This window comes from Achromobacter mucicolens, assembly GCF_029866465.1.
Lineage (GTDB): Bacteria > Pseudomonadota > Gammaproteobacteria > Burkholderiales > Burkholderiaceae_B > Achromobacter > Achromobacter mucicolens.
This window is the reverse complement of the sequence record NZ_CP123364.1, coordinates 1,816,148-1,931,490: the sequence shown is the minus strand read 5'-3', so window position 1 is coordinate 1,931,490 and position 115,343 is coordinate 1,816,148. Positions and strand designations below refer to the sequence as shown.

Annotated in this window: 89 protein-coding genes, 2 tRNA genes and 1 pseudogene (2 of these 92 running past the window's edge); 31 read left to right on the top strand and 61 right to left on the bottom strand. The window is 65.1% G+C overall.

The window, feature by feature from the left end; genetic code table 11:
- Window positions 1–1,044: the 5' portion of an oxygen-independent coproporphyrinogen III oxidase gene (hemN, locus tag QEP15_RS08725; RefSeq protein ID WP_081101106.1), read on the bottom strand. Its footprint begins 387 nt before the window's first position; only the first 1,044 of its 1,431 coding nucleotides appear in the window; it begins with the start codon at window positions 1,042–1,044; its stop codon lies off the left edge, out of view.
- Window positions 1,045–1,198: 154 nt separating this feature from the next.
- Here hemN and QEP15_RS08720 point away from each other — a divergent pair, with 154 nt between their 5' ends.
- The 10 genes from QEP15_RS08720 (at window position 1,199) to QEP15_RS08675 (ending at window position 11,327) form a co-directional block, all read left to right on the top strand.
- Window positions 1,199–1,462 (top strand): hypothetical protein, encoded by a 264-nt coding sequence (locus tag QEP15_RS08720; RefSeq protein ID WP_056315870.1) that lies wholly within the window; start codon window positions 1,199–1,201, stop codon window positions 1,460–1,462.
- Window positions 1,463–1,649: 187 nt separating this feature from the next.
- Window positions 1,650–2,390, top strand: a complete 741-nt coding sequence (locus tag QEP15_RS08715) for a FadR/GntR family transcriptional regulator (RefSeq protein WP_056315868.1) — start codon at window positions 1,650–1,652, stop codon at window positions 2,388–2,390.
- The gene (locus QEP15_RS08710) at window positions 2,387–3,661 is read left to right on the top strand and encodes a Zn-dependent hydrolase (protein ID WP_280148667.1); all 1,275 of its coding nucleotides are present in this window, start codon (window positions 2,387–2,389) and stop codon (window positions 3,659–3,661) included. The genes QEP15_RS08715 and QEP15_RS08710 overlap by 4 nt, the downstream gene beginning before the upstream one ends.
- Window positions 3,662–3,835: 174 nt before the next feature.
- On the top strand, window positions 3,836–5,413 hold the full coding sequence (locus QEP15_RS08705; protein ID WP_175156683.1) for an ABC transporter substrate-binding protein: 1,578 nt from the start codon (window positions 3,836–3,838) through the stop codon (window positions 5,411–5,413).
- 101 nt (window positions 5,414–5,514) lie between these two features.
- Entirely contained in the window at window positions 5,515–6,522 is a 1,008-nt protein-coding gene (locus QEP15_RS08700; RefSeq protein ID WP_280148666.1) for an ABC transporter permease, read from the top strand.
- Window positions 6,519–7,358: an ABC transporter permease gene (locus tag QEP15_RS08695; protein ID WP_062841887.1), complete on the top strand. Its 840-nt coding sequence runs from the start codon at window positions 6,519–6,521 to the stop codon at window positions 7,356–7,358. Before QEP15_RS08700 ends, QEP15_RS08695 begins: the two co-directional genes overlap by 4 nt.
- Window positions 7,359–7,367: 9 nt before the next feature.
- Entirely contained in the window at window positions 7,368–9,008 is a 1,641-nt protein-coding gene (locus QEP15_RS08690) for an ABC transporter ATP-binding protein (protein ID WP_280148665.1), read from the top strand.
- Window positions 9,009–9,047: 39 nt separating this feature from the next.
- Window positions 9,048–9,338: a cupin domain-containing protein gene (locus QEP15_RS08685; RefSeq protein ID WP_142049609.1), complete on the top strand. Its 291-nt coding sequence runs from the start codon at window positions 9,048–9,050 to the stop codon at window positions 9,336–9,338.
- Between the two features lie 47 nt (window positions 9,339–9,385).
- Entirely contained in the window at window positions 9,386–10,450 is a 1,065-nt protein-coding gene (locus QEP15_RS08680; protein WP_280148664.1) for a histone deacetylase family protein, read from the top strand.
- Window positions 10,413–11,327, top strand: a complete 915-nt coding sequence (locus QEP15_RS08675; RefSeq protein WP_152383955.1) for a DMT family transporter — start codon at window positions 10,413–10,415, stop codon at window positions 11,325–11,327. Before QEP15_RS08680 ends, QEP15_RS08675 begins: the two co-directional genes overlap by 38 nt.
- Window positions 11,328–11,357: 30 nt before the next feature.
- Here QEP15_RS08675 and gntR read toward each other — a convergent pair whose 3' ends face one another.
- The gene (gntR, locus tag QEP15_RS08670) at window positions 11,358–12,383 is read right to left on the bottom strand and encodes an HTH-type transcriptional regulator GntR (protein ID WP_175156680.1); all 1,026 of its coding nucleotides are present in this window, start codon (window positions 12,381–12,383) and stop codon (window positions 11,358–11,360) included.
- Window positions 12,384–12,513: 130 nt separating this feature from the next.
- Between gntR and QEP15_RS08665 the strand changes: the two genes are divergently transcribed.
- The 4 genes from QEP15_RS08665 (at window position 12,514) to QEP15_RS08650 (ending at window position 17,313) form a co-directional block, all read left to right on the top strand.
- Window positions 12,514–13,071, top strand: a complete 558-nt coding sequence (locus QEP15_RS08665; RefSeq protein ID WP_056315847.1) for a TRAP transporter small permease — start codon at window positions 12,514–12,516, stop codon at window positions 13,069–13,071.
- Between the two features lie 67 nt (window positions 13,072–13,138).
- Window positions 13,139–14,419: a TRAP transporter large permease gene (locus tag QEP15_RS08660; protein WP_152383953.1), complete on the top strand. Its 1,281-nt coding sequence runs from the start codon at window positions 13,139–13,141 to the stop codon at window positions 14,417–14,419.
- Window positions 14,420–14,450: 31 nt separating this feature from the next.
- Complete coding sequence (locus QEP15_RS08655) at window positions 14,451–15,467, top strand: TRAP transporter substrate-binding protein (RefSeq protein WP_175156678.1); 1,017 nt, start codon at window positions 14,451–14,453, stop codon at window positions 15,465–15,467.
- Between the two features lie 64 nt (window positions 15,468–15,531).
- Window positions 15,532–17,313: an IlvD/Edd family dehydratase gene (locus QEP15_RS08650; protein ID WP_280148663.1), complete on the top strand. Its 1,782-nt coding sequence runs from the start codon at window positions 15,532–15,534 to the stop codon at window positions 17,311–17,313.
- A gap of 30 nt (window positions 17,314–17,343) precedes the next feature.
- On the opposite strand, the gene QEP15_RS08645 is transcribed toward QEP15_RS08650, so the two are convergent.
- The 11 genes from QEP15_RS08645 to leuC form a co-directional block, all read right to left on the bottom strand.
- Window positions 17,344–17,739 (bottom strand): YbaN family protein, encoded by a 396-nt coding sequence (locus QEP15_RS08645; protein ID WP_196589544.1) that lies wholly within the window; start codon window positions 17,737–17,739, stop codon window positions 17,344–17,346.
- A gap of 64 nt (window positions 17,740–17,803) precedes the next feature.
- The gene (locus tag QEP15_RS08640) at window positions 17,804–18,505 is read right to left on the bottom strand and encodes a tetratricopeptide repeat protein (RefSeq protein WP_280148662.1); all 702 of its coding nucleotides are present in this window, start codon (window positions 18,503–18,505) and stop codon (window positions 17,804–17,806) included.
- A gap of 214 nt (window positions 18,506–18,719) precedes the next feature.
- Window positions 18,720–18,796, bottom strand: a tRNA-Val gene (locus tag QEP15_RS08635).
- Window positions 18,797–18,994: 198 nt separating this feature from the next.
- The gene (locus QEP15_RS08630) at window positions 18,995–19,660 is read right to left on the bottom strand and encodes a phosphoribosylanthranilate isomerase (protein WP_280148661.1); all 666 of its coding nucleotides are present in this window, start codon (window positions 19,658–19,660) and stop codon (window positions 18,995–18,997) included.
- A gap of 68 nt (window positions 19,661–19,728) precedes the next feature.
- Window positions 19,729–20,826, bottom strand: a complete 1,098-nt coding sequence (locus tag QEP15_RS08625; RefSeq protein ID WP_280148660.1) for a TRAP transporter substrate-binding protein — start codon at window positions 20,824–20,826, stop codon at window positions 19,729–19,731.
- 52 nt (window positions 20,827–20,878) lie between these two features.
- A complete protein-coding gene (gene truA / locus QEP15_RS08620; protein ID WP_152383950.1) occupies window positions 20,879–21,688 on the bottom strand; it encodes a tRNA pseudouridine(38-40) synthase TruA in 810 nt (269 codons plus the stop codon).
- A gap of 3 nt (window positions 21,689–21,691) precedes the next feature.
- Complete coding sequence (locus tag QEP15_RS08615; protein WP_280148659.1) at window positions 21,692–23,719, bottom strand: type IV pilus assembly protein FimV; 2,028 nt, start codon at window positions 23,717–23,719, stop codon at window positions 21,692–21,694.
- Window positions 23,720–24,046: 327 nt separating this feature from the next.
- Complete coding sequence (gene asd / locus QEP15_RS08610; protein ID WP_056315817.1) at window positions 24,047–25,177, bottom strand: aspartate-semialdehyde dehydrogenase; 1,131 nt, start codon at window positions 25,175–25,177, stop codon at window positions 24,047–24,049.
- Window positions 25,178–25,425: 248 nt separating this feature from the next.
- Window positions 25,426–26,502, bottom strand: coding sequence for a 3-isopropylmalate dehydrogenase (leuB, locus tag QEP15_RS08605; protein ID WP_056315814.1), 1,077 nt, complete (start codon window positions 26,500–26,502; stop codon window positions 25,426–25,428).
- A 30-nt stretch (window positions 26,503–26,532) separates the two neighbouring features.
- The gene (gene leuD / locus QEP15_RS08600; protein ID WP_056315812.1) at window positions 26,533–27,183 is read right to left on the bottom strand and encodes a 3-isopropylmalate dehydratase small subunit; all 651 of its coding nucleotides are present in this window, start codon (window positions 27,181–27,183) and stop codon (window positions 26,533–26,535) included.
- A 23-nt stretch (window positions 27,184–27,206) separates the two neighbouring features.
- On the bottom strand, window positions 27,207–28,610 hold the full coding sequence (gene leuC / locus QEP15_RS08595; RefSeq protein ID WP_056315809.1) for a 3-isopropylmalate dehydratase large subunit: 1,404 nt from the start codon (window positions 28,608–28,610) through the stop codon (window positions 27,207–27,209).
- Between the two features lie 530 nt (window positions 28,611–29,140).
- Between leuC and QEP15_RS08590 the strand changes: the two genes are divergently transcribed.
- The 9 genes from QEP15_RS08590 (at window position 29,141) to QEP15_RS08550 (ending at window position 52,635) form a co-directional block, all read left to right on the top strand.
- Window positions 29,141–30,646 carry a TolC family outer membrane protein gene (locus QEP15_RS08590; protein WP_152383946.1) on the top strand — a complete coding sequence of 502 codons (1,506 nt, stop codon included), beginning with the start codon at window positions 29,141–29,143 and terminating at the stop codon, window positions 30,644–30,646.
- 25 nt (window positions 30,647–30,671) lie between these two features.
- A complete protein-coding gene (locus QEP15_RS08585; RefSeq protein WP_056315801.1) occupies window positions 30,672–30,884 on the top strand; it encodes a hypothetical protein in 213 nt (70 codons plus the stop codon).
- Window positions 30,868–33,033, top strand: a complete 2,166-nt coding sequence (locus QEP15_RS08580; RefSeq protein WP_056315798.1) for a type I secretion system permease/ATPase — start codon at window positions 30,868–30,870, stop codon at window positions 33,031–33,033. Before QEP15_RS08585 ends, QEP15_RS08580 begins: the two co-directional genes overlap by 17 nt.
- 7 nt (window positions 33,034–33,040) lie before the next feature.
- A complete protein-coding gene (locus tag QEP15_RS08575; protein ID WP_056318595.1) occupies window positions 33,041–34,462 on the top strand; it encodes an HlyD family type I secretion periplasmic adaptor subunit in 1,422 nt (473 codons plus the stop codon).
- Between the two features lie 19 nt (window positions 34,463–34,481).
- Window positions 34,482–35,138: a response regulator transcription factor gene (locus tag QEP15_RS08570; RefSeq protein WP_280148658.1), complete on the top strand. Its 657-nt coding sequence runs from the start codon at window positions 34,482–34,484 to the stop codon at window positions 35,136–35,138.
- A gap of 84 nt (window positions 35,139–35,222) precedes the next feature.
- The gene (locus QEP15_RS08565) at window positions 35,223–49,343 is read left to right on the top strand and encodes a retention module-containing protein (RefSeq protein WP_280148657.1); all 14,121 of its coding nucleotides are present in this window, start codon (window positions 35,223–35,225) and stop codon (window positions 49,341–49,343) included.
- Window positions 49,344–49,402: 59 nt separating this feature from the next.
- Window positions 49,403–49,912, top strand: coding sequence for a hypothetical protein (locus QEP15_RS08560; protein ID WP_063957084.1), 510 nt, complete (start codon window positions 49,403–49,405; stop codon window positions 49,910–49,912).
- Window positions 49,913–49,975: 63 nt separating this feature from the next.
- Window positions 49,976–50,656 carry a transglutaminase-like cysteine peptidase gene (locus QEP15_RS08555; RefSeq protein WP_280148656.1) on the top strand — a complete coding sequence of 227 codons (681 nt, stop codon included), beginning with the start codon at window positions 49,976–49,978 and terminating at the stop codon, window positions 50,654–50,656.
- 17 nt (window positions 50,657–50,673) lie between these two features.
- The gene (locus tag QEP15_RS08550) at window positions 50,674–52,635 is read left to right on the top strand and encodes a bifunctional diguanylate cyclase/phosphodiesterase (protein ID WP_175157114.1); all 1,962 of its coding nucleotides are present in this window, start codon (window positions 50,674–50,676) and stop codon (window positions 52,633–52,635) included.
- A 70-nt stretch (window positions 52,636–52,705) separates the two neighbouring features.
- On the opposite strand, the gene QEP15_RS08545 is transcribed toward QEP15_RS08550, so the two are convergent.
- From QEP15_RS08545 to QEP15_RS08535, 3 genes are read right to left on the bottom strand one after another with little or no spacing between them, the layout of a single operon-like run.
- Window positions 52,706–53,545 carry a M48 family metallopeptidase gene (locus QEP15_RS08545; RefSeq protein WP_062842088.1) on the bottom strand — a complete coding sequence of 280 codons (840 nt, stop codon included), beginning with the start codon at window positions 53,543–53,545 and terminating at the stop codon, window positions 52,706–52,708.
- Window positions 53,546–53,583: 38 nt separating this feature from the next.
- Window positions 53,584–54,654 (bottom strand): chorismate synthase, encoded by a 1,071-nt coding sequence (gene aroC, locus QEP15_RS08540; protein WP_152383941.1) that lies wholly within the window; start codon window positions 54,652–54,654, stop codon window positions 53,584–53,586.
- A gap of 36 nt (window positions 54,655–54,690) precedes the next feature.
- The gene (locus QEP15_RS08535; protein ID WP_279991918.1) at window positions 54,691–56,073 is read right to left on the bottom strand and encodes a putative bifunctional diguanylate cyclase/phosphodiesterase; all 1,383 of its coding nucleotides are present in this window, start codon (window positions 56,071–56,073) and stop codon (window positions 54,691–54,693) included.
- Between the two features lie 534 nt (window positions 56,074–56,607).
- On the opposite strand from QEP15_RS08535, the gene QEP15_RS08530 reads away from it, so the two are divergent.
- Both QEP15_RS08530 and QEP15_RS08525 read left to right on the top strand, forming a co-directional pair.
- Window positions 56,608–58,581, top strand: coding sequence for a bifunctional diguanylate cyclase/phosphodiesterase (locus QEP15_RS08530; protein WP_152383939.1), 1,974 nt, complete (start codon window positions 56,608–56,610; stop codon window positions 58,579–58,581).
- A gap of 8 nt (window positions 58,582–58,589) precedes the next feature.
- Window positions 58,590–60,107, top strand: coding sequence for a sensor histidine kinase (locus tag QEP15_RS08525; protein ID WP_338077658.1), 1,518 nt, complete (start codon window positions 58,590–58,592; stop codon window positions 60,105–60,107).
- Between the two features lie 24 nt (window positions 60,108–60,131).
- Here the strand turns inward: QEP15_RS08525 and QEP15_RS08520 are convergent, their stop codons facing one another.
- The 3 genes from QEP15_RS08520 to QEP15_RS08510 form a co-directional block, all read right to left on the bottom strand.
- A complete protein-coding gene (locus tag QEP15_RS08520; protein ID WP_152383938.1) occupies window positions 60,132–60,851 on the bottom strand; it encodes a response regulator transcription factor in 720 nt (239 codons plus the stop codon).
- A 213-nt stretch (window positions 60,852–61,064) separates the two neighbouring features.
- Window positions 61,065–62,552, bottom strand: a complete 1,488-nt coding sequence (locus tag QEP15_RS08515) for a protein adenylyltransferase SelO (protein ID WP_280148655.1) — start codon at window positions 62,550–62,552, stop codon at window positions 61,065–61,067.
- Window positions 62,549–62,920: a DUF2069 domain-containing protein gene (locus QEP15_RS08510; RefSeq protein ID WP_056315766.1), complete on the bottom strand. Its 372-nt coding sequence runs from the start codon at window positions 62,918–62,920 to the stop codon at window positions 62,549–62,551. Before QEP15_RS08510 ends, QEP15_RS08515 begins: the two co-directional genes overlap by 4 nt.
- Before the next feature lie 17 nt (window positions 62,921–62,937).
- On the opposite strand from QEP15_RS08510, the gene QEP15_RS08505 reads away from it, so the two are divergent.
- Together QEP15_RS08505 and QEP15_RS08500 are read left to right on the top strand one after the other, a co-directional pair.
- The gene (locus QEP15_RS08505; protein WP_175157111.1) at window positions 62,938–64,251 is read left to right on the top strand and encodes a YihY family inner membrane protein; all 1,314 of its coding nucleotides are present in this window, start codon (window positions 62,938–62,940) and stop codon (window positions 64,249–64,251) included.
- A gap of 37 nt (window positions 64,252–64,288) precedes the next feature.
- A complete protein-coding gene (locus QEP15_RS08500) occupies window positions 64,289–64,747 on the top strand; it encodes a CBS domain-containing protein (protein WP_056315762.1) in 459 nt (152 codons plus the stop codon).
- A gap of 34 nt (window positions 64,748–64,781) precedes the next feature.
- On the opposite strand, the gene dusA is transcribed toward QEP15_RS08500, so the two are convergent.
- Entirely contained in the window at window positions 64,782–65,762 is a 981-nt protein-coding gene (gene dusA / locus QEP15_RS08495) for a tRNA dihydrouridine(20/20a) synthase DusA (RefSeq protein WP_280148895.1), read from the bottom strand.
- Window positions 65,763–65,980: 218 nt separating this feature from the next.
- Here dusA and QEP15_RS08490 point away from each other — a divergent pair, with 218 nt between their 5' ends.
- Both QEP15_RS08490 and QEP15_RS08485 read left to right on the top strand, forming a co-directional pair.
- A complete protein-coding gene (locus QEP15_RS08490; RefSeq protein WP_217617813.1) occupies window positions 65,981–66,949 on the top strand; it encodes a homoserine kinase in 969 nt (322 codons plus the stop codon).
- A gap of 64 nt (window positions 66,950–67,013) precedes the next feature.
- The gene (locus QEP15_RS08485) at window positions 67,014–67,817 is read left to right on the top strand and encodes a BPSS1780 family membrane protein (protein WP_280148654.1); all 804 of its coding nucleotides are present in this window, start codon (window positions 67,014–67,016) and stop codon (window positions 67,815–67,817) included.
- Between the two features lie 6 nt (window positions 67,818–67,823).
- Here the strand turns inward: QEP15_RS08485 and QEP15_RS25985 are convergent.
- The 31 genes and pseudogenes from QEP15_RS25985 to ndk form a co-directional block, all read right to left on the bottom strand.
- A pseudogene (locus QEP15_RS25985) lies at window positions 67,824–67,940 on the bottom strand (DUF192 domain-containing protein); the annotation flags it as partial.
- Window positions 67,941–68,053: 113 nt separating this feature from the next.
- Window positions 68,054–68,926, bottom strand: coding sequence for a type II secretion system F family protein (locus QEP15_RS08480; protein WP_280148653.1), 873 nt, complete (start codon window positions 68,924–68,926; stop codon window positions 68,054–68,056).
- A gap of 12 nt (window positions 68,927–68,938) precedes the next feature.
- Complete coding sequence (locus tag QEP15_RS08475; RefSeq protein ID WP_280148652.1) at window positions 68,939–69,784, bottom strand: type II secretion system F family protein; 846 nt, start codon at window positions 69,782–69,784, stop codon at window positions 68,939–68,941.
- Window positions 69,781–71,484 (bottom strand): TadA family conjugal transfer-associated ATPase, encoded by a 1,704-nt coding sequence (locus QEP15_RS08470; protein WP_152383930.1) that lies wholly within the window; start codon window positions 71,482–71,484, stop codon window positions 69,781–69,783. Before QEP15_RS08470 ends, QEP15_RS08475 begins: the two co-directional genes overlap by 4 nt.
- Window positions 71,471–72,850, bottom strand: a complete 1,380-nt coding sequence (locus QEP15_RS08465; RefSeq protein ID WP_175157107.1) for a type II and III secretion system protein family protein — start codon at window positions 72,848–72,850, stop codon at window positions 71,471–71,473. Before QEP15_RS08465 ends, QEP15_RS08470 begins: the two co-directional genes overlap by 14 nt.
- The gene (cpaB, locus tag QEP15_RS08460; protein ID WP_152383928.1) at window positions 72,847–73,650 is read right to left on the bottom strand and encodes a Flp pilus assembly protein CpaB; all 804 of its coding nucleotides are present in this window, start codon (window positions 73,648–73,650) and stop codon (window positions 72,847–72,849) included. The genes QEP15_RS08465 and cpaB overlap by 4 nt, the downstream gene beginning before the upstream one ends.
- The gene (locus tag QEP15_RS08455; RefSeq protein WP_227741201.1) at window positions 73,647–74,417 is read right to left on the bottom strand and encodes a hypothetical protein; all 771 of its coding nucleotides are present in this window, start codon (window positions 74,415–74,417) and stop codon (window positions 73,647–73,649) included. Before QEP15_RS08455 ends, cpaB begins: the two co-directional genes overlap by 4 nt.
- Complete coding sequence (locus tag QEP15_RS08450) at window positions 74,414–75,028, bottom strand: TadE/TadG family type IV pilus assembly protein (RefSeq protein WP_152385452.1); 615 nt, start codon at window positions 75,026–75,028, stop codon at window positions 74,414–74,416. Before QEP15_RS08450 ends, QEP15_RS08455 begins: the two co-directional genes overlap by 4 nt.
- Window positions 75,028–76,428, bottom strand: a complete 1,401-nt coding sequence (locus QEP15_RS08445) for a pilus assembly protein TadG-related protein (RefSeq protein ID WP_152383927.1) — start codon at window positions 76,426–76,428, stop codon at window positions 75,028–75,030. The genes QEP15_RS08450 and QEP15_RS08445 overlap by 1 nt, the downstream gene beginning before the upstream one ends.
- Window positions 76,429–76,442: 14 nt before the next feature.
- Window positions 76,443–76,709 carry a hypothetical protein gene (locus QEP15_RS08440; protein ID WP_056315734.1) on the bottom strand — a complete coding sequence of 89 codons (267 nt, stop codon included), beginning with the start codon at window positions 76,707–76,709 and terminating at the stop codon, window positions 76,443–76,445.
- A gap of 385 nt (window positions 76,710–77,094) precedes the next feature.
- Window positions 77,095–79,680, bottom strand: a complete 2,586-nt coding sequence (locus QEP15_RS08435) for an autotransporter family protein (protein ID WP_280148651.1) — start codon at window positions 79,678–79,680, stop codon at window positions 77,095–77,097.
- Window positions 79,681–79,944: 264 nt separating this feature from the next.
- A tRNA-Ile gene (locus QEP15_RS08430) sits at window positions 79,945–80,023 on the bottom strand.
- Window positions 80,024–80,030: 7 nt separating this feature from the next.
- Entirely contained in the window at window positions 80,031–82,298 is a 2,268-nt protein-coding gene (gene rpoD, locus QEP15_RS08425) for an RNA polymerase sigma factor RpoD (protein WP_056315728.1), read from the bottom strand.
- Window positions 82,299–83,041: 743 nt separating this feature from the next.
- Window positions 83,042–85,117 carry a DNA primase gene (gene dnaG / locus QEP15_RS08420; RefSeq protein WP_152383925.1) on the bottom strand — a complete coding sequence of 692 codons (2,076 nt, stop codon included), beginning with the start codon at window positions 85,115–85,117 and terminating at the stop codon, window positions 83,042–83,044.
- 19 nt (window positions 85,118–85,136) lie between these two features.
- The gene (gene rpsU, locus QEP15_RS08415; RefSeq protein ID WP_006218592.1) at window positions 85,137–85,349 is read right to left on the bottom strand and encodes a 30S ribosomal protein S21; all 213 of its coding nucleotides are present in this window, start codon (window positions 85,347–85,349) and stop codon (window positions 85,137–85,139) included.
- Between the two features lie 339 nt (window positions 85,350–85,688).
- The gene (locus QEP15_RS08410; protein WP_056315724.1) at window positions 85,689–86,231 is read right to left on the bottom strand and encodes a phosphoribosyltransferase; all 543 of its coding nucleotides are present in this window, start codon (window positions 86,229–86,231) and stop codon (window positions 85,689–85,691) included.
- Window positions 86,232–86,312: 81 nt separating this feature from the next.
- On the bottom strand, window positions 86,313–87,608 hold the full coding sequence (locus QEP15_RS08405) for an adenylosuccinate synthase (protein WP_056315722.1): 1,296 nt from the start codon (window positions 87,606–87,608) through the stop codon (window positions 86,313–86,315).
- Between the two features lie 76 nt (window positions 87,609–87,684).
- Window positions 87,685–88,842, bottom strand: a complete 1,158-nt coding sequence (locus QEP15_RS08400; RefSeq protein WP_062842025.1) for an ATP phosphoribosyltransferase regulatory subunit — start codon at window positions 88,840–88,842, stop codon at window positions 87,685–87,687.
- A 265-nt stretch (window positions 88,843–89,107) separates the two neighbouring features.
- The gene (gene hflC / locus QEP15_RS08395; protein WP_056315716.1) at window positions 89,108–90,010 is read right to left on the bottom strand and encodes a protease modulator HflC; all 903 of its coding nucleotides are present in this window, start codon (window positions 90,008–90,010) and stop codon (window positions 89,108–89,110) included.
- A gap of 18 nt (window positions 90,011–90,028) precedes the next feature.
- On the bottom strand, window positions 90,029–91,327 hold the full coding sequence (gene hflK, locus QEP15_RS08390; RefSeq protein ID WP_152383923.1) for an FtsH protease activity modulator HflK: 1,299 nt from the start codon (window positions 91,325–91,327) through the stop codon (window positions 90,029–90,031).
- A complete protein-coding gene (gene hflX, locus QEP15_RS08385) occupies window positions 91,293–92,399 on the bottom strand; it encodes a GTPase HflX (RefSeq protein ID WP_062842027.1) in 1,107 nt (368 codons plus the stop codon). The genes hflK and hflX overlap by 35 nt, the downstream gene beginning before the upstream one ends.
- 84 nt (window positions 92,400–92,483) lie before the next feature.
- Entirely contained in the window at window positions 92,484–92,720 is a 237-nt protein-coding gene (hfq, locus tag QEP15_RS08380) for an RNA chaperone Hfq (protein ID WP_006218585.1), read from the bottom strand.
- A 157-nt stretch (window positions 92,721–92,877) separates the two neighbouring features.
- Window positions 92,878–93,951, bottom strand: coding sequence for a histidinol-phosphate transaminase (gene hisC, locus QEP15_RS08375; RefSeq protein WP_152383922.1), 1,074 nt, complete (start codon window positions 93,949–93,951; stop codon window positions 92,878–92,880).
- A 3-nt stretch (window positions 93,952–93,954) separates the two neighbouring features.
- On the bottom strand, window positions 93,955–95,307 hold the full coding sequence (der, locus tag QEP15_RS08370; RefSeq protein WP_280148650.1) for a ribosome biogenesis GTPase Der: 1,353 nt from the start codon (window positions 95,305–95,307) through the stop codon (window positions 93,955–93,957).
- A gap of 25 nt (window positions 95,308–95,332) precedes the next feature.
- Entirely contained in the window at window positions 95,333–96,490 is a 1,158-nt protein-coding gene (gene bamB, locus QEP15_RS08365; protein WP_056315705.1) for an outer membrane protein assembly factor BamB, read from the bottom strand.
- Between the two features lie 5 nt (window positions 96,491–96,495).
- Entirely contained in the window at window positions 96,496–97,134 is a 639-nt protein-coding gene (locus QEP15_RS08360) for a YfgM family protein (RefSeq protein WP_056315703.1), read from the bottom strand.
- A 3-nt stretch (window positions 97,135–97,137) separates the two neighbouring features.
- Complete coding sequence (hisS, locus tag QEP15_RS08355) at window positions 97,138–98,424, bottom strand: histidine--tRNA ligase (RefSeq protein WP_142049684.1); 1,287 nt, start codon at window positions 98,422–98,424, stop codon at window positions 97,138–97,140.
- Window positions 98,425–98,478: 54 nt separating this feature from the next.
- Entirely contained in the window at window positions 98,479–99,765 is a 1,287-nt protein-coding gene (gene ispG / locus QEP15_RS08350; RefSeq protein ID WP_062842031.1) for a flavodoxin-dependent (E)-4-hydroxy-3-methylbut-2-enyl-diphosphate synthase, read from the bottom strand.
- Between the two features lie 14 nt (window positions 99,766–99,779).
- Window positions 99,780–100,274 carry a helix-turn-helix domain-containing protein gene (locus QEP15_RS08345; RefSeq protein WP_280148649.1) on the bottom strand — a complete coding sequence of 165 codons (495 nt, stop codon included), beginning with the start codon at window positions 100,272–100,274 and terminating at the stop codon, window positions 99,780–99,782.
- Entirely contained in the window at window positions 100,271–101,425 is a 1,155-nt protein-coding gene (rlmN, locus tag QEP15_RS08340; RefSeq protein ID WP_056315692.1) for a dual-specificity RNA methyltransferase RlmN, read from the bottom strand. The genes QEP15_RS08345 and rlmN overlap by 4 nt, the downstream gene beginning before the upstream one ends.
- Window positions 101,426–101,468: 43 nt before the next feature.
- A complete protein-coding gene (gene ndk / locus QEP15_RS08335) occupies window positions 101,469–101,894 on the bottom strand; it encodes a nucleoside-diphosphate kinase (protein ID WP_056315689.1) in 426 nt (141 codons plus the stop codon).
- A 421-nt stretch (window positions 101,895–102,315) separates the two neighbouring features.
- On the opposite strand from ndk, the gene QEP15_RS08330 reads away from it, so the two are divergent.
- The gene (locus tag QEP15_RS08330; RefSeq protein ID WP_056315688.1) at window positions 102,316–105,210 is read left to right on the top strand and encodes a valine--tRNA ligase; all 2,895 of its coding nucleotides are present in this window, start codon (window positions 102,316–102,318) and stop codon (window positions 105,208–105,210) included.
- A gap of 64 nt (window positions 105,211–105,274) precedes the next feature.
- On the opposite strand, the gene QEP15_RS08325 is transcribed toward QEP15_RS08330, so the two are convergent.
- From QEP15_RS08325 to rpsP, 8 genes are all read right to left on the bottom strand, one after another.
- On the bottom strand, window positions 105,275–106,564 hold the full coding sequence (locus QEP15_RS08325) for an NAD(P)/FAD-dependent oxidoreductase (RefSeq protein ID WP_217617808.1): 1,290 nt from the start codon (window positions 106,562–106,564) through the stop codon (window positions 105,275–105,277).
- Between the two features lie 9 nt (window positions 106,565–106,573).
- The gene (locus tag QEP15_RS08320; protein ID WP_280148648.1) at window positions 106,574–107,305 is read right to left on the bottom strand and encodes an amino acid ABC transporter ATP-binding protein; all 732 of its coding nucleotides are present in this window, start codon (window positions 107,303–107,305) and stop codon (window positions 106,574–106,576) included.
- The gene (locus QEP15_RS08315) at window positions 107,302–107,955 is read right to left on the bottom strand and encodes an amino acid ABC transporter permease (protein WP_062842033.1); all 654 of its coding nucleotides are present in this window, start codon (window positions 107,953–107,955) and stop codon (window positions 107,302–107,304) included. Before QEP15_RS08315 ends, QEP15_RS08320 begins: the two co-directional genes overlap by 4 nt.
- A gap of 121 nt (window positions 107,956–108,076) precedes the next feature.
- Complete coding sequence (locus tag QEP15_RS08310) at window positions 108,077–108,832, bottom strand: ABC transporter substrate-binding protein (RefSeq protein WP_056315679.1); 756 nt, start codon at window positions 108,830–108,832, stop codon at window positions 108,077–108,079.
- A gap of 96 nt (window positions 108,833–108,928) precedes the next feature.
- Entirely contained in the window at window positions 108,929–109,600 is a 672-nt protein-coding gene (locus QEP15_RS08305) for a helix-turn-helix domain-containing protein (protein WP_280148647.1), read from the bottom strand.
- A 109-nt stretch (window positions 109,601–109,709) separates the two neighbouring features.
- The gene (gene trmD / locus QEP15_RS08300; protein ID WP_152383917.1) at window positions 109,710–110,546 is read right to left on the bottom strand and encodes a tRNA (guanosine(37)-N1)-methyltransferase TrmD; all 837 of its coding nucleotides are present in this window, start codon (window positions 110,544–110,546) and stop codon (window positions 109,710–109,712) included.
- Window positions 110,546–111,163, bottom strand: a complete 618-nt coding sequence (rimM, locus tag QEP15_RS08295; RefSeq protein WP_217617805.1) for a ribosome maturation factor RimM — start codon at window positions 111,161–111,163, stop codon at window positions 110,546–110,548. Before rimM ends, trmD begins: the two co-directional genes overlap by 1 nt.
- A gap of 140 nt (window positions 111,164–111,303) precedes the next feature.
- Window positions 111,304–111,564, bottom strand: a complete 261-nt coding sequence (gene rpsP / locus QEP15_RS08290) for a 30S ribosomal protein S16 (protein ID WP_008165084.1) — start codon at window positions 111,562–111,564, stop codon at window positions 111,304–111,306.
- Between the two features lie 492 nt (window positions 111,565–112,056).
- Between rpsP and QEP15_RS08285 the strand changes: the two genes are divergently transcribed.
- Complete coding sequence (locus tag QEP15_RS08285; RefSeq protein WP_062842037.1) at window positions 112,057–112,638, top strand: hypothetical protein; 582 nt, start codon at window positions 112,057–112,059, stop codon at window positions 112,636–112,638.
- Between the two features lie 70 nt (window positions 112,639–112,708).
- On the opposite strand, the gene QEP15_RS08280 is transcribed toward QEP15_RS08285, so the two are convergent.
- Together QEP15_RS08280 and alaS are read right to left on the bottom strand one after the other, a co-directional pair.
- Complete coding sequence (locus tag QEP15_RS08280; protein WP_056315665.1) at window positions 112,709–112,978, bottom strand: sulfurtransferase TusA family protein; 270 nt, start codon at window positions 112,976–112,978, stop codon at window positions 112,709–112,711.
- Window positions 112,978–115,343, bottom strand: partial view of an alanine--tRNA ligase gene (gene alaS / locus QEP15_RS08275; protein ID WP_056315663.1) — the 3' portion only. It continues 259 nt past the right edge of the window; the window shows 2,366 of its 2,625 coding nt (coding positions 260–2,625); its start codon lies beyond the right edge, outside the window — the gene reads right to left on this strand; its stop codon occupies window positions 112,978–112,980. The genes QEP15_RS08280 and alaS overlap by 1 nt, the downstream gene beginning before the upstream one ends.

Sequence of the window (115,343 nt, the reverse complement as noted above, 5' to 3'; positions counted from 1 at the left end):
GATGGCCGACACGCCCAGCGCGATGAGGTCGCGATCCGGCTGCGTGCTGTATCCCTGGAAATTGCGGTGCAGTTCACCGCGTTGCTTGGCAATGGCCAGCGCATCGGTGTTCAGCGCGAAATGGTCCATGCCGATGTAGGTGTAGCCCTGGTTCAGGAAGCCCTGAATGGCCGAACTGAGCAGGCCAACGCGCGTCTCGCGATCGGGCAGGTCTGCTTCGTTGATGCGGCGCTGCGGCTTGAAGCGTTCGGGCAGGTGCGCGTAGGCGTAGAGCGCAATGCGGTCGGGCCGCAGCGCGATGACCTGTTCGATCGTGCGGGCAAACGACGCCGCGGTTTGCAGCGGCAAGCCATAGATGAGATCGACGTTGACCGACGCATAGCCCAATGCCCTGGCGCTGTGCATCAGCGCGGCGACGTCGTCGAAAGACTGAACCCGATGCACCGCCACCTGCACCCGTTCGTCGAAATCCTGCACGCCGAAGCTCAGGCGGTTAAAGCCCAGCTGCTGCAGGAACGCCAGGCGCTCCGGCGTTGCGGTGCGCGGATCGACTTCGACGGAGATTTCGGCGTCGGGCTGGAAATGGAAGGCGCCGCGAAGATCGCCCATCAGGCGCGCCAGTTCCTCGTTGGACAGGAATGTGGGCGTGCCGCCCCCGAAATGCAGCTGCGACACCGGCACGCCGGGGCCGAGTTCTTGCACGTGCAAGGCGATTTCGCGGGACAGGGCATCCAGGTAGCGGGCGGCTCGGTCATGGTGGCGGGTCACCACCTTGTTACAGGCGCAGTAATAACAGACCGATTCGCAGAACGGGATGTGTACGTAGAGCGACAGCGGCTCGGCCGGACTGGTTGCGCGCCGCTGTTGCAAGGCAAGCCGGTAGTCTTGCTCGGCGAAGCCCCCGTGGTAGCGGTCCGCCGTGGGATACGAGGTGTATCGCGGCCCGTTCTTGTCCAACCGGGCCAGCAGTTGGGGAGGAAAAAACGGCTCGGCGGTGGCGGGCGCCGGCGATTCCGAAGATTGAGGGCGTAGAGCGGCTTGCATAACCCGGATTATTCGCCTGCCCCGCGCCCTTCACATTGATCTTGCGCAAACCGAGCGCAACGCATCTGCCGTTGGGCAAGCTTTGCCGGGCCGTTACCGGCCCGCGCCCTGCCCCGTAAAATGCCGCGATTCCCGCAGCAAACAAGGACCCCCAATGGAAACGGAACTGGAAGGCCGCCTGCTGGCCATGCGCCAGGCGCTGGCGATTGCGATCGCCCTATCCACCCGCAGCAGCCCCCAGGCCACCGACATGGCGCTGGAACTGCTGGGCGACCTGAAAGCCAATCTGGACAACACGCCGGCGGACAGCCCGTTCGACAAACCGGAATGGGTGATGGGCGCGCACGACGAACTGGACGGCATCGCCCGGCTGGTTCGCGCCTTCACGCAGACGCCCGAACCGGACGACGAGGCGTAGCGAACCCGGCATCCCGCCGCCCTGCCCCGGCGGCGGACCTCAAGCGGCCGGTCCACTGGCCTGACCAGCAGACGAACAGCGGTGGAATCCCTCACATCGTTTTCCCTGAAAGCGCCAATTATCCCTTTTGTTTCAATGGCGAGGTGCCTATATTGGTGGCCTGACCACCAGGCCAAGCCCCCGCCCGATGAGCACCTTCCAAGCCGTCGCCGTCACCCGTCTGTATCGCATGATCGCCGACCAGATTGCCGGACGGATCCGGGCCGGCGACTTCCCGCGCGGGCGGCGTTTGCCGTCGGAGCGGGACCTGGCCGAACAACTGCAGGTCAGCCGCGCGTCGATCCGCGAAGCGCTGATCGCGCTTGAAATCGAGGGCTACGTCGAGGTCCGCGTGGGCACCGGCGTGTTCGTGGCGGACAAGGAAGGCGCCGGCTTGGCGGCCGCCGCGGGAACACCGCCCAGCGCCGCGCAGGGCGTCGACGACATCGGGCCGTTCGACCTGCTGGAAGCGCGCCTCATCATCGAACCCGAATGCGCGGGCATGGCGGCGCAGCATGCCACGGCCGCCCAGCTGGCGGCCATCCTCGACGCCCACGACGGCATGTCCCTGACGGATTCGCCAGGCCGGCATGACCGGGAGTTTCACGGCGCGATCGCCGCCGCCTGCGGCAACGCCGCGCTGGCCGCTGCCGTCGCCCATCTGTGGAACCTGACCCAATCCAGCTCGGTGTACCGGCGGATGCAGGACTATTTCGTCGATGCCAAGGTGTGGGCCGTGGCCCACGCCGAACACCAGCGCATCCTGACCGCGATCGTGGCGCGCGACCCCATTCGTGCGCGGCACGCCATGCACGCACACCTGCTTGGCATCCTGGCGCGCCTGCGCGAGGACTTTGGCGACGTTTCCCACCCCCGAGGCGACCTATGACGACACCCCCTCTGTCCATCAACGGCAACCGGCTGTGGCAGTCCCTGATGGATCTTGCGCAGATCGGCGCGACGCCCAAGGGCGGCAACTGCCGCCTGGCGCTCACCGCGCTCGATGGGCAGGGCCGCGATCTGGTGACCGGCTGGATGCGCGAGGCCGGCATGACGGTGCGGGTGGATCAGGTGGGCAACATCTTCGCCCGGCGTGCGGGCCGCAATGACAGCCTGCCGCCCGTGATGACGGGCAGCCATATCGACACCCAACCCACCGGCGGCAAGTTCGACGGCTGCTACGGGGTGCTGGCCGGTCTTGAAGTGATCCGCACGCTCAATGACGCGGGCGTGACGACCGAGGCCCCGCTGGAAGTGGCCATCTGGACCAACGAGGAAGGCTCGCGCTTCGTGCCCGTGATGATGGGATCGGGCGTCTTTGCCGGCAAATTTCCGCTGGAAACCGCGTTATCGGCGCGCGACGCGCAGGGCATCAGCGTGCGCGACGAACTCCAGGCCATTGGTTACGCCGGCGCCGACCCCGTCGGCGGGCGCCCGGTGGACGCCTACTTCGAGGCGCATATCGAACAGGGTCCGATCCTGGAGCACGAGGAAAAGACGGTCGGCGTCGTGACGGGGTCGCTGGGCCTGCGCTGGTACGACGTGACCGTGACCGGCATGGAAATGCATGCCGGCCCCACACCCATGCCGATCCGCCGCGACGCGCTCTTCGCCACCAGCTTCCTGCTGCAGGCCGTGGTGAACATTGCCAACACCCATCAGCCTCATGGGCGCGGAACCGTGGGCGAGATCCACGCGTATCCGGGATCGCGCAACGTCATTCCGGGGCAGGTCCGTTTCACCACCGACCTGCGCCACGAAGACGAAGCGACGCTGGACCGCATGGACCGGGACTGGCGGCGCATCTGCGACGACATTGCGGTCGCGCACGGCGTTCGCGTCGACGTGAAGGACGTGCAGTATTTTCCGCCCACGCCGTTCGATCCCGATCTGGTCGACAAGGTGCGCAAGGGCGCCGCGGACCGCGGCCTGCCCGCCATGAACATCGTCACGGGCGCCGGACACGATGCCGTCTACATGGCTGCCGTGGCGCCCACCGCGATGATCTTCGTGCCGTGCAAGGACGGCATCAGCCACAACGAAATCGAAGACGCCCGGCCCGAGCATCTGGAAGCCGGCTGCAACGTGTTGCTCGACGCCATGGTGGCGCGAGCCAATGCGCCCCAAGCCGCCACCGCAGACATGGCCAGGCACCACTGAATTCTCCGCATTGGTGCGCGGCGCCTTAACCAGCACCTGAACGAAGCATTGTTGCAGCAGCTCCACCCGCAGTACCCGAGAAACGCAGGTGGCATGAGGTTTGCTTGATCCGGCACGGCGATCGCCGCGTCCGAGCGGCCGCCTGTCCGACCCTTTCCAGCCCGGAGGCTCGCAGTGAAATCGAAAAACTGGTTTTCCCTAAGCATCGGCGCATTGGTCCTTGCGGCCGCGCTGCCCGCCACGCAGGCCTTGGCTCAGACCAAGGGCGGCACGCTGAACATGATCGTCCAGCCCGAACCGCCGGTGATCGTCACGGCCATCAATCAGCAGGGGCCGACGCAATTCGTCGCGGGCAAGATCTACGAGAGCCTGCTGACCTACTCCACCGACCTCAAGCCGCAGCCCGGACTGGCCAAGTCGTGGGAGGCCGCCGCCGATGGACTGACTTACACCTTCCACCTGCAGGACAACGTGAAGTGGCATGACGGCAAGCCGTTCACGTCCGAGGACGTGGTGTTCTCGCTGGCGGACATGCTGCCCAAGACCCACGCGCGTGCCCGCGTCATCCTGAACAAGTTCGTCGAGTCCGTGCAGGCGCCCGACGCCAAGACGGTGGTCATCAAGCTGAAGACGCCGTTTCCGGCCTTCATGCTGATGTTCGAACCCGGCTTTGCGCCGATGATGCCCAAGCATCTGTACGCCGGCACGGACTACATGACCAACCCGGCCAACCAGAAGCCCGTGGGCACCGGCCCGTTCATCTTCAAGGAATGGAAGCGCGGCGAATACATCAAGCTGGCGCGCAATCCCGATTACTGGAAGCCCGGCAAGCCGTATCTGGACGAGCTGGTGTTCAACGTGATTCCGGACGCGGCGTCGCGCGCCGTGGCCTTCGAGCGGGGCAGCGTGGACGTGCTGCGCGGCGGCGACGTGGACAACGTCGACATCAAGCGCCTGCGCGGCCTGCCCAACGTGGAATACACGACCGCGGGCTGGGAAATGTTCTCGCCGCAGGCCTACCTGATCTTCAACATGCGTAAGCCGCCCTTCGACAACCTGAAGGTGCGCCAGGCGGTCATGGCGGCCATGAACCGCAACATGGTGGTCAACAACATCTTCTTCGGTCTGGGCAAGGTGTCGACCAGCCCCTTCGTGACCACCGAGATGTTCTACGACAAGAACATGCCGCCGATGCCGTTCGACATGAAGAAGGCGCGCGCGCTGATCAAGGAATCGGGCATCAAGCCCGGCGACTACACGATCCGCCAACTGAGCTTCCCGTACGGCTCGACCTGGGACCGGCTGGGTGAATACACCAAGCAGGCGCTGGAACAGCTGGGCTTCAAGGTGAACGTGGAATCCACCGACGCGGGCGGCTGGGCAAGCCGCACCGGCAACTGGGACTTCGACCTGACCACCACCTTCACGTACCAGTACGGCGACCCCGCGCTGGGCGTGCAGCGCTTGTATATCTCGTCGAACATCGTCAAGGGGTCGCCCTTTGCCAATGTGCAGGGCTACAGCAACCCCGAGACCGACAAGCTGTGGGAGGCTGCCGCCTCCGAAGTCGATCCGGCCAAGCGCCAGGCGCTCTACACCCAGATCCAGACGACGCTCGTCAACGAGGTCGCCAATGGCTTCCTGGTCGACATGGAGTTTCCGACCCTGTATCGCGCCAACGTGAAGAACCTGGTCAAGACCGCCATCGGCCTGAACGAGTCGTTCGACGACGTCTACATCGAGAAGAAGTAAGCGCCCCCGGGGGCCGCCGCGGATCCCGTGTCCGCGGCGGCCCCCGGCTGCGCGGCGGGCAGGGTTGCCGCGAGGCACGTCCGTCCTGAAAGGACCCGAGCATGAGATTCCTGTCTTTCCTGCTGTCCCGCATCGGCAAGGCCCTGGTGGTGGTGCTGGGCGTGGTGATCATCAATTTCTTCCTGATACGGCTTGCGCCCGGCGATCCCGCCGCCGTGCTGGCCGGCCAGGCCGGCGCGAGCGATGCCGCCTACGTGGACCAGCTGCGTGTCGCCTTTGGCCTGGACAAGCCCGTCCTGACGCAGCTTTTTCTCTACCTGAAGGGCGTAGTGCAGCTGGATCTGGGCTTTTCGTACCGCAATCATGTGCCGGTGCTGGACCTGATCGTCGAGCGCCTGCCCGCCACGTTCCTCCTGATGTCGTGCGCCTTCGTGTTTTCCATCGTGCTGGGCGTGCTGCTGGGCGTGGTGGCGGCCAAGGCGCGCTACCGCAACAAGCGCCGCTGGATCGACAGCTCGGTGATGACCGGCGCCCTGTTGCTCTACGCCACGCCGCTCTTCTGGCTGTCGCTGATGGGCATCCTGCTGTTTTCGGTGGTACTGGGCTGGCTGCCGGCCTTCGGCATGGAGACCGTGGGCGCCAACCTGACCGGCTGGGCGCGCGCGGGCGACATCGCCCTGCATCTCATCCTGCCGACCGTGACGCTGGGCTGCTTCTTCATGGCCGTCTACGTGCGGCTGACTCGCGCGTCGATGCTGGAAGTGATCGGCATGGATTTCGTGAAGACGGCGCGCGCCAAGGGCGTAAGCCCCAGCCGCGTGATCCGCGCGCACGTGCTGCGCAACGCGCTGCTGCCGGTCATCACGTTTGCCGGCATCCAGCTGGGGCAGATGGCGGGCGGCGCGGTGCTGACCGAGACCGTCTTCGCGTGGCCCGGCATCGGACGCCTGATGTTCGACGCCCTGCTGCAACGCGACTACCAGCTTCTGCTGGGCATCTTCCTGGTCACCTCCATCATGGTCGTGGTCTTCAACCTGCTGACCGATGTGCTGTACCGCCTGATCGATCCGCGCATCGGCGCGGGTGCGCAGCAAGGAGCCTCCGCATGAAGTCATTCGCCCGACGTTACCTGCGCAACTACGGGGCGGTGGCCGGCCTGGTCATCATGCTGATCGTGGTGGCCGTGGCCCTGGCGGCGCCGCTCCTGTACGAAGAGTCGCCCTGGATGATGGTGGCCGACCCGCTGATCCCGCCGTTCACCAATGCGGACTATCCGTTCGGCACGGACATGCTGGGCCGCGACATTACGGCGGGCCTGGTGTGGGGCGCGCGCGTGTCGCTGATGGTGGGCCTGCTGTCCACCGCCGTGGCGCTGCTCTTTGGCATCGTAGTCGGTTCGATCGCCGGCTACTGCGGCGGCCGCGTGGACGACGCGCTGATGCGGTTCACCGAGTTTTTCCAGACCATTCCGCAACTGGCGATGGCCGTGGTGCTGGTCGCCATCCTGAGCCCGTCGGTCTATTCGATCATGGGCGCCATCGCGGTGGTGTCCTGGCCGCCGGCGGCGCGGCTGGTCCGCTCGGAATTCATGACGCTCAAGCAACGCGAATTCGTGCAGGCCGCGATCGTCATCGGCCAGACGCCGGCCCGCATCGTGGGCACGCAGATCCTGCCCAATGCCATGTCGCCCATCATCGTGTCGGCCTCGTTCATGGTGGCGACCGCGATCCTGACGGAGTCGTCGCTGTCGTTTCTGGGCCTGGGCGACCGCAACCTGATGAGCTGGGGTTTCATGATCGGCGCGGCGCGCACCATGATCCGCGAGGCCTGGTGGATGAGCGTGTGGCCCGGGGTCGCCATCTTGCTGACCGTGCTGGCCATCAACCTGATCGGCGAAGGCCTGAACGACGCCCTCAACCCGCAACTGCGCAAGCGCGGCGAATAGGAGGCCGGCATGAATGAAAACCTGACAACCCCGCCGCTCCTGTCGATCCAGAATCTGACCATCGCCTTGCCCAAGGGCGGCGACCGTCCTTACGCTGTGCAAGACGTCTCGTACGACATTCGCGCCGGCGAGATCCTGTGCATCGTGGGCGAATCGGGCTCAGGCAAGTCCATGAGCGCCAACGCCATCATGGGGCTGCTGCCCGATTACCTGACCCCGCAGGCCGGCCGCATCCTGTTCCGCGGCCAGGACCTGCTGCAACTGGACGAACCCGCCCTGCAGGCCATGCGCGGCAAGGACATGGCGATGATCTTCCAGGAGCCGCTGTCGGCCCTGAACCCGCTGATGACGGTGGGCGAACAGATCAGCGAGGTGATGCGCGTGCATAACGCCTACCCTGGCGCAGAACGCTTGAAGCGCACGCTCGAACTGCTGGAGTTCGTCGGCCTGCCGGATCCGGCCACGCTGTATCACGTGTATCCGTTCCGCTTGTCCGGCGGGCAGCGGCAGCGCGTGATGATTGCGATGGCGCTGGCGCTGGAGCCCGCGCTGCTGATCGCCGACGAGCCCACGACCGCCCTGGACGTCACCACCCAGGCGCAGATCCTGGCGCTGATCGCGCGCATCCAGAAGGAAAAAGGCATGGGCGTGATGTTCGTCACGCACGACTTCGGCGTGGTGGCCGAGATTGCCCATCGCGTCGCCGTCATGGAGAAAGGCGTGATGGTGGAGCAAGGTCCGGCCAGCGAGGTGCTCAACCGCCCGCGACATCCCTACACCCAGCGCCTGATCGCGGCCGTGCCGCACCGGCGCGGCGAGGAGCGCGCCGGGCTTGCCGACGACAGGCCCGTGCTGGAGGTCAAGGATCTGAAAAAGACCTACGTGATCGGCCACGGCTGGCTGGGCAACAAACGCCAGGTGCACGCGGTGGACGGCGTGAGCTTTGCCGTGCGGCGCGGCGAGACGCTGGGCATCGTGGGGGAATCCGGTTCGGGCAAGTCCACGATCGGCAAATGCCTGCTCAAGCTTGTCGGCATCAATGGCGGCCAGCTGCTCTTTAACGGCCAGGACATCGCCACGCTGCCCGAATCGCGCTTTCGGCCGATGCGGCACGAGATCCAGATGATCTTCCAGGACCCGTTCGCCTCGCTCAATCCCCGGCACACGGTGGGCCGCATCATCAGCGACGGCCCGGTCGCCAATGGCGTCCCGCGCGCGCAAGCCGAAGCCCGGGCGCGCGAACTGCTGTCGCTGGTGGGCATGGACCCGTCCGCCTTTGACCGCTATCCCAACCAGTTTTCGGGCGGCCAGCGCCAGCGCATCGGCATCGCGCGCGCGTTGGCGCTGGAGCCCAAGGTGCTGGTGGCCGACGAATCGGTGTCGGCGCTGGACGTGTCGGTTCAGGCGCAGGTGCTGCAACTGCTGCACGACCTGCAGCAACGGCTGAAGATTGCACTGGTGTTCATCACCCATGACCTGCGCGTGGCGGCGCAGATCTGCAATTCGGTGCTGGTCATGCATCGCGGCAAGGTGGTGGAGTACGGATCGCCATCCCAGATCTTCGACAACCCGCAGCATGCCTACACCCGCCAGCTGATCGCCGCCGTGCCGGGCCAGCATTGGGACCCGACCAAGGCGCAGGCCGCCTGACCGGACATCGCCTCACCATTGAATTCCAGGAGAACCGCTATGCAACGCCCCGCCGCCATCCCCACCGTGCAGATCGACAACGAACTGGTCACCGTCACCGAATGGCGCTTTCCGCCGGGCGGCGAGACGGGCTGGCACCGCCATGGCATGAACTACGTGGTGGTCCCGCAGACCACCGGCCCGCTGCTGCTGGACACGCCCAACGGCCAGGTCACCAGCCAGCTCACCACGGGGGTGGCGTATTACCGGCCGGTGGGCGTGGAACACAACGTCATCAACCCCAGCGACACGGAATTCGTGTTCGTCGAGATCGAACTCAAGCAGGCATGAGCCCCACGCATCTGGCAGCGACCGTGACGGTCTGAGCGAGGATATCCATGAAGGCGTTTTTTTCCGAAGAACAGTTGCTGCATTCGCCCCGGCAATTCATGCGGCTGGGCCGCATCAGCGCCCCCACCGACCTGCCGTCGCGCGCGGAGAGCCTGCAGCAGGCGCTGGCCGCCCGCGGCGTGAACGTCGAAGCGCCATCCGACTATGGCCGCAAGCCGCTTGAACACGTGCACAGCACGGATTATCTGGACTACCTGGAAACCGCCTTTGCGCGCTGGCAGGCCCTGAAGGCGCCGGGCGTCGATCCCGGTCCGGAAGTGCTGCCCAATCTTTCGCCCTACTACAACGGCCGCATCGATGCCGCCGGACGGGGCCCCTGCCCGTCCCCGTCCATCGTGGCGCAAACCGGGTATTACCTGAGCGACCTCGCCTGCCCCATCGGGCCGCAGACCTGGCGCTCGGCGCTGCGGTCCACGCATAGCGCGCTGGCGGCGGCGGACCATGTGGCGAGCGCCAGTGGCGTGGCCTACGCGCTCTCGCGGCCTTCCGGCCACCATGCCCATCGCGACCGCGCCGGCGGCTTCTGCTACCTGAACAACAGCGCCGCCGCGGCAAGCCGCCTGTTGCAGACGTGGTCAAAAGTGGCGGTGCTGGATGTGGATGCGCATCATGGCGACGGCACGCAGAACATCTTCTATCACCGGGCGGACGTGATGACCGTCTCGCTGCACGCCGATCCGGCCGGGTATTACCCCTTCTATACCGGCTACGCGCACGAGCGCGGGCACGGCGCGGGCGAAGGCTACAACCTGAACCTGCCGCTGGCGCACGGCTGCGGCAACGCGGAATTCCTGCAGGCGCTGGACACCGCGCTGGATGCCCTGGCGGGCTATGCGCCGCAGGCGCTGGTCCTGCCGCTGGGATTCGATACCTATAAGGACGATCCGATCAGCGTGCTCAGGCTGGACATCGACGCGTACCGCCACATCGGCGCGCGCGTCGCCGGTTTGCGCGTGCCCACCGTCGTGGTGCAGGAAGGCGGCTACATGGTCGAGGCGATCGGGCCCGCGCTGGATGCGTTTCTTGAAGGCTTTGGCCGTGGCGGCAAATGAAGGCGCGCGCCAGACTGGCGTCCTGCTGTTCTTCGCGGCGCTGGTAGCGTTCGCCACCTTCGATGCGGGCGCCAAGCAGCTTCTGGAACGCTATCCGGCGCCCTTTCTGAACGTGATGCGCTACCTGGCGGTGGTGACGCTGGCGATGGGCATGCTGTGGCGCCACGGCCGCGGCCTGCGGCTGCGCGACGCGCCGGAAAAGCCCCTGCTGGTGCTACGCGGTGTCATGCTGGCCACGGTGGCCACGTGCTTCATGACCGCGCTCATCTGGATGCCGCTGTCCGAGGCCACCGCCATCTACTTCACCGCCCCGCTCATCATGGTGGCGCTGTCGCCGTGGCTGCTGGGCGAACGCGTCCGGGCGGCGCAATGGGGCGCCGTTGCCGCGGGCTTTGCCGGCATGCTGCTGATCGTGCGGCCCGGCGGCGACCTGCCCCTGCTGGGCACGATGCTGATGGCGGTGTCGGCCGTCAGCTACGCGATCTTCCAGGTGCTGACCCGCAAGCTGTCGAACAAGGTGCCGGGGCCGGTGCAGTATGCGTACACGGCATTCATCTGCCTGATCGTGACCGCGCTGCCCGCGCCGTTCTTCCTGCCCGACCCCTGGCCCGGAACGGCCGATACCGTCATCATCCTTGCCCTGGGCGCCTGCAGCGGCCTGGCGCAGATCCTGCTGATCGCGGCCTTCCAGCGGGTTCCCGCGGCAACGCTGGCGCCCCTGAACTACTTCCAGCTGCTGCTGGCGCTGGGCTTCAGCACGTTCTGGTTCCAGCGCCCGCCAGACGCGCTGGCGCTGGCGGGCATGGGGCTGATCATCGCGGCCGGGGTCTTTCTGGCGCTGCGACCTGTCAGAACGCCATCGACGCCGGCCGCTTGAACAGGCGCGGCGCCTCTTGCGGCGGCGTCCTCAACTGGTTTCGCGCTGCACCAGTTCGAAACCCAAATCCACATGCCGCTCGGGCACGGGTTCGCCCGCCAGGTGCTGCATGAGCAGTTGCGCGGCTGACAAACCGATCTGGTAGCGGGGCGTGGCAATGGTGGACAACGGCGGCGTGGTCCAGGCCGTGCCCGGAAAGTCATGAAAGCCGACGATGGCCATCTGCTCGGGCACACGCACGCCATCCCGGCCGCACTGGAACACCGCGCCTTGCGCCAGGTCGTCGTTGCAGAAGAACACGGCGTCGCAGTCGGGATGACGCGCGTGAAGATCCTGGATCAACGACGCCCCCAGGCTGATCGACGATTTTTCCGGTGTCATGATTTCCAGGGCGGCGTCGTACAGCCCCGCGTCGCGCAAGGCCTGCCGGCATCCTTCGCAGCGGCGCAGCGACCGGGGATCCAGCTGCGCGCCGATGATGCCGATGCGGCGGTAGCCGCGTTCGACCAGATGGCGGCCTGCTGCGTAGCCCGAGTCGAACTGCGAGAACCCGACGCTCATGTCCTCGCTGCCTTCCAGCGTTTCGATCGTGTGCACCGTGGGAATCGCCTGCGCGCGAAGCAGTTCCCAGACGCCCGGATTGTGGTCGATGCCGGTCAGGACCACGCCGTCGGGCGAATGCTGCAGATACTTGCGCAGCAGCGCTTCTTCTTCGTCCGGCGAATAGCCCGTCACGCCGATCAGCATGTGGTAGCCGTGCTGATCCAGCACTTCCTTGATGCCCGTGATGATGTCCACGAACACCACGTTGCTGAGCGACGGAATGAGCACCACGATGGTCTGCGACCGCGCCGACGCCAGCGCGCTGGCGGCGTGGTTGGGCACGTAGCCCAGTTCCTGGCACACCCGCGCGATTTGCTGGCGCAGATCCTGGCCCACCTTATCGGGCGTGCGCAACGCCCGCGATACCGTGATCGCGCTGACGCCCACGCGCCGCGCGACGTCCTGCATGGTGACGCGGCCGGCGCGCGAGCTTCGAGGTTTGCGGATGGACATGGACCCTCGCGGTGAATGCAAGCGCGTAGTCTGACCGAAAAAAAGGGGCTTGCCAAAGCAAAAATGTTAGCGCTAACATGATCCGCATCAAACGACTAAAAAAATTCCGGCAAACGGAGAGGAGACAAACATGCAAGCTTCCCCATTGGGGCGGCCGGGGCCATCGCGTCCGGGCCGCTCGCCGCTGGCCCGCGCCGCGGATTGGTGTTTTGCGCTACAGACCTGGCTGATGGTCGCCTGTCTGGTCATCATGGTCGTGCTGCTGTTCGGCAACGTGGCGCTGCGGTATCTCTTTAACTCCGGCATCAACGTCTCGGACGAGGTCTCGCGCCTGGCGTTCGTCTGGATGATTTTCCTGGGGTCGGTGATTGCGCTGCGCGAGCACCAGCACATCGGCGTGACCATGCTGGTGGAACGCTTTGGCCCGGGCGCGCGCCGGGTGTCGCATATTGCCTGCCAGTTGATGATCCTGTGGGTGCTGTGGCTGATGGCCGAAGGCAGCTGGGTCCAGACGGTCATCGGCCTCGACACCGTATTGCCTGTCACCGGCATGCCCCAGGCCGTGTTCAACGCCGCAGGGCTGTATGCCGCGGTGGCAATGGGCATCCTGACCGTCGTCGACCTGGTCCGCGTGATTGCGGGCGGTCCGCTGCCGGCGGAATCCAGTCCGGAAGACCCGCTGGTCTGACCCGGCCCTCACCCGCACCAACACGCGCCCCGCACCCGCCCCACATTAATCCGCCCGGATACCCGCAATGATCCTGACCGTCTTCCTAGTCGTGCTGCTGGGGCTGATTGCCCTGGGCATGCCGATCGCCTTCGCGCTTATCATCAGCGCGATCGTCATGATGTTCCAGCTGGATTTCTACGACACCCAGCTTCTTGCCCAGAACATGCTGTCCGGTGCCAACAGCTTTACGCTGATGGCCGTGCCGCTCTTCATGCTGGCCGGCGAATTGATGAATGCCGGCGGCATCTCGCGCCGCATCGTTCACCTGGCCAACACGTTTGTGGGTCACATCCAGGGCGGCCTGGGTTACGTGGCCATCTTCGCCAGCGTGCTACTGGCATCGCTGTCGGGCTCGGCCGTGGCCGACGCCGCGGCGCTGGGATCGCTGCTGATCCCCATGCTTCGCGAAAAGGGCTATGACGCGGGGCAGGCCTCGGGCCTGATCGCCTCGGGCGGCATCATCGCGCCCATCATTCCGCCATCGATCTCGTTCATCATCTTCGGCGTCGCCACCAATGTGTCGATCACCAAGCTGTTCTTCGCCGGCATCGCGCCGGGCCTCATGATGGGGTTGACGCTGGTGGCGGTGTGGACGTGGGTGGCGCGCAAGCACGGCAGCATCACGCCCTCGCCGCGCGAGCCGTGGTCCAACCGTCTGAAAGCGCTGCGCGGATCGCTGTGGGCGCTGTTCCTTCCCGTCATCATCATCGGCGGGCTGCGCGGCGGCATCTTTACGCCCACCGAAGCCGCGGTCGTCGCCGCCGTGTATGCGCTGCTGGTCAGCATCTTCGTGTACCGCGAGATCGGCTGGCGCGACCTGGGTCCGCTTTTCATCAACGCCGCCCGCACCACGGCTGTGGTCATGTTCCTGGTGGCAGCCGCCATGGTGTCGTCCTACATGATCACGCTGGCGGACCTGCCGCAGGATCTCATCGCTCTCCTGGAACCGGTCATGGACCAGCCCAAGCTGCTGATGTTCGCGCTGCTGATCCTGCTGACGCTCGTGGGCACGGTGATGGACCTGACGCCGACCATCCTGATTCTCGGCCCCGTGCTGATGCCCGTCGTCACCAAGGCCGGCATCGACCCCGTCTACTTCGGCGTCATGTTCGTCATGGTCGGCAGCGTGGGCTTGTTGACGCCACCGGTCGGCACGGTGCTCAACGTCGTGTGCGGCGTCGCCCGCATCAACATGGAAACCATCTGCAGAGGGGTGTGGCGCTATGTCGTGGCCTACACGCTGCTGCTGGTTCTTTTGGTGATCTTCCCCGAACTGATCACCGTACCCGCACGCTGGATGCACTAGCGGCAATTACAAACCCCCGAGGAGAAACACCATGATCAAGCAATTGAAGACCCGCGTTCTTGTCCTGGCGGCGGTACTGTCCTGCACCGTGGCCGGGGTGGCCGCGGCGGCGGACGTCAAGCCGCGCCTCATCCGCTTTGGCTACGGGCTGAACGAGGAAAGCGTGCAGGGCCGCGCGGCCCGCCATCTGGCGCAGGAACTGGAAAAGGTCAGTGGCGGCAAGCTCAAGATGAGGACGTTTGGCTCGGCCAACCTGGGTTCGGACGAGCAGATGCAGAGTGCGCTGGTGGGCGGCGCGCAGGAAATGATGGTGGGGTCGACCGCGCCGCTGGCCGGCATGGTCAAGGAGTTCGGCGTGTTCGACCTGCCCTTCCTCTTCAACAGCGAAAAGGAAGCCGACGCGGTGCTGGACGGCCAGCTCGGACAGGATCTGCTCAAGAAACTGGAAGCCAAGGGACTGGTCGGCCTGGTCTACTGGGAAAACGGCTTTCGCAACATGACGAACTCCAAGCGTCCGATCACGCGCGCCGAGGACCTGCAGGGCATCAAGCTGCGCGTCATGCAGAACCAGATTGCGCTGGGCGTCTTCAATACGCTGGGCGCCAATGCCGTGCCGATGCCGTTCTCGGAATTGTTCACCGCGCTGGAAACCCGCACCGTGGACGGCCAGGAGAACCCCATCACCACGATCCAGAGCAGCAAGTTCTACGAGGTGCAGCCCTTCCTGACCATCACGCGCCACGTCTACACGCCGTGGGTGGTGATGGCCTCCAAGAAGTGGTGGGACACGCTCTCGCCCGACGAACAGAAGCTGATCCGCCAGGCAGCCGCGTCATCGCGCGACTTCGAGCGGCAGGATAGCCGCGCCGATTCCACCAAGGCGATGGGCACGCTTGAGAAGAACGGCATGAAGATCAACACCGTCTCGCCGGAGGAAGTGGCCCGCATGCGCCAGAAGGTGCAGCCCGTGGTCGACAAGTACACCCAGGAACTCGGGCCGGAACTGATCAAGCAGTTGAACGACGAAATCCAGAAGGCGCGGAACTAACCGTGCCGGCCCGGATCCCGTGGGGGTCCGGGCCTGAATGCAACCGAAGCAAAGCGAGACAGCCATGTCCCAGACTCCCCGCCGACTGCGCAGCCAGAAATGGTTCGACGATCCCTCGCACGCCGACATGACGGCGATCTACGTCGAGCGCTATCTCAACTATGGCCTGACGCGCCAGGAACTGCAGTCCGGGCGGCCGATCATCGGTATCGCGCAGACAGGCAGCGACCTGGCGCCCTGCAATCGCCACCATCTGGCGCTGGCCGAACGCATCAAGGCGGGCATCCGCGACGCCGGCGGCATTCCCATGGAATTCCCGGTGCACCCGCTGGCTGAACAGGGACGGCGGCCCACGGCGGCGCTGGACCGAAACCTGGCATATCTGGGCCTGGTGGAGATCCTGCACGGCTATCCGCTGGATGGCGTGGTGCTGACCACGGGTTGCGACAAGACCACGCCCGCGTGCCTGATGGCGGCGGCGACCGTGGACATTCCCGCCATCGTGCTGTCCGGCGGTCCCATGCTGGACGGCTGGCATGAAGGCCAGCGCGTGGGCTCGGGCACCGTCATCTGGCACGCACGCAACCTGATGGCGGCCGGCAAGCTGGATTACGAAGGTTTCATGACGCTTGCCACGGCATCGTCGCCGTCCATCGGCCACTGCAACACCATGGGCACCGCGCTGTCGATGAACTCGCTGGCCGAAGCGCTGGGCATGTCGCTGCCAACCTGCGCCAGCATTCCGGCACCCTATCGCGAGCGCGGGCAGATGGCCTATGCCACCGGCATGCGCATCTGCGACATGGTGCGCGAAGACCTGCGGCCATCTCAAATCCTGACCCGCAAGGCGTTCGAGAACGCCATCGTCGTGGCCTCGGCGCTGGGCGCGTCCAGCAATTGCCCGCCGCATCTGATCGCGATCGCGCGCCACATGGGCGTCGACCTCAGCCTGGACGACTGGCAACGGCTGGGCGAAGACGTGCCGCTGCTGGTCAACTGCGTGCCGGCGGGCGAGCATCTGGGCGAAGGCTTTCACCGCGCGGGAGGCGTACCCGCCGTCCTGCACGAGCTGCTGGCCGCCGGCCGCCTGCATCCGGAATGCCGAACCGTATCCGGCAAGACCATCGGCGATATTGCGACGGCGTCCAAGACCCACAATACCGACGTCATCCGGACCTGCGACGCGCCGCTCAAGCACCGCGCCGGCTTCATCGTGCTGTCGGGCAACTTCTTTGACAGCGCCATCATCAAGATGTCGGTCGTGGGCGAAGCCTTTCGCCGGGCGTACCTGTCCGAACCGGGGTCGGAAAACGCCTTCGAGGCGCGCGCGATCGTGTTCGAGGGCCCTGAGGACTATCACGCCCGCATCGAAGACCCGGCGCTCAACATCGACGAACACTGCATTCTGGTGATCCGGGGCGCCGGCACCGTGGGCTACCCCGGCAGTGCGGAAGTGGTGAACATGGCCCCGCCGTCGCACCTTATCAAGCGCGGCATCGAGTCCCTGCCCTGTCTGGGCGACGGCCGCCAGAGCGGCACCTCGGCCAGCCCGTCCATCCTGAACATGTCGCCCGAAGCCGCGGTGGGCGGCGGACTGGCGCTGCTGCGCACAGGCGACCGGATCCGCGTGGACCTGAACCAGCGGTCGGTCATGTTGCAGGTGGACGAGGCGGAACTGGAACGGCGCCGCCAGGAACCGCCGTATGAAGCGCCGCCATCGCAGACGCCGTGGCAGGAACTGTATCGGCAGACCGTGGGGCAGCTTTCCACGGGCGGATGCCTGGAGGCGGCGACGCTGTATTTGAAAGTGGTGGAGACGCGGGGGGATCCGCGGCATTCGCACTGAGGCCGGGAGGAGTGCGGCTTGGCGCGCGGCTTATTCGCGCGGCGGCTTGCTGGCCGGGCCACCCGCGCGGGGGCTGGGCCGGCTGAGGACATACGCCGCGCTGGCCAGAAAGAAGATGCCTACGCCGATGGCCAGGGGCAGCGAGGGATGGGCGCTCCAGTAAAAGATCCCGTAACCAGCCGCCATGCCCAGGCTGGCATACGTCTTGCCTTTGCGCGACACCGCGCCCTCGTCGCGCCACGCGCGCAGCGACGGACCATAGGTCGGGCTATCCAGCAGCCATTTTTCAAGCCGGGGCGACGAGCGGGAGAAGCAGGCCACCGCCAGGATCAGGAAGATCGTCGTCGGCATCACCGGCAAGAAGGCGCCGATGACGCCCAGCGCCAGCATCAAGCAGCCCAGGCATAACCAAAGTGCTCTCATCATGATGGTGAGCAGGATATCGCAAATGGGCAGCCGGCAGTCCGCCAGGCATCGTGCGCCGCTTGATTCACGACGTTGGGGGCTCCGGCATCCTTGCGCGCAGCATCCTGACGAATTTCGCATCCGGACTGCCGCCCGCGGCGCGTGACTTGTGGACCATGGCCCAGGCTTCCGCGTACTGGCCACGCCAGTAATAGGCCGTGGCCCACGAGGCATACAGATAGCCCTTGTCGGGCTCCACGGCCTCGCCCTTGCGGTACCACTCGTCGGACCTGGTCGTCGCCGCGATACGCGCTTCGGGGGGCAGCGTCTTGTCCTCGGCGGCGCAACGCGCCGCGATCCGGCCGGCATCCGCATGAATGCCGCGAAACGCCGGGGGATTCATGCTGATCGCGCGGTCCATCATGCTCATCGCCTGGCAGATCTTGCGCTGACTTTCCAGCACCACCGCGAAACCCGCGTATACCTCGGGGTTGTCGGGATTGAGCAGCCACGCCTGATTGAATTGCCGCATGGCCTGGCCCGGCCGGTCTTCGCGAAAAAGCCGGTAGCCCAGTTCGACCCGCGCCTGCGCTGCCGCGGCAGGCGATCCAAACACCTTCAAGGCTTCGGCGGCCTGTTGTTCATCGCCCGCGCGCAAGGCAGCGGCCGCGCGGCGATCAACCCCGGCATACATTGGCGCCTCGACGTTGCGCGCATCGGCTTGCGCGGGCGCATTGGTCACGCAGCCGGGCAACCACAACAATTGCGCCAGAATGAATGCCTTCATGGTGAAGTGCATGGGCGGGCTTTTGAATGGAAGAAGATGGAATATAGCGGCGCGGGTATCAAACGCCGGAATCGCGCCACACGGTGATTAATGCAGCAAATACAAGCGCAGCAATGACGCGAGGAAAAGCAAAAAGCCGCGAAGTCGTAAGACTGTCGCGGCTTTTTCAGGTCTGCGTTCGACTAGCTCTATCGAACACACCTTTGCAGGAATTTGGTAGGCGGTATTGGAATCGAACCAACGACCTCCACGATGTCAACGTGGCGCTCTAACCAGCTGAGCTAACCGCCTGCAAAGAAGAAGAATTATATAATGCTTTTTTAAACTGTGCAAATCGTCTTAGAAGATTTTTTGCAGTTTTTATTGCGTTTAGGAGGTCTCAGCATTTGCCTGTCGGCTTTGCCAAACTCACCTTCGCGCAATGCGTTTAATTTGATCTTGCATTAATGCGTTGGCATTAACCAAGGTCTTTTCACACGCCCTACAGCACTACTTCTTGTCCTTCAATTTCGTGTCTGCGTCATGTGCCGCAGCAACGAAGAACGAGATTCTATCAGAACTTTTTATTCCTTGCTCGACTTCGACGCCACTACTCACATCGATCGCCCAAGGCCGCACCAATTCGATGGCGGCACCCACGTTTTCGGCGTTCAGACCGCCGGACAGGATCAAGGGGCGGGACACCGGGTCGGCCCTCACCTCATCGAGCAACGCGTAGTCAAATCCATGCCCGCTGCCGCCGTATCCGGCGCTATAGCTGTCGAACAACCAGCCCGCCGCCTCTCCATAGGCGCGGCACGTGGCCGCAAGGCTCTCCGCCGTCTCCAGGCCCGGCGCACCGGCCCGGAAGGCCCGCAGATGGCGATGCCCGTAGCGCGCACACTCCAGCGGCGTTTCGTCGCCATGAAACTGCAGCAGCTCGGGCCCCACTTCACCCAGCACGGTGCGGATCTCTTCTTCCTGCGCGTTCACGAAGAGCGCGACGACGTCGACAAACGCCGGCACCATCCGGCGCAGCTGCGCGGCGCGCGTGGGCGTGAGGCAACGCTTGCTCTCGGGATAAAAGACAAATCCGATCGCGTCGGCGCCGACGGCAACGGCGGCTTCGACGTCTTGTTCGCGGGTCAGCCCGCAGATCTTTATGCGTGTACGCATGACATTTTCTGGAAGTGTCGCCCCGCGGCGACTGGCTGGATCAGTATATCCGGACCGAAAAACCGGTCTCACGCGCCAGTCGAACCCAGCGTGGCCATCATGTTGTCGAAGCTGCCCTCGGCCATGCGGAACCAGGGGATCTGGTTGCCGCGCAATGCCAGCATGCTGTCGTAGAGCTTCTTGAACATCGCGTCCTTGGCGCTCAATTCATTGCAGGCCGCCACCGTGGCTTCGTGAGCGGCTTGCAGCAGCGGCCTGGAATACGCCTTCAGTTGCGCGCCTTGCGACATCAGCCGGCGCAGCGCTTGCGGATTGTTGGCATCAAAGGTTGCGATCATGTTTTCGCTTGCCGCCGCGCAAGCCAGCGACAACGCGGTCTGGTATGACTTGGGCAGTTCAGCAAAGGCGTCCTGGTTCACGTACAGCGACAACTGTTGCGTACCGGCCCACCAGCCCGGAAAGTAATAGTTCCGCGCAACGTCAAACAGCGCCAGGCGTTCGTCCTCCAACGGTCCGATCGTGACGGCCCCGTCCGCAAGGCCTTCTGCCAGCGCGGCATGCAGTTCGCCAGCGGGGATTTCCAGCGCCGAGGCGCCCAGACGCGACAGGATATGCCCCGTAAAGCCGTCAGCCGCCACCTTGAGTCCGCGCAGGTCATCGAGCGTCTTGATCTCGCCCCGAAACCATCCGCCCATCTGCGCGCCGGTATAGCCGCACGGAAAGTTCAGGATGCCGTACTTGCCAAAGGCTTCGCGGGTCAGCGCCAGCCCCTCGCCCTGCCGCATCCACGCGTTCATCTGGCGGGTATTCAGGCCGAATGGCACGCCGCCGTCAAAGCAAATCGCGGGATCGGTGCCGAAGTAGCGGGCCGATGCCGCGTGGCCGCATTCGACGATGCGGTGCTGCACGGCCTCCAGCGCCTGACCCGACTGGAACAGCTCGCCGGCGGCGGATATCTCGATGGTGAAGCGCCCCGCCGTGACCTCGGCCACGCAACGCGCGACGTCGGTCGCGCCCGCGAACAGCGTAGCCGCGTCGGCCGGAAAATCCGAAGCCAGCCGCCAGGTGAGGTTGGGAGCTTCCTGCGCAATCGCGGGGGCCGCCAGCACGGCGCTGCCCGCGGCGGCGCCCAAGGCAGTTTGCTTCAGAAACGCGCGGCGTTGCATGGCGCATGCCTCCAGAAAGGCGCGGGATCCCGCCGCCTGCGCGGCGGCTTCCCTAAAAGGATTGAGTAAAGGGCGACAGCAGCGACGATCCGCCGTCGAGTTCGCGCAGTCCGAAGGATTCGGGATAGTCGATCGCGGCCAGGTACAGGCCGTCAGGCGCAAACGTGGGCGCGCCGCGCTTGCGGTCGCGCCACGCCAAGAGCTGCGTCATCCAGTCAACCGTTTCCCTGCCCTGCCCCACTTGCAGCAACGCGCCCATGATGTTGCGCACCATGTGATGCAGAAAGGCGTTTGCCTTCAAGGTAAAGACGAGAAACGGTCCCCGCTCCTCGATCTCCAGGCTGTGCATGTGCCGCACTGGATGCTTGGCCTGGCATTGCGAGGAACGGAAGCTGGAAAAATCATGTTCGCCGACAAGCGCCTTTGCGGCCGCGCGCATGGCCTGCACATCCAACGGCTGGAAGCACCAGCCGGCGCGCCCCGCCCACAGCGCCGGACGCACCCGGCCCCGCCAGAGCAGGTAAACGTACGTGCGGGCGCGCGCCGAAAAGCGCGCATGGAATTCTTCGGACACTTCTTCGGCCCACTGCACCGAGATGCTCGGCGGCAGAAACGCGTTCACGCCTCGGACCCAGGACTCCGTCTTGCGGGTGAGCGTCGTGTCCAGATGGACCACCTGCATCGCGCCGTGCACGCCCGTGTCGGTGCGGCCGGCGCAGATCGTGGGCACCGGCTCGGTGACGCCACAAAAACTGGCCAGGGCGGACTCCAGGCAGTCCTGCACCGTCTGCCGGTGCGGCTGTGTCTGCCAACCCTGCCAGGCGGAGCCGTCATACGCCAGCCCCAATGCAACTCTAGACATGCTTCAAACCCGAGGACCGCCGATACGGCGCGGTTCGTCCGTGGGCGGTACGTCCAGGTCGAGATTGATGGTGTCGAGCTTGCGGTTCAGCGCTGCCGTATCCAGCGCCGGCTCGTTGTACGTGTAGCTTTCTTCGTCATCGTCGTCACGCCGCGCCCCGGCCCGGCGCAACAGCCACGCGATGGCGAAGGCGACGAGCGCCAGCACCGCGGTAACGATCACGAGAAGATTGTCGGCCAGCCAGCCAGGCATGCCCGTTTGCACGGTCTTGTCCGGCAGCGTGCCGATGGGTTTGTCGGCATCGACGGGCGCCGAGCCTGCGGCGCCTGGGGTGGTGGTGGTGGTCGACGCGCCCGTGGCGTTCGACGTGGTCGTTGCGGCCCCCGGTGTAGTTGCCGCGCCCGGAGTGCTTGCGGTGCCGGGCGTGCCCATTGCACCGGGAGAACCCGCTGCGCCGGGAGTGCCTGCTACACCCGGAGTGCCTGCTGCACCGGGAGTGCCTGCTGCACCGGGAGTGCCTGCTGCACCGGGCGTGCCTGCCGCACCGGCAGTGCCTGCCGCACCGGCAGTGCCTGCCGCACCGGAAGTGCCTGCCGCACCGGAAGTGCCTGCCGCACCGGAAGTGCCTGCCGCACCGGGAGTGCCTGCCGCACCGGGAGCGCCTGCTGCACCGGGAGCGCCTGCTGCACCAGGAGTGCCTGCCGCGCCGGGAGCGCCTGCTGCACCGGGAGCGCCAGCAGCACCGGGAGCGCCAGCAGCACCGGGAGTGCCTGCCGCACCGGGAGTGCCTGCCGCACCGGGAGTGCCTGCCGCACCGGCAGTGCCTGCCGCACCGGCAGTGCCTGTTGCACCGGAAGCGCCCGCTGCACCGGGAGCGCCTGCTGCACCGGCAGTGCCTGCTGCACCGGAAGCGCCTGCCGCACCGGAAGCGCCTGCTGCACCGGAAGCGCCAGCTGCGCCCGCCGCACCAGCCGTGCCCGTGCCGGCCGCGCCCGATTGCTGCGCGACGGCCTTGGTCAGTTCGTCGACATTGCTTTGCAGCTGGGCGACTCGCCCTTGCGCGTCGGCCAAGGCCCGGTCGGCAGACGTCTTGGCGTCTGCCTGGGCTTCGGCCTGCGCGGCTGCGCTGTCCTGGGCCTGACCGGTCGACAGGCGCACGCGGTCCTGTGTCGGCGTGGCGGTTGACACACCCGTGTCGGCCGGCGGGGCGACCGTGCCCGATGCTGCGTCCTGACCCTTGACCACCGATGGGTTCGATCCCGCCGCCGCGCCCACGCGGCCGCGGTATTTGGCGTAGGCCTCGGCGTGCTCATTGAAGATGCGGCGGGCTTCGGCCGGATCGATGGCGCGCACCGTGGCGGCATCAGGGATCTTGAGTGTCTGGCCAGCCCGCACCAGATTCATGTTGTTCTGAATGAAGGCCTGCGGATTGGCGCGCCACAGCGCCACCAGCATCTGGTAGACCGAGGCGTTGGGCACCGCGTTGCGCTGGGCGATGGCAAAAAGATAGTCGCCCGACTTCACCGTGACCGAGCCCGAGGTGCCGCCCGCGCGGGCAGCCCCGCCCACGGCGGCGGGTGTGACGTCGGCGCCCGTGCCGCGCAGCGGCACCAGGATGCTGACCTGCACCTGGCGCTGGCCCGAACTGGAGTTGATGTCCAGCAGCAGATCCACCGCGCCGCCCGCAGGCGCCTGCGTGGACCGCACCCGCAAGTTCTTGCGCGTCGGATCCATTCCGTCCTCGACGCGGACCACCATGCTGGCAAGCGGCACCGGCGGCTTGACGCCCGCGCGCTGCCACGCGGCTTCATCGGCGATGGAAACCTTGAGCGAACTGATCTCTTCGGGCGTCAATTCCTGCAGACCCACGGTGGCTTGCAACGGCGCGCCCGGCACGGAAACGACGCGCGAATGCCCGACGCGCATGGCCAGCGCCGAACCGCACACGCTTGAACCGATCGCCAGCGCAATGGCCCACTGAAGGGCTTTCAAACGGCGGGCATGCTTCACTTGGCGCGAACGCTGGGTCATAAGCTGGAATTCCGTTCTTGTAATCGAATTACGGGCCTGGACCCATTCGCGCCATTTGCCGCGCAAAAAAGGGCCTCAATTCACCCGAAAAGTGTAATGGATCAAGCGCATTTCACAAACCTGAAAGGGGCGCGCACGTTGGCTGGCGGGCACGGGCGGCGCTTGTTGGCGTACGAGTCGCCCGCCGGGCTCGACCGGGCTGCGCCACGATGGTGCATCTTCGCGGGCTGGACAACCCAGCCGCGCGCCAAAAAACAAGGGCACCCGAAGGTGCCCTGACTGCCTCTTGCGCGTGGCGGGCGGCCAGAAAAGCCGCCCGGCACGACATCAGGCTTCGTTCAGCGCGATGCGCAGCATGCGGCGCAGCGGCTCGGCCGCGCCCCACAGCAGTTGGTCGCCAACCGTGAAGGCGCCCAGATATTGCGAGCCCATCGAGAGCTTGCGCAGGCGGCCCACCGGGATGTCCAGCGTGCCGGTGACGGCCACGGGGGTCAGCGCCGAAACGGTGGCTTCCTTGGTGTTGGGAACGACCTTGGCCCACTGCGTGCCCTGAGCGATGAGCGCTTCGATCTCGTCCAGCGGCACATCACGCTTGAGCTTGATGGTCAGTGCCTGGCTGTGGCAGCGCATGGCGCCGATACGCACACACAGACCGTCGATCGGGGTGACGGGCGTGCCGAAGGCGGCGCCGCGGCCCAGGATCTTGTTGGTTTCGACTTCGCCCTTCCACTCTTCCTTGGACATCCCGTTGCCCAGGTCCTTGTCGATCCAGGGAATCAGGTTGCCGCCCAGCGGCACGCCAAAGTGTTCGTGGGGCAGCGCGTCGTCCTTCTGCTTGGCCAGCACGCCGCGGTCGATTTCCAGGATGGCCGAGGCCGGGTCGTCCAGCAGGGACTTGACCGACTGGTTGATCTCGCCGAACTGGGTCAGCAGTTCACGCATGTGCTGCGCGCCGCCGCCCGACGCGGCCTGGTACGTCATGGAGGTCATCCATTCGACCAGGTCGTTGTTGAACAGACCCGCCAGGCCCATCAGCATGCAGCTGACCGTGCAGTTGCCGCCGATGAAGTTGCGCACGCCGCGCTTCAGGGCCGCGTCGATCACCGGGCGGTTGACCGGGTCCAGCACGATGATGGCGTCGTCGGCCATGCGCAGGGTGCTGGCCGCGTCGATCCAGATGCCGTTCCAGCCCGCGCCGCGCAGCTTGGGATAGACCTCGGAGGTGTAGTCGCCGCCTTGCGCCGTCACGATGATCGGCAGTTTTTTCAGAGCGTCGATGTTGTAGGCGTCTTGCAGCGGGCCCGCGCCAGTCGCCCAAGTGGGGGCGGCGCCGCCAGCGTTGCTGGTGGAGAAAAACACCGGTTCGATCAGTGCGAAGTCGTTCTCGTCGCGCATGCGTTGCATGAGCACCGAGCCGACCATACCGCGCCAGCCGACAAGGCCTACTGCTTGATTCATTTCAATCGCTCTTTAAAGGGGGTGACAAGGTAAGGAGGGAAAAATCGTGCAATTCAACAATTTATCAGAATGCACGCAGGGATGTTGCGATGCAGCTAGAAAAAAACGGGGCCGCAAGCGCAAGGAGAGACTTTCGGCGCGCGCCGCCAACACGGCGTCTTGCAGTGGCAAAACAAGCGAGGCCGCCCGCGGGGCGGCCTCGCTATATATATTAAGAGACCGCGATCAGGACGCGGCCCCTTGCGTCATCAGGCAAGCGCCTTCAAGACCGCGTCGCCCATGCCGGCGGTCGTGACCTTCGTCGTGCCCGGCTCGAAGATGTCCGCGGTGCGCAGGCCGCTGGCCAGCACGCTGCGCACGGCCGCCTCGATGCGGTCCGCCTGCGGCGCGAGGTTCAGCGAGTAACGCAGCAGCATGGCGGCCGACAGGATCGTCGCCAGCGGATTGGCAATGCCCTGCCCCGCGATGTCGGGCGCCGAACCGTGGCTGGGCTCGTACAGGCCTTGGCCGCTGGCGTTCAGGGACGCCGAGGGCAGCATGCCGATGGAGCCGGTCAGCATTGCCGCTTCGTCGGACAGGATGTCGCCAAACAGGTTGCCGGTGACGATGACGTCGAACTGGCGCGGGTTGCGCACCAGTTGCATGGCCGCATTGTCGACATACATGTGCGACAGCTCGACGTCCGGGTACTCGCGCGCCACTTCGATGACGATGTCGCGCCAGAACTGCGAGGTCTCGAGCACGTTGGCCTTATCCACGCTGCACAGCTTCTTGTTGCGCTTTTGCGCCGATTCGAAGCCGATGCGCGCGATGCGGCGCACTTCGGATTCCGCGTAGCGCATCGTGTCGTAGCCTTCGCGTTCGCCGGTGAAGGCGCCGTCCGGCGACGAGCGCACGCCGCGCGGCGTGCCGAAATAGATGTCGCCGGTCAGTTCGCGGATGATCAGGATGTCCAGGCCCGACACGATCTCCGGCTTGAGCGACGAGGCGCTGGCCAGTTCGGGGTACAGGATGGCCGGACGCAAGTTGGCGAACAGGCCCAGCGCCTTGCGCAGGCCCAGGATCGCCTGTTCCGGACGGAACTCGCGCGGCAGGCTGTCGTACTTCCAGTCGCCGACCGCGCCGAACAGCACGGCATGCGATTCCTTGGCCAGGTTCAGCGTGGCGGGCGGCAGCGGATGTTCGAACTGATCGAAGGCTGCGCCGCCGACCGGCGCCTGTTTGATGTCGAAGGGCACATCCAGCGCCTTCAGGACGCGCACGGCCTGTTCGACGATTTCCGGGCCGATGCCGTCACCCGGCAGGACTGCGATGTTGTGGGTCATTGAATAACGATCCTGTGTTCGATGGTTTGATCAGGCGATGGGGCGGCTTTCGAGCCACGGATGGCGGGCCAGGCGCTCGGCTTCGAAGGCGCGGATCTTGTCGGCGTGGCGCAGCGTCAGACCGATGTCGTCCAGGCCGTTCAGCAGGCAGTATTTGCGGAAGGGTTCGATGTCAAAGCCCATCGCGCGGCCGTCCGCGGCGATCACGACCTGGCGGTCCAGATCGATGTTCAGCTTGTAGCCCGGGAACGCCTTGACTTCGTCGAAAAGGCGCGCCACTTCCAGTTCGGACAGCACGATCGGCAAGAGGCCGTTCTTGAAGCTGTTGTTGAAGAAGATGTCGGCGTAGGACGGCGCGATGATGGCGCGGAAACCGAACTGCGTCAGCGCCCAGGGCGCGTGCTCGCGGCTGGAGCCGCAGCCGAAGTTCTTGCGGGCCAGCAGGACCGAGGCGCCCTGGTAGCGCGGCTGGTTCAGCACGAAGTCCGGATTGAGCGGGCGCTTGCTGTTGTCCATGCCCGGTTCGCCGTGGTCCAGGTAACGGAGCTCGTCGAACAGGTTGGGCCCGAAGCCCGTGCGCTGGATGGACTTGAGGAACTGCTTGGGGATGATGAGGTCCGTGTCGACGTTTTCGCGGTCGAGCGGCGCCACCAGGCCTTCATGAGTGGTAAATGCTTGCATGTTGTCTACTCGGTGCTTGACGCTTATCGGAACGTGCGAACGTCGACGAAATGGCCGGCGACGGCCGCGGCGGCGGCCATGGCCGGGCTGACCAGGTGCGTGCGGCCGCCCTGCCCTTGCCGGCCCTCGAAATTGCGGTTCGAGGTCGAGGCGCAACGTTCGCCGGGTTCGAGGCGGTCGGCGTTCATGGCCAGGCACATGGAACAGCCCGGTTCGCGCCATTCAAAGCCGGCTTCAATGAAGATCTTGTCCAGGCCTTCACGTTCGGCCTGCTGCTTGACCAGGCCGGAGCCCGGCACGACCATCGCCTGGCGCACATTGGAAGCCACGCGCTTGCCGCGCGCCACCACAGCTGCGGCGCGCAGGTCTTCGATGCGCGAGTTCGTGCACGAACCGATGAACACGCGATCCACGCGGATATCGGTCAGCGGGGTGTTGGGCTTCAGGCCCATGTATTCCAGCGCGCGCTCCATGCCGCTGCGGCGCACGTCGTCTTTTTCGCGGTCGGGGTCCGGCACGCGCGAATCCACCGGCAACACCATTTCGGGCGACGTGCCCCAGGTGACTTGCGGCTTGATGTCGCGCGCATTGACTTCGACCACGGTGTCGAACTTGGCGCCTTCATCGGTGTGCAGGGTGCGCCAGTACTTGACGGCCTGGTCCCAGACGACGCCGGTGGGTGCAAAGGGACGGCCACGGAAGTATTCGATGGTCTTGTCGTCGACCGCAACCATGCCGGACCGGGCGCCCGCTTCGATCGCCATGTTGCAGACGGTCATGCGGCCTTCGACGGACAGCGAGCGAATCGTGCTGCCGGCAAATTCAATGGCGTGACCCGTGCCGCCGGCCGTGCCGATGATGCCGATGATGTGCAGCACCACGTCCTTGGCCGTACAGCCGAAGGGCAGTTCGCCATCGACCTTGATGAGCATGCTCTTGGCTTTCTTCATGAGCAGCGTCTGCGTGGCCAGCACGTGCTCGACTTCGGACGTGCCGATGCCGAAGGCCAGCGCGCCCAGCGCGCCGTGCGTGCTGGTGTGCGAGTCGCCACAGACCACGGTCATGCCCGGCAGGGTGGCGCCCTGCTCCGGTCCGATCACGTGGACGATGCCCTGGCGCAGATCGTTCATGCGGAATTCGGTGATGCCGTACTTGCCGCAGTTGGCATCCAGCGTGTCCACCTGCAGGCGCGAGATGGGATCGTCGATGCCCTGCGCGCGATTCATCGTGGGCACGTTGTGATCGGCCACCGCCAGGTTGGCGCCGGTGCGCCACGGCTTGCGGCCCGCCAGCGTCAGCCCCTCGAACGCCTGCGGGCTGGTGACCTCGTGCAGCAGGTGGCGGTCGATATAGAGCAGACAGGTGCCGTCTGATTCCTGGTGGACGATGTGGGCGTCCCAGAGTTTGTCGTAAAGAGTTTGGGCCATGGATGCGCTCTGCAAATAGACAATCCGGCTCGAGCCTGGCGCGAGGGGTAAAACGCTACCCTGCCGCGCCGGCTGCTGCGGCATGAAGGGAATTATGCCCAGCCACCAAACCTAGTACAAGCACACCTGATATACCAGTACTACCACTACCATGCTGACCGACTCGCCGGGGGCCCATCCCGCAGTTGTGTTGACTTGTTGCATAGCCAATTAATGCCCGGGAAAAATCACTATCGATACAAATTGGTAAACAAAATAGATACAGAACTCTCAAATAGATATAATCGTCCCACGCCCTGGAAGCGTTCACTTCGAAATAATGCGTAATAAACCGTATTAATAGAAGTAAACGATTTTAGATTGAGCGATGTTCGTGCAAATTCGAAGAAGTAGTTAGATGTTGCGCGAAATTCACCTAATGGACCGCCGGCAACAAACCTCAAGAATTAACAAATCTTGACTCGCCAAAGCTGACATTTACATACAACATGGCGGCCATTCAATCTCAACTTGACTCGCGAATAATCACTATGGCTTCGTTTTTGCTCAAAAGCACGACCTCGGTCCTTGCCCTTGCATTTGCCCCTGCCGTTTTTGCACAGTCCGCGACGCCCGCTGCCACCGCACCGGCCGGGCAGCCGCAAGTGACGTTGAATCAGATCGTTGAGCAGACCCTGCTCAGCAATCCCGAAATCCAGGCCAAGTACCACGACTTCCAGGCGTCCCTGGAAGGCCAGGCCGTCGCCCGCGCCGCCTACTTTCCGCAGATCAATGCGCAAGGTTATCTGGGCCGCGAATGGCGCAACAACGTGCCCGGCGTCGGCTCGCAGAGCTGGAACCGCCCCGGCTGGAGCGTCGAGCTGCGTCAGCTGATTTTTGACGGCTTTCGCACCACCAACGACGTCAAGCAGGCCGGTTTCGACAAGCTGGCCCGCTTCTATGACGTGCTGGCCACCAGCGACAACACCGCGTTCACCGCCGTGCAGGCCTACATCGACCTGCAGCGCTACCGCGACATGGAGCTTTTGGCCCGCCAGAACTATTCGCTGCACGAAAACACGCTCAAGCAGATCGGCGAGCGCACGGAATCCGGCGTGGGCCGTCGCGTCGACCTGGAGCAGGCCGGTGGCCGCCTGTCGCTGGCCCAGACCAACCTGATGACCGAAACGGCCAACCTGCTGGACGTGCAGCAGCGCTTTCAGCGCGTGACCGGCGCCCTGCCGCCCGAATCGATGCTGCCGGCTCCGGATATCGCCGACAAGCTGCCCAAGGCCCCGGGCAACTTCAATGACTCCCTGCGCCGCAATCCCAGCTTCCTGTCCAAGCAGGCCAGCCTGCAGGCCGCGCAGGCGGGCGTGCAGTCGTCCAAGGGCGCGTTCTCGCCCAAGTTCGAGTTCGTGGCAAACACCGGCCGCGACCAGAATGATCCGACCCCGCAAAGCCGCGACATCCAAAGCTCCAGCGTCCAGGTCGTGATGAGCTACAACCTGTACCGGGGCGGCGCCGACTCCGCCCGCGTGCGCCAGACCGCCAACCAGTCGTATGCCGCCCGCGACATCCGCGATTACACTTGCCGCAACGTGCAGCAGGACCTGGCCGTGGCCTGGAACAACATCACCAGCCTGAGCCAGAAGTTGCCCTTCCTGCGTGACCACGAAGTGGCCACGACCAAGGTGCGTGATGCGTACGCGCAACAGTTCCAGATTGGCCAGCGCTCTCTGCTGGACCTGCTGGACACGGAAAATGAACTGTTCGAATCGCGCCGTGCGCTGACCAATGCCATTTATGATCTGCGTCTTGCGCAGTATCGCTGGCTGGCGCTGTCCCACACCCTGCTGCCGGCGCTGGCGCTGCAACCCGCGCGCAACGAAATGCCCGAGGAAAACGGCAAGCTGGAAGTGTCGGACGAAGTGATCAAGCTGTGCAATTCGACCGTTCCGGACACCGCCCGCCTGGCTCCCGTTCGCGTGCACTACAACGAAGGCACCCTTCCCCCGACGCTGGTGCCGGTGAACTCGCCTGCCGCCCGACCCTGATCGGAGCAGGCCGCAAGGAGGCCCAATGGCCAACAAGGGCAGTGATTTCTCGCAGTTGGACGCGGACTTTGTCCGCGTCCTGGAAGACTTGATCGACGCGTTGATCGCCAACGGCACCTTGCGTATGACGGACCTGCCTATCCAGGCCCAGCAAAAGCTCACCCAGCGCAAGCAGCAGCGTGCGCGCCTCTCGGAACACCTTGACCTGTTGGATGACGAAGATGGACAAGTTATCTGATCTGGCTGCCCGGGAATGGCGCGCGGACGCCCGCTCCGCGCACGACGACCCGCTGCTCGACTGCCTGGTGGAAATCACCCGCCTGCACGGCGTCGCGGCTACCGCGCAAGCCCTGTCGGCGGGCCTGCCCCTGGAAGAACACCGCCTCACGCCCGCCCTGCTGCCTCGGGCGGCCGCGCGGGCGCAGCTTTCCGCGCGCGTGGTCAAGCGCTCGCTGGATCACATCTCGCCGGACCTGCTGCCCGCCATCCTGCTGCTCAAGGGCGAACGCGCCTGCCTGCTGCTGAAAAAGGACGGCGGCAAGTTCGTGGTCAGCCACCCCGAACTGGGCGGCAGCTCCATCGACATGGATCCGGCCGAACTGGCCGAGCAGTACAGCGGGCTGGTCTGCTTTGTCCGTCCGCAATTCCGGTTTGACGCCCGGTCCCCGGAAGTGGCCAAGGTGCGCGAGCGCCACTGGTTCTGGGCCGCCATCATGGAGAACCGCCGGCTGTACCGCGACGCCCTGGTCGCGGCGCTGCTGATCAACGTGTTCGCGATGGCGATGCCGCTGTTCACCATGAACGTGTACGACCGCGTGGTGCCGAACAACGCCGTCGAAACGCTATGGGTGCTGGCCATCGGCATCACGCTGGTGGTGATCTTCAACATGATCCTGAGCACCGCGCGCTCGCATGTCGTGGACAGCGCCAGCAAGCGGGTCGACGTGCGCCTGTCCTCGCAGATCATGGAGCGCGTGCTGGACCTGCGCCTGGAAGGCCGCCCGGTGTCCGTCGGTTCGTTCGCGGCCAACCTGCGCTCGTTCGAATCCATCCGCGACTTCATCGCCTCGGCCACCATCACCACGCTGGTCGACCTGCCCTTCATCCTGCTGTTCCTGGGCGCCCTGGCCTGGATTTCGCCGTGGATGATCCTGCCGCCGCTGGTCGCGATCGTGCTGATCCTGCTGGTGTCGCTGGCGGCGCAGGCGCGCATGGAAGCGCTGACGATGGCCTCGTTCCAGGCCTCGTCGCAGCGCAACGCCACGCTTGTCGAAGCGCTGACCGGCCTGGAAGCCGTCAAGACGCTGAATGCCCAGGGCTCGATCCAGCGCAACTGGGAACGCGCCACGGAGTTCATCGCCCAGACGGGCGGCAAGCTCAAGCTGATTTCCTCGTCGACGGTCGGCTTCGTGCAGGCCGTCCAGCAGCTCGTCTCGATCGCCGTCGTGATCATCGGCGTGTACCTGGCGCAGGAATCCGCGCTGTCGATGGGCGGCATCATTGCCGCGTCCATGATCGCCGGCCGCTGCCTGGCGCCGCTGGGCCAGGTCGCCGGCCTGCTGATGCAATACCAGAATGCCCGCACCTCGCTGGGCTCCATCGACAACTACATGAAGATGGCGATCGAGCGTCCGGCCGAGGCCGAGTTCCTGCATCGCCCCGTGTTCCACGGCGGCCTGGAATTCCGCGACGTGACCTTCACGTATCCCGGCAGCACGCAGCCGGTGCTCAAGAAGGTGTCGTTCAAGCTCAAGCCCGGCGAGAAGGTCGGCATCATCGGCCGCATCGGCTCGGGCAAGACGACGCTGGAGAAACTGGCGCTGGCCCTGTACCAGCCCACCGAAGGCGCCGTGCTGCTCGATGGCGTGGATGTCCGCCAGATCGACCCGGCCGACGTGCGGCGTGCCATCGGCCACGTCCCGCAGGATCCCCTGCTCTTTTACGGCAGCCTGAAGCACAACCTGGCGATGGGCGCGCCCTACGCCGACGACGCCAGCATCCTGGCGGCCGCCAACACGGCCGGCGTGACCGAATTCGCCAACCTGCATCCCAACGGTTTTGACATGATCATCGGCGAGCGCGGCGAATCGCTTTCCGGCGGCCAGCGCCAATCGGTGGCCGTGGCGCGCGCGCTGATCAACGATCCCCCCATCCTGCTGCTGGACGAACCCAGCAGCAACATGGACCACCAGAGCGAGGCCCAGCTGCGCAAGCGCCTGGGCGAAGCCAGCGCAACCAAGACGGTCCTGCTGGTGACGCACCGCACCGCGCTCCTGGAGCTGGTCGATCGGCTCATCGTGATCGACAACGGCCATATCGTGGCCGACGGTCCGAAGGAACAGGTTGTCGAAGCCCTGCGTCAAGGACGCGTTGGACGCGGAAGCTGAGAAGACCATGCTGAACAATCCTGGAGCCCCCAAGCACGGTTTCTTTGGCAACCTGCTGCGCGCGCCGCGCAACGTCTTCGTGTTCTTCTTCGACCGCCTGCTGGACGGCGCCGAGAAAGGCAAGCCCGCCCAGCGGTCCGACTACATCGGCAATGCCGAATGGGTCATCCACGAGTCGCAGGCCCGCGGCTCGCGCATCCTGCTGTGGACGTCGCTGCTGGCCACGATGGGCCTGCTGGTCTGGGCAGGCTTTGGCAGCATCGATGAGGTGGTCCGCGGCGAAGGCAAGGTCGTCCCGTCCCGCCAGGTGCAGATCATCCAGAGCCTGGACGGCGGCATCGTCGAAGAGATCCTGGTGCGCCCCGGCCAGGAAGTCGAGGCCGGCGAGGTCCTGCTCAAGATCGACTCCACCCGTTTCAACTCGTCGCTGGGCGAGAACAACGCCGAGTACCTGTCGTTGCTGGCCAAGGCGGCCCGTCTGAAGGCGCTGGCCACGGGCGAACCCTTCGTCACGCCCGAGGAAGTGCTGAAACAGGCGCCCGGCCTGGGCGAAATGGAACGCAACGCCTGGCAGGCGCGCAACACCGAGCTGAACGCCACGGTCAACGTGGCCCGGGAACAACTCAAGCAGCGCCAGGAAGACCTGCGCGAAACCATCGCCAAGCGCGACCAGGCCTCGGCCAGCTGCGGCCTGACCTCGCGCGAGCTGCAGGTGACCCGGCCGCTCCTCAAGAGCGGCGCCGTGTCCGAGGTCGATCTGCTGCGCCTGCAGCGCGACGTCGCCCGCTATTGCGGCGAGCAGAAAGGCGCCGAGGCGCAGATCGACCGCTTCCAGGCGTCCATCAAGGAAGCCGAAAGCAAGATCCAGGAAGCCGAGCTGAACATCCGCAACCAGGCCCGCAGCGAGCTCTCGGAAACCAACACCAAGCTGGCGACCCTGCGCGAAGGCAAGGCGGCGCTGGTCGACCGGGTCAAGCTGGCCGAAGTGCGCGCCCCGGTGCGCGGCACCGTCAAGACCCTGTTCAACAACACGGTCGGCGGCGTGGTGCAGCCGGGCAAGGACATCATCGAAATCGTCCCCAAGGACGACACGCTGCTGCTCGAAGTGCGCATCCAGCCGCGCGACATCGGTTTCCTGCACGCGGACCAGAAGGCCGAGGTCAAGTTCACGGCCTACGACTTCGCGATCTACGGGGGCCTGGAAGGCCGCGTGGAACAGATCGGCGCGGACACCGTGACCGACGAGAAAGGCAACTCCTACTACGTCGTGCGCGTGCGCACGGACCGCAGCACGGTAGGCGACAAGCTGTTGCCCATCATCCCCGGGATGGTGGCAGAGGTTCATATCCTGACAGGCAAGCGCACGGTGCTCCAGTACCTGCTCAAGCCCATTCTGCGGGCGAAGGCCAACGCCTTCACCGAACGTTAATGGAGAGCTTCAAGGCCTTATGAAACCCATTCCCGTCCTGTTGATTACGCACGACGACCTGCTTTGGCAGCACTGGCGCGCGCTTGACCCGGCGCGCTGGATGGCTGCCCGCGGGCGAGGCCTGGCGGATCTGCAACGCTGGCGAGAACAAGGCCGCACGCTGGCGGTGCTGGACGCCGACGTGCCCAAGCTGCCCGCCTGGCACGATCCATTCTGGACCCCGTCGCTGGCCGGCCTGCACGTCGTGGTCGCCAGCGCCAGCCCCAACGATGAACAAGGCACGCAGGCGCTGGGCGCCGGCGCGCACGGTTACTGCCACAGCTATGCGCCGCCCGCCGCGATGGCCCAGGCCCTCGAAGTCGTCGCCTCCGGCGGCATCTGGATGGGGCGCTCGCTGGTGTCGCGCCTGCTCAAGCTCGTCACCGAGCGTGCGCAGGACGCGCACGCGTGGGACGGCGGCCGTCTCACCGAGCGCGAAATCACCGCCGCGCGCTACGCCGCCAGCGGCCAGTCCAACGCCCAGATCGCCGAAGCGCTGGGCATCACCGAACGCACGGTCAAGGCGCACCTGTCGGCCGTTTTCGACAAGCTGGGCGTTACCGATCGCCTCCAGCTCGCCCTGCTGGTCCACGGCATTTCCGCACCCGCCGACGCGCGCAGCAAAATCACCGCGTAAACCTGTCCTCAAGGACAATACCCGCCGCCAGCGGCGACCCGTAGTATCTGGCCATCTTGGATAACTCCCTGAAACGGAACCAACATGGCCAACTCCTCTCCCGCAGTCGTCAACGAAATCTCCGGTCGCGCGTGGATACGCAATAGCGACGGTTCCTTGACCGAACTGCATCAAGGCAGCAAAGTCCCCGCCGGCAGCGACATCGTCACTGCCTCGGGCGCCACGGTTTCGCTTCAGGTTGAAAACGGCATGCCGATCGTGATCGGCGAAGGCCGCGAAGTCGCGGTCAACGGCGACATGACCGGCCCGCTGGCCGATCCGACCGAAGCCGCGGTTGCGCCGCCTTCTGGCACCGATTCGGACCGCCTGCTGGCCGCCCTGCAAGCCGGCCGCGACCCGTTCGACGAACTCGATCCGACCGCCGCCGTCGTGGCTGGCGGCGGTGAAGCCGGCGGCAGCAGCTTCGTCCGCCTGGCCCGCATCCTCGAAACCACCAGCCCGCTGGATCTTGCCTACCCGAATCCGGCGCGCGGCGACGACACGCTGCCGCGGGTTTCCGGCGCGGCGCTGACCGCCGATGACGGCGACGGCACTGCAGCCACGCCCACCACGCCCGCCAACAATGCGCCCAACGCGTTGAATGACGCCGCCGCCGGCGATCAGAACTCGCAAGTGCGCGGCAACCTGCTCGCCAACGACTCCGATCCCGACGGTGATCCGCTGGCGATCACCTCGATCAACGGCCGTCCCATGGTGCCGGGTGGCATTTCGGTACTGGGCTCCACGGGCGGCACCTTCGTCGTGCAGCCCGACGGCAGCTACGTCTTCACTCCGGGTGGCCAATACGACTACCTGGCCGTGGGTGAGACCGCCACCAGTACCATTTCTTACACCATCACCGACCCGAGCGGCGCGACCTCCACCGCAACCGTCGTCGTAACCGTGACCGGCACCAACGACGGCCCGGTCTCCTCCGCCCTGACCAATCAGGCCGGCGTCGACGCCCAGACCGACGTGCGCTATGACGTGTCGGACCGCTTCTCGGACCCGGACACCAGCGACAAGCTGACTTACTCGGCCACAGGCCTTCCGCCCGGCCTGACCATCGATCCGAACACCGGCATCATCACCGGCACGATCGACCATTCCGCTTCGCAAGGCGGCGCCAGCGGCGTGTACTCCGTGGTCGTGACCGCGACGGACCCGTCCGGCGCCTCGACCTCGCAGGAATTCAAGTGGGACGTCACCAACCCTGCCCCGACCGCGGTCAACGATAGCGGCACGACCGACGAAGACACGTCGCTCAGCGTCACCGCCCAGAACGGTGTGCTCGCTAACGACACGGATCCGGACGGCGACACGCTGACCGTTTCGCAAGTCAACGGCAATGCAGCCAATGTGGGCACGGCAGTCACGGGCTCCAATGGCGGCACCTTCACGCTGAACGCCGACGGTTCGTACAGCTTCAACCCAGGTTCGACGTTCCAAAGCCTGGCCGCCGGCCAGACCGCGACCAGCTCGATCAGCTACACCGTGTCGGACGGCCAAGGCGGCACGTCGACGGCAACCCTGACGGTCACCCTCACGGGCACGAACGACGCCCCGACGCTGACGCCGGAAGTCACGCTGGCCAACCAGTCCGGCAACGACAGCGATCCGATCACCCCGATCGACGTTTCCGGTCAGTTCCGCGACGTCGACAGCGGTGATTCCCTGACCTACTCGGCCACCGGCCTACCACCCGGCCTGACGATCGATCCCGCCACCGGCATCATCTCCGGCTCGCTGGACAAGTCCGCCTCGCAGGGTGGCGACCAGGGCGTCTACACGGTTACCGTAACGGCCACCGATAAGAGCGGCGCTTCGGTATCGCAGGACTTCTCGTGGGACGTCAAGAATCCTGCCCCCACCGCCGACAACGACCAGGGCGAAACCAACGAAGACACGACGCTGAACGTCACCGCCGATAACGGCGTGCTGGCCAACGACGTGGATCCCGACGGCGACGCGCTGCACGTCTCGCTGGTCAACGGCCAAGCGGCCAACGTCGGCACGGCTGTCGCCGGCCTGGGCGGCGGCACCTTCACGCTGAACGCCGACGGTTCCTACACCTTCAACCCTGGCGCCGACTTCCAAAAGCTGGCGGAGGGCGAACGCGCCACCAGCTCGATCACTTATACGGTCTCGGACGGCGAAGGCGGTACCAGCACTGCCACGCTGACGGTAGCCATCTTCGGCACGAACGACGCGCCCACTGCTGTGCCCCTGGACAACCAGAGCAGCATGGACGGCGACGCCGTCAACTACAACATCGCCGGCTTCTTCAGCGACGTAGACAACGGCGACGCGCTGTCGTACACGGTCGACTACCTGCCTGGCGGCCTGACCTTCGACGGCGCAACCGGTACGTTCTCCGGCACGTTCACCAACTGGGTCTCCGATCACACCAATACGGGCGTGAAGGGCGAATACCTCATCAACGTGACGGCCACCGACAAGTCTGGCGCCACCGTAACCCAGAGCTTCATCTGGAAGGTGGGCAACCCCGAGCCGATCGCCGCTGACGACAACAACGCCACCACCGAAGACAATGTGCTGGTGGTCGACCATCGTACCGAAGGCGTGCTGGGCAACGACACCGATCCGGACGGCGATCCCCTGCACGTTTCTCACGTCAACGGCAATGCCGCGGGCGTGGGCACGGCCGTAGCGGGTTCCAATGGCGGCACGTTCACGCTGAATGCCGACGGCACGTACACGTTCAACCCGGGCACGGCGTTCCAGAATCTGGGCGCAAACCAGACGGCCACCACCTCGATCACCTACACGGTTTCCGATTTCCAGGGCGCCACCAGCACGGCGACGCTGACGATCACCATCACCGGCACCAACGACACCCCGATCCTGACCCCGGGCGTGACGCTGGATGACCAGTCCGCCAACGACGGCCAAGCCATCACACCGGTCGACATCTCCGGCCAGTTCTCCGATGTGGACAACGGCGATGTGCTGACCTACTCGGCCAGCGGCCTGCCGCCCGGCCTGAGCATCGATCCCAAGACCGGCATCATCACCGGCACGATCGACAAGTCCGCTTCGCAAGGTGGTGATTCTGGCGTCTACGCCGTCACCATCACCGCGACCGACAAGTCCGGCGCGTCGGTCTCGCAAGACTTCTCGTGGGATGTGAGGAACCCGGCCCCGACGGCGGTCAACGACTCGGGTAGCACCAACCAAGGCGTCAGCCTCACTGCCGATGCCGCGCACGGCGTGCTGTCCAACGACACCGATCCCGACGGCGACGCGCTGCACGTCTCGGCCGTCAACGGCCAGGCGACCAACGTGGGCGCCGCGATCACTGGCTCCAACGGTGGCACCTTCACGCTGAACGCTGACGGTTCGTACTCGTTCAACCCCGGCTCGACCTTCAACAACCTGGGCGCCAACCAGACGGCGACGTCGTCGATCACCTACACCGTCTCCGACGGCGAAGGCGGCACCAGCACGGCCACGCTCACGGTCACCATCACCGGCACCAACGACACCCCGATCCTGACCCCGGGCGTGACGCTGGATGACCAGTCCGCCAACGACGGCCAAGCCATCTCCCCGGTCGACATCTCCGGCCAGTTCTCCGACGTGGACAACGGCGACGTGCTGACGTACTCGGCCAGCGGCCTGCCGCCCGGCCTGAGCATCGATTCCAAGACCGGCATCATCACCGGCACGCTCGACAAGTCCGCTTCGCAAGGTGGCGATTCTGGCGTCTACGCCGTCACCATCACCGCGACGGACAAGTCCGGCGCCTCGGTCTCGCAAGACTTCTCGTGGGATGTGAAGAACCCGGCCCCGACGGCAGTTGCAGACGACGGCGCGACCAACCAGGGCGTGAGCCTGAACGTCAACGCGCAGAACGGCGTCCTGTCCAACGACACCGATCCGGACGGCGATACGCTGCACGTCTCGGCCGTCAACGGCCAGGCGACCAACGTGGGCGCCGCGATCACTGGCTCCAACGGTGGCATCTTCACCCTGAACGCTGACGGTTCTTACTCGTTCAATCCCGGCTCGACGTTCAACAACCTCGGCGCCAACCAGACCGCTACGTCGTCCATCACCTACACCGTCTCCGACGGCGAAGGCGGCACCTCGACCGCGACCTTGACGGTCACCATCACCGGCACCAACGACACCCCGATCCTGACCCCGGGCGTGACGCTGGATGACCAGTCGGCCAACGACGGTCAAGCCATCACCCCGGTCGACATCTCCGGCCAGTTCTCCGACGTGGATAACGGCGACGTGCTGACCTACTCGGCCAGCGGCCTGCCGCCCGGCCTGAGCATCGATCCCAAGACCGGCATCATCACCGGCACGATCGACAAGTCCGCTTCGCAAGGTGGTGATTCTGGCGTCTACGCCGTCACCATCACCGCGACCGACAAGTCCGGCGCGTCGGTCTCGCAAGACTTCTCGTGGGATGTGAAGAACCCGGCCCCGACGGCGGTCAACGACTCGGGTAGCACCAACCAAGGCGTCAGCCTCACTGCCGATGCTGCGCACGGCGTCCTGTCCAACGACACCGATCCTGACGGCGACACGCTGCACGTCTCGGCCGTCAACGGCCAGGCGACCAACGTCGGCACCGCGATCGCGGGCACCAACGGCGGCACCTTCACGCTGAACGCTGACGGTTCGTACTCGTTCAACCCCGGCTCGACGTTCAACAACCTCGGCGCCAACCAGACCGCTACGTCGTCCATCACCTACACCGTCTCCGACGGCGAAGGCGGCACCTCGACCGCGACCCTGACGGTCACGATCACCGGCACCAACGACACCCCGATCCTGACCCCGGGCGTCACGCTGGACGACCAGGCCAACAACGACGGCCAGGCCATCACGCCGGTCGATGTCTCCGGCCAGTTCTCCGATGTGGACAACGGCGATGTGCTGACCTACTCGGCCAGCGGCCTGCCGCCCGGCCTGAGCATCGATCCCAAGACCGGCATCATCACCGGCACGATCGACAAGTCCGCTTCGCAAGGTGGTGATTCTGGCGTCTACGCCGTCACCATCACCGCGACCGACAAGTCCGGCGCGTCGGTCTCGCAAGACTTCTCGTGGGATGTGAGGAACCCGGCCCCGACGGCGGTCAACGACTCGGGTAGCACCAACCAAGGCGTCAGCCTCACTGCCGATGCTTCGCACGGCGTGCTGTCCAACGACACCGATCCGGACGGCGACGCGCTGCACGTCTCGGCCGTCAACGGCCAGACGACCAACGTGGGCGCCGCGATCACTGGCTCCAACGGTGGCACCTTCACCCTGAACGCTGACGGTTCGTACTCGTTCAACCCCGGCTCGACCTTCAACAACCTGGGCGCCAACCAGACGGCGACGTCGTCGATCACCTACACCGTCTCCGACGGCGAAGGCGGCACCAGCACGGCCACGCTCACGGTCACCATCACCGGCACCAACGACACCCCGATCCTGACCCCGGGCGTGACGCTGGATGACCAGTCCGCCAACGACGGCCAAGCCATCTCCCCGGTCGACATCTCCGGCCAGTTCTCCGACGTGGACAACGGCGACGTGCTGACGTACTCGGCCAGCGGCCTGCCGCCCGGCCTGAGCATCGATTCCAAGACCGGCATCATCACCGGCACGCTCGACAAGTCCGCTTCGCAAGGTGGCGATTCTGGCGTCTACGCCGTCACCATCACCGCGACGGACAAGTCCGGCGCCTCGGTCTCGCAAGACTTCTCGTGGGATGTGAAGAACCCGGCCCCGACGGCAGTTGCAGACGACGGCGCGACCAACCAGGGCGTGAGCCTGAACGTCAACGCGCAGAACGGCGTCCTGTCCAACGACACCGATCCGGACGGCGATACGCTGCACGTCTCGGCCGTCAACGGCCAGGCGACCAACGTGGGCGCCGCGATCACTGGCTCCAACGGTGGCATCTTCACCCTGAACGCTGACGGTTCTTACTCGTTCAATCCCGGCTCGACGTTCAACAACCTCGGCGCCAACCAGACCGCTACGTCGTCCATCACCTACACCGTCTCCGACGGCGAAGGCGGCACCTCGACCGCGACCTTGACGGTCACCATCACCGGCACCAACGACACCCCGATCCTGACCCCGGGCGTGACGCTGGATGACCAGTCGGCCAACGACGGTCAAGCCATCACCCCGGTCGACATCTCCGGCCAGTTCTCCGACGTGGATAACGGCGACGTGCTGACCTACTCGGCCAGCGGCCTGCCGCCCGGCCTGAGCATCGATCCCAAGACCGGCATCATCACCGGCACGATCGACAAGTCCGCTTCGCAAGGTGGTGATTCTGGCGTCTACGCCGTCACCATCACCGCGACCGACAAGTCCGGCGCGTCGGTCTCGCAAGACTTCTCGTGGGATGTGAAGAACCCGGCCCCGACGGCGGTCAACGACTCGGGTAGCACCAACCAAGGCGTCAGCCTCACTGCCGATGCTGCGCACGGCGTCCTGTCCAACGACACCGATCCTGACGGCGACACGCTGCACGTCTCGGCCGTCAACGGCCAGGCGACCAACGTCGGCACCGCGATCGCGGGCACCAACGGCGGCACCTTCACGCTGAACGCTGACGGTTCGTACTCGTTCAACCCCGGCTCGACGTTCAACAACCTCGGCGCCAACCAGACCGCTACGTCGTCCATCACCTACACCGTCTCCGACGGCGAAGGCGGCACCTCGACCGCGACCCTGACGGTCACGATCACCGGCACCAACGACACCCCGATCCTGACCCCGGGCGTCACGCTGGACGACCAGGCCAACAACGACGGCCAGGCCATCACGCCGGTCGATGTCTCCGGCCAGTTCTCCGATGTGGACAACGGCGATGTGCTGACCTACTCGGCCAGCGGCCTGCCGCCCGGCCTGAGCATCGATCCCAAGACCGGCATCATCACCGGCACGATCGACAAGTCCGCTTCGCAAGGTGGTGATTCTGGCGTCTACGCCGTCACCATCACCGCGACCGACAAGTCCGGCGCGTCGGTCTCGCAAGACTTCTCGTGGGATGTGAGGAACCCGGCCCCGACGGCGGTCAACGACTCGGGTAGCACCAACCAAGGCGTCAGCCTCACTGCCGATGCTTCGCACGGCGTGCTGTCCAACGACACCGATCCGGACGGCGACGCGCTGCACGTCTCGGCCGTCAACGGCCAGACGACCAACGTGGGCGCCGCGATCACTGGCTCCAACGGTGGCACCTTCACCCTGAACGCTGACGGTTCGTACTCGTTCAACCCCGGCTCGACCTTCAACAACCTGGGCGCCAACCAGACGGCGACGTCGTCGATCACCTACACCGTCTCCGACGGCGAAGGCGGCACCAGCACGGCCACGCTCACGGTCACCATCACCGGCACCAACGACACCCCGATCCTGACCCCGGGCGTGACGCTGGATGACCAGTCCGCCAACGACGGCCAAGCCATCTCCCCGGTCGACATCTCCGGCCAGTTCTCCGACGTGGACAACGGCGACGTGCTGACGTACTCGGCCAGCGGCCTGCCGCCCGGCCTGAGCATCGATTCCAAGACCGGCATCATCACCGGCACGCTCGACAAGTCCGCTTCGCAAGGTGGCGATTCTGGCGTCTACGCCGTCACCATCACCGCGACGGACAAGTCCGGCGCCTCGGTCTCGCAAGACTTCTCGTGGGATGTGAGGAACCCGGCCCCGACGGCAGTTGCAGACGACGGCGCGACCAACCAGGGCGTGAGCCTGAACGTCAACGCGCAGAACGGCGTCCTGTCCAACGACACCGATCCTGACGGCGATACGCTGCACGTCTCGGCCGTCAACGGCCAGGCGACCAACGTGGGCGCCGCGATCACTGGCTCCAACGGTGGCACCTTCACCCTGAACGCTGACGGTTCGTACTCGTTCAACCCCGGCTCGACGTTCAACAACCTCGGCGCCAACCAGACCGCTACGTCGTCCATCACCTACACCGTCTCCGACGGCGAAGGCGGCACCAGCACGGCCACGCTCACGGTCACCATCACCGGCACCAACGACACCCCGATCCTGACCCCGGGCGTGACGCTGGATGACCAGTCGGCCAACGACGGCCAAGCCATCACCCCGGTGGACGTCTCCGGCCAGTTCTCGGACGTGGACAACGGCGATGTGCTGACGTACTCGGCCAGCGGCCTGCCGCCCGGCCTGAGCATCGATCCCAAGACCGGCATCATCACCGGCACGCTGGACAAGTCGGCTTCGCAAGGCGGCGATTCTGGCGTCTACGCCGTCACCATCACGGCCACCGACAAGAGCGGCGCCTCGGTGTCGCAAGACTTCTCGTGGGATGTGAAGAACCCGGCTCCGACGGCGGTCGCTGACACTGGCACGACTGAACAAACCGTGACCCTGAACGTCAACGCGCAGAACGGCGTGCTGTCCAACGACACCGATCCCGACGGCGACACGCTGCACGTCTCGGCCGTCAACGGCCAGGCGACCAACGTGGGCGCCGCGATCACTGGCTCCAACGGCGGCACCTTCACGCTGAACGCTGACGGTTCGTACTCGTTCAACCCCGGCTCGACCTTCAACAACCTGGGCGCCAACCAGACGGCGACGTCGTCCATCACCTACACCGTCTCCGACGGCGAAGGCGGCACCTCGACCGCGACCTTGACGGTCACCATCACCGGCACCAACGACACCCCGATCCTGACCCCGGGCGTGACGCTGGATGACCAGTCCGCCAACGACGGCCAAGCCATCTCCCCGGTCGACATCTCCGGCCAGTTCTCCGACGTGGATAACGGCGACGTGCTGACCTACTCGGCCAGCGGCCTGCCGCCCGGCCTGACCATTGATCCCAATACCGGCGTCATCACCGGCACGATCGACAAGTCCGCTTCGCAAGGTGGCGATTCTGGCGTCTACGCTGTCACCATCACGGCCACCGACAAGAGCGGCGCCTCGGTGTCGCAAGACTTCTCGTGGGATGTGAAGAACCCGGCTCCGACGGCGGTCGCTGACACTGGCACGACTGAACAAACCGTGACCCTGAACGTCAACGCGCAGAACGGCGTGCTGTCCAACGACACCGATCCCGACGGCGACACGCTGCACGTCTCGGCCGTCAACGGCCAGGCGACCAACGTCGGCACCGCGATCGCGGGCACCAACGGCGGCACCTTCACGCTGAACGCTGACGGTTCGTACTCGTTCAACCCCGGCTCGACGTTCAACAACCTCGGCGCCAACCAGACCGCTACGTCGTCCATCACCTACACCGTCTCCGACGGCGAAGGCGGCACCTCGACCGCGACCCTGACGGTCACGATCACCGGCACCAACGACACCCCGATCCTGACCCCGGGCGTCACGCTGGACGACCAGGCCAACAACGACGGCCAGGCCATCACGCCGGTCGATGTCTCCGGCCAGTTCTCCGATGTGGACAACGGCGATGTGCTGACCTACTCGGCCAGCGGCCTGCCGCCCGGCCTGAGCATCGATCCCAAGACCGGCATCATCACCGGCACGATCGACAAGTCCGCTTCGCAAGGTGGTGATTCTGGCGTCTACGCCGTCACCATCACCGCGACCGACAAGTCCGGCGCGTCGGTCTCGCAAGACTTCTCGTGGGATGTGAAGAACCCGGCCCCGACGGCGGTCAACGACTCGGGTAGCACCAACCAAGGCGTCAACCTCACTGCCGATGCCGCGCACGGCGTCCTGTCCAACGACACCGATCCGGACGGCGACACCCTGCACGTCTCGGCCGTCAACGGCCAAGCCGCCAGCGTGGGTACCGCGATCGCGGGTTCGAACGGCGGCACCTTCACCCTGAACGCTGACGGTTCGTACTCGTTCAACCCCGGCTCGACGTTCAACAACTTCGGCGCCAACCAGACCGCTACGTCGTCCATCACCTACACCGTCTCCGACGGCGAAGGCGGCACCTCGACCGCGACCCTGACGGTCACGATCACCGGCACCAACGACACCCCGATCCTGACCCCGGGCGTCACGCTGGTCGACCAGGCCAACAACGACGGCCAGGCCATCACGCCGGTCGATGTCTCCGGCCAGTTCTCCGATGTGGACAACGGCGATGTGCTGACCTACTCGGCCAGCGGCCTGCCGCCCGGCCTGAGCATCGATCCCAAGACCGGCATCATCACCGGCACGATCGACAAGTCCGCTTCGCAAGGTGGTGATTCTGGCGTCTACGCCGTCACCATCACCGCGACCGACAAGTCCGGCGCGTCGGTCTCGCAAGACTTCTCGTGGGACGTCAAGAACCCGGCTCCGACGGCGGTCGCTGACACTGGCACGACTGAACAGAGCGTGAGCCTGAACGTCAACGCGCAGAACGGCGTCCTGTCCAACGACACCGATCCTGACGGCGATACGCTGCACGTCTCGGCCGTCAACGGCCAGACGACCAACGTCGGCGCGGCGATCACCGGCTCCAACGGCGGCACCTTCACCCTGAACGCTGACGGTTCGTACTCGTTTAACCCCGGCTCGACGTTCAACAACCTCGGCGCCAACCAGACCGCGACCAGCTCGATCACCTACACCGTCACCGACGGCGAAGGCGGCACGTCGACCGCGACCTTGACGGTCACCATCACCGGCACCAACGACACCCCGATCCTGACCCCGGGCGTGACGCTGGACGACCAGGCTAGCAACGACGGCCAGGCCATCACCCCGGTGGACGTCTCCGGCCAGTTCTCGGACGTGGACAACGGCGATGTGCTGACGTACTCGGCCTCCGGCCTGCCCCCGGGCCTGAGCATCGACTCGAAGACCGGCATCATCACCGGCACGCTCGACAAGTCGGCTTCGCAAGGTGGCGATTCTGGCGTCTACGCCGTCACCATCACCGCGACCGACAAGTCCGGCGCGTCGGTCTCGCAAGACTTCTCGTGGGACGTGAAGAACCCGGCCCCGACCGCGGTCGACGACGCGGGCAGCACCAAGCAAGGCGTGGGCCTCTCCGCTGATGCCGCGCACGGTGTGCTGTCCAACGACACCGATCCGGACGGCGACGCGCTGCACGTCTCGGCCGTCAACGGCCAGGCGGCCAGCGTCGGCAAGGCGATCACCGGCACCAACGGCGGCACGTTCACGCTGAATGCCGATGGTTCGTACTCGTTCAACCCGGGCACCGCGTTCCAGCATCTGGCCAATGGCGCCAGCGCCACCACGTCGATTTCCTACACCGTCTCGGACGGCGAAGGGGGGCTGTCGACGGCAACGCTGACCGTGACCGTCACGGGCACGAACTCGGGCCCGACCTCGACCGTCATCGCTGACCAGACCGGCGTCGATTCGCAAACCGTTGTCAGCCTGGACCTGTCCAGCCACTTCAAGGATGTGGATCTGGCCACCGGCGACAAGCTGACGTTCAGCGCGTCCGGCCTGCCGAAGGGTCTGACGATGGATGCGAACACCGGCATCATCAGCGGCAAGATCGATCACTCGGCGTCGCAGCTGGGTGGCACTGGCGTGCACACGATCACTGTCACCGCGACCGACAACGCCGGCCTGACGACGACCCAGACGTTCAAGTGGAGCATCACGAATCCGCTGCCCCAGGCACAGCATGACCAGGGCACCACGGACGAGGACACCACGCTCAAGGTGACCGACGTCAAGAATGGCGTGCTTGCCAATGACGTGGATCCCGATGGCGACCCGCTGCAGGTCTCCGCGGTGGGCGGCAATGCCAACAGCGTGGGCAAGTCGATTGCCGGCCTGAACGGCGGCTCGTTCATCATCAACGCCGACGGCACCTACACGTTCAACCCGGGCAACGACTTCCAGTACCTGAACGCCAACCAGACCGCACAAACGTCGATCTGGTACACCGTATCCGACGGTGAAGGCGGCACCAGCCAGGCCCTCTTGACGGTTACCGTCACGGGCAAGAACGACGTCGCCACGATCGGTGGCGCAGGCTCGGGCTCGGTATACGAGGACTCCCCGGCGTTTGCGACCGGCAAGCTGACCGTGACCGATCCGGACGCCGGCCAAAGCTTCGTGCAGCCTCGCACGGCCGTGCAGGGCAACTACGGCACGTTCACGGTGGACGCCAATGGCAACTGGACCTACCAGCTCAACAACGCGTTGGCTGCCGTGCAGAACCTGAAGGCTGGCCAGACCCTTAGCGAAGTCTTCACGGTCACGTCCCAGGACGGCACCGCGACCAAGCCGGTCAACGTCACCATCATCGGCACGAACGACGCCCCGATTTCGGGTGATTCGGCAGCGCACTCGGCCGTGAACACGGCTTACACGCTCAAGGTGTCCGACTTCCCGTTCAATGACGGCGTGGAAAACGACAGCTTCCAGAGCGTGGTCATCACCCGCATCCCGGGCACCGGCGAAGGCACGCTGACCCTTAACGGCCAGGCTGTGACGGCGGGCCAGGTCATCTCGGTCACCGACATCCAGTCGGGCAAGCTGGTGTTCACCCCGTCCGCCGCGGGCGGCGATGCCACGTTCGACTTCTCGGTCCGCGATGCCGGCGGCACCGCGAACGGCGGTCAGAACACCTCGGACGAACACACCTTCACGCTGTCCACCGACAAGCTGGTGGTGGGCAACAACACCAGCAACACGGACATCAACGGCGGCGGCGGCAACGACATCCTCGTGGGTGACCGTGGCGGTTCGGTGACGGCGGTGGAGCCGGGCAAGAACTACAACATCTCGCTCATCGTCGACGTGTCCGGCAGCATGACCGACAAGATCGGCAACACGAATGTGTCGCGGATCGCGCTCTTGAAGAGTTCGCTTGTCTCGCTGGCCAATCAGCTGTCGAACCACGACGGGGTCGTGAACGTGCGCCTCATTCCGTTCTCGGACAAGGCGCAGAACGGTGTCACGATCAACAACCTGAGCAAGTCCAACGTCCAGCAGTTGCTCGACGCCATTGACGCCCTGAAGGCGGACGGCAACACCAACTATCAGGACGCCTTCAACAAGGCCGTGAGCTGGTTCAACTCGCAGGTTTCCGGCGGCAAGGACGCGGCCCACAACTACCAGAACCTGACGTTCTTCCTGACTGACGGCAATCCCAACGTCTATGGTCCCAGCGGGAACCAAAGCAGCGGCGCCCTGCAGCAGGCCGTCGATGCGGCCAAGCCGCTGGTGGATGGATCCGGCGTGCTGGTGGGCGGCAACAAGGTCGTGATGTACGGCATCGGCATCGGCGCGGGCGTCAACAGCGACTACCTGCGCTTCTTTGACAACACCAACGCCACGGGCCAGGGCTCGACGAAGGTTACTGAAGGCAGCGGCTGCAACTCCACGGAGTACACGGTCAACGGCACGGTGGGCCAGCCCCAGATCGTCAACAGCGCCAACGAACTGAACGCGGCGCTGCAAGGCGGCCAGACCACCACGGACCCGGCGCCCGTATCCGGCGACACGATCCATGGCGGCGATGGCAACGACATCATCTTCGGCGACACCATCAACACCGATCATCTGTCCTGGAGCGGCCACGCGGCAGGCACGCATGACGGTCAAGGCTGGCAAGCGCTGGTGGACTTCATGACGGCGCAGAAGGGTGGCACCGCCCCGACCACGCTGGAGATCTACAACTACCTGCAGCAGCACAGCGCCGAGTTCGACAAGGCTGGCGACACGCGCGGCGGAGACGACTTCCTGTACGGCGGCAAGGGCGACGACACCCTCTTCGGCCAGGGCGGCAACGACTACCTGCACGGCGGCGAGGGCAACGACACCCTTTACGGCGGCACAGGTAATGACGTGCTGGTCGGCGGAAAGGGCAACGACATCCTCGTCGGCGGCGCGGGCAGCGACACCTTCCGCTGGGAACTCAACGATCAAGGCACGGCGGCCGCACCCGCCATCGACCGGATCAAGGACTTCTCGACGGCTACACCTGCCAACAACGGCGACGTGTTGGACCTGCGCGACCTGCTGCAAAACGAGCAGTCCAATCCGCTGACCAACTACCTAGAGGTCAAGAAAGATGGCAGCAACACGGTCATCAATGTGAGCACCAATGGCGACATCGCCCACAACGTCGACCAGAAGATCGTTCTGGAGAATGTGGATCTCACCAACAACGGTTCGATGACCAGCGCGCAGGTCATCAATGACCTGCTGAACAAGGGTAAACTGATCGTCGATCACAATTGACCCACGCGCCACGCGCTCCGGCCTTCGCGGGCCGGAGCGCGGCCTCTTTCCCGTATCCCATGCCCAAGCATTTTTTTGAACGCGACCAGCTTCTTGCCTGGTTCAAAGGAAACGCCGCCGCGGCCGATTACGTGGACATGGTGTGCCGCATTGCGCATCTTTGGGACGATCTCATCGACCGCGACAAGGACGTCCCGGACGACGAGATCAACCAGGGCTTTTTCGAGGCCCTCATCAAACTGCCGCGCAATCCGTTCTACCGGACGCATTTCGATCATCTGAACGCCGTGCTCATCAACGCCGTCTCGAACTGGCAGATCGCCACCAAGCTCGAGCGCGACGGCGGCGACTACGAAAAGAGCATCGCGTTCGTCCTGCGCTCTTCCTACGCAGACCTCATCACGCAATCGGCGCTGATCGTGGGCGGCGAGAAGTGGGCCTGCCAGGTGGGCGAGGAAGTCCGCAAGGCGACGCACGGCGAAACCTTTGATGGCTACATCAAGAATCTGTCCAAGGAGGCCTCGGATCGGACGCGCATGAAGGCCGCCGGACAAGCAAAGAACCGCTGATCCCAGCATGACCGCCCGGGAGAACTGCAGCGACATGCGGCGACATCACGTGCCCCCTGATTCATGCCAGGCCGCCGCCCGCTTCGTCTGAAACGGGCCATCAGCCTGGCGCTGCTTGGCCTTGCCTGCTGGTGGGGCGGCAGTTTTGCGATCGAAGTCGATGCCGGCAAGCTGCAGAAGCTATCGGCCAGCCGCTACGGCGCCAAGGGCGCGCGGTCGGTCGACAACTGGCTGCAATTGCTGCGCGCCCCCGCCCCCGCTGCCGAACGCGACCGCCTCACCGTCGCCAACGACTTCTGGAACCGCGCCCTGCTCTCCGGCGAGGATTCCATCATCTGGAAGCAGGCCGATTACTGGGCCACGCCGCTGGAGTCGCTGGGCCGGGGCGCCGGCGATTGCGAAGACTATGTCATCGGCAAGTATTTCACCCTGCTCTCCATGGGGGTGCCGGCCAACAAGCTGCGCTTCATCTATGTGCGCGCCCGCATCGGCGGCGCGGCCAGCAGCGCCCAGGTGGCCCACATGGTGCTGGGCTATTACGAAACCCCGAATGCCGTCCCGCTTGTGCTGGACAGCCTGATTTCAACCATCCTGCCGGCCACGCAGCGGCGCGACCTGACGCCGGTGTTCAGTTTCAACGCCGACGGCGTCTACGTGGACGGCAAGGCGGCCGCGCCTGTCGACCGCCTCAGCCGCTGGCGCGACCTCCTTCAACGCATGGAACGGGAAGGCATCCGCCCCTGACGTCCGGAAACAAGACTATGTCCATACTTCGACAGCTACTGCTCAGCGTGACCCTCGCCATCAGCGTCATCTTGCTGGGAACGCTGGCGCTCAGCGTCAACTCGGCGCGCGAGTACCTGTCGGGCCAGCTTCAGGTGCAAAGCACCGACGCGGCCGTATCGCTGGCCCTGTCCTTGTCGCAGCCGGCGAACAACGACCCGGTCGTGCAGGAACTGCTGGTGTCCGCGCTTTACGATGGCGGGCACTTTTCTCTGGTGCGCCTGACCGATCCCGACGGCAAGGTGCTGATCGAACGCCGGTCGACCGCCACTGCCGCGTCGGTGCCTGCGTGGTTCCAGGCGCTGGCGCCGCTGGATAGCCAGGCGGCCAGCCATGCCGTCAGCGACGGCTGGCGGCAGATCGGTGAAGTCACCCTGATCGCCAACGATGCCTACGCCTGGGAAGCCCTGTGGCGCAGCAGCCTGAAGATGATTGCGCTGGTGGTCGGCGCGGGGATCCTGTGGGCCATCTTCGCGTTCGTCCTGGTCGGTTGGATCAAGAACCGTCTGCTGCGCGAGATCAGCGACCACGTTCGCGGCATCGGCCGTGATGCGCCGGGCGAACAGGTCGAGGCGCGGGTGCCGGAACTGTCCGGCGTGGTGCAGGCGCTGAACCAGACGCGAGAGCGCATTCACGCCAGCGTCGAAGAACAGAACGCCAAGATCGAGTCGCTGGAACTGGAATTGAACCAGGACCCCGTGACCGGCCTGCCCAACCGCAAGTATTTCGTCAACGAGTTCCGCCGCGCGCTGGAAACCCGGGCGGCGGCGGGAACGTCACGGATCGACGGCGGGCACGTGCTGGTGTTCCGCCAGCGCGACCTGGCCGACCTGAACCGCCACATGCCGCGCGAATTCATCGACCAGTGGTTGCGCACCGCCTGCGAACGCATTCAAGGCACGCTCAAACGCATGCACGTCGCCGCGCCCATGCTGGCGCGACTGAATGGATCGGACTTTGCGCTGCTGCTGCCGGGCTGCGCGGCGCCCCAGGCCATGATGGTGGCCGAGCAGGTCCGGGCCGACCTGCATGCCTCGCGCATTCCAGTCGGCGAAGGTCATCTTTGCCGCTGGGCGCAGGCAATGACGGACTATGGACACGGCAGCCAGGCTGGCGCCGTGCTTGCCCGCCTGGATTTCGGCCTGATGCGCGCGGAGAGCGCCGGCAACGACCAGGTCGTCATCGCGGGCGCCACGGACACGCATTCGCCGTCGGAAGCCGGCGAGCGCGCCTGGAAGGACGCCATCCAGACGGCGTTGGAAGGCCGTCACTTCGAACTGTCGACCGAACCCCTGCTGGCGCTGAATGGACGCGTCGTGCGCACCGAAGCCATGCTGATGCTGCGCACTGCCCCGGATCAGGAGCCGATTCCCGCCACGCTTTTCATTCCGCCGGCGGTGCGGCTGGACCTGGTGGCCGAGTGCGATCTGGAAGCGGTGCGGCTGGGCCTGGAATGGCTGGCCAGCCACGCGGGCGAGCTTGCCGTGCGCGTGTCGCTGCCGTCGCTGCGCGGCCAGAAGTTCCTGCGCCAGCTTGCGTTGCTGCTGACCGAAAACCGGCCGCTTGCGCGCCGCCTGTACGTGGAAATCGACGCGCACGGCCTGGTGGAATGCCACGAGCAGATCACCGCGTTTGCCCGCGTCGCCGCGGAGTTCGGCGCCCATATCGGCGTGCGCCGGCTGGCGCAGCAGTTCGGCGCGGTGGCGCAACTGCACACGCTGCCGTTGTCCTACGTGAAACTGGGCGGGGGCTTCGTGGGCGGCATGTCGCAAAGCCCGGGCAGCCAGCAGCTCACGGCCTCGGTGCTGGAAACGGCCCGGTCGCTGGGGATTGCCGTCTATGCGGAAGACGTGCCGGACGCGGAAACCCAAGGCATCCTGCAAGGGCTGGGCATCGACATCATGCGAGGCCAGGGCGTCAAGACGGCGAGCGTGGAGTAAGCGGGACGGTCCGGGCTGAGCCCGGCAAGCCGGCGGGCGCCCCAACCGGAGCGCCGCGCCCCCCGCGCGATCAGCGCGCGGCTTGTCCCTTGGACTGCTCGTAAAGCGGCATCACCTTCTGCGCCGCCGTTTGCAGGTCGCTGATGCGCGAGGCTGCCGAGGGGTGGGTGGACAGGATCTCGGGCGGTGCGCTGCCCTGGCTGGCGGCGCCCATCTTCTGCCACAGCGTCACGGCCGCACGCGGGTCGTAACCTGCCCTGGCGGCCAATTCAACACCCATGCGGTCCGCTTCGGTCTCGTGCGTGCGGCTGTTGGGCAACGTGAACATCACATTGGTCAATTCGCCGCCCAGGTCCGACGCCGCCGACGATCCGGTGGCAATGGACAACACCTGCAGGCCCAGGCTGGTAGCCATCTGCTGGGACACGCGCTCGCGGGCGTGTTCACGCAACGCATGGGCGATCTCGTGGCCCAGTACCGCAGCCAGCTCATCGTCGGTTGGGTTGATCTTCGAGATCAGGCCGGTATAGACCGCGATCTTGCCGCCGGGCATGCACCAGGCGTTGACCTCGTCGCTGGACAGCACGTGGACTTCCCATTTCCAGCTTGTGGCATCCGGACGGAACACGCCCGCCTGCGCGATCAACCGCTGCGAGATGGCGCGCACCCGCGCCACCTGCTTGGCATCCTTGTCCAGCAAGCCCTTGGACTTGGCCTGCTGCAGGATCTCGGCGTATTGCTGGGTTGCTTCCTGTTCCAGCGCCTGCGAAGGCACCATGCTGGACATGTACTGGGTGCGGTTGACGCCCACGGCGCCCGACTGCGTGGTGTTCATGCCGGTGCAGCCCGCCAGCACGGCCAGCGACAGCACGGCTCCGGCATTGCGCAGAAAATGACGCTTCTGTTTCATGTCGGCCTCCAAGCCATTTTCAACAACGGAAAAACGTATCAGACCGCGGCGGCGCCGCACTGCCCGCGATGGCGCAGCGCGTGGTCGATCAGCACCAGCGCCAGCATCGCCTCGGCGATCGGCGTGGCGCGGATGCCCACGCAAGGGTCGTGACGGCCCAGCGTCTGCACCATCACCGGCTCGTTGGCGCGGTTGACCGAGCGGCGCTCGACACGGATGCTGGAAGTGGGCTTGATTGCGAGCGACACGGTGATGGGCTGCCCGGTGGAGATGCCGCCCAGCACGCCGCCGGCGTGGTTGCTCAGAAAGCCATCGGGCGTGATTTCGTCGCCATGTTCCGAGCCGCGCTGCGTGATGCAGTCAAAGCCCGCGCCGATGGAGACGCCCTTGACCGCGTTCAGGCCCATCATGACGTGGGCGATGTCGGCATCGAGGCGGTCGTAGATGGGTTCGCCCCAGCCGGCCGGCAGGTTCTCGGCAACGACCTCGATGCGGGCGCCGATGGAATCGCCATCCCGGCGCAACTGGTCCATGTAGGCTTCCAGTTCGGGCACGACCTCGGCGTTGGGCGCATAGAAGGGATTGTTGGGCACTTCGTCCCACGAAACGAACGGGATGGCGACGGGGCCGAGCTGGCTCATGTAGCCGCGCACCTTGACGCCGTACTGCTCGGACAGCCACTTCTTGGCGATGGCGCCGGCCGCCACGGTGGGCGCGGTCAGGCGGGCCGACGATCGTCCGCCGCCGCGCGGGTCACGCACGCCGAACTTGTTCCAGTAAGCGAAGTCGGCGTGGCCGGGCCGGAAGGTGTCCTCGATATTCGAGTAATCCTTGCTGCGCGCGTCGGTATTGCGGATCAGCAGGCCGATGGGCGTGCCGGTGGTGACCCCTTCGTAAACGCCGGACAGGATCTCGACCTGATCGGCTTCCTGGCGCTGCGTCACATGGCGCGAGGTGCCCGGACGGCGGCGGTCCAGTTCGAACTGGATGTCGGCCGCGGTGAGGGCCAGCCCCGGGGGACAGCCGTCCACGACGCAACCGATGGCCGGCCCGTGGGATTCGCCGAAATTCGTGACGGTAAAGAGAGTACCTAGGGTATTGCCGGGCATAAGGAGTCAACAGGTCGGGTTTGCAAGCAACCCCGATTATGACACCGCCGCAGCCAAAGCCTGGATTTCGGCGGCCGGCGCAGGCCGTCCCAGCAGAAAACCCTGCATCACCCGGCATCCCAGCGACTTGAGGATTTCGCGTTGGCCTTCCGTCTCGACACCTTCGGCCACCACCGGCAGGTGCATCGCCTGGCACAAGCCGAACAGGGCGGAAACCACCTCGCGGCTGCCGGCGTCCGATTCCAGCGCGGAGATAAAGCTGCGGTCGATCTTGACCCAGTCGATGGGCAGATGGCGCAGATGGTTCAGGCTGGAATAGCCGCACCCGAAGTCGTCCAGCGCCACCCCGATACCCATGTCGCGCAGCGTGTTCAGGATCTTCACGTGCCGCTCGTAGTGCAGGATGAAGATGGATTCGGTGATCTCCAACACCAGCTTGCGCGGCGACAGGCGGGTGGCGGCCAGCACGTCCGACACCAGTTGAACCAGCCCGTCCTCGTTCATCTGCTTGACCGACAGGTTCACATGCACGCGCCACGCAGCCGGCCATAGCGCCGCTTGCGTGCAGGCTCGCTCCAGGATCCAGGCGCCCAGCGGCACGATGAGGCCGCTGCGTTCGGCCAGCTCGATCGTCACGGCGGGCGACACGCTGCCCAGTACGGGGTGATGCCAGCGCAGCAGCGCTTCGCACCCCTGCACCACGCCGCTCGCACTGTCGCAGACCGGTTGGTAATAGAGTTCGAACTGCTCCATGACTGGCGTTGTCAGGGCCAGCCGAAGGTCGTTTTCCAGGCCCTGCTGGTCCCGCTGGCGTGCCAGCAGCCGGAAGTCGAAGAGATTCCACCCCTGGCCGCCCTGATCCTTGAGCGGCACCATCGCGACCTGCACGCAGCGCTGCAATTCCTCGACGCTGCGGCCGTGGGCCGGGTACAGAGCGGCGCCGATGCGAAAGACGGCAATAAGGGGACGGGCGCCCAGTTCATAAGGCACGCTCAGGTCGGCCAGCAGCTTGGCAGACACCTGGGCAGCGCCCTCCTCGTCAACGCCGGGCACGCAGACGGTGAACGAGTCGGTCCCGGTGCGTGCGGCCATGCCCCCGAGCGCGCGGGCAACCAGGCTGATGCGATCGGCCACCTGAACCAGCAGCGCCTGATCTTCACCGGCCCGCAGCATGGCGCTGATCTGGGCATAGTGCTCGAAGCTGACGAGAAAAAAAGCGCCGCGCCGGGTCGTGCCCTGCGGCTGGCCCAGCCAGGCGCGCACGCGACGATGCAGCTCCTGCTGGCTAAGGAGGCCGGTCAGTTCATCCCGCGTCAGGCGTCGGCGCAGCGCGCGCTCGCGGCGGAAGAACAGCAGACTGATCGCTGCAAGTGCGCCCGCGAGCGTCAGGCACAGTGCGAGCAGGTAACTCTCACGCACGGAGCCCCCTATCCATAAGCCCCCGGCGTTGCGGCCCGACCACGGGCCCGGGGGCTGTAACATATTTTAAATTATGCATTGTTTTCGCAAAAAAACGCCACATTTCGGAGGCAACGCGCCCCTTTTATCCTGACTTTCCTTGGATCCTCGTTGCTCGCTTCGGTCATGGCGGGGCCCCTGGACGGCGATCGCTGGCCGGTCCTTACGCCATGCCTCGGTCCATCTACGACACCGCAACCCGAAAAATTAATACGCAGTGTCTCAATAGTTCTCAACCGGACCATTCTCACGAGCGAAATAATTACACACCTTGTCTGATATGACCGAGGATTTCGTAATATTCTGTGCGTTCTGTGACAACCTCTGTTTCCTGCATCCGCATCCTTGACGGTCGTTTCGTAACGTGTGTCACGTTTGATATCCAGGTTTTTTTATCCCGCGCAGGCGCCCTTGCCGCCTGATGCCCGTTGAAGCCGCAGTGGACACCTGCCCGCGTCCGCTGCCGCGTATACCCAGACAGGGACTCGCAAGTACATGTCCACATTACGCCGGCTGCTTTTCTGCTCTGCCCTTCTGATCGGCTTCACCCTGCTCGGCGCGCAAGCCCTGGGGATGCTGGCGGCGCATCGCTATCTGAATACCCAGCTTGCCCAGCAAAGCGAATCGGGCGCCAACGCGCTCGCCTGGGCGCTGTCGCACAGCACGGGCAGCCATCGAGAGCAGATTGAACTTGCCGATCAGCTGTTTGGCCAAGGCCTGTATTCGCTGGTCAATATCACGAACGAAGGGAACGCGATCCGCGTGGAGCGCCGCACCGGACCCACGGCCGGTCCCGGCCAAGAGTCCGACTGGCGCGCCGCGTGGCTGAACATGGAGGCGCCCGCGGTGTCGCGGCCCTTCGTCATTCCGGGCGGCCAGGCCAAGGGCGTCCTGACGGTGCAGGCCGATGCGCGGATGGCGCGCGACACCCTGTGGCAAGGCGGCGTCCGGGTGCTGGGCCTGGTGCTGGCGGCCGCCGCATTCTGGGCGCTCTTCGCGACGAACCTTGTCCGCTGGATTGAAGCCCGCACGTCACGCGACATCTGCGAACGCGTGCGCGCGCTGGCGCCGGGCGCGGACGCGCAGCTGACCGGTTCATGCGAAGTGCCGGGCGTGGACCAGGCGCTTGTCGATGCGCAACGCCGCGTCGCCGCCACGGTCGAGGAACAGAATGCCCGCATCGAATCGCTGCAAAGCGAGATCTACCGGGATCCCATCTCCCGCCTGTCCAACCGCAAGCATTTCGTCGACCAGTTCCGGCTGGCGCTGGCCGACAAATCCGATGAGGCCGGCGGCCATCTGCTCATGTTCCGCCAACGCGACCTGGCGCAGATCAACCGCCACCTGTCGCGCGCCTTCACCGACCAGTGGCTGCGCTCCTCGTCGGACCGCCTGCGCAAGCTGGTGCAGGAATTCGGCGGTCCCGGGACGCTAATTGCGCGCATCAGCGGATCGGATTTCGCCTTGCTGCTGCCGCGCACCTCGGCGCCGCAAGCCAGCGTGCTGGCCGAGCGCGTGCGCCGCGAACTGCGGTCGCTGCGCGTGCCCATGGACAAGTTCGGCTGGTGCCGCTGGGCGTTGGCCATGGCCGCATTCGCGCCGGGCGACAACATGAGCGACATCCTGGCCCGCCTGGACCACGCGCTGATGTGCGCCGAAAGCGCCGATGACGACCAGATCACCCCGGCTAGCCAGGCCGCCGACAGCACCCGCATCGGCGAATACAGCTGGCACGACGCGTTGATCACGGCGCTGGAGCAGCACCGGTTCTCGCTGTCGGCCCAACCCTTGCACGACCTGTCCGGCGCGCTGCTCCAGCACGAGGCCAGCCTGACGCTGCATGACCTGTCCGGCACCGATCCCGTGCCTGCCTCGATCTTCATGCCGCCAGCCGTGCGCCTGGGGCTGTCCGCCGAATGCGATATCCAGGCGATTCGCCTGGGCCTGGACTGGCTGTTCACGCATGAAGGCGCGCTGACCGTGCCGGTGTCGCTTGCCACGCTTGCTCAAGGATCGTTTTTCGGACGCCTGGAACGCATGCTGGCAGACCGGCCCACGCTGTCGAGCCGGCTGATCCTGGAAGTCGAAGCCGCAGGCCTCGTCGAACAAGGCGCCGACGTGCGCCAGCTCTGCGATATCGTCACCGGCGCCGGCGGGCGGGTCGGCGTATCGCGGCTGTCGCAGCAGTTCGGCGCCATGGAGCACCTGCACGAATTCCCGGTTTCGTACGTGACGCTGAGCGGCAGCTTCATCAGCGGCCTGCTCCATAGTCCCGGCAGCCAGCATCTGGCCGCTACCGTCGTCGCCACCGCGATGACGCTCGGCATGTCGGTCCATGCGGCCGACGTGCCGGACGCCGCCACGCAGCTCATCTTGGAGGGAATCGGCGTCCGCGCGATAAGCGGCGCTGTCGTACACTCCGCCCACGCGCAAGACCTCGCGCACGATCATCAATGGGTTCCTAGTTGACGGAAGGATTGTTTCTTCGCACCCGCTGGCATTTTCGCCACCTGCGCCCCAGCCGTCCCGGCGTCTTCCGGACATCCGTCTGGCCGGGATTCGGCCTGTTGCTATGCGCCCTTTTCTGGCCTGCCCATGCGCTTGCCCACGGACTGAATGCCGGCTACGACGGCCTGCCCGCCGGCATGACTGCGGGCGTCGCGATCGCCTGCGCGGTGACGTGCGGCGTGGCCTGGGCGCACACCCGCAACGCATTGTTCGCGGCGGGCATGATCTTCGCGCTGCTCGAAGGACTGTTCCGCTCCCTGCCCGAGCTGATGCCGCCCGGCGCGCTCCAGGCCGCGTCCTACGCCGCCTTGCTTGCCCTGACCGCGCCGCTGTTGCGGGGATCACGCCTTGCGGCCGGTTTGGGCGCCGCATGCCGGTGGATCAGCATCTTGCTGTCCGGGGTGGCCGCCCTGGCGCTGATCTTTGTGTACGAAACCGAATCCGGCGTGCTGCCCGCCTCCATCGCTGGCGTGTGCGCCGCGCTCAGCGTGCCGTTGGCGATTTGGTTTGTGGCCAGCGCGATCCGGCAGCGCGCCGGCCGCCCGGCCAGCCTGACGCTGGCGCTTGCCTATGCCGTGTCTGCCTGGGTTCTGGGACACGACGCCTGGCACGCTGGCGGCGCGGACGCCGCGGGCGCCAGCATGGAAGTGCTGAGGCTGATGTTGGTGTCGGGCACGCTGCTCTGGGTTGCCCTGGACGCCTCCAATACCGCCGAATCCGCCCGCAAGACAGGCGCCGGCTCCGACGCCGAACATGTGGCGCAAGGCGAACTGCGGCTGGCGGAACTGGCCGGTGCGCTGGACGCGCAGCGGCAGATGAACGCACTGATCTCGCACGAGCTGCGCGCGCCGCTCGCCACCATCAGCGCCGCCGCGCAATCCCTGGACATGATTCTGTCGGATAGCGGCGAAACCGTGGACACGCGGCTGGCGCGCATTCACCGGTCGGTCGGAAGGATGACCGAGCTGATGGACCAGTTGTTGAACCAGGACCGCCTCGAGGAACACGCCTGGAGCCCCCGCGGCGAACAGACCGACATGGCCGATCTGGTGCGCGACGTGGTGAACGCCATGCGGCCGGATACCGCGCACGCGCTGGTGCTTGAAGCGCAAGCGCCGCAACCGGTCTTTTGCGATCGGCCGCTCACCAGCGTGGTCGTACGCAACCTGATCCACAACGCCATCAAGTATTCGCCGGCCAACGAGCCCGTGCGGATCGAAACGGGGCACACGCGCATCGGCGAAACACCCATGACCTGGGCGGCCGTCGTGGACCGTGGTCCCGGCATCGGGGAAGAAGAACAGGCCCGCATCTTCGAGCCGCGCTTTCGGCGGTCAGCGCATCGCGAAACCCAAGGCATGGGTATCGGCCTGTATCTGGCCCGGCGCATCTGTCAAAGCCAGGGCGGATCGCTGACGATGCAGAGCAAGGTGGGCGTGGGCACGCGCTTTGTCATCACCCTGCCCTCAAACGGCCCGACGGCCTAGACGCCGCCCGGGCGGCGGCCTGGATCAGGCCGCGAACACGTAGCCCTGGCCGCGCACCGACAACACCGGCAGCTTCAGGCCCGCGCTTTGCGCCTTGGCGCGCAGACGGCTCACCAGCACGTCGATACGCCGCAATTCAAACCCGCCCGGGCTGTCCGGCAGGAAGAGTTCGGCCAGCGCCTGGCGGCTGACGGCGCTGCCCGCGGCGTCCATCAACGCCACCAGGAACGTCCTTTCCTGCGCGCTCAGGTGCAGCGAGGCGCCGTCCGGCGCCACCAGAATCCATCCGCCGTCCTGCAAAGACCAGTTAGTGTCCGCCGACGCGCGCGTTTCGGCATCGGCCGGACGCGGCGCCTTGGCCAGACGCATCCGGCGCGCCAGGCTGCGAATGACGGAGCTTAGCTCCAGGAGGTCCACCGGCTTGGTCATGTAGACGTCGGCGCCGCCTTCCAGGCCGCGGACGCGGTCCTCAAGGGCGCTGCGGCCCGTCAGCATGACGATGCCCACGGGGCTCAGGGCGCGCAGGCGGGTCGCGACGGAAAAACCGTCTTCGCCGGGAAGATGGGCGTCCAGGATGACGATGTCGCAGGGCTGCTCTTGCAGCCGGCGGTAGAACGCGACCGCATTGTCGCAAGCAAACCCCACGCGAAAGCCATAGCCGCCCAGACCCAACGCCAGTTCCTCGCGGAAATCGGCGTCGTCCTCAAGCAGACCAATACATAGCAAACCATCTGCACCAGGCATATTCAGAGTGCTTTACCTTGAAATTGTCGACGAAAACCCTGGAGCGCCCACGCAAGAAAAAATGCCCCCGAGCCGGCAATCTTACGACTTTTACAATAGAAACGAATGATTGCAGTGAAAAAAACGGCGATATTTCACCTTTTTACCCAGGCTTTTTCTTAATGCCGGGCTTCCAGCCAGATTAATGCCACCGACAATATCGCAAAATCGCCCTCAGGACGAACAGCTCACTTCGATTCCGCCAGCCCAATCCGGCGGCAAACCGGCGTAGCGTTCATAGCCATCCTGCGCCACATAGGGATTGCGCAGCAGTTTGATGAGGGTATCGATTTCGCTGGCATCGCCGGCCTTGGCCGCGCGAATCGCTTGTTCGGCTAAATGATTGCGCAGGACATACAGCGGATTGACGCCATTCATGGCGGCCGCCGTGTCTGCGGCCGACCTGCCCTGCCGGCCATGACGGGAAATCAGCCGGTCAAGCCAGGCGCCGGCAGCGGGCCGATCAATAAATAAATCCTCAAATCCGCTGCGCTGGCCCTGTATCGCATCGGCCAGACGCCGCCACGTCAGCGTGAAATCCGCCTGATTCGCGTCCATCAGTTTGAGCAGATCATCCAGCAGCGCCTCGTCGTCGGGCTGCCAAGCCGCCAATCCCATCTTGGCGCCCATTTTGTCGTGGAAGGCGCGCGTGAAAATGGCTTCGTATTCATCCAGCACGGCACGCAAGGCATCGGCGTCCTGCACCATCATATGCAGGCTGCCGCCCAGCCGATACAGATTCCAAAGCGCCACGGAAGGTTGCCGGTTCCAGGAATAACGTCCTTCGGCATCCGAGTGGTTGCAGATATGCCCCAGCCGGAAACCGTCCATGAAACCAAACGGGCCGTAATCCAGCGTAAGTCCCAGGATGGACATATTGTCGGTATTCATGACGCCGTGGCAAAACCCGACGGCCTGCCAATCCGCCATCAGCAACGCCGTGCGCCGGGTGACTTCCCGCAGCAGATTCACATATGGCGCCGTCTCGGATGCGGGCTCGCCCGCTTGCACGTCGCGGCACTCGGGGTAGTAACGGTCAATCACATAATCGGCCAGCGTCTTGAGCAGGTCGGGCTGACGCCGCGACGACCAGTGCTCGAACGACCCGAACCGGACGAAACTGGGCGACATCCGGGTCACGATGGCTGCCGTCTCGACGGTCTCGCGCATGACCGGATCATCGGACACGACCAATGCCAGGGCGCGCGTGGTCGGCACGCCCAGCCCGAACATGGCCTCGCTGGCCAGGTACTCGCGCACCGACGATCGCAACACCGCACGGCCGTCGCCCATTCGGGAATACGGCGTCATGCCGGAGCCCTTGAGCTGCAGTTCCCAGGCGCCCGCAGGTCCCTGGATTTCGCCCAGCAGATGAGCCCGTCCGTCGCCCAATTGCCCCGCCCACACGCCGAACTGGTGGCCGCTATAGACGGCAGCCAGCGTGTCGCCGCCCGGTAACGGCTGGGCGCCGGAGAAAACCTGCAGGAATTCGGGGGTGGTCAGCACCGACGGATCCAGGCCGATCAGGGCTGCGGCTTGCGAATTGGCGTGCAGCAGGCGGGGATTGTTCAGCCCCCGCGGCGCCAGCCGGGTGTAGAAGGTCTCGGGCAGGGCCGCAAACGAGTTGACGGCTTGCAGTTCGGACAGGGACAGGGCGGTCATGCGCGTTGCCTCCGGGCGGCGCGCTTGGCGGGCCGCACATAGAAAATGGCGCTGAGGAAAAACGTGGTGGACAGGATGATTTCGCCCCACGCCATCAGGACGGACAGCGGCGCCGGATCCGACATGGCGCGCACCACGCCTTCCATCAGATACAGCAGCGACAGCATGGCCGCCCATTGGTAGGTGTAGAGATTGCCGCGCACGATGCCGCGCAGCGGAAACGCCAGCGGCAAGGCTTTGAGCAGCATCCAGGAACCGCCCGGCCGCACCGGCGCCACCACGGTTTCCCAGGCGACGCACAGCACGATCAGGGCAAACAATGAAACCGAGGCCACGAGGCGCAGGCGGGGGTTGAGTTCGGGATTCATGCTGCTATTATCGCCTGATGAATCGCCCCGCCGAGCCCGCCGCCGCTACGCCGGCGGTCAAAGAACGACCAACCTCGCGCATTTCCCGGGTCGCGAGGACCGGACGCGTATTTCGTTTCGTCGTCCAGCGCGCCAACGAAGAAAAGCTGCTGCAGGTCGCCTCCAGCCTGACCTTCACCACCGTCCTCGCCATCGTTCCCATGCTTGCGGTGGTGCTGTCGCTGTTCACGGCGTTTCCCGTGTTCCAGGAGTTCCGGGTCGCCCTCGAGGACTTCCTCACCACCAGCCTGATGCCGCCGTCCGTGTCGGACAACATCATGGACTACCTGAACCAGTTCGCGCACCAGGCCTCGCGCCTGACCGCCATTGGCGGGGCATTCCTGCTGGTCACGTCCCTGCTGCTCATCATGACGATCGACCAGGCGTTCAATGACATCTGGCGCGTCTCGCGCCAGCGCCCCCTGCCGCAACGGGCGCTCGTGTACTGGGCGATCATCACGCTGGGCCCCGTGCTGGCCGGCGCCAGCCTGTGGGCCACCTCGTTCGTCGCGCGCGAATCGCTGGGGCTCATCAAGGACGTGCCTGAAGTCATCAGCGTGGCCGTCTCGTTCATCCCCCTGGTGCTCACCGGCCTGGGCTTTGCGGCGCTCTTCGTCGTCGTGCCCAACCGCGAGGTGCTGTGGCGCGATGCGCTGATCGGAGGCTGCGTCACGGCCATCGTGCTGGAAATCATGAAGTCCGCGTTCGCCTTCTATCTGACGCGGTTTCCCACCTACACCGTCATCTACGGCGCCTTCGCCACCCTCCCGATCTTCCTGCTGTGGATTTACCTTTCCTGGCTGGCCGTCTTGCTAGGCGCAACGCTTGCCTCCAGCGCGCCGCTCATCCGGCTGGGCCGCTGGCACATCAATCGCTACCCGGGCGCTTCATTCGTCGACGCGCTGGACGCCCTGCGCGCGCTGCGCCGAGCGCAGCTTTCCACGCCGGGCGGGGTGTCCGCCAGCTTGCTGGCCTCGGAATTGCGGCTGCACCAGGACGAGCTCAACGAAGTCCTGGAAGCGCTGAGCGCGATGGGACTGGCCACCCGCAGCCCGGAAGACAACTGGATGCTGACGTGCGATGCGCGCGAGACCTCGCTGGCGCCGGTCGTGGATCGCTTCCTGCTGGACCGCAGCCAGCCGCGCGTGCGCAACGACCCCGACATCCTGCGCATCGCATCGTCCGTAAATTCGCCGCAAACCACGCCAACGCTGGAAGAACTCTGCGGAGAAGCGCAAAATACCGGAAATGGCGTCGCACCAGTGCTGCAACTGGAAGCGAACAAGAAATAGCAAAGCATAGGGCGCAGTCCGCCCCCAGGAGATACCGATGTTGAAGGTCAGTGAGATTTTGCGCGTCAAGGGCGATACGCTCTACACGGCGTCGCCGGACATGCCCGTGGCCCAGGCCGTGCAAACCATGAGCGAGCAGGATATCGGCTCCCTGGTCATCATGGAATTCGGCACGTTGACCGGGATGCTCACGTTCCGCGAGATCATTCGCCACATGCACGCGCATGGCGGCGCCGGCGATACCACCATCAGATCCATCATGGACGACGCGCCGGTCAGCGTTTCGCCCAACACCAGCGCCGACGAAGTCCAGCGCCTGATGCTGGAAAAACACGCCCGCTATATCCCCGTCATGGACGGCCCCACCCTGATGGGCGTCATTTCGTTCTACGACATGGCGCAGGCCATCGTGGCGGCCCAGCAATTCGAAAACAACATGCTGAAGGCCTACATCCGCGATTGGCCCGCGGAAAGCGCGGAACCGGCCCAGTCCTGAACCAGCCGGCGCCCTTGCGGCGCCGGCTGCAGATCTACATCCCGGCGGGCGCGGCCTCGCGCGTGGCGTCGCGCGCGCCCGGCGCATGACGCTGGCTGCGCCACGCGTCATAAATCAGTTCCGGATTATTCGCGGCCAGCAGGGCCGGATCCGACAGCATCCGCCGCCAGCGCCTTGCGCCCGACTGCCCGTTCACCAGCCCCAGCATCGGACGCGTCATCATCCGCAATGGCACGCCCTTGGCCACCTGCCGCGCGGCGTATTCCGTCATGGCGTCCACCACCTGCGCATCGCTGGGCAGCCGCACCGACGGCCACAACTGCATGGAAACCTCGGACAACACGCGCGGCGTATGCCAGGCGGCGCGGCCCAGCATCACGCCGTCAAAGGCTTCGGCCGCCTGTACCGACTGCCCGGCATCGGCCAGTCCGCCATTGAGCACGAACGTGCAATCTGGAAAATCACGCTTCAATTGCGCGACCACGTCGTAGCGCAGCGGCGGAATCTCGCGGTTGTCCTTGGGCGACAAGCCCTTGAGCACCGCGTTGCGCGCATGCGCAATGAACACGCGGCAACCCGTGTCGTAGACCTTGCCGACAAAGTCGCGCACGAACTCGTAGGATTCGTCGTAGTCCAGCCCGAGGCGGTGCTTGACCGTGACTGGAATATCCACGGCGTCCTGCATGGCCTTCATGCAGTCGGCCACCAGCGCCGGCTCGGCCATCAGGCAGGCGCCAAACGCGCCCTTCTGCACGCGCTCGGACGGGCAGCCGCAATTCAGGTTGATTTCGTCATAGCCCCACTGCTTGCCAAGCTTGGCCGCATGCGCCAACGCATCGGGCTCGCTGCCGCCAAGCTGCAAGGCGACCGGATGTTCGGCTTCGTCAAAGTCCAGGTGGCGGGCCACATTGCCATGCAGCAGCGCACCGGTGGTGATCATTTCGGTGTACAGGCGGGCACGGGGCGCCAGCAGCCGGTGAAAGTACCGGCAATGGCGGTCGGTGACGTCGATCATCGGGGCGACGCAGAGCCGCCAGTCGGGGGAGTCCAAGAATCACTCTACAAAACAAGGGGATGCGGTATTTTACGGTGCTTGGCGACATTGTGCCCGCCGGCCCCGGGCACCCGCGGCCGAATCGCTGCCGAAGGCCGCCCGCCATGTGGTCTAAAATTGCGGCGCCGCAACCCTACACGCCCGTGCGCGCGTCCGTTCAACCCTCATACCGAAGATCCATGGCCGTATTCACCCCCGTATCCGATGACGACGCGCGCGCCCTGCTGGCGCATTTCGATCTGGGCGAGTTTGTCTCGCTTCGAGGCATTACGGCGGGTATCGAGAACACCAATTATTTCCTGCACACGACGCGTGGCGAATATGTGCTGACGCTGTTCGAAGTGCTGACGCACGCCCAACTGCCCTTCTACATTGAACTGATGTATCACCTGGCGGAACGCGGCATCCCGGTGCCGCAGCCGCAGACCCTGCGCGACGGCACCCGGCTGACCACCCTGCACGGCAAGCCTTGCGCCATCGTGTCGCGCCTGCCGGGCGGCTACGAGCCCGCCCCGGGGCCCGCCCACTGCGCGCTCGCTGGCGCCACGCTCGCCCGCGCCCACGTCGCGGCGCAGGACTTCCCGATCCACCAGCCCAACCTGCGCGGGCTTTCCTGGTGGCTGGAAACGGCGCCGAAGGTCATGCCCTTTCTCAGCCCGGCCCAGGCCGAGCTGCTGACCTCGGAACTGGCCGCGCAGCAGGCCGCCGTCAAGACGCCCGCCTGGCAGGCCCTGCAAAGCGGACCGGCCCACTGCGACCTGTTCCGCGACAACGTCCTGTTTGCAGGCACGTTCGAGAATCCGCTCATGGGCGGCATCATCGACTTCTACTTCGCGGGCTGCGACACCTGGCTGTTCGACGTGGCAGTCAGCGTCAACGACTGGTGCATCGAGCGCGACACCGGCGAATTCATCCCGGAGCTGGTGCAGGCCTGGCTGGCCGCCTACGCCTCGGTTCGCCCCTTCACCGACGCCGAGCGCGAAGTCTGGCCCCAGATGCTCAGGGCGGCAGCCTTGCGCTTCTGGCTGTCCAGGCTGTATGACTTCTTCCTGCCCCGCCCCGCGCAGACGCTCAAGCCGCACGACCCGCGCCACTTCGAAAGAGTGTTGCAAGCGCGCCACCGCTCGGAACAGCCCGTCTTGCCGTAATCGCTACGCCCCCCATAATGGGAATAGCGCCCCCTTTTTGAAAGATCTCCCCCTTCAGAGAGCCATGCAAGCAGCATTTCTACCCGCGACGTCCGGCTGGCTTTGGGTCCGCGACGGATTCCGCCTGTTCCGCAAGCAGCCCCTGGCCATGTTCACCTGGGCCATGGCCATCAGCCTGATCGTCGTCTTTGCGTCGGCCACGCCGCCAGTCGGCCCGATGCTCGTCGTGGCCCTGATGCCCATCATCACGCTGATGACATTGTCCGCGTGCAAACATGTCGAGGCCGATCGCATCATGCTGCCCTCCATGTGGGGCAAGCCGCTGAAGCAGCCGGGCGTATTCCGCAAGCTCTTCCTGATGGGCGTGCTGTATGCCGGCCTTTGCCTGGTGATGGGCCTGGTCATCTTCCTGCCCTTCTCCGACGCCATGATGGAAGGCATGCGCATCGCCTCCGTCGAAAAAAGCATGGAACCGATCCTGTCAGCCATGGCGCTGCCGCTGATGCTGTTTGCGATCTGCTACGTGGTGATCGCGGCGCTGTTCTGGCATGCACCCGTGCTGGTCGCCTGGCACGGCCTGCGCCTGACCCAGGCCCTGTTCTTCTCCGGCATTGCCTGCTGGCGCAACAAGCTGCCGTTCCTGGTCTACGGGGTCTGCTGGATCATGGTCTTTCTGTTCATCGACCTGTGCGCCGGGCTGCTGGTCGCCGTCGGCTTGTCGCCGCAGATGGCCGGCACGCTGCAGATTCCGTTCAACATTGCCGCCGGTGGCGTGCTTTACTGCAGCTTCTATCCGGCCTACACCTCCGTGTTCGGCATCAATAGTTCCAGCACGCATCTCGACAACGGCAACGGCGCGCAGGCATAACGCCACCCGCCACGGCGCAAGCGCCCGGCGCAATCGCACAACCCGGCCGTCCCGGCCGATGAACGCCACGTCGATGGCATAACGCATGCCGAAGGTATGCACCGCGGCACAGGGAATCAGCATCACCCCTGTGCGCGGCCCGGGCGGGGCCCGCCCCAGCAACCCGCGCATCCGCCCCCACCACCCCGTTACCGTCAACAGCCGCAGGCGCCCCTGGCGCAATCGCACGGGGCCGCTCATTGCACGCTCTGAAGCAACTGCATCGCGATGGGAAACGCCAGCACGATGAACGTGCAAGGGAAAATGCAGCCGATCAACGGCAGCAACATCTTCACCGGCGCCTGCATCGCCAGTTGCTCGGCCCGCGTATGGCGGTCGCTACGGCACTGCGCCGCCTGCGCGCGCAAGACCGGCCCCAGGCTCGCTCCCAGTGCCTCGGCCTGCGCAAGGGCCGCCGCCCAATTGCGCGCCAACGGGCTGTTGCTGCGCTCGGCCAAGGTCTTGATCGCCGCGGTTCGGGAAACGCCGGCGCGCATCTCGGCCAGCGCATCCGCCAGCGCGTCGCGCAGCACGCCAGGCGGCCCGCTCTGCGCCGCCAAATGCAGCGCGCCCTGCACGCTCAGTCCGGCCTCGACGCACAACGTCATCATGTCGAACACGAAGGGCAAGTCCCGTTCGATGGCGCGGCGCCGCTGCGTGCCCAGGCCTTTCAACCACGCCGCCGGCGCCACCCCGGCGGCCAGCGCCGCCGCAGCCGTCCAGAGCACCCACGACGCGGAGCCGGGTGCAGCAAGCGCCACCGCCACGGCGCCGGCCACGCCACCGGCAACGGCGGCCGCGCTACCGCACAACGCCGCGATGTGCGCATATCCGACTCCTGGCGGCAAGGCCGCCCGCGCTATTGCCCGGTTCAGCCGCAGCCGCCAGCGCCAGGCGCAAAGGGGACCCGCCAACGGCGCCACCGCCACGATCCACGGCCATGCGGCGCGCCACCACCACGGCATCGCACGCTCGGCGTTCCGTTCCTGCCGCAGCAACGGACACAACAGCACCCACGCAAGCCAGGCCGTTCCCGCTGCCGTCGCCACCATGCCCACATAAAGCCACATCCCGCCCCCTTTTCAGATATCGATCCGCATGATCCGCCGGATCAGCAGCACGCCCGCCGTCTCCAGCACCGCCACGATGACCAGAACACCCCATCCCATCGGCGTATGCCACAACAGACTCATGATGTCGGGCTCCAGCCGGTCCAGCACCGCCAGCAGCAGCAAGGGCAGCGCGCCCACGATCCAGGCTTGCAGCCGCCCCTGCGAGGTCAGCGCCAGCAGCTTCGTTTGCAACTGCAGGCGAGCCCGCAGTGTCTGCGCGATGCTCTCAAGGGCCTCGGCCAGGTTGCCGCCGGTTGTTGCCGCGATGCGCATGGCAGCCACCACCAGCGAGGTCGAATCGGCCGGCATCCTGGCCTGCAGGTTGCCAAGCGCAACCTCCCATGGCACGCCAAGCCGCTGTTCGCGCAGCATCAGACCAAACTCCTGCGCCAGCGGCGCGCTGCTCTGTTCCACCACGTGGCGCAGGCCGGTCGTCATAGCCACGCCAGCCCGCAGCGCGGACGCCAGCATCAACAGCGCCATCGGTAATTGCGTTTCAAAGCGCCGTGCACGCCGCCGCCGCAGTCCGTCAACGACCGACCGCGGCAGGCGCGAGGCCGCCAGCGCGAACAAGGCCGCGAGCAACGCGCTTCCGGTGGCCGAGAACGCGGCCGCCGCGGCGGCCACCCCGCAGATGATGGCGCCCGCCCACAGTTGGCGCGGGTCGATGAAGAGGAACACCTCGCTCAACCGCACGCCCGCATCCTGCGTGTAGACCTCGCGGTATCGCCGCAGCGCGGGCGCAAACCAGTTCTGAGCGCGCCACGCCAGCAACCCCGCGCACAGCATCGCGGCCGCCGCCGCAAGCCAGATCATGGCAAGCCCTGCGCAAAGGACGCAACGCCCGGCGCCTGGCCCGCCAAGTCCGAAAACCAGGTGGCGTCCAGGCTCACGCCCTTATCGGCCCAATCGCGCGCAAAGCTGGGCAGCGCGCCGCATCCCCGAAATCCGTGGCTGCGGTCAAACCCGAACAAGTCCTGCAATTGGATGCGGCCGCTTTCCATGCCCGCCACTTCGACGATCGACGTGACCACGCGGCGGCCGTCCGCCAGTCGAGCCTGCTGCACGACCACGTCCACGCTGGCGGCAATGTGCTCGCGGACCGCGGACAGCGGCAGGTCAAGCCCTGCCATGAGAATCATGGACTCCAGCCGGGCCAACGCGTCGCGCGGAGAGTTGGCATGCAGCGTCGTCAGGGAACCTTCGTGGCCAGTGTTCATGGCCGTCAGCATGTCGAACGCCTCGGCGCCGCGGCATTCGCCCACGACGATGCGGTCAGGCCGCATGCGCAGCGCGTTGCGCACCAGTTCGCGGATGTCGATTCGGCCTCTGCCTTCCTGATTGGCCGGCCGGGCCTCCAGCGCAACGAGATGCGCATGGTTGAGCCGCAATTCCGCAGCGTCTTCGATCGTGACCACGCGCTCGCCGTCCGGAATCTCGTTCGACAGGATGTTCAGCAGCGTGGTCTTGCCCGCCCCCGTCCCCCCGGAAACGACCAGGTTCTTGCGCATCCGTACGCACAAAGCCAGAAACTGCGACATCGCGTCGCTCAGCGCGCCCAGCGCAATCAGATCGGGCATCTGCGGCCGACGCTGCGGAAACTTGCGTATGGTCAGGCTGGCGCCCTTCATCGCCACCGGCGGAATGATGGCGTGGACCCGCGAGCCATCGGGCAGCCGCGCATCCACCATCGGCGAGCTTTCGTCGATGCGGCGCCCCAAGGGCGTGACGATGCGTTCGATCACCCAGCGCACCGACTGTTCGCTGGTGAATGCGGCCTGCTCCCGCCACAGGCGCCCCGCACGCTCGACATAGATTTCGTCGTAGCGGTTGACCATGATTTCCGTGATGTCGGGGGCCGCAAGCAAGGGTTCCAACGGCCCGAGCCCAACCGCCTCATCGAGCACCTCGCGGCACAGCGCCGCCTTGTCCGCATGGGGCGGAAGTTCGGCGTCCGTGGCAACGATCTGGACCAGAAGGCGCTCGGCTTCGGCACGAAGCATCCCGTCGCTCATCCCCGCCACGTCGCGCCGTCTCAGGTCCAGCGCGCTCAGCAGGGCCGCGTGAAGACGTCGACGGTCGTGCAGCCGATGCGGGGCGCAGGGCGGAACAACTGGCGGCGCAATGCCCCGGTCATCGCCCATCGACGGGATTTCCGGTTGAACCGGGTCTGATGGCACCGCATCCGCACCGTCAAGAGACGAGGCGGCCTCGGCTTTCCGCCTCGACACGCGCAGCCTGCAAGGCCCGATCAGGATCTCGTCTTGGGGCTGTACCGGCGCATGCCGCACGATCCGCACCCCATTCACCATCGTGCCTGCCAGCGTGCCCAGGTCTTCCAGGACGATTTGATCCGCTTCGCACAGAAGCCGGGCGTGCTGACGCCCGACTCTCCAGGTGGGAATCCGCAATCCGCACTGAACGCCCCTTCCGATAAGTACCGGCGCGCGCAGCGTGAGCTGCTGCTGCGCGGCGTCCTCGAAGGTCAGTTCGATGGTCAGCTCAATGTTGAGCATTGCGCCCCTCCGGAAAAGGTGAATCGGCCTCGGCAGATGTCTGTCCCCACTGGGACCCCGCGCCCGAGTAGGGATCCCAACCGATCGCGTCCGACGGAACCGCCGTCCCGAGGAGGGGAGGATCGGGAAACGCCGCCTGCAGCGTCTCGCGTCCGCGGCGTATGCGATCGGCCATGGCGGGCTCTGCTTGCGACACGATCTTGGGTGTTACGAAGATCGCCAGTTCGGTCTCGCGGCGTTGATAACGGGTCGAGGAAAACAACGCGCCCAGGATAGGAATGTTGCGCAGCCCCGGCAGACCGCTGACGTCGGTGCCCTGCTCACGCGAAAGAAACCCGCCGATGACGAGCGTGTTGCCCGACCGCACGTTGAACTCGGTGGATGCGCGGCGCGTGCGCAGCGCCGGGCCGCCGGGAAGGCTTAGCGACGTGTCGACCGAACTGGCCTCCACCTCGATCAAGGACCGGATGACCCCATTTCGGTCGATCCGCGGCGTGATGTTCAGCGACACGCCGTAGGGCTTGAACAGCGTGGTGGGATTGCCCCGTGCATCCGTGGAGGCATAGGGCACTTCCCCGCCCGCGAGAAACGTCGCACTGGCGCCGCTGCGCGCCAGCAGCTGCGGTTGCGCAAGCATTACGGCTTCACCCGTTTGCGCCAGCGCGGCAATACGCGCCGAAAGCAGCGCATTGACGCCGAAGTAGCCCGCGGCCGACGCGACCGGTGCGGCCGTCTCGATGATCTGCTCGCCAGGGCGTGTCATGCGGCTGCGCGATCCGCCATCCCACGCGAGACCCGCATTGAGGCCACCCTGCGTCATGCCATCCCAGCGCACGCCGAACTCCTGCAGCCGCGATGTGGGAATCTCGACCACCTGCACGTCCAGCAGCACCATGCGGTCCCATCCGACCTGACCCGTGAAATCCACGACGTCCGGATACCGGTCAACCAGCGCCGCAATGCGCGCGCGATCATCGTCGGACAGGTCATCGCCTTCGATGAGGATGCGGCCGCCCACGTTCGAGCTGCGCGCCCCCGGGATCCGGGAGAGCAGGCTCTGGACCTCCTCGCGCAGTTGTGGCGTGCCGGCAGGGACCACTCGCAATTCGTAGGCTGCCACGCGATCGCGTCCTGCCCACACATGCACGGACGACACGCCTTCGGCTCGCGCAAACACCACGACCTCGCGCCCTTCCGCCGCCACGGCGCTGGCTACCTGACTATTGCCGATCGCGACGCGCCGCACGCCGGGGTGCGGCAACACACGCGTCTCGCCGACTTGCAGTTCCAGCGTCTGGGTGTTGGACCATGCAGGCAGGCTGCACAGGCACAGCACGATGGCGAGCAAGCTTTGAATTCGGTTCATGGCCGCTCCGCGTCAAAGCCTGCCAGTGCATCCAGGCGATCACCGTAAACGATGGCGACACCGGGCACGGGCTTGGGTTCGGCGTCCAGTCCCATGAGGGAAGCCAGATCGCTTTGTGCAACGGGGTTTACGGACGCGGCGTCGTCGCGATGACGCAGCATTGCGGTCAGCACCCCAGCCTGCCGCGCGGCAATGAACCGCATGGCTTGGTCAGGCGTCGCGGCCAGGGTGATGTTGCCCGCGCCGTCGTCGCTCATGGCGGTCAGGACTCGCATGCTCTGCAGCACCGGGACGGTGAGTTCGCGTTGGCGATGATTGAACGTCACGTAGATATCGATGGCATCGCCGCCTTTGAGCATGTCTGCAAGACCGCCAAGGTCCGCCGCGTTGACCGTGAACGCGCGCTGCCCCGCTTCAAGCCGCGCGGCCAGCGAAGGCTGCGGCGGGTCGTAAGTCATGAAGCTTCTCAGCAAGGGGTCTCCAAGCGCCAGATCGGCAAGTAGCGTTGCGCCCAGCACGCTGCCCAGTTCCATCGGGTCGACGCTGGCGCCAGGCGCCCAGGGCTGAGGGATCTTGCGCACGGCCAGATGCACCTCTTCGAGCAATGTGCCGGCCGGCAAGTCATAGGCCGCCACAAGACGGCTGACCAGCGGCGTCTGCGCCTCGGCTTCCAGCGCCTGCACGCGCTGCTGGACATGCTCGCGCACGGCCCATGCGGCGACCAGGCCCGCCAGCACCGCCAATCCATACACGCCGGTACGGCGCAACCGCTCGGCGCCGCGAATGATCCAGGGCTTCATGGCGCCCACCCAAGGGCTCGCAGCCCGCTGCCGCCTTCCACAGGCACCAGCCATAGCTTCATCCGCTCCCGTTCTCGTGCCCACCATTGGCCTGCGCCTGCGGAGGGCGCGCCTCGCCCCGCGGTGGCCGCTGACGCCGCCATCGCGGCCCCCTCACTATCCGGGTCGCCCTGCGGCCGCCATCCCGTCCGCCGCAACGCGGCATCAAGCAGTTCAGCCAGCTTTTGAGGCGGCAATGCGTACTGCCAGATCCGGTCGGAAACCTTGACGCCGGATTCCATCACGGCAACGTCCGACCTGACGCGCGCGCCCTTTGGCAGCCACCCCGGCAGATGCACGGAGGGAGCCGCACGCACAGAAATCGCCGAGAGGCTGCCGACGGTACGATCCGCGCCCGCGTTTTCCAATTGGGCCACCCAACGCTCATCGCCGACGCGGCCGGACAGGATGAGTTGCCCCGGCAGCACGTGCAGATCCGCCAACGCAGGTTGCTGCGCGGCCAGCGTTCTGGCCAGGGCCGATGGGCTCTGGGGCGCATCGAACACCCACACTTGCGCGGGCATGCCGTGCAGCCACAACCAATCCGCCATGCGTTCTCGCAAGGCGCCTTCTGGGAGCCGCAGCCCCTCCAGGCTGGACACGCCGCCTGATGCGCCCGCGCGTTCGGGCAACAGCATCAACGCACCGCACAGCCCGATGCCGACTGCAAGCAAGGCAGGACGGATTCGCATGCCCGGCCCTTCGCACACTTTTCGGACAGGGTTCATTTTCCGCCCTCCGAACGCCCGCCAAGCCGATCGCCTGGCAGCACATCCCCCCACGCGGAAAGCCAATCCCGCGACAGCGCCGGCCGCCCCCACGGCGCCTCTGCCTGGCTGACAGGACGCTGCATCCTTACCGCCTCAGCCTGCGAGGTGCGGCTCGCTTGCAACCAGCCCGTTGGCGATGCCCCAATACGGCGTTGCGCATCCGCGTCGCCATGCGCATAGCCCGCGCCGTCTGCCACGCTGAGGTGACGCGAGACTGGCAGTCCAAACATGACATTGCCCGGAGGCGGCAGCGAACGCACTTGCACGGACAGCAGACGCATTGCCGCGCCAAACCATTCATCCTGCAACACGCTGCCCCCCGCAACGGAAGATCCTGGCCAGCGTTGGGCGCTGCCTTCCACGTCCATCCGCGCCGGCGCGCGAAGCGTCGCGACCGGCTGTCCCAACGCCGCCGCCATGGCGGCCTGACGACTAACCTGGGTCGTGCGCTGTGCCGAAAACTGCATTGCGCCGATATCCGAGACCGCCCACAGCAACACGGTCAAAAACGGCAACATCAATAGCGCCTCGACCACCGCCTGTCCTTGTTCGTTTGATCCGCGTTGCATCACGGCAGCCTCCTGGCCAATGCTTCCTCTTGCGGCGTGACTGCGGAAAGGCGAGCCTGCCAATAGGGCCGGAAAAGCGTGGCGAGCTCCAGGCGCCCGTCGGCGCGCCGCTCCGGCCGGGAAAAGTAGGTCTCGGCAGCCGTACTGACGGTGATGGCGCCCGTTCGGCCCAGTGCGGCATATCGGAACTGACCGATCGGCGCCGACACAGCGCTGCTGGCATCCGTGGTTTTGACGACGGACGATTGCAGGCCAACCGCCACGGCGAAACGCAAGGGCTCGGCAAGACGCTTGGACGCAACTTCCCGGTAGGCGGGCAAGCCGCCGCCGGGCCAACGGCGCACCCCAGCCATTGCGTAGGAGTTCGCCATGGGGTTGTTGGCTCCGTCAAAGATGTTCCAGGCCGTGGCGTGTTCCACCCATCGCCAGAAGTCTTCCTGCGAAAAGTCTGCGGGTGGATCTTCGACGAATTCCACGTCGTCGGGCGCACGGCTTTTATTGCCCTGGACGGTGCCCCACCCCATCGCGTATTCGCGGAAGTGGCAGCCAATCCAGCGGTTCGAGCGCAGGGCATGGTAGGACTGCGTGTCCAACGCGCCCCAATGGCCATCCGGCCCAAGCCAGGTCGAGCCGCGCCGCCGGAGTTCGTGCCGAAGCCACGGGCACCGGGTGCTGACCACCCAAGGGTTGCGTAGCGTCGTGTTGCGGCGGTCCAGGAAACCATAGCGGGCCACAGCGCTTTCAATAGCCGGCCGCAGGCCGGCCTTGCGTGTTGCGGCTTGGCGCTCCGTGAAACCCGGCCAGCCGTCCGTCAACACACGCAGATCCAGCGGCGAAGCCCTGGATGCAGCGTCCTGGCCAGTCTTGCCAAACTCGGGATAGTTGGCAGCCAGCACCTCGCGCATGACACGATCCCGAGACATGATGAAATCGCCGGTGATCGCTCGCGCCGCGGCTTCCAGCACCTGATGCACGACGCGATCATGCTGCGCGAACGCGCGCGCCAGACGGCTTTCGGCGTCCGTAGGGGCCTGCGCCCCTTGGTAGGACGCCCCGGCAGCCGGCCCGAATAGCATCGCGATCAGGCCGGCTGGCGGATTGCCGCGCCGACGCTGCGATTGCAACGCATCGAGGTATTGCGCCGACGCCCCTAGCGTCACCAGATGCGCCATCGCAACCTGATGCGCGATCTGGCTGCGATTCACGTAGGCGATGGCATTGAGCGCGCGCGCCTGCATGAGCGCACCGCTATAGGCCGCCGCATCCGCGGCGTGGGTCAGGCGGCTGCGCGCTTCGACGGTCTGGCCAACGTTGTACAGGACGACGAGCGACGCCACGCCGACGGCCGCGACCATCAAACCCAGGACCAGGGCTTGGCCCCGTTGTTGATCGTCGAACATGGATGGCGGCGCGTTCAATTCGCGATCTCGGCGTTGCCGGTAAATGACTTGAGCGACCGCGCCTTGGTCTGGGCCGCCGCCTTTTGGGCCGCCTGCTGCGCCGCTTTGGATTGCGTGCTGCCGTCTTCGCCGGCAAGCTCGCGAGCCATGGCTGCCGTCTGCGAACGCACGACCTGTCCGAAGTACTGATAAACCGCGATCGCCGCCACGGCGACCAGCGCGACGACAACGATGTACTCAGTCATCCCCTGTCCCAGTTGGCGCTTTCGATGCCCCCACATATCTGCTCTCCCGTGCATTGAACGTGGAGGCCAGTGTCGCCAGCGGGCGGCGGGCGGACAATTCGTGGATGCCGAGACGGACAAATCCGCGCACGCCCCCTTGACGCATGTGCATGCCTCGAAGGTCCTGCGCCAATGACGTTCCCACCCCTTTTTTGACAAGGGTTTCCCCTATTGCCGGGCTGAAGTCCGAGCAGTAGATTGGAGTTGCCGGGCTGTCTGACACCCATCGCGTGCGAAGCCGGGCAGGAGCGCCTCAGACTCATCTTGAGCTGGGGCGCTCTTCCATTTGGAGACGCTTTCCTAGTAGGTGCGTTCCTGGTCGCGGGTGCTCGTTTCCCTGCCGGTCACGGTTCCAACACGACGTTGCGATCTAAGCTGGCCCCTACCACTGCACGCGAAAGCCGATCATGCCGCCCACGGCGTGGTTGTCGCTCATGTTGTTGGTTGCGCCGGCCACGCTCAGGTTTCCATAAACGCCGTAGCGCCCTTTGTTCCATTGGTAGGTCCCGCCAACGCCAAGTTCGGCCCACAGCCGCTCGTCCCGGCTTCGAAAAGACACGCCCGCCACGTTGACGTTCGTGCCATTCATGAACTCGTTGTACAGATTGGCGATGGCGTACACATGCGTTTGCCCGGCCGCCCCTTGCGCAACGGAGCGTTCAGGTTCGTAATCGAGCGACACGCCCAGACGTCCGATCAGACTGTCGCCATCGTCAAGCCGCACCTTGGCGCCGAACGGGTCCGTAAAGCTGTCGAAGTCGACTCGAGAGCGTATCAACTGCGCCTGCGGCGTCAGCGAAAAGCCCGTGCCGATGTCATGGCGATAGCCTGTCTCCACCGAGATGGCGACGCCGTTTCCATTGTTTCCCTTCACCTCATCGCGCCCGATCGTGCGCGACGAGATGTCGCTGTCGAACCACATGGCCTGCAATTGTCCGTCCACGTAGAACCCGCTGGCGCCGTACCACGTCAGGCTGGCGCCCACACCCGTGCCAGTCGTGTCGATCTTGCCCCGGCCATACGGAGACGCAATATCGGCCGACGCGTTGCCATGAGAAAGATTGACGCCAGCTACCAGCATCGAGCCATCGGGCTGGCGGTTTGCGACGACGTCAATGCCCGTTTGCAGCTTCCACAGATCGATATCCCGGCTCGACTTCGTCGCCGACTGAGCCGGGCGCGTGGAACTGGTGGCGCCTTGGATGCGAGCCCACCCCCCGAATTTGTCCTCGGCCGCGGGCTGACCGTCCGTCCGCCAGAACCGGTTTCCGACGCGTTGCTGCAACGTCGGCAACGTATTGAGGGAAGCGAGCACCTGGGGATACTGCTCATAAAGCGGTATGCCCGGCTGATAGCGTGGCCCCTCTTCGGGACTTCCGGGAATTTCCTCCACCGGCGCGCCCGGCCCGGGTTCGGGTTCGGGTTCGGGTTCGGGCTCTGGATCAGGACCCGGCCCTGGCTCCGGTTCGGGAGCGGTCTCCGGGCCCTTGAATTCGGATACGAGATACCAGTGACCGTCCGTGGGCGTATTGCTGCCGCCGTGTTGCAGCGTGTACGCATACGCGCCGGCAATCACGGCTTGCCGACCGTTTTCGGCCCGATAATCGCCCCGAAGGTTGAACGCGCCCGCAGGCGACGCGCCGCCGACCTCAATGACGCGAATGCCATTTACCGTCTGCGCCCCGCTGCCATTCAGATTGGTGACCTTGACGGCCGTACTGCCCGCGACATTGCCCGTCACAACCAGTTTGTCGGTAGGCGACGCGTCATTGCCAAGCACCGTCTCCAGCTGCAACAGCGAACCGCTGCTGCCCGCGTAGTTCCCGCTGATGGTCAGCGTGCCCAGCGAGGCCCCGGGCGATACGGTGCCTGCATTGACGACACTGCCCACCCGTCCGCGCCCTTCCAACGTGCCGCCAGAGAGAATCTGCATCGCCGCGCCCGACAGGTCGCGATTGACCTGCAGAATGCCCGCACCGCCTATTTGCGCGGCGCCCGAGAAGTCCCCGTGGTCCGCATTCAGGATGGTGCGACCCGCCATCGCCGCCAGCCGCCCGCCCCCGACCAATCCGGTATTGGAGCCTGCTGCATTGTTGGCACCGTTGTTGATCGTCCCGTCGAACACATAACCGGAAGACGTGTGATTGAAAATCACGCGGCTGTCGCCCGCGCCAAATGAAACACGCGAGGTTTCCAGCGTGCCAGGCGCGACCGGCGCAGCGCCCGCATCGCTGCCGATGACAAGCTTGCCGATCCCGGAAGTTGTTGGGCCTATCAACGCGCCGGGAGCAATGACCTTCCCGCCTTCCGAGATCGTCAAACTGCCACTTCCGAATGAGCCAATCTGAATGGGCGAGCCGGACAGCCATTGAGAATTGGCCCCGCGAACCGTCACCGCTCCTTTGCCGCCAAATACGCCAATGGCGCTTGAGCCCGTCGAGACATAGCCGCCGTCCGCAATGTTCAAACTCCCTTCACCCGACATCCCGATGAAAAGCAGCTGATTGTTTATCCATTGCGAGCCCGCGCCAGTGACGGTCACAACGCCGACGCCATCGTCGAATTCCCCGAGAACGCCGCGCTGACTCTGGACCACACCGCTACCGGCAACCGTTAGCGTCCCTGCTGCACTCCAGCCAACATTCAGCGTACTCAAGCTGTTGGCGGACACTTCCCATCGCGCGTTTGGTCCGGTCACCGACACCACCCCGGCACCGCCGAAAACACCTCCCAGGTAAGCATCCGGGCTATTCACCAGACCGCCACTCAACACGTTCAGCGTACCGGGTCCCGTATTTCCAACCAAGAGGGGGCTGTTCATGTTCCAGGGAGAAGCCTGAGTTCCCGGAACCGTTACCGTCTGCCCACTCTCGATTGTGATCTGAGCGACCGATACCCAAGGAAATGCCAGAAGGGGGAGCAGCGACGAACGAGACAGTATGCCGGCGGGCAGAGCGTTGTTTTTCATGAAACTTCCTCCGATCGAGCTTCGGTATCAGCACATGCCAAACATCAGACGGGGCGGATGGGCCCTCCCCTCATCGCCCACAGTCACGAGCGGTTTCGAGGATTATTGGGGAATAGTCCTTTTGGATAAGGAAGTGTTACGCGGGGTTACCAATCAGGAATGGCACCGCGGCACGGCCCGCGCAGCCTCACGTCCAACCGTGACCCAGAAATGAAAACAGCCGCCATTGCTGGCGGCTGCGGTACCTGAGTGTCAGGATTTCTTTGGTAGGCCCCCCGAGAGTCGAACTCGGCACCAACGGATTATGAGTCCGCTGCTCTAACCAGGCATGAGCTAGAGGCCCAGGAAATTTACTGCCCTTCCAGGAAGCTCTTCAGCTTGTCGGCCCGGCTGGGGTGACGCAGCTTGCGCAGCGCTTTAGCCTCTATTTGGCGGATGCGCTCGCGCGTGACGTCGAATTGCTTGCCCACTTCTTCCAGGGTCTGGTCGGTGCTCATTTCGATGCCGAAACGCATGCGCAGGACCTTGGCTTCACGCGGGGTGAGAGAGTCTAGCACTTCCTTGACGACGTCGCGCATCGAACCATGCAGCGCCGCATCCGAAGGCGCCAGCGTGGACGTGTCTTCGATGAAATCGCCCAGGTGCGAGTCGTCGTCGTCACCGATGGGCGTTTCCATGGAGATCGGTTCCTTGGCGATCTTCAGGATCTTGCGGATCTTGTCCTCGGGCATGTCCATCTTTTGCGCCAGGGTCGCGGGATCCGGCTCGGCGCCGGTTTCCTGCAGGATCTGGCGGCTGATGCGGTTCATCTTGTTGATCGTTTCGATCATGTGAACCGGAATACGGATGGTGCGCGCCTGGTCGGCGATGGAACGCGTGATGGCCTGACGGATCCACCACGTTGCGTAGGTCGAGAACTTGTAGCCGCGGCGGTATTCGAACTTGTCCACGGCCTTCATCAGGCCGATGTTGCCTTCCTGGATGAGGTCGAGGAACTGCAGGCCACGGTTCGTGTACTTCTTGGCGATCGAGATCACCAGACGCAGGTTGGCCTCGGTCATTTCGCGCTTGGCCTTGCGAGCCTTGGCTTCGCCGGTGGCCATGCGCTTGTTGACGTCCTTCAGGTCCTTCAGCGGCAGCACGACGCGCGTTTGCAGGTCGATCAGCTTTTGCTGCAGTTCCTGCACGGCGGGAATCTGGCGCTCCAGCGTTTCGGCGTACGGATGGCCGGCGGCCACTTCGTCGACGACCCACTGCAGGTTGGTTTCGTTGCCGGGGAACACCTTGATGAAGTGCAGGCGCGGCATGCCGGCACGGTCCACACACGTGTGCAGAACAGCGCGCTCGAGCTGACGCACTTCTTCAACCTGGTTGCGCAGCGTGTCGGCCAGCTTTTCCACCATCTTGGCGGTGAAGCGGATGCCCATCAGTTCGTTCTGGATCGATTCCTGGGCGCGCACGTATATGTCCGACTTGTAGCCGTCCTTCTCGTACGACAGGCGCATCTTGTCGAACTGCTTGCCCACTTCGTCGAACTTGGCCAGCGCCTTGACGCGCAGGTCTTCCAGCTGCTTGCTGGACATGCCGCCGGCGGGGCCGTCGTCGCTTTCGTCTTCATCGGCGGTGACGCCGGCGCCGGCGTATTCTTCGCCGTCTTCCGGATCGACCAGGCCGTCGACGACTTCGTCGATCTGCGCCTGTCCCTCACGCACGCGCGTGATGTGGGCCAGGATTTCGTTGATGGTGGTCGGGCAGGCCGAGATGGCCATGACCATGTGCTTCAGGCCGTCTTCGATACGCTTGGCGATCTCGATTTCGCCTTCGCGGGTCAGCAGCTCGACCGAGCCCATTTCGCGCATGTACATGCGGACCGGGTCGGTGGTGCGGCCGAAATCGGAGTCCACGGTGGTGAGCGCAGCTTCGGCTTCGTCTTCGACGTCGTCGTCGTTGGACGCAACCGGCGCGTTCTCGCTCATCAGCAGGGTTTCGGCGTCGGGGGCCTGGTCATAGACCGCGATACCCATATCGCTGAACGTGCTGATGATGCCGTCGATGGCTTCGGCATCGACCAGGTCGTCGGGCAGATGGTCGTTGATTTCGCCGTACGTCAGGTAACCGCGGTCCTTGCCCAGCTTGATCAGCTGCTTCAGGCGATTGCGGCGCGCTTCGTATTCTTCCGGCGTGACGGGGCCACGGGCGATCAGGTCCTTGGGATCGGCCTTGCCGCGCTTGCCGCCGCGCTTGGGCGGCTTCAGATCGGGCAGGACTTCGCCTTCGCCGTCCATCGGATCGTCGAAACCGTCGGAGTCGTTGTTGGCGTTCTTGGCGGGGCGGCCCGGACGGCGGCCGCTCGGCGCGGGACGCGCGCTGCCGACCAGATCGGCCAGTTTGTCTTCGGCTTTCTTGGCGCGGGCCTTCGTCACCTTTTCGGGCTTGTCCGCGGCAACTGCCGTTTTGGCCGCCTTTTTGGCGGCCGTCTTGGCGGCGGGCTTGGCGACCTTCACCGCCGTCTTGGCGGGCGCTTTTTCCGCGGCCATGCTGACGGCGCGTTTGGCCGCCACAGCCTTGGTTTCGGCCGCATCAATTGCAGAGGAGGATTTGCCGGTGGATTTGGTCATAGTCGCTTCCGTGGTCGTCGCAACCCGTTCGGGCTTGTTGCACCGCATAACGCCGCGCCGGATACGGATCCGGTGCGGCATGGAATACGGGTAAATCTGGTGGATCGGCGAAGATCACGCGGCTGCGTTGTTCGCAGCACCGGCTCTTGCGAGCCCGTCTGGCGACGTCTCCGGTTCTTGACCGTTCTGACGCCCGACGTGCATGACCTCATTCAACGGCGGGTTCCGGACGTTGGGGGGGCTGCCTGCCTATAAATAGGCTTTGCTCGCTTATCGGGCCATTGCCCCAAGCAGCTACGTATACACAGCTCCCAAACCACTCACGCCACGCGGAGTTACCGCCGCTGAACTGCTTTTGATCCACCGCTCAGCTATATTAATTAACGATGTAACAATTTTGACGCACGCGTCCCGTTTCTAACCTTTTTTAGTGGTTAGCGATGCCGCCTGGGCTCAATAACCGGGATGCCCGAGCTTCAGGCCGCTCTCGTCAAATTGGTACATAAATCATTAGATTCCGCCTTCCGGAATAGATTCCAGTTGCCGGACTTCGTGTCACGTTCCTGCTCTTGCTGCATCGATCTGGCGAACAATCCGCCACCAATCGACCTTGAATTTCCAGCGATCATGCAACAGTCGGGCACAGCTGGCAATGGCGGCATCCGCGCTTGGCCGAACTGCGCCAGCCCTGCGCTGGCCTCACAGGCCCCCGCATGAGCGGAAAACCTTTGATTTTAGCGTATTTAGCGTATTCCGGCACCTTTCAGCACGGTCATGCGGCGGGAGAGCTCAAGATACCGCTTGCGAGCCTCTTCCGAAGCCAGTCCGGAAGCCGCCAGCTTGGCCATTTCATTTTTCGCCGAATCGAACTCGATCCGCCGCAACGCATCGTCCCATTCCGTCTGCGGGTCGGGCAGGTCTTCCTGCGCCAGGATGTCCGCCCGCAGCCCCTTCAATACGGTTGCAAGGTCCGAGTCCGGCTCCGCAGCCTCCAGCAAGGCGCCGACATGGCGCGCGCCGCTGGATTGCGCCAGCATGATCAGGTCTCGTACCAATCCCAGATGGGGGCCATGGTCGATGACTTCAAGCTGCTGATCGCCCATGGAGTCGACCAGCTCGGGATGCGCGAGCAGCAGGCTCAAGAGCCGCTTGGCCAGCGACGGCATGGTGCGGCGCCCCTCGAAGCCGCCAACATCGTTGTCGCGCCGGCCTTTCCAGTTGCCCTTGCCGCCCTTCCAATCACCCTTGCCCTTCCAGTCGCTCTTGCCTTTCCAATCGCTCTTGCCCTTCCATTCCTGCTTGGCGCCTGGCTGCCAGCCCGCAGATCCGCCACCAGACGCTTCGCCATGCGAGGCGTACTGGCCGTAATCGTCGGACTCGTCGGCGGGAATGTCGTGGAAGTCGTGGTTGCCGTAGTCGTAGCCCATGTCCGGCGGACCGCCGTCGTGGCTCGGCTCGCCGCCCGGTGCCATACCGGACTCGGCACCGCCCGACGCGGGCCGCGCGGCCGGCGCAAATGGCTTGGCAGGCTGTTGCGCCAGAACCTGCGCCATTTCCTCGGGCGTCAATTGCACCAGCTTGGCCATTTCCCGTTCGATCTGCACGCGCAACGCGCATTCGGGGATCGTTGCCAGCAGCGGCTTGGCCTCGTGCAGACAACTGGCGCGCCCTTCGGCCTCGGTCATGTTGTGACGCGACGCCAATTCGTCCAACAAGAAGCGCGACAGCGCCACGGCGTCGCCCAGACACGCGCGGAACGCTTCGGCGCCCAATTCGCGCACATACGAATCGGGATCATGCTCCGCCGGCAGGAAGAGGAACCGGATCGCGATGTCATCCCGAAGCACCGGCAGACAGGCCTGCAGCGCACGCCAGGCGGCGCGCCGGCCGGCCTTGTCGCCATCGAAGCTGAAGATGACCTTGTCGCTGGCGCGCAAGAGCTTCTTGACGTGATCCGGCGTGGTGGCGGTGCCGAGCGTGGCAACGGCATTGGCAATGCCCTGCTGCGCCAAGCCGACCACGTCCATGTAGCCCTCGACGACAATCACCTGGCCTTCCTGACGGATGGCCTGGCGTGCCTCCCACAACCCGTAGAGCTCCTGCCCCTTCGAAAACAGCGGAGTTTCAGGGGAGTTCAGGTACTTGGGTTCGCCTTTGCCGATGATCCGGCCGCCAAACCCGATGAGGCTTCCCCGCGCATTGCGGATCGGAAACATCACCCGTTCGCGAAAGCGATCGTAGCGCCGCCCGTCCTCGGATTCGATGACGAGGCCGGACTCCACCAACGTGGGGTCCTCGTAGTTCGGAAACACCTGGGACAGACCGTGCCGGTCCGTGCCTGACCAGCCCAGGCCAAAATGCGCGGCGATCTCGCCAGTCAGGCCGCGCTGCTTCAAATAGCGGACGGCGGCGGGCGAAGCGCGCAACAGTTTCAGGTAATGGGCTTGGGCAGCGTCCAGCACCTGGGTGTGCCGGGATTCCTCGGCCTTGCGGCGCGCGGACTCCTGCTGCTGGCGGGGACTGCGGTTTTCTTCGGGGACCGTCATTCCCGCCGACGCCGCGAGCGTACGCACGGCGTCGGGGAAACTGGCGCCCGTATGTTCCATCAGGAAGGTGATGGCGCTGCCATGCGCTCCACAACCGAAGCAGTGATAGAACTGCTTGGTGGGGCTGACAGTGAACGAAGGGCTTTTTTCGTTATGAAAGGGGCACAGGCCAAGCAAGTTGGCCCCACCCTTTCGCAACTGCACATATCGCCCGACAACGTCGACGACGTCGACTCGGGCGAGCAAATCCTGGATGAATGATTCTGGAATCAATAGATTCGGGAATCAGAAATCAATACAGGCGCGGGGGCAGTTGTTGGCTACGGATGCGCTTGTAGTGGCGCTTCACGGCGGCGGCATGCTTGCGCTTGCGCTCGGCGGTGGGCTTCTCATAGAACTCGCGCGAGCGCAGTTCGGTGAGCAAACCGGTCTTTTCGATGGTGCGCTTGAAGCGGCGCAGAGCGGCTTCAAACGGTTCGTTTTCCTTCAGTCGAACGATAGGCATAAAGTAATTGGCCTGCTTGTAGGGTAACAAAGTTGATGACAAACCTGGCTTGCTTTTCCAGCAACGCTGCGCGGCCCCAGGTACGCGAAGACGGCCTCTGGCGATAAGACCTGCAAACCGCCAATAGGCAAGTACCGCGAACTGTGAACCTTCAAAGCGCAACCCGGGCATGCGTTCACCCGGGTTTGAGCTGGCTGTTTCCGTTACCCAAAGACTACCCAAAGAGTAACAAGCCAAGTTCGGTTTAGCGATAACCAGCGATTCTAGCATGGTCAAGGACGGTTTGACTACTGCCAGGGACAGTCCGCGCCCTGGGCCCCGCCCTTTTCCTGCCTGCTATCAGCTCTGGGAACCCTTGCGGATCCAGGCTTCCAATTGATGGGGACGCAAGCTGTCGTAGTCTTCGAAAGGCTGGTGAATCCAGGGATTCGTGGGCAGCTTCTCGACGTAATAGTCGGGCGTTGCCAGGGAATGCCCCTTCCACCACAGCACGGCGCTGCGCAATTCGGTGATATCAGCGAACTGGCTCTTCAGGTGATCGAAGACCTTATTGAAGGTCTTGCCGGTATCGACCATGTCGTCCACCAGCAACACCCGGCCAGACAGCGTGCCGCGGGTGATGGTGATGAACTGAGCGATGTCCATGTCGCCTTGCTTGGTGCCAGCCGCCTCGCGATAGCTGCTGGTGGCAAGAATGCCCAGCGGCACATCAAAAATACGCGACATGACGTCACCCACGCGCATACCGCCGCGCGCCAGGCAAAGAATCTTGTCAAACTTCCAGCCCGACTGGTGCACCTGCAAAGTAAGGCGCTCGATCAAGCGGTTGTAATCGTCCCACGTTACCCACAGGTGGCTATCGTCACTGGTCGGCGTGCTCATAGGCAAGCATCTCCTGCACAAAAATACGAAAAGGCCGCCGCCGGTATGACCGGCGGCGGCCTTGGGAATAATAACCCGATGTCAGCCCTTCAGGGGATGACGCAAAACAATGGTCTCGTTGCGGTCCGGACCGGTGGACACCAGGTCGATCGGCACGCCGCAGACTTCGGCGACACGCTCCAGATAACGGCGCGCGGCGGCGGGCAGCTTGGCGTATTCGGTGATGCCGACGGTGGATTCGCTCCAGCCGGGCAGCTCTTCGAGCACCGGTTGCGCTTGCGCAACGGCGTGCGCGCCGTAGGGCAGCACGTCGCGGAATTCACCGTTGACGCGGTAGCCGACGCCCAACTGGATGGTTTCCAGACCGTCCAGCACGTCCAGCTTGGTGATGCACAGGCCGGAAATGCCGTTCAGGCGGACCGAGCGCTTCAGCGCGGCGCCGTCGAACCAGCCGCAACGGCGCGGACGGCCCGTGACCGAACCGAATTCCTTGCCGATGGTGGCCAGACGGGTGCCGATCTCGTCGACCAGTTCCGTGGGGAACGGGCCCGAGCCAACGCGCGTGGTGTACGCCTTGGTGATGCCCAGCACGTAATCCAGTTGCTGGGGGCCGACGCCGGCGCCTGCCGAGGCCGCGCCCGCAACGCAGTTGCTGCTGGTGACGAAGGGATAAGTGCCGTGATCGACGTCCAGCAGCGCGCCTTGCGCGCCTTCGAACAGGAGGCGCTTGCCTTCCTGCTGCATGGCGTACAGGTTGCTGGAGACGTCCTTGACCATCGGGGCGATGGCCGGCGCCAAGGCCATGGCCTGATCGCGCACTTCGTTGGCCGAGACCGCTTCGGCGCCCAGGTACTGGGTCAGCACGAAGTTGTGGTAATCCAGCACTTCGGCGAGCTTTTCGTCAAAGAGCGCCGGATTGAAGAGGTCTTGCACGCGCAGGGCGCGGCGGGCGACCTTGTCTTCGTAGGCCGGGCCGATGCCACGGCCCGTCGTGCCGATCTTGCCCTCGCCCTTGCGCGCTTCGCGCGCCTTGTCGATGGCGACGTGGTACGGCAGGATCAGCGGGCAGATCTCGGAGATCTGCAGGCGCGAACGCACGTCCAGGCCGGCGGCCTCAAGCTCTTCGATTTCCTTGAGCAGGGCTTCCGGGGACAGCACGACGCCATTGCCGATGAAGCAGGTGACACCGGGGTGCATGATGCCCGACGGGATCAGGCGAAGAATCGTCTTCTTGCCGTTGATCCACAGCGTATGGCCGGCATTGTGACCGCCTTGGAAGCGGACCACGCCCTGGACGGATTCCGCCAGCCAGTCGACGATCTTGCCCTTGCCCTCGTCACCCCATTGGGTGCCGATTACGACTACGTTCTTGCTCATGATACGAATCAATTTCGAGTTTCTCGGGAAATCCGGAAATCTCCCCGCGGCCCTCTCGTTTCCGAGAGGGAGTTAGTCACAGCGTTTTGACCGTCCAGACGCCATCCTGCAGCGCCAGCTCGCGATCGCAAACGAATTCGTCCTGATCCTGCTCGTGACCGGGCAATACCTGAACGACGATTTCCCCTGACCGGCGCAAGCGGCGAACCGCCTCGGTCAGAGCGGGGGCCTGCCCCCAGGGCGCGCGAACCGCTCGCGCCCTTTCCGCCGGCGGCAGACCCGCCGCCAGCTTGCGTAAATCAAGACTGAAGCCCGTGGCCGGACGCGACCGGCCAAACGCGTGGCTGACGTCATCGTAGCGGCCACCGCTGACCAACGCGTCGTGCCAGCCTTCAGCGTACAGCGCAAACTTGACGCCCGAGTGGTAAGCGTAACCACCGACGTCGGCCAGATCGACACTGAAAGACACGTTGGGCATGGCGTCGACCACTGCCTGAAGGGCGTCGAGCGCCTCGGCGATACCCGGCAGCGCCGGCAGGTCACGGCGGGCGATCTTCAGCACGTCCTGACCACCGTACAGCGTGGGCAGCAATTGCAGCGCCTTCAGCGTTTCCGGACGGATGCCGGGCGCGCGCGCCGCCAGCTCGCCCAGTCCGGGCACATCCTTGTCGCGCATCAGCCGGATCGCATCCTGCGCCAGCTCGGCAGCCGCCGGATCCGACTTCAGGATCGCGCGCAGCACACCGGGGTGATTCAGATCCAGGCGCGGATTGCGAACGCCGGCGATGGCAACGGTTTCCAGCACCAGCTGGATGATTTCCAGATCGGCTTCGAATCCGGCATGGCCGTAGATTTCGGCGCCGATCTGCAGCAACTCGCGGCTGGACAGCAAGTCCGAGGGACGGGCATGCAGCACATTGCCGCAATAGCACAGGCGGGTGACGCCCGCGCGGTTGAGCAAGTGCGCGTCAATGCGCGTGACCTGGGGAGTCATGTCCGCGCGCACGCCCAGCGTGCGGCCCGAAAGCTGGTCAATCAGCTTGCAGGTGCGCAGATCCAGATCGCTGCCGGTGCCCGACAGCAATGAATCGATGTACTCGACCAGGGGCGGCGCGACCAGCTCGAACCCGTATGTACGGTAAAGATCGAGAAGTTCGCGGCGCAGTTCCTCGATGCGCCGGGCCTCTGCCGGAAGTACGTCGGCGAGGCTTTCGGGCAGCAGCCAGTTACCCATGAATGTGTTTACCTGAATAACGCCAAGTGATGCGTGGGCGTCGCCCAAACGAAAAGCGGCTGAGGGGCGTAAGCCCGCTCAGCCGCTGCGGAATGTTTTATAGCTTACGCGGTATTGTACATGGTTCAGCGGCAAGCGCCACCCGGGGGACGGGCATGTCCAGTGCCCGCGGCGTCCCCGATACCCGTAAGGGAGCATCCCGCCAGAAGCAGAAAAGCCCCTCGGGTACCCGAGGGGCTTTTTCGTTCGTGCCGGCTGCTGCCGGTTACTTGGCCGGCACCGTGACCGGAGCCAGCGCGGCGCCTGCCGGATCCTTCATGAACTGGAAGAAGCTGGAGCTGGGGTCCACCACCAGCACGTCGCCCGGCTTGGAGAACGAGGCGCGATAGGCTTCCAGGCTCTTGTAGTACGTATAGAAGTCCGGATTCTTGCCATAAGCCTGGGCGTAGATGGCTGCCGCAGCGGCGTCGCCCTCACCCATGATGCCCTGGGCCTTGGCGTACGCCTGAGCCACGATGACCTCGCGCTGGCGGTCGGCCTCGGCGCGGATCTTCTCGCCTTCGGCGGCGCCGATCGAGCGCAGTTCGTTCGCCACGCGAGTACGCTCGGCTTCCATGCGGCGGTACACCGACTCGGAAATTTCCGGCGCGAACTCGATGCGGCGCAGACGCACGTCAACGATCTGCACGCCCAGCGGCTCGGCGCGCTTGGCGACGTTGTCCAGGATTTCCGTCATGATCTTGTCGCGTTCGGTCGAGACCACGTCGCGCACCGTACGCACGTTGACCGATGCGTTCAGGGCGTCGCGGATCTGGGCTTGCAGACGCTCTTGCGCCGCACGCTCGTTGCCGCCGAACGTCACGTAGAACAGACGGGGATCCGCAATGCGCCACTTGACGTACGAGTCGATCAGCAGGTTCTTCTTTTCGGAAGTCTGGATGCGCTCGGCTTCGTTGGTCTCGATGGTCAGAATGCGCTTGTCGAGCGTGACGACATTCTGGAAAGGCGGCGGAACCTTGAAGTACAGGCCAGGTTCACTGATGACGCGGCGGACCTCACCTAGCGAGAACACCAGGGCATAGTCGCGCTCGCGGACCACGAAAACGCTGGAGGAAAGGAGGGCCAGCACGATGAGCAGGCCGACCAGGATGGGCATAAGACGATTCATGTTCAGGACTCCTCCGGATTAGCGCGACATACGGTCGCGGGGCAGCGTGTTGCTATTGCTGCTGCCGGAAGGCTGCGGCACCGGCGCGGCCGAACCGCGCGAAGGCTGCTGGACAGGCGGGTTGGCCACCGGCGAGCCGGAGCTGCCGATATTCGACTTGCCTGCGTCCTGAGCGGCGAGATGCATGATCTTGTCCAAGGGCAGATACAACATGTTGTTGTTGCTCTTGGTGTCGACCATGACCTTGCTGGCGCGGGTGAAGATGTCCTGCATGCTTTCCAGGTACATGCGCTGGCGCATGACTTGGGGAGACTTTTCGTATTCGCCCAGGATGCTGGTAAAGCGCGAGGTATTACCTTGCGCATCGCCCACGACCTTGGCCTTGTAGCCTTCGGCCTGCTCCATCATGCGCGAAGCCTGACCACTGGCCAGCGGCACGACCTGGTTGGCGTAGGCCTGGCCTTCGTTGATCTGGCGCTCGCGATCCTGACCGGCCTTCACGGCGTCGTCGAACGCGGCCTGGACCTGCTCGGGCGGCTGCACGTTCTGGATGGCGACGGTGCTGACCTGCACGCCCGTCTTGTAGCGGTCGAGGATCTGCTGCATCAGCGCCTGAACCTGCGAGGCCACCGTCGTACGGCCTTCGTACAGCACGAAGTCCATCGACTGCTTGCCCACGACTTCGCGCATGGCGGTTTCCGACGCCTGGCGCACGGATTCGTCCGGGTCGCGCGTCTTGAAGAGATAGTCGGGCGCGCCGTCCGCACGCAGGCGGTACTGGACGACGAACTGCATATCGACGATGTTCTCGTCCGTCGTGAGCATCAGCGCTTCGGGCAGGACCTTGTTGCGCGCGCCGCCACGGAAACCGACTTCGAACGTGCGCAGTTGCGACACGTTGACGATTTCATGGCTTTGAATGGGATAAGGCAAGCGCCACTGGAAACCAGCTTGCGACGTGCTCTTGTATTTGCCGAACTGGGTCACGACCGCGACCTGGCCTTCTTGCACGATGTAGAAGCCGCTGGCCAGCCAGATACCTGCCGCAACCAGGGCAATGACGCCCAGGCCGATGCGTGTGCCCCGCGGGGATGGCGGCGTCATGCCACCACGATTGCCGGGCCGGTTGTTGCCGCCCCCGCCTTTGCGCCCGAACAGGTTCCCGATGCGATTATTGAAATCGCGCCAGACCTCGTCCAGGTCCGGAGGGCCGTCTCCATTGCCTTGGGGCCGCTTGGGCGGCGGCTCGGAGCCATTGTTGTTTCCGCGACCCCAGCCGGGGTCATTCAGATTGAAGAGTTTGATAATTCGCGGCATTGTTTCCCACAATCTGTCCGGTTTCCGCAATTGCCCCGCGCAACGCATCCAAACCGGCGCGCTCGGTGGCGCTTACAAATACTCGCGCAATCGTACCATGTGCATCGCGCTCCACCCGCGGGTCCAGGCCCGCCCGGTCGATCTTGTTGTATACCAGAATGGTTGGAATCGCGGCAGCGCCTATTTCGGCGAGAACCTTGTTGACCTCGAAAATCTGCTCATCCCGCTGCGGGCTGGCCGAGTCCACCACATGCAGCAGCAGATCCGCGTGCACGGTTTCTTCGAGCGTGGCGCGGAAGGCGGCAATCAGGTTGTGCGGGAGGTCGCGGATGAAGCCCACGGTGTCCGACACCACCACCGATCCGGCGCCTTCGATCCAGATGCGGCGGGTCGTCGTGTCCAGCGTGGCGAATAACTGGTCGGCGGCGTAGGCGTCCGCGCGGGTCAGCGCGTTGAACAGCGTCGACTTGCCGGCGTTGGTGTAACCCACCAGCGACACCGACAACGCTCCGCCCCGCGCGCGAGCGCGCCGCTGGGTGATGCGCTGGCGTTCGACCTTGTCGAGCCGCTCACGCAGCGTCTTGACCTTGGCGCCGATCATGCGGCGGTCCATTTCAAGCTGGGATTCACCTGGCCCGCGCATCCCGATGCCGCCGCGCTGCCGTTCCAGGTGACTCCACATGCGCGTCAGGCGCGTGGCCAGATGCTGAAGCTGGGCCAGTTCGACCTGCAGCTTGCCTTCGTGGCTCTTTGCGCGCAGCGCGAAGATGTCCAGGATGAGGGCAACGCGATCCACCACGCGCAGGTTGAAGGCGCGTTCGAGGTTGCGCTGCTGGGCTGGCGAAAGCGGCTGGTCGAAAAGGATGATGTCGGCAAGCAGCGCCTGCGCCATCGCGACGCCCTCGTCGGCCTTGCCGGAGCCGATGAAGAACTTGGCGTCGGGACGATCGCGGCGGGCCGTCAAGGTGCCGACGATTTCGGCGCCCGCGCCCTTGGCCAGCATGGCAAATTCCTCGGCGTGTGCCGTGAAGTCCGGATCACCGAGATCCACGCTGATGATCAGAGCGCGCATACATGCACCATATTCGAGCCAAAGCGAAAATGCCCGCCGACGAGAACCGTCTGGCGGGCAATAAAAGGTAAAGCTGGAGCGAGATTACTCAGCAGGGACTTCCACTTGAAAGTTGACGGCGCGCGCGGGAACGACGGTGGAAATGGCGTGCTTGTAAACCATTTGGGTGACCGTATTGCGCAGCAGCACCACGTATTGGTCGAAGGATTCGATTTGCCCTTGAAGCTTGATGCCGTTCACGAGGTAGATCGACACGGGCACATGATCCTTGCGCAGCGTGTTGAGGAACGGATCTTGCAGAGTTTGCCCTTTATTGCTCATTGGCCAGGCTCCATTTGTTTGTTATTGAGTAATGACGCGCTTTTTGTACTGGTGGTGCACGCCGAAACACGTACTCTACAGGGTTTTCCCGGCCCGTGCTACTTGGCCGGGAAGCAAAAATGAGACCAGAGTTTTCCAGCTGAAATGCCTCTGAAAATCACGCCTTCAGGATGCTCTGGAGCGCTTGCAGAAGCAGATCGCACTGGGCTTCGGTACCCACCGTGATGCGCAGGAATTGATCGATCCGCGCATGACGGAAATGACGCACGATGATGCTGCGCTCGCGCAGGGCGGCGGCAAGCGTCGCGGCGTCCTTTGACTGATGGCGCGCGAACACGAAGTTCGCCGCTGATGGAAGCACCTCGAAGCCCAGCGCCTGCAACCCTGCGGTCATGCGGGACCGCGTGTCGATCACGGCTTTGCGGGTCTGCTCAAAGTACTCCGTATCTTCCAGCGCCGCTACTGCACCGGCGGATGCCAAACGATCGATGGGGTAGGAGTTGAAACTGTTCTTTACCCGCTCAAGCCCATCGATCAGGGCGGCGCTGCCCACGGCAAAGCCTACCCGCAGGCCCGCAAGCGAACGCGACTTTGAAAGGGTCTGCACCACCAGCAGGTTGTCGTAGCGCGAGACCAGCGGGATCACCGATTCGGCGCCGAAATCCACATACGCCTCGTCCACGACAACGACCGTGTCCGGATTGCCGGCGACGATGCGCTCGACCTCGGCGGCGCTGAGCGCCCGGCCGGTGGGCGCGTTGGGATTCGGGAAGATGATGGCGCCCGCCTGACCGTGGCGCGCGGGCAGATAGTCTTCGACGTCGATGCAAAAGTCCGCGGTGAGCGGCATCGTTTCGAATTCGATGCCGTACAGGCCGCAGTACACGGGATAGAAGCTGTACGTGATATCCGGAAAGCGCAGCGGACGGTCATGCTTGAGCAGGGCCAGAAACGCATGCGCCAGGACCTCGTCCGACCCGTTGCCCACGAACACCTGCTGCGGCTGCGCGCCGACCGCGGCGGCGATGGCCTCGCGCAGGCGGTCCGAGGAAGGGTCCGGATAGAGCTTGAGCGTGTCGTCGCAAGCGGCGCGGATCGCATCGAGCACCTTGGGCGACGGCCCGTAAGGGTGCTCGTTGGTGTTCAGCTTGACCAGATTCTGAAGCTTGGGCTGCTCGCCCGGCACATAGGGACTGAGCGTCCCGACAACGGGACTCCAGAAGCGGCTCATGGATCAGCTTTCCTGCGCGTAAGGGTTGTGCGAGGACTTGAATTCGATACGCAGCGGCGTGCCGGCCAAGTCGAATGCATTGCGGAAACGCGTTTCGAGGTAGCGGCGGTACGAATCGGGAATGGCGTCCAGCGCGTTGCCGTGAATGACGACCAGCGGCGGGTTCTGTCCGCCCTGGTGCGCGTAGCGCATCTTGGGACGGAAGATGCCCTTGCGCGGAGGCGGCTGCTGTTCGACAGCGGCCTGCAGCTCGCGCGTGAGCTTGGGCGTGGACAGTTTGGCAAAGGCCGCGGCATGGGCGGCATTGATGGACTTGAGCAGGGGCTTGATGCCCTGCCCGCGCAGCGCCGAGATCGTGTGCACGCGCGCGAACGACAGGAAGCGCAGCTTGCGGTTGAACTCGCGCTCGATGCGTTCCTTTTCTTCGCCGTCCAGGCCGTCCCACTTGTTGACGGCCACGACCACGGCTCGGCCGGTTTCCAGCACGAACCCGGCGATGTGCGCGTCCTGCTCGGAGATTTCGGTTTGCGCGTCGAGCATGAGCAGCACGACGTTGCTGGCCTCGATGGCCTGCAAGGTCTTGATGACGGAGAACTTTTCGACTGCCTCGAAGACCTTGCCGCGCTTGCGCAGCCCGGCCGTGTCGATCAGCGTGTAGCGGCGCCCGTCGCGCTCGAAATCGATTTCGATGGCGTCGCGCGTGGTGCCCGGCATGTCGAACGCGATCACGCGCTCTTCGCCCATGAGCGTATTGATGAGCGTGGACTTGCCTACGTTGGGGCGGCCCACGATCGCCAGCTTGATGCGGTGATCGTGCTCGCCTTCTTCGACCGGATCTTCTTCGACGGGCGGCTCGGCCAGATCCTTGAGCGCCAGCTCGATGAGATCCACGATGCCGTCGCCGTGCGCCGCCGAAATGGGATACGGCTGGCCCAGGCCAAGTTCATGGAATTCGGCGATGGCGGGACCCAGGCCCATGCCTTCGGCCTTGTTCACCGCCAGCAGCACGCGCTGCTGGCCGGACTTGCGCAGCAGTTGCGCGATCTCGTGATCGTGCGCATTGATGCCAGAGCGCGCATCCACCAGGAACACGACGACGTCCGCCTCGGCGATGGCCTGGCGGGTCTGCCGGGCCATTTCCAGCAGGATGCCGTCCTTGGCCACGGGCTCGAAGCCGCCGGTATCGATGGCGATGAACGGAATATCGCCCACCCTGCCCTCGCCGTAATGGCGATCGCGGGTCAGGCCGGAATAATCGGCCACCAGCGCGGCGCGCGATCGCGTCAGGCGGTTGAAAAGGGTCGATTTCCCCACATTGGGGCGGCCGACCAGGGCAACGACAGGCTTGAAAGACACGGTAAAAGGCTTTGTTTTATAAGTTTCAGTTGGCGCCGATCATGACGAGATTGCCATTGCCCGTCTGGACCAGCACACCTTGGGGCGTCGTCTGCGGCGGTGACACGACTGCGCCGCCGCCCACCGACAGGCGCGCCATCAGGCTGCCATCGCTGCGCGACAGGAAATGCACGTAACCATCCAGATCGCCGACAGCCAGCGCTCCCCCAAGCATAGCCGGAGCCGTGAGCTGGCGGTTCTTCAGAGCGCTCTGTTTCCAGACATTGCCCCCGTTATCGAGCGCAAACGCGTTGACCACGCTGTTCTGGTCGGCGGCATAAGCGAAGCGGTCATCGAGCGTGAGGCCACTGACGCTGGAGAAATCCTTGGTCCAGAGCGGACGGCCACCGGCGGTGACGTCAAAGCAGACGATGCGTCCCTGATAAGCAACCGCGCACAGCAGGTTGCCCGCGATCCGGGGCGCGCCCACCACGTCGGTCAGACGCTCCAGGTCGCTGGCGCCGCGCGGCGTGGCCACGGTGCCTTCCCATTGCACGTTGCCGCTATTGGAGGCGATGGCCATGATCTTGCCGCCGGGCAGGCCCGTGATGACGAGGCCTTCGGCCAGGACCATTTGCGAGACGCTGCGCAAGGCGAGCGACGGGCCGGGACGCTGCACGCTCCAGACGCGCTCGCCGCTGTTCGCGTCGAAAGCCTGGATGCGGTAGTCGCCGCTGCGCACGACGACGATGCCGTAGCCGACGACCGGCGGAATCGTGACGTCGCTGGTGGCGCGGACCTTCCACTTCACCTTGCCGGTGTCGTCAAAGGCGATGACGTCGCCGTTGGGCGAAGCGACCGCAGTGGTGGTGCCGTCGCTGCCGGCGCCCGCCGACAGCTTGCCTTCGGCCTTGGCCTTCCAGATGACGCGGCCGCTTTGCAGGTCGAACTTGCCGACGGAGCCGTCGGGCGTGGCGGCATAGATGGCATCGCCCAGCACGGTGGGCGCGAAGCCCAGGCCCGAGCCGCTGCCGATGGACGTGGACCAGACCTGGCGCACGGACATGCCAGCCTTGTATTCGGTCAGGGGCGCCGGATCGTAGCGGCCGTCGTCATGGGAGAACAAGCCGCATCCGCCCAGGGCAAGCAGGCTTGCCAAGAGGACGGCGCCGCGCCACGTACGGCCAGGTGCAAATTTACGCATTACAGTCACGCTCCGCTCAAGGCATCCAGTTTCAGTTGCACAACCTGGGTCAAGGGATTGGCCGCACCCAGGCCATCGATGGCGCTCTGCCAGGCCGCGCGCGCTTCCTCGCGCTTGCCTTGCGCAGCCAGCACGTCGCCGCGGCGGTCAGCGAACAAGGCGGCGAAGGCGGCCGGCGGATTGTTCAGCTGCGCCAGCGCGGCGTCGTATTGCTTCTGGTCCAGCATCATGCCGGCCAGGCGCAGGCGCGCCACGGCTTGCATGGAGGGGTTCTTGTTCTGACCGGCCAGCCATTCGAGCTGTTCGCGGGCGCCGGCGTCATCCTTCTGCGCCTGCAGGGCCTGCGCGGCCACCAGAGCGCCACGCGCGGCGTAGCCGGTGTTGGGATACTTTTCGCGCAGCGTCGAGGCTGCGGTCTTGATACGCACCGAGGAATCGGCGCCACCCAGGCGGGCCGCGTCTTCCAGCGCTTCGAAGTAGCCCATTGCCTGGTTGGCCTGGTGCGATTCGTACGCCTTCCAGCCCCACCAGCCGCCCCAGGCCAGGAGCACTGCCGTCGCCAGCGTCAGCAGAAGCGTGCCATAGCGGGCCCACCACGCCTTGATAGCGTCGAGTTTTTCCTGTTCTTCAAGATCGTATGCCATGCGTTAACCCTTGTTGTTCAATGCGTCGGCCAGCTTCGCCAGCGGAACCTGTTGCTGCGCCGAGTCGCCCTGCCCTTCTGCGCGCAGGAACTTGACGCTGGCGGTCTGCGACGCCACTTCGTCGGCGCCAAGGATAACCGCAACGCGGGCGCCGCTGGCGTCCGCGCGCTTGAATTGGGACTTGAAGCCAGCCGATCCGGCATGCACGATGACCGACAGGCCCGCGTCACGCAGGTCTTCGCCGACGCGCGCGGCCAGGCGCTGCGCGTCCTCGCCCTGGTGCACGACGTACACGTCGCACTCGGCCGGCGCGGCGATTTCGACGCTTTGCTCCCACAGGTCGAGCAGGCGCTCCATGCCGATGGCAAAGCCCACGGCAGGCGCCGGCTTGCCGCCCAGCAGTTCGACCAGGCCGTCGTAGCGGCCGCCGCCGCAGACCGTGCCCTGGGAACCCAGGCGGTCCGTGACCCATTCGAAGACGGTCAGGTTGTAGTAGTCCAGGCCGCGGACCAGACGGGGATTCAAGCGGTATTCGATGCCGGCGTCGGTCAGGCGCTGGCACACGCCGTCAAAGTGCGCGCGGGACTCTTCGCCCAGGAAGTCGAACAGGCGCGGCGCGCTGTCGGCCATTTCCTGCATGGCGGGGTTCTTCGTGTCCAGCACGCGCAGCGGATTGCTGTACATGCGGCGCTGGCCGTCTTCGTCGAGGATGTCGCGGTGCTTTTCCAGATGCTGGATCAAGGCGGCGCGGTGCGCGGCGCGCTCGGCCGGCTGGCCCAGCGAATTCAGTTCAAGGCGCACGTCCTTCAGGCCCAGCAGCTTCCAGAGGCGGCCCAGCATGACGATGAGTTCCGCGTCCACGTCGGGACCGGCAAAGCCCAGCGCTTCGACGTCGATCTGGTGGAACTGGCGGTAGCGGCCGCGCTGCGGGCGCTCGTGACGGAAGACGGGACCGATGGAGTAGACGCGTTGCGGACGATCGTAGAGCAGGTTGTGTTCGATCGAGGCGCGCACGATCCCGGCGGTCATTTCGGGGCGCATCGTGAGCGATTCGCCGTTGAGCGCGTCGGTGAACGTGTACATCTCTTTTTCGACGATGTCGGTGACTTCGCCGATGCCGCGTGCAAACAGGCGCGTATGCTCAAGCACGGGCGTACGCACATTGCGGTAGCCATAGCCGCGCAGCCAGCCGCGCACGATTTCCTCGAATTGCTCCCAGCGGGCGCTTGCCCCCGGCAACAGGTCATTCATGCCGCGGATGGCGGCGACTTTCTGGAAAGCTTGAGTCATCTTGATCATGCCGTCGGCGCGCCGGAGAAGCGCGCCAATGGCTACACCCTTACTTTAGTGAGAGGCGAGCGCGCCATACCGGCGCGCAACGTATTCTTCAACGATGGCCTGGAACTCTTCGGCGATATGGTCGCCCTTGAGCGTGACCGTGCGCTCGCCGTCGACGAACACCGGCGCGGCCGGCACTTCGCCGGTACCCGGCAGGCTGATGCCGATGTCGGCATGACGGCTTTCGCCCGGCCCATTGACCACACAGCCCATCACCGCGACGTTCATCGATTCGACGCCGGGATACTGCGTGCGCCACACCGGCATCTGCCGGCGCAGGAACGACTGGATGCTGTCGGCAAGTTCCTGGAAGAACGTGCTGCTGGTGCGGCCGCAACCGGGGCAGGCGACGACCATGGGCGTGAATGCGCGCAGGCCCATGGTCTGCAGGATTTCCTGCGCGACGATGGCCTCGCGGCTGCGCTCTCCGCCCGGTTCGGGGGTGAGCGAAATGCGGATGGTGTCGCCGATGCCCTGCTGCAGCAGCACGGCAAGCGCCGCGGTCGAGGCCACGATGCCCTTGCTGCCCATGCCGGCTTCGGTCAGGCCCAGATGCAAGGGGTAGTCGCAGCGGGCGGACAAATCGCGGTAGACGGCGATGAGATCCTGCACGTGGCTGACCTTGCACGACAGGATGATGGCGTCGCGCCGCAGGCCGAGTTCCTCGGCGCGCTGGGCATTGCTGATGGCCGAGACGACCAGCGCGTCGCGCATGACGGCCTGCGCTTCCCAGGGCTGGGCGCGGCGGCTGTTTTCGTCCATCTTGCGCGCCATGAGCTCGTGGTCGAGGCTGCCCCAGTTGACGCCGATGCGCACGGGCTTGTCATAGCGGCAGGCGACTTCGATCATTTGCGCGAAGTTGTCGTCGCGGCGCTTGCCGCCCCCCATGTTGCCGGGGTTGATGCGGTATTTGGACAGCGCCTGGGCGCATTCCGGGAACTGCGTCAGCAGCTTGTGGCCGTTGTAGTGGAAGTCTCCCACCAGCGGCACGTTCACGCCCATGCGGTCGAGCTGCTCGCGGATGGCGACGACCTCGCGGGCGGCCTCGGGCGTGTTCACGGTGATGCGCACGAGCTCGGAGCCGGCCTGCGCCAGCTCCTTGACCTGGATCGCGGTGGCGATGGCGTCCGCGGTGTCGGTGTTGGTCATGGACTGAACCACGACCGGGGCGTCTCCGCCCACCGTCACGACACGATCGCCCCACTTCACCGCGACGGAACGCGTGGCGCGGCGCGCTGCGGCTCCCACCGAGGGAGGCGGCGCGTCCTGGCAAGGCAGAGAAGAATCTTGCATCGGTTGGAACCGGGTTACTTGGTCGGCTTCGGCAGCCAGTCGGCGGGCAGCCACTGCTGCGGCAGCCAACCTTGCCAGAAGGCATACGCCACGCCGGCGGCAAGCACCAGCACGATGGCGATCAGCCAGCCCCACGACGACGTGGACGAGCGGTCGTCGTCGGCGCTGGATTGCGGAATGGAATGCGCGGAATGCAGCGAGCTGGGACTGAGCTTGGCCGGGCCAGTGGCGCGGGCATTGGGATCGAGCGAGTCGACGATGGCCTGGGCATCGGCGCCGAGCAGCCGCGCATAGTTGCGCACGAGGCCGCGCAAGGAAACGCCGGTGGGCAGGTTGTCCCACTGCTCGTTTTCAAGGGCTTCGATCTGCTTGGTGGAAAACTTGATGCGGCTGGAAACTTCGTCGAGCGACCAGCCCTTGGCCAGGCGCAAACCGCGCAAGGCGGCGCCCACGCTGCCCACCGCGCCGGCGGACGAGTCGGAAACTGCAGAAGCGAAATCCTGCGTCATGCGTGCACCTGTTTAATTGGTATGGTCTGGCGCTGGGCGGCGTTGCGCTCGGTGATCCGAGTGCGGTCCCGCACCTCTCCGGCCAGTTGGCCGCAAGCCGCATCGATGTCGTCGCCCCGGGTCTTGCGGACCGTGGTGATGATGCCGGCGTCCATCAGACGCTGGGCAAACACCTTCACCCGCGCCGAGGCCGAGCGCTTCAGGCCGGATGCGGGGAATGGGTTGAACGGTATGAGGTTCAGCTTGCAGCGCACCTGGCGTGCAATGTGGATCAATTCCTTGGCGTGCTGGTCGGTATCGTTGATGCCGTCCAGCATGCAGTATTCGAACGTGATGAAGTCGCGGGGCGCAAACGCCAGGTAGCGTTCGCAGGCGGCCAGCAGCTCCTTCAGCGGGTACTTCTTGTTCAGCGGCACGAGCTCGTCGCGCAGCGCGTCGTTGGGCGCGTGCAGCGACACGGCCAGCGCCACGGGACAGTCTTGCGACAGGCGGTCCATCATGGGCACGACGCCGGAGGTGGACACCGTGACGCGGCGGCGCGACAGGCCGTACGCGTTGTCGTCGAGCATCAGGCGCAGCGCGGGCAGGACCTGGTCGTAATTGAGCAGGGGTTCGCCCATGCCCATCATGACGACGTTGCTGATGACGCGGGTGTCTTCGGTGGCGCGGGCGCTTTCAAGGCGGGCCGTGCCGATGTCGGCCTCTAGCACGCGCTTGGCCCACCACAGCTGGCCGATGATTTCGCTGGTCTTCAGGTTGCGGTTGAACCCCTGGTGCCCTGTCGAGCAGAAACGGCAGTTCACCACGCAGCCAGCCTGGCTGGAGATGCACAGCGTGCCACGGTCGTCTTCGGGGATGAAGACGGTTTCGATGGCGTTGCCCTGCCCCACATCGAACAGCCACTTGCGGGTGCCGTCGGTCGAGCGTTGCTCGATGTTGACGGGCAATGCCTCGATGCGGCAATGCGTCGCAAGCTGGCTGCGGAAATCGCGGGCCAGGTCGGTCATGGCGTCGAACGAATCGGCGCCGCGCTGGTGCATCCAGCGCTGCAGCTGGCGGGCGCGAAACGGCTTGCCGCCCCACTGCCCGACCAGTTCGGACAGGGCGGAGCCGTCCAGCCCCAGCAGATTGATTCGTTCGACGGATTCCATAACCAGGTAAAACTAAAGCGCTTTCAACAACTTAAGCCAAAAATTAACGGCTGTGGATGTTGATTTCGGGGAAGAAGAAAGCCACTTCGACAGCGGCCGTTTCCGGCGCGTCGGAGCCGTGGACGGCGTTGGCGTCGATGCTGTCGGCGAAGTCCGCGCGGATGGTGCCGGCTTCAGCCTTCTTGGGGTCCGTGGCGCCCATCAGGTCGCGGTTCTTCTGGATGGCGTCTTCGCCTTCCAGCACTTGCACGAACACGGGGCCCGAGACCATGAAGTCGACCAGGTCCTTGAAGAAGGGACGGGCGGCGTGCACAGCGTAGAAACGCTCGGCGTCGGCGCGCGACAGTTGGGTCAGGCGGGCGGCGATGACCTTCAGGCCGGCTTGCTCGAAACGGGCGACGATCTGGCCGATCACGTTCTTGGCGACGGCGTCGGGCTTGATGATCGAGAGGGTGCGTTGAATGGACATAAAGGACTCCGAAAACTGATTTCTGACGGGTTTCTAGTTAATTGCCTGGTGGGGCTCTGTGCTTGCCGATGCCGCGCTTGGATGCCACCCTTCGGGGCGACATCAAGCGCCATCGCGCCGTTGGCACGCAGGAGATCCGAAACGAATGGGTGTCTCGGGCCACCCTGAACCACCGACCAAGACAGGATTCGACACTGCCGACCTGTCGGACGCATCCTGGAATGCCAGCGGGATTCCGGCTGCGCGCCAATCCAATGATTCAGCACGCATTTCCGAAGGAATCCTCAATGAATTCAGGGACTTCTAAAAGGTTTACAGTAACCCGGTATTCTAACACGCTGAGAAGACCGCATTACATCTTAAAATGAGCGGTTTGCTGCCCGCTTCCTACCCGGGCGCCCCTGTCTGCCGGAACTTAGTAATGACTCAAGCTGCTCCCCCGAACGCCGCGCCTATCGCCGGCGAAACCCCGGAACTCTCCAAGAGCTTCGAACCCTCCGAACTGGAATCCCGCTGGTATGCCGAGTGGGACAAGCGCGGCTACTTCGCCGCGGGCCAGCACGTGAAAACGGGGACGGAAAGCCAGCCTTACGTCATCCAGTTCCCCCCGCCCAACGTGACCGGCACCCTGCACATGGGCCACGCGTTCAACCAGACCATCATGGACGGCCTGGTGCGCTACCACCGCATGTCGGGCGACGACACCGTGTTCATTCCTGGCACCGACCACGCCGGCATCGCCACGCAGATCGTCGTTGAAAGACAGCTCGACGCGCAAAAGGTTTCGCGCCATGACCTGGGCCGCGAGAAGTTCGTCGAGAAGGTGTGGGAATGGAAGGAGAAGTCCGGCAGCGCCATCACCGGACAGGTGCGCCGCCTGGGCGCCTCGGCCGACTGGCCGCGCGAATACTTCACCATGGACGACCGCATGTCGCGCGGCGTGGTGGAAACGTTTGTCCGGCTGCATAAACAGGGACTGATCTACCGCGGCAAGCGCCTGGTCAATTGGGACCCCAAGCTGCTCACGGCCGTGTCCGACCTGGAAGTGCAGTCCGAAGAGACCGATGGCCACATGTGGCACATCCTCTACCCGTTCGTCGACGGTCCGCAGACCATCGTCGACAAGGACGGCCAAACAGTCACCCTGCGCGGCATGACCATCGCCACGACACGCCCGGAAACCATGCTGGCCGACGGCGCGCTGTGCGTGCATCCCGACGATCCCCGCTACAAGCATCTGGTCGGCAAGCAAGTCGAGCTGCCGCTTTGCGACCGCAACATTCCCATCATTGCCGACGATTTCGTCGACCCTGAATTCGGCACGGGCTGCGTGAAGATCACGGGCGCCCATGACTTCAACGACTACGCCTGCGCGATGCGCCACGATCTGCCGCTGATCGTGATCTTCACGCTGGACGCGCACATCAACGAAAACGGTCCCAAGCAGTTCCAGGGCATGGAACGCTACGAGGCCCGCAAGGCGGTCGTTGCGCAACTGGAAGCCGAGGGCTATCTGGTCAAGGTCGAGCCGCACAAGATGATGCAGCCCAAGGGCGACCGCACCGGCGTCGTGCTCGAGCCGATGCTGACCGACCAGTGGTTCGTCGCCATGAGCAAGCCCGCGCCGGAAGGCACGCTGAACCCGGGCAAGAGCATCACCGAGGTCGCGCTGGAAGTCGTGGCCGACGGCCGCATCCAGTTCTATCCGGACAACTGGACCACCATCTACAACCAGTGGCTCAACAACATCCAGGACTGGTGCATTTCGCGCCAGCTGTGGTGGGGTCATCAGATTCCGGCCTGGTACTCGGAAGATGGCCAGGTGTTTGTGGCCCACGACGAAGCGGGCGCAATCGAGCAGGCGCGCGCCGCCGGCGTCACTGGCCCGCTCACGCGCGACCCCGACGTCCTGGACACGTGGTTCTCGTCGGGCCTCGTGCCCTTCACGACGCTGGGCTGGCCGGAAAACACGCCGGACCTGCAGCGCTACCTGCCTTCCAGCGTCCTGGTCACGGGCTTTGACATCATCTTCTTCTGGGTGGCGCGCATGGTCATGCTGACCACGCACCTGACCGGACAGATCCCGTTCAAGCACGTTTACGTGCACGGCCTCATCCGCGACGCCGACGGCCAGAAGATGAGCAAGTCCAAGGGCAACACGCTGGACCCGGTGGACCTGATCGACGGCATCGACCTGGACGGCCTGGTGGCCAAGCGCACCTACGGCCTGATGAATCCGAAACAGGCAGGCGCCATCGAAAAGGCCACGCGCCGCCAGTACCCCGACGGCATCCCCGCCTACGGCACCGATGCGCTGCGCTTCACGATGGCGGCCTACGCCACCCTGGGCCGCAACATCAACTTCGACCTGAAGCGTTGCGAGGGGTACCGCAATTTCTGCAACAAGCTCTGGAACGCCACGCGCTTCGTGCTGATGAACACCGAAGGCCATGACCTGTCGGTGCCGGACGAAGGCGAACTGTCCTTCGTCGACCGCTGGATCGTCAGCCAGATGCAGACACTGGAAGCCGACGTCGCGCGCGGGTTTGCCGACTACCGTTTCGACAACATCGCCAACGCAATCTATCGCTACGTCTGGGACGAATACTGCGACTGGTACCTGGAACTGGCCAAGGTGCAGATCCAGACCGGCACGCCGGCCCAGCAGCTTGGCACCCGCCGCACGCTGATCCGCGTTCTGGAATGCGTGCTGCGCCTGGCGCATCCGATCATTCCGTTCATCACGGAAGAGCTGTGGCAGAAGGTGTCGGTCGTGGCCGGCAAGCGCAAGGAAGGCGTGGCCGACAGCGTCAGCGTGCAGCCCTACCCCAAGGCCAATCCGGCCGCGGTGGATGCCGCCGCCGAAGCCGATGTGGCCGAACTGAAGGCGCAGGTCGAGGCCGTGCGCGCCCTGCGCGGCGAGATGAGCCTGTCGCCCGCCCAGAAGGTGCCGCTGTGCGCGCAGGGCGATGCGCCCATGCTGACCCGCAACGCGCCCTACCTGGCCGCGCTGGCCAAGCTGAGCCAGGTTGACGTGCTGGACGTGCTGCCCGACGCGGGCGCGCCGGTGCAGGTCGTCGGCGCCAGCCGCCTGATGCTGCACGTCGAGATCGACGTCGCCGCCGAGCGCGTGCGTCTGGACAAGGAGATCGCCCGCCTCTCCGGCGAGATCGCCAAGGCCCAGGGCAAACTGTCCAACGCCAGCTTCGTCGAGCGCGCGCCCGCCGCCGTCGTGGAACAGGAAAAGGCCCGCATGGCGCAGTTCGGCGAAACCCTGCAGAAGGTGCAGGAGCAGCGCGCCAAGCTCGGCAACTGATCCTCGCGCCGCCCCAGAAACCCCGGACACTGTTCCGGGGTTTTTGTTTGGGGACAGCCGGGATTCAGACCCCGCCGTCCGTCATCCGGTACCAGCTGACCACCGCATTGACGTACAGGCGGCGCAGCGGATAAAGCGGAAATGGCTTGATGGCCGACAGCGGCACGGGCAGCGCATTGGCATCGCCCGTGACCACGTACTGCGCCATTGCGCCCCCCATGCAGGTCTGCAAGCCGACGCCGCGGCCCTGGCAGCCGATATCCACCAGCAGCCCGGGCTGCGGTTCATGCAGATGCGGCAGATAGTCGCGCGTGACGGCCACTCTGCCGCACCAGCGGAACTCGAACGGCGTGCCGGCCACCTGCGGGAACATCTTGACCATCACGCGCTCCAGATGCGCCCAATCCGCCTCGCCCTTGGGCTCGCGAAAAGGGCCCCGGCCGCCCATCAAGAGGCGGCCCTGATGATCCAGCCGGAAGTACAACAGCAGATTGCGCGTGTCGGACGTGACGTGGCCCTCGGGAAAGATGCCCGCCCGGATGCGGTCGGGCAGCGGCACGGTGGCCACCTGGAACGTGTTGGCGTCGATGATGGACGGCTTGAGGCCAGGCCACAGGCCGCCGCCATAGGCATTGGTGCACATCACCACGCGGTCGGCGCTGACCGACGGCCCGCGCGCCGTGGACACCGTCCACTTGCCGCCGTCGCGCGCCAGGCCCGTGACGGGCGTGTCGGTGTGCAGGGTCGCGCCCGCGTTCAGCGCGGCGCGCGCCAGGCCGCGCGCATAGCTCAGCGGCTGCACCGCGCCCGCCCGCCGGTCCACCCATCCGCCCAGATACTTGTCCGTGCCGATAAGCCGGGCGACCTGCGCCCGATCCAGCGGTTGCGCGTCCACGCCCAGCCGCGCCCATTGCGCCGCGCGGCCTTGCGCGACACGCAGCGCGTCGGGCGTGTGCGCGCCCTGGATCCACCCCTTGCGCACGCGCGGCACGTCCATCGCGTGGCGCTCGATCAGGTCGAAGACCGCGTCCGCCGTCCCGCCGGCGAACCGTGTCAACCGCTCGCCGCGCTCGGGGCCGAACATCGCAATCAGATCGTCAGGGTCGTATTTCAAGCCCGGAATGACCTGCCCGCCATTGCGGCCCGAGCCGCCAAAGCCGATCTCGCGCGCCTCCAGAAGCACGACCTTGACGCCACGCTCGGCCAGGTGCAACGCAGTGGACAGGCCGGCGTAGCCGCCGCCAATCACGGCGACGTCGGCCTGCGTGGACGCGTCAAGCGGCCCGGTGGGCGGCGGCGGCGCTGCGGTGGCCGCCCATAGTGACGGGGAAAGCGGAAACGGCGTTGGCTGCATGGGGCGTCCTTACATGGGGTGCAACACACGCCGCAGGAAGTCCTGCGTGCGCGGATGCTGCGGATGATTCAGCACTTCCCGGGCGGCGCCCTGCTCCACCATGACGCCGCCGTCAAAGAACATGACGCGGTCGGCGACCTCGCGCGCAAAGCTCATTTCGTGCGTCACGACGACCATCGTCATGCCGGCCTCGGCCAGCTTGCGCATGACGCCCAGCACGTCGCCGACCAGTTCGGGATCAAGCGCCGAGGTGGGCTCGTCGAACAGGATCGCCTTCGGTCTCATTGCCAGCGCGCGCGCAATCGCCACGCGTTGCTGCTGGCCGCCCGACAGCTGGTTCGGATGCGCGTTTTCCTTGTCCGCCAGGCCGACGCTGGCCAGCAGCTCGCGGCCGCGTTCAACCGCCTGCGCGCGCGGCTCTTTCTTGACGAAGATCGGGCCCTCGATGACGTTTTCCAGCGCCGTGCGGTGCGGAAACAGGTTGAAGCGCTGGAACACCATCGCGACCTGCGTGCGGATCGACACGATGGAAGGCGAATCGCAATCGACCAGCTCACCGTCGACCGTGATGCGGCCGGCGTTGTAGCGTTCCAGTCCGTTCATGCAGCGCAGGATGGTCGACTTGCCCGAGCCGGATGGCCCCACGACACACACGACCTCGCCCTGCTCGACCTCGGCGTCGATGCCCTTGAGGACTTCAAGCGGCCCAAAGCTTTTCCTCACGCCTTGCAGGCTGATCATTTGGTTGCGCTCCGTTTTTCCAGATGCCGCACCAGCAGGATGAGCGGCACGCACATCACCAGGTACATCAGCGCGACCAGCGTGAACACCGTGGCGTTCTTGAACGTCGACACGGCGATGAGCTTTCCTTGCAGCGCCAGCTCGGCAACGGTGATGGTGGATGCCTGCGACGAGTCCTTGAGCATCATGATCATGATGTTGCCGTAAGGCGGCAGGACGATCTTCACGGCCTGCGGCAGCACGACGCGGCGCATCGTCAGCCCCCAGCCCATGCCCATGGCCATGGCCGCCTCGATCTGGCCGCGATCGATCGCCTGGATGCCGGCCCGGAAGTTCTCGGCCTGGTAGGCCGAATACGCGACGCCCAGGCCGATGATCGCAGCCTGCACCGCGCTCAGCGACACGCCCATGTCCGGCATCACGAAGTAGATATAGAAGAGCAGCACGATGATGGGAATGCCGCGCAGCAGATTGACCAGGCCGGCGCTAAAGCCCGACAGGTATTTGTTGCCCGACACCCGCATCAAGGCCCAGACCAGCCCCAGCACCGTCGACAGCGCCAGCGAGCCCAGCGTGACCAGGATCGTGAGCTTGGCGCCCTCCAGCAGTATCGGCATGAACTCTGCCGCGTCCTTCATGAATTGCATCATGCGTCCACCACCCCCAGAAGACTGCCCGCGTCGCGCTCCGGATGCGCGGCGTCCGCCGGCGGGTTTGATCGCGCCGGCGGGATTTTTAACGAATGCTTGCGCTACGAACGCCCGGCCGGCCTCACGCGCCGCCCAGGCCCCACTTCTTCAGGATGGCGTCGATGGCGCCGTCGGCCTTCAGCTTGGCCAGCGCCTTGTTGATGCGATCAAGCAGCTCGGTGTCTTCCTTGCGCGTGGCCAGCCCCAGGCTGCCCATGATCGTGGGCTGGTAGGACTGCGCCATCTTCAGATTGGGGTAGTTGCCTTGCGACAGCACATACGCGGCAATGGGATAGTCCATGAAGCCGCCCTGGATCCGGCCGGCGTTTGCGTCGCGCATCATGTCGGGCGGATTGTCGTAGAGCTTCACCTCCTTGAAGACCCCGCTCTTCTGGATGGGCTCGACGAAGGCCGTGCCCACCTGCACGCCTACCGTCATGCCCTTCATGTCGGCGAACGACTTGTACTCCTTGTTGTCGCTCTTGAGCACCATCAGGCCTTCGCCATAGCGATAGACGGGCTCCGAAAAGCTCACCACCTGCTGGCGCTGAGGCGTGATGAACATTGCCGCCGACACGATATCGATGCGCTTGGACGTCAGCGAGCCGATCAGCGCTGAAAACGCCATCGGCTCGATCTGCACCGAGAATCCGGCCTCCTTGCCGACCGCCTTCACAATGTCGACCATCACGCCCTCGATGCTGTTCGTCTTGGTATCGAGGAACGTGAACGGGCTGCCGGTGGGCGTGGATCCCACCTTCAATACCGTCTGGGCTTGGGCGCCCGCCGCCATGGACAATGCTGCGAATACAGAGACAACCAGGGTCTTGAATTTCATGACATATCCTCATCGTGGCAAAGAAGGCCGGGCCGCGCCTGGCGCGCCCGGTGGCGGCCCGCTCCCCTCGCGTGCCGCCGCATGGGTGCTGCGCGCTCAGGGCGCTTGTGACGTGTCGTCCTCCGCGGCTTGAGTGTTGTTGGAGATGGCCCAGATGACCTCGGTCGTCTGGGACCCCGGATTGCACCAGCGGCGCGGCGTGCTGCTGGCATAGCAAAAGCTGTCACCCTCCTGCAGGCGGATGACGCGGTCGCCGACCCACAACTCCAGCACGCCCTTGAGCACCACGCCAATCTGCTCGCCCTGCCCGGTCACGAAGAGCTCGCTGCCGGTGGAGCCACCGGGCGCGATGGAGGCGCGGCACAGATCCATGCTGCGGCAGGCGGCGGGCGTGTACATCTCTTTGCAGATGCCCTTTTCCTTGAGGTCGATGTACCGATGCGTGCCCGCGCGGGCCACGCGCCCATCTTCCTCGCCGCCCGTGTGCTCGGCGTTGCGCAGCAGGGCATTGACCGACACGCGAAACTCGCGCGCCAGGAGATGAAGGACTTTGACGGAGGCCGAGCTCAGCCCTCTTTCGATCTGGCTCAGCAGACCCAGCGACATGCCGCAAGCCTGGGCGACGTCAGCGAGCGACCGCCCCTGCTGCTTGCGCAGCTGACGCAGTTGCTGGCCCAGCCACAGATCGACGGCCGACTCCGGCCTGTCCGCCCGGGCGGGTGACGACGGTGCTGCACTGGCACGACGAACGGCGGCTGAACGGCTCATATGAAAATTTCATGTGCATGTAATTTTCAATACTAAGGAGCAGCGAAAACGCCCACAATCTAGGACCTTCCCTAGCGTTGTGGGCGTTGCGGATGGGGCAGGATGACCGTCAGGCGGCGCCAGAGGGATCGGACGGCTTGCGCGGCCGGCGACGCCGGGATGATCCCGGCTCGGCGGGTAGCGGCGTCCCGGCCAGCTCGGCCAGATATCGCTCGTCAAGCTTGCTGAGCCAGCCTTTCTCGCGCGCGGACGCGATGAGTTCAGGCCGGCGCGCCGCGGTCAATGCCAATGAACGCTCGCGCCGCCAGCGCGCGATATTGGCGTGATGACCGCTCAACAGGGCCGCCGGCACCGCTTCGCCTTCGTACACTTCGGGGCGTGTGTAATGCGGGCTGTCCAACAGGCCAGACAAGGTGTCATTGAAGGAGTCCTGCAGCGCGGAATCCCCATCGTTGAGCACGCCGGGCAAAAGGCGCACCGCGGCATCGATCACGGCGAGCGCCGCGATCTCGCCGCCGGACAAGACGAAGTCGCCAAGCGAAATCTCTTGCGTGACGCATCGATCGATGAAGCGCTGGTCCACGCCTTCGTAGCGACCGCAAATGAGAATGAGGCCATCGCTGGCGGCCAATGCCTCGGCGCCAGCCTGGTCATAGCGCCGGCCCACCGGGGCCAGCAACGCCACCGGAGCGGGACCAAGCCCCTGTCCGGCGCGCGCCTGCTGGGCGGCGTTGACGGCGGCTTCCAGCGGCCCCGCCATCATGACCATGCCGGGACCGCCGCCGTAGGGGCGGTCGTCGACGGTGCGATGGACGTCATGCGTGAAATCGCGCGGATTCCAGGCATGCAGCTGCCACCGGCCCTGGGCATGGGCCCGGCCGGTGACCCCGAGGTCGCGCACCACCCCGAACATTTCGGGAAATAGCGTAACGACGTCGATACGCATCAAAAATCCGCGGGCCAGTCGCTGTCGATGCGGCGCGCGGCCAGATCGACGGCATGGATGTGCGCGCGTACGAACGGAACAAGCATTTCGGCGGGCCGGCCCTTGGCGTCCAGGACGGGTTCGGGATTCTCGCCCTCGCCCTTCTGCAGCAGGACCTTCAACACGGCATGCGCGCCGTTGTCGAGGACCTCGCTTACCACGCCGATTCGCGTGGGTTCGCCGCTGGCGCTGGAGTACAGCGCGCAACCAATGAGATCGACCCAGTAGTATTCGTCTTCGTCGGGCGCGGGGAACGAACCGCGCGGCGCTTGCACGGAATGTCCGCGCAGCGCTTCGGCCTGATCGCGATCCGTGATGCCCTGCAGTTGCGCCACGACGGTGGCTCCCTGCGAACGGGCTTGCAAGATCTTGAATGCGACAGGCGCAGACGCGACAGCGCCCCGCGCCAATTCAGGCACAGGGCGAGTCAACCACCATTGAGACGCTGAGAGCAGCACTTCGGCGTTGGCCGAATGCGGCTGCACTTTAACCCAGCCTTTCACACCGTAGGCTGCAGTAATGCGGCCCAGCTCGACCAAATCCGTAGGCGCCGCGTTGGAGGTTGCGGCATCAGGCATTTATCGTGCTCTTTATCGGCTTGGATAGCGATGAAGCAGCTAGGAATGTCAGCTTGCAAGCGCAGGGCTTTCAGCGTGGAAAAACTAGCCGCTCAGAATTCAGCTAAAGAATTTCAGCTAAGGATGTGCGACGCGGGCAATTAGGCCGCGGCGGAAACCTTGGCCGAGTATTCCTTGACCAGACGCTCGACGGCGGGCGACAGTTGCGCGCCGGTGCCGGTCCAGTACTGCACGCGATCCAGCGCAATGCGCAGGTTTTCCGTGCCTTCGCTAGCCACGGGGTTGTAAAAACCCACGCGTTCGATAAAGCGGCCGTCGCGACGGTTACGCGAATCGGTGGCCACCAGGTTGTAGAACGGACGCTTCTTGGACCCACCGCGGGCCAGGCGAATCACCACCATAGGTAATCCCTTGAATTAGTTGTGAAAAACGGGAAATTCTAGCACTGAAAGGAGCCTGCTGGCAAATGCAAGTGCCGAAATCTGCGGTGTGGCGCGATTTGTATCCTAAAACACCACATCCGGGTATTCTACAAGCATGAGCCCAGCCCTGCTGCGGCTCTATCTGCAGGCGCGCCGCGCGGCGGTTGCGTCCGGCGTTGCGCCGGAAGGCTGTGTCCGCCCGGTCATGCCGCCCCCGCCCCATGCCTGCAGCCCGTCTCGTTGTTATGCGTTTGAGCAGTTGGTGCGTCTGAAGAGCAATCTGATTGGAGAGATCGGATTCATGTCGACCCGCGCAAAACTCTACGCCCTGCCCTTGCCGGCCTCCCCGCAACGACAGCTTTCCCCTGCCTTCCTGCCCCCTCAGGGCCCGGCCTCCCCGATCGGAGCGGCTGCGCCTGCGCCTGACTGCGCTTTCCCCCACTGACGTCCTTGAACTGGAGTGTGCACATCATGAAGAACCAAAAATCCGTCTTCGCCCCCGTCGCGCGCCTGGCTGTGGCTGGATTGCTGGCGGGATCCCTTGCGCTGCCAACGGGCGCGTCCGCACGGGTGATGGGTGCGGCGCTGACGACGGCATCCGGCCAGGTGACCGCCGTGGATCAGGCAAGCCGGACCCTCACCTTGCGCGGCGCCGATGGCAATACCGTCGAGATCGTTGCCGGACCAGATATCCGCAATTTCAAGCAGATCAAACCGGGCGACACCCTGACGCTGGACTATTACGAATCGATCGCGGTGGACGTGCGCCCCGCGGGCTCCGGCGCGCCGGAAGTCGTGACCGAGACCGCGGCGGCTCGTACCGCCAAGGGCGCGATGCCAGGCGGCGCCATCGGCCGTCAGACCACGATCACGGCCGAGATCTGGCACATCAATCGAAGCGCGAACCTGGTGATCCTGAAAGGTCCTCAGGGCGGCCGCCGCACCATCCAGGTCAGGGACCCGGCGCTGCGCGAGAAACTCCAGCAACTGAAGGAAGGTGACCTGGTGGACTTCACGATCACCCAGGCGGTCGCAGCGGCCATCCACCGCTAGCCGACGCCGCCAGGATGAACAAGGCCCGCTGCGGGAGCGGGCCTTTGTTGATAGCGAGATTCGGTGCGGGTCAGCGCCGGCGCAGGAAATGCACGCACCGCCCGTCGGCTTCCTGCTGCGCGACCAGCGCGTTGCCCGTCTGACGAGAAAATGCCTGGAAATCGCGGATCGCGTTGCGGTCGGTGGTGATCACGCGCACCACCTGCCCGCTTTCCATCTGCGCAAGCGCCTTCTTGGCGCGCAGGATGGGCAACGGACAGGTCAGCCCGCTTGCATCGACTTCTTGGTCGAACACCGGCGCCTCGGCGCCGGCATCGAGACGGGAATCGACGTCGCTCATCAGAGGCGCTCGTCCACCCACTTCTGCACACCGGCGATCGCCGCGGGCAGCGCAGCGATATCCGTGCCGCCGCCCATGGCCATATCGGGACGGCCACCACCCTTGCCGCCCACCTGGCCGGCCACGAAGCCCACCAGATCGCCCGCCTTGATGCGGTCGGTCAGGTCGGCCGTGACACCGCCCACCACGCTGATCTTGCCGTCGGCCGAGCCAGTGGCCAGCAGCACGACGGCCGGCTTCAGACGATCCTTCAGGTTGTCGACCATGCCGCGCAGCGCCTTGGGATCGACGTCGCCAATGCTGGCCGCCAACACCTTGATGCCCTTGACGTCGACGGCGGCGCTGGAGGCCAGGTCGTTGCCGGCGCTGGCCGCAAGCTTGTTGCGCGACTGCTCAAGTTCCTTTTCGAGCGCCTTGACCTGGTCCTGCACCTGCGCAATGCGCGCCGGCAGGTCGGCGGGCGTGCTGCGCAGCATGCCGGCGACCTGGGTCAGCAAGGCGTTCTGGTTCTGCACCCAGGCCAGCGCGTTGTCGCCGGTGATGGCTTCAATGCGGCGCACGCCGGCGGCCACGCCGCCTTCGGAAACGATCTTGAAGAGACCGATGTCGCCGGTGCGGCTGACGTGCGTGCCGCCGCAGAGTTCACGCGAAAAGCCGATGTCGAGCACACGCACGGTGTCGCCGTACTTTTCGCCGAACAGCGCCATGGCGCCGCCCTTGACTGCATCGTCATAGCCCATGACCTGCGCGACCGTGGGCTGGTTGGCCAGGACTTCGGCATTGACGATGGCTTCGACGCGGGCAATCTGCTCGGCCGTCAGCGGCGCGTCCTGCGCGAAGTCGAAACGGGTCTTATCGGGATCCACCAGCGAGCCGCGCTGCTGCACGTGCGCGCCCAGCACCTGGCGCAAGGCCTTGTGCATGAGGTGGGTGGCCGAGTGGTTACGCACCGTGCGGGCGCGGCGGATGGCATCCACGCGAGCCAGCAGCGTGTCGCCGACGGCCAGCGAGCCGGATTCCAGCGTGCCGTGATGGCCGAACACACCGGACTGGATCTTGAGGGTGTCGGCAACGGCAAAGCGCACGCCGTCGGCTTCCAAGAGGCCGGTGTCGCCCACCTGGCCGCCCGACTCCGCATAGAACGGGGTGGCGTCCAGCACGACGACGGCGCTCTGGCCGGCTTTGACTTCCTGGACTTGGGTGCCATCCACGTACAAGGCCGTGACCTTGACGTTGTCCAGTTCAAGCTTTTCGTAGCCTTCGAAACGCGTTTCGGCGCCTTCGTAGCTGAGGCCTTCGGCCATCTTGAACTTGCCGGCGGCACGGGCCTGGTCGCGCTGACGCTCCATGGCGACCTCGAAGCCGGCCATGTCGACTTCGACTTCACGTTCGCGGCAGATGTCGGCCGTGAGGTCGACGGGGAAGCCATAGGTGTCGTAAAGCGTGAACAGCGTGGTGCCGTCCAGCACGCCGCCCTTGGGCACATTGGCCAGGGCGGTGTCGAGGATGCGCATGCCGTGTTCGAGGGTTTCGCCGAAGCGCTCTTCTTCCTGCTTGAGGACCTGGGCCACGCGCTCGGCGGCGGCTGCCAGTTCCGGATAGGCCTCGCCCATTTCGGCAACGAGATCCGGCACCAGGCGATGGAAGAACGGCTTGGTCTGGCCCAGCTTGTAGCCGTGACGCAGCGCGCGGCGCACGATGCGGCGCAGCACGTAGCCGCGGCCTTCGTTGCTGGGAATCACGCCGTCGACGATGAGGAACGAGCAGGCGCGGATGTGGTCGGCGATGACCTTGAGCGAGTTGTCTTCCAGATCCTTGATGCCGGTTTCGCGCGCGGCGGCGGCGATCAGGTGCTGGAAGAGATCGATTTCGTAGTTGGAATGCACGCCCTGCAACACGGCGGCGATGCGTTCCAGGCCCATGCCGGTGTCGACACAGGGACGCGGCAGGCGCGGCATGTTGCCGGCGGCGTCGCGTTCGAACTGCATGAACACCAGGTTCCAGATTTCGATGTAGCGATCGCCGTCTTCTTCGGGGGATCCCGGAGGGCCGCCCCAGATCTCGGGACCGTGGTCAAAGAAGATTTCGGAGCAAGGACCGCAGGGGCCGGTGTCCGCCATCTGCCAGAAGTTGTCGGACGCATAGCGCGCGCCCTTGTTGTCGCCGATGCGGATGATGCGCTCGGTCGGCACGCCCACTTCCTTGGCCCAGATGTCGTAGGCCTCGTCGTCTTCCTGGTAGACGGTGACCCAGAGCTTTTCCGCCGGCAGCTTGTAGACCTGCGTCAAGAGCTCCCAGGCGTACTGGATGGCGTCGCGCTTGAAGTAGTCGCCAAAGCTGAAATTGCCCAGCATTTCGAAGAACG

Coding starts and splice junctions, on each gene's coding strand:
- QEP15_RS08720 (WP_056315870.1), top strand. CDS start 1,199: ATGGAAACGGAACTGGAAGGCCGCCTGCTGGCCATGCGCCAGGCGCTG.
- QEP15_RS08715 (WP_056315868.1), top strand. CDS start 1,650: ATGAGCACCTTCCAAGCCGTCGCCGTCACCCGTCTGTATCGCATGATC.
- QEP15_RS08710 (WP_280148667.1), top strand. CDS start 2,387: ATGACGACACCCCCTCTGTCCATCAACGGCAACCGGCTGTGGCAGTCC.
- QEP15_RS08700 (WP_280148666.1), top strand. CDS start 5,515: ATGAGATTCCTGTCTTTCCTGCTGTCCCGCATCGGCAAGGCCCTGGTG.
- QEP15_RS08695 (WP_062841887.1), top strand. CDS start 6,519: ATGAAGTCATTCGCCCGACGTTACCTGCGCAACTACGGGGCGGTGGCC.
- QEP15_RS08690 (WP_280148665.1), top strand. CDS start 7,368: ATGAATGAAAACCTGACAACCCCGCCGCTCCTGTCGATCCAGAATCTG.
- QEP15_RS08685 (WP_142049609.1), top strand. CDS start 9,048: ATGCAACGCCCCGCCGCCATCCCCACCGTGCAGATCGACAACGAACTG.
- QEP15_RS08680 (WP_280148664.1), top strand. CDS start 9,386: ATGAAGGCGTTTTTTTCCGAAGAACAGTTGCTGCATTCGCCCCGGCAA.
- QEP15_RS08675 (WP_152383955.1), top strand. CDS start 10,413: ATGCGTTTCTTGAAGGCTTTGGCCGTGGCGGCAAATGAAGGCGCGCGC.
- gntR (WP_175156680.1), bottom strand. CDS start 12,383: ATGTCCATCCGCAAACCTCGAAGCTCGCGCGCCGGCCGCGTCACCATG.
- QEP15_RS08665 (WP_056315847.1), top strand. CDS start 12,514: ATGCAAGCTTCCCCATTGGGGCGGCCGGGGCCATCGCGTCCGGGCCGC.
- QEP15_RS08660 (WP_152383953.1), top strand. CDS start 13,139: ATGATCCTGACCGTCTTCCTAGTCGTGCTGCTGGGGCTGATTGCCCTG.
- QEP15_RS08655 (WP_175156678.1), top strand. CDS start 14,451: ATGATCAAGCAATTGAAGACCCGCGTTCTTGTCCTGGCGGCGGTACTG.
- QEP15_RS08650 (WP_280148663.1), top strand. CDS start 15,532: ATGTCCCAGACTCCCCGCCGACTGCGCAGCCAGAAATGGTTCGACGAT.
- QEP15_RS08645 (WP_196589544.1), bottom strand. CDS start 17,739: ATGATGAGAGCACTTTGGTTATGCCTGGGCTGCTTGATGCTGGCGCTG.
- QEP15_RS08640 (WP_280148662.1), bottom strand. CDS start 18,505: ATGAAGGCATTCATTCTGGCGCAATTGTTGTGGTTGCCCGGCTGCGTG.
- QEP15_RS08630 (WP_280148661.1), bottom strand. CDS start 19,660: ATGCGTACACGCATAAAGATCTGCGGGCTGACCCGCGAACAAGACGTC.
- QEP15_RS08625 (WP_280148660.1), bottom strand. CDS start 20,826: ATGCAACGCCGCGCGTTTCTGAAGCAAACTGCCTTGGGCGCCGCCGCG.
- truA (WP_152383950.1), bottom strand. CDS start 21,688: ATGTCTAGAGTTGCATTGGGGCTGGCGTATGACGGCTCCGCCTGGCAG.
- QEP15_RS08615 (WP_280148659.1), bottom strand. CDS start 23,719: ATGACCCAGCGTTCGCGCCAAGTGAAGCATGCCCGCCGTTTGAAAGCC.
- asd (WP_056315817.1), bottom strand. CDS start 25,177: ATGAATCAAGCAGTAGGCCTTGTCGGCTGGCGCGGTATGGTCGGCTCG.
- leuB (WP_056315814.1), bottom strand. CDS start 26,502: ATGACCCACAACATCGCAGTCCTGCCGGGTGACGGCATCGGCCCGGAA.
- leuD (WP_056315812.1), bottom strand. CDS start 27,183: ATGCAAGCATTTACCACTCATGAAGGCCTGGTGGCGCCGCTCGACCGC.
- leuC (WP_056315809.1), bottom strand. CDS start 28,610: ATGGCCCAAACTCTTTACGACAAACTCTGGGACGCCCACATCGTCCAC.
- QEP15_RS08590 (WP_152383946.1), top strand. CDS start 29,141: ATGGCTTCGTTTTTGCTCAAAAGCACGACCTCGGTCCTTGCCCTTGCA.
- QEP15_RS08585 (WP_056315801.1), top strand. CDS start 30,672: ATGGCCAACAAGGGCAGTGATTTCTCGCAGTTGGACGCGGACTTTGTC.
- QEP15_RS08580 (WP_056315798.1), top strand. CDS start 30,868: ATGGACAAGTTATCTGATCTGGCTGCCCGGGAATGGCGCGCGGACGCC.
- QEP15_RS08575 (WP_056318595.1), top strand. CDS start 33,041: ATGCTGAACAATCCTGGAGCCCCCAAGCACGGTTTCTTTGGCAACCTG.
- QEP15_RS08570 (WP_280148658.1), top strand. CDS start 34,482: ATGAAACCCATTCCCGTCCTGTTGATTACGCACGACGACCTGCTTTGG.
- QEP15_RS08565 (WP_280148657.1), top strand. CDS start 35,223: ATGGCCAACTCCTCTCCCGCAGTCGTCAACGAAATCTCCGGTCGCGCG.
- QEP15_RS08560 (WP_063957084.1), top strand. CDS start 49,403: ATGCCCAAGCATTTTTTTGAACGCGACCAGCTTCTTGCCTGGTTCAAA.
- QEP15_RS08555 (WP_280148656.1), top strand. CDS start 49,976: ATGCCAGGCCGCCGCCCGCTTCGTCTGAAACGGGCCATCAGCCTGGCG.
- QEP15_RS08550 (WP_175157114.1), top strand. CDS start 50,674: ATGTCCATACTTCGACAGCTACTGCTCAGCGTGACCCTCGCCATCAGC.
- QEP15_RS08545 (WP_062842088.1), bottom strand. CDS start 53,545: ATGAAACAGAAGCGTCATTTTCTGCGCAATGCCGGAGCCGTGCTGTCG.
- aroC (WP_152383941.1), bottom strand. CDS start 54,654: ATGCCCGGCAATACCCTAGGTACTCTCTTTACCGTCACGAATTTCGGC.
- QEP15_RS08530 (WP_152383939.1), top strand. CDS start 56,608: ATGTCCACATTACGCCGGCTGCTTTTCTGCTCTGCCCTTCTGATCGGC.
- QEP15_RS08520 (WP_152383938.1), bottom strand. CDS start 60,851: ATGCCTGGTGCAGATGGTTTGCTATGTATTGGTCTGCTTGAGGACGAC.
- QEP15_RS08515 (WP_280148655.1), bottom strand. CDS start 62,552: ATGACCGCCCTGTCCCTGTCCGAACTGCAAGCCGTCAACTCGTTTGCG.
- QEP15_RS08510 (WP_056315766.1), bottom strand. CDS start 62,920: ATGAATCCCGAACTCAACCCCCGCCTGCGCCTCGTGGCCTCGGTTTCA.
- QEP15_RS08505 (WP_175157111.1), top strand. CDS start 62,938: ATGAATCGCCCCGCCGAGCCCGCCGCCGCTACGCCGGCGGTCAAAGAA.
- QEP15_RS08500 (WP_056315762.1), top strand. CDS start 64,289: ATGTTGAAGGTCAGTGAGATTTTGCGCGTCAAGGGCGATACGCTCTAC.
- dusA (WP_280148895.1), bottom strand. CDS start 65,762: ATGATCGACGTCACCGACCGCCATTGCCGGTACTTTCACCGGCTGCTG.
- QEP15_RS08490 (WP_217617813.1), top strand. CDS start 65,981: ATGGCCGTATTCACCCCCGTATCCGATGACGACGCGCGCGCCCTGCTG.
- QEP15_RS08485 (WP_280148654.1), top strand. CDS start 67,014: ATGCAAGCAGCATTTCTACCCGCGACGTCCGGCTGGCTTTGGGTCCGC.
- QEP15_RS08480 (WP_280148653.1), bottom strand. CDS start 68,926: ATGTGGCTTTATGTGGGCATGGTGGCGACGGCAGCGGGAACGGCCTGG.
- QEP15_RS08475 (WP_280148652.1), bottom strand. CDS start 69,784: ATGATCTGGCTTGCGGCGGCGGCCGCGATGCTGTGCGCGGGGTTGCTG.
- QEP15_RS08470 (WP_152383930.1), bottom strand. CDS start 71,484: ATGCTCAACATTGAGCTGACCATCGAACTGACCTTCGAGGACGCCGCG.
- QEP15_RS08465 (WP_175157107.1), bottom strand. CDS start 72,850: ATGAACCGAATTCAAAGCTTGCTCGCCATCGTGCTGTGCCTGTGCAGC.
- cpaB (WP_152383928.1), bottom strand. CDS start 73,650: ATGAAGCCCTGGATCATTCGCGGCGCCGAGCGGTTGCGCCGTACCGGC.
- QEP15_RS08455 (WP_227741201.1), bottom strand. CDS start 74,417: ATGAACCCTGTCCGAAAAGTGTGCGAAGGGCCGGGCATGCGAATCCGT.
- QEP15_RS08450 (WP_152385452.1), bottom strand. CDS start 75,028: ATGCAACGCGGATCAAACGAACAAGGACAGGCGGTGGTCGAGGCGCTA.
- QEP15_RS08445 (WP_152383927.1), bottom strand. CDS start 76,428: ATGTTCGACGATCAACAACGGGGCCAAGCCCTGGTCCTGGGTTTGATG.
- QEP15_RS08440 (WP_056315734.1), bottom strand. CDS start 76,709: ATGTGGGGGCATCGAAAGCGCCAACTGGGACAGGGGATGACTGAGTAC.
- QEP15_RS08435 (WP_280148651.1), bottom strand. CDS start 79,680: ATGAAAAACAACGCTCTGCCCGCCGGCATACTGTCTCGTTCGTCGCTG.
- rpoD (WP_056315728.1), bottom strand. CDS start 82,298: ATGACCAAATCCACCGGCAAATCCTCCTCTGCAATTGATGCGGCCGAA.
- rpsU (WP_006218592.1), bottom strand. CDS start 85,349: ATGCCTATCGTTCGACTGAAGGAAAACGAACCGTTTGAAGCCGCTCTG.
- QEP15_RS08410 (WP_056315724.1), bottom strand. CDS start 86,231: ATGAGCACGCCGACCAGTGACGATAGCCACCTGTGGGTAACGTGGGAC.
- QEP15_RS08405 (WP_056315722.1), bottom strand. CDS start 87,608: ATGAGCAAGAACGTAGTCGTAATCGGCACCCAATGGGGTGACGAGGGC.
- QEP15_RS08400 (WP_062842025.1), bottom strand. CDS start 88,842: ATGGGTAACTGGCTGCTGCCCGAAAGCCTCGCCGACGTACTTCCGGCA.
- hflC (WP_056315716.1), bottom strand. CDS start 90,010: ATGAATCGTCTTATGCCCATCCTGGTCGGCCTGCTCATCGTGCTGGCC.
- hflK (WP_152383923.1), bottom strand. CDS start 91,327: ATGCCGCGAATTATCAAACTCTTCAATCTGAATGACCCCGGCTGGGGT.
- hflX (WP_062842027.1), bottom strand. CDS start 92,399: ATGCGCGCTCTGATCATCAGCGTGGATCTCGGTGATCCGGACTTCACG.
- hfq (WP_006218585.1), bottom strand. CDS start 92,720: ATGAGCAATAAAGGGCAAACTCTGCAAGATCCGTTCCTCAACACGCTG.
- hisC (WP_152383922.1), bottom strand. CDS start 93,951: ATGAGCCGCTTCTGGAGTCCCGTTGTCGGGACGCTCAGTCCCTATGTG.
- bamB (WP_056315705.1), bottom strand. CDS start 96,490: ATGCGTAAATTTGCACCTGGCCGTACGTGGCGCGGCGCCGTCCTCTTG.
- QEP15_RS08360 (WP_056315703.1), bottom strand. CDS start 97,134: ATGGCATACGATCTTGAAGAACAGGAAAAACTCGACGCTATCAAGGCG.
- hisS (WP_142049684.1), bottom strand. CDS start 98,424: ATGACTCAAGCTTTCCAGAAAGTCGCCGCCATCCGCGGCATGAATGAC.
- ispG (WP_062842031.1), bottom strand. CDS start 99,765: ATGCAAGATTCTTCTCTGCCTTGCCAGGACGCGCCGCCTCCCTCGGTG.
- QEP15_RS08345 (WP_280148649.1), bottom strand. CDS start 100,274: ATGACGCAGGATTTCGCTTCTGCAGTTTCCGACTCGTCCGCCGGCGCG.
- rlmN (WP_056315692.1), bottom strand. CDS start 101,425: ATGGAATCCGTCGAACGAATCAATCTGCTGGGGCTGGACGGCTCCGCC.
- ndk (WP_056315689.1), bottom strand. CDS start 101,894: ATGTCCATTCAACGCACCCTCTCGATCATCAAGCCCGACGCCGTCGCC.
- QEP15_RS08330 (WP_056315688.1), top strand. CDS start 102,316: ATGACTCAAGCTGCTCCCCCGAACGCCGCGCCTATCGCCGGCGAAACC.
- QEP15_RS08325 (WP_217617808.1), bottom strand. CDS start 106,564: ATGCAGCCAACGCCGTTTCCGCTTTCCCCGTCACTATGGGCGGCCACC.
- QEP15_RS08320 (WP_280148648.1), bottom strand. CDS start 107,305: ATGATCAGCCTGCAAGGCGTGAGGAAAAGCTTTGGGCCGCTTGAAGTC.
- QEP15_RS08315 (WP_062842033.1), bottom strand. CDS start 107,955: ATGATGCAATTCATGAAGGACGCGGCAGAGTTCATGCCGATACTGCTG.
- QEP15_RS08310 (WP_056315679.1), bottom strand. CDS start 108,832: ATGAAATTCAAGACCCTGGTTGTCTCTGTATTCGCAGCATTGTCCATG.
- QEP15_RS08305 (WP_280148647.1), bottom strand. CDS start 109,600: ATGAGCCGTTCAGCCGCCGTTCGTCGTGCCAGTGCAGCACCGTCGTCA.
- trmD (WP_152383917.1), bottom strand. CDS start 110,546: ATGCGTATCGACGTCGTTACGCTATTTCCCGAAATGTTCGGGGTGGTG.
- rimM (WP_217617805.1), bottom strand. CDS start 111,163: ATGCCTGATGCCGCAACCTCCAACGCGGCGCCTACGGATTTGGTCGAG.
- rpsP (WP_008165084.1), bottom strand. CDS start 111,564: ATGGTGGTGATTCGCCTGGCCCGCGGTGGGTCCAAGAAGCGTCCGTTC.
- QEP15_RS08285 (WP_062842037.1), top strand. CDS start 112,057: ATGAAGAACCAAAAATCCGTCTTCGCCCCCGTCGCGCGCCTGGCTGTG.
- QEP15_RS08280 (WP_056315665.1), bottom strand. CDS start 112,978: ATGAGCGACGTCGATTCCCGTCTCGATGCCGGCGCCGAGGCGCCGGTG.